The organism is Luteimonas sp. AC640a (assembly GCF_979256585.1).
The window spans coordinates 1-110,617 of the sequence record NZ_CEEDOV010000003.1 but is presented as its reverse complement, the minus strand read 5'-3'; the positions used below and the strand labels follow the sequence as shown (position 1 = coordinate 110,617).

General features: G+C 68.0%; 105 protein-coding genes, 4 tRNA genes and 3 pseudogenes (1 of these 112 cut by a window edge). 65 read left to right on the top strand and 47 right to left on the bottom strand.

Annotation, left to right across the window (positions count from 1 at the left end; genetic code table 11):
• A protein-coding gene (gene hrpA / locus ACZ9YD_RS02035) for an ATP-dependent RNA helicase HrpA (protein ID WP_465073468.1) crosses the window boundary here: on the top strand, positions 1–2,238 show its 3' portion. It extends 1,743 nt beyond the left edge of the window; the window shows 2,238 of its 3,981 coding nt (coding positions 1,744–3,981); its start codon lies off the left edge, out of view; it ends in the stop codon at positions 2,236–2,238.
• Between the two features lie 60 nt (positions 2,239–2,298).
• On the opposite strand, the gene ACZ9YD_RS02030 is transcribed toward hrpA, so the two are convergent.
• The gene (locus tag ACZ9YD_RS02030) at positions 2,299–2,817 is read right to left on the bottom strand and encodes a hypothetical protein (protein WP_465073467.1); all 519 of its coding nucleotides are present in this window, start codon (positions 2,815–2,817) and stop codon (positions 2,299–2,301) included.
• 61 nt (positions 2,818–2,878) lie between these two features.
• Here ACZ9YD_RS02030 and ACZ9YD_RS02025 point away from each other — a divergent pair, with 61 nt between their 5' ends.
• On the top strand, positions 2,879–5,041 hold the full coding sequence (locus ACZ9YD_RS02025) for a RelA/SpoT family protein (RefSeq protein ID WP_465073466.1): 2,163 nt from the start codon (positions 2,879–2,881) through the stop codon (positions 5,039–5,041).
• Between the two features lie 135 nt (positions 5,042–5,176).
• Positions 5,177–6,646, top strand: coding sequence for a hypothetical protein (locus tag ACZ9YD_RS02020; protein WP_465073465.1), 1,470 nt, complete (start codon positions 5,177–5,179; stop codon positions 6,644–6,646).
• Here the strand turns inward: ACZ9YD_RS02020 and ACZ9YD_RS02015 are convergent.
• Together ACZ9YD_RS02015 and ACZ9YD_RS02010 are read right to left on the bottom strand one after the other, a co-directional pair.
• Complete coding sequence (locus ACZ9YD_RS02015; protein ID WP_465073464.1) at positions 6,633–7,958, bottom strand: glycosyltransferase family protein; 1,326 nt, start codon at positions 7,956–7,958, stop codon at positions 6,633–6,635. The two genes, ACZ9YD_RS02020 and ACZ9YD_RS02015, sit on opposite strands and share 14 nt — an antisense overlap.
• Entirely contained in the window at positions 7,958–9,046 is a 1,089-nt protein-coding gene (locus ACZ9YD_RS02010; protein ID WP_465073463.1) for a glycosyltransferase family 4 protein, read from the bottom strand. Before ACZ9YD_RS02010 ends, ACZ9YD_RS02015 begins: the two co-directional genes overlap by 1 nt.
• 99 nt (positions 9,047–9,145) lie before the next feature.
• On the opposite strand from ACZ9YD_RS02010, the gene ACZ9YD_RS02005 reads away from it, so the two are divergent.
• The 6 genes from ACZ9YD_RS02005 (at position 9,146) to lepB (ending at position 15,900) form a co-directional block, all read left to right on the top strand.
• Entirely contained in the window at positions 9,146–9,277 is a 132-nt protein-coding gene (locus ACZ9YD_RS02005; protein ID WP_465073462.1) for a hypothetical protein, read from the top strand.
• 101 nt (positions 9,278–9,378) lie between these two features.
• Complete coding sequence (gene mrcB / locus ACZ9YD_RS02000; RefSeq protein ID WP_465073461.1) at positions 9,379–11,859, top strand: penicillin-binding protein 1B; 2,481 nt, start codon at positions 9,379–9,381, stop codon at positions 11,857–11,859.
• Positions 11,859–12,392: a tetratricopeptide repeat protein gene (locus tag ACZ9YD_RS01995; protein WP_465073460.1), complete on the top strand. Its 534-nt coding sequence runs from the start codon at positions 11,859–11,861 to the stop codon at positions 12,390–12,392. Before mrcB ends, ACZ9YD_RS01995 begins: the two co-directional genes overlap by 1 nt.
• Positions 12,393–12,412: 20 nt before the next feature.
• A complete protein-coding gene (locus ACZ9YD_RS01990; RefSeq protein WP_465073459.1) occupies positions 12,413–14,494 on the top strand; it encodes an ATP-dependent DNA helicase in 2,082 nt (693 codons plus the stop codon).
• Positions 14,494–15,231, top strand: a complete 738-nt coding sequence (gene tsaB / locus ACZ9YD_RS01985) for a tRNA (adenosine(37)-N6)-threonylcarbamoyltransferase complex dimerization subunit type 1 TsaB (protein WP_465073458.1) — start codon at positions 14,494–14,496, stop codon at positions 15,229–15,231. Before ACZ9YD_RS01990 ends, tsaB begins: the two co-directional genes overlap by 1 nt.
• Positions 15,232–15,255: 24 nt before the next feature.
• Positions 15,256–15,900: a signal peptidase I gene (gene lepB / locus ACZ9YD_RS01980; protein ID WP_465073457.1), complete on the top strand. Its 645-nt coding sequence runs from the start codon at positions 15,256–15,258 to the stop codon at positions 15,898–15,900.
• Between the two features lie 54 nt (positions 15,901–15,954).
• Here the strand turns inward: lepB and ACZ9YD_RS01975 are convergent, their stop codons facing one another.
• Positions 15,955–16,830 carry an energy transducer TonB gene (locus tag ACZ9YD_RS01975; protein WP_465073456.1) on the bottom strand — a complete coding sequence of 292 codons (876 nt, stop codon included), beginning with the start codon at positions 16,828–16,830 and terminating at the stop codon, positions 15,955–15,957.
• Positions 16,831–16,850: 20 nt separating this feature from the next.
• Positions 16,851–17,813 (bottom strand): glutathione synthase, encoded by a 963-nt coding sequence (gene gshB, locus ACZ9YD_RS01970; RefSeq protein WP_465073455.1) that lies wholly within the window; start codon positions 17,811–17,813, stop codon positions 16,851–16,853.
• A 184-nt stretch (positions 17,814–17,997) separates the two neighbouring features.
• Here gshB and pilG point away from each other — a divergent pair, with 184 nt between their 5' ends.
• From pilG to ACZ9YD_RS01930, 8 genes and pseudogenes are all read left to right on the top strand, one after another.
• Entirely contained in the window at positions 17,998–18,402 is a 405-nt protein-coding gene (pilG, locus tag ACZ9YD_RS01965; protein WP_232134368.1) for a twitching motility response regulator PilG, read from the top strand.
• Positions 18,403–18,419: 17 nt separating this feature from the next.
• On the top strand, positions 18,420–18,785 hold the full coding sequence (locus ACZ9YD_RS01960; protein ID WP_465073454.1) for a response regulator transcription factor: 366 nt from the start codon (positions 18,420–18,422) through the stop codon (positions 18,783–18,785).
• Positions 18,785–19,345, top strand: coding sequence for a chemotaxis protein CheW (locus ACZ9YD_RS01955; protein ID WP_465073453.1), 561 nt, complete (start codon positions 18,785–18,787; stop codon positions 19,343–19,345). Before ACZ9YD_RS01960 ends, ACZ9YD_RS01955 begins: the two co-directional genes overlap by 1 nt.
• A gap of 40 nt (positions 19,346–19,385) precedes the next feature.
• The gene (locus ACZ9YD_RS01950) at positions 19,386–21,407 is read left to right on the top strand and encodes a methyl-accepting chemotaxis protein (RefSeq protein WP_465073452.1); all 2,022 of its coding nucleotides are present in this window, start codon (positions 19,386–19,388) and stop codon (positions 21,405–21,407) included.
• A gap of 106 nt (positions 21,408–21,513) precedes the next feature.
• A pseudogene (locus ACZ9YD_RS01945) lies at positions 21,514–24,108 on the top strand (Hpt domain-containing protein); the annotation flags it as partial.
• A 450-nt stretch (positions 24,109–24,558) separates the two neighbouring features.
• Positions 24,559–28,185 (top strand): annotated as a pseudogene (locus ACZ9YD_RS01940) (response regulator); the annotation flags it as partial.
• Entirely contained in the window at positions 28,178–29,701 is a 1,524-nt protein-coding gene (locus tag ACZ9YD_RS01935) for a chemotaxis protein CheB (protein ID WP_465073451.1), read from the top strand. The pseudogene ACZ9YD_RS01940 and the gene ACZ9YD_RS01935, both read left to right, overlap by 8 nt.
• Positions 29,698–30,165 (top strand): chemotaxis protein CheW, encoded by a 468-nt coding sequence (locus tag ACZ9YD_RS01930; protein WP_465073450.1) that lies wholly within the window; start codon positions 29,698–29,700, stop codon positions 30,163–30,165. The genes ACZ9YD_RS01935 and ACZ9YD_RS01930 overlap by 4 nt, the downstream gene beginning before the upstream one ends.
• 14 nt (positions 30,166–30,179) lie before the next feature.
• Here ACZ9YD_RS01930 and ACZ9YD_RS01925 read toward each other — a convergent pair whose 3' ends face one another.
• Together ACZ9YD_RS01925 and bioA are read right to left on the bottom strand one after the other, a co-directional pair.
• Positions 30,180–30,917: a 16S rRNA (uracil(1498)-N(3))-methyltransferase gene (locus ACZ9YD_RS01925; protein WP_465073449.1), complete on the bottom strand. Its 738-nt coding sequence runs from the start codon at positions 30,915–30,917 to the stop codon at positions 30,180–30,182.
• Positions 30,908–32,311, bottom strand: coding sequence for an adenosylmethionine--8-amino-7-oxononanoate transaminase (gene bioA / locus ACZ9YD_RS01920; protein WP_465073448.1), 1,404 nt, complete (start codon positions 32,309–32,311; stop codon positions 30,908–30,910). The genes ACZ9YD_RS01925 and bioA overlap by 10 nt, the downstream gene beginning before the upstream one ends.
• Before the next feature lie 53 nt (positions 32,312–32,364).
• Here bioA and nudE point away from each other — a divergent pair, with 53 nt between their 5' ends.
• From nudE to ACZ9YD_RS01895, 5 genes are all read left to right on the top strand, one after another.
• Complete coding sequence (gene nudE, locus ACZ9YD_RS01915) at positions 32,365–32,916, top strand: ADP compounds hydrolase NudE (protein WP_465073447.1); 552 nt, start codon at positions 32,365–32,367, stop codon at positions 32,914–32,916.
• Positions 32,909–33,733, top strand: a complete 825-nt coding sequence (gene cysQ / locus ACZ9YD_RS01910) for a 3'(2'),5'-bisphosphate nucleotidase CysQ (protein WP_465073446.1) — start codon at positions 32,909–32,911, stop codon at positions 33,731–33,733. Before nudE ends, cysQ begins: the two co-directional genes overlap by 8 nt.
• Positions 33,734–33,898: 165 nt before the next feature.
• Positions 33,899–34,726 carry a nucleoside triphosphate pyrophosphohydrolase gene (mazG, locus tag ACZ9YD_RS01905; RefSeq protein WP_465073445.1) on the top strand — a complete coding sequence of 276 codons (828 nt, stop codon included), beginning with the start codon at positions 33,899–33,901 and terminating at the stop codon, positions 34,724–34,726.
• Complete coding sequence (locus ACZ9YD_RS01900; RefSeq protein WP_465073444.1) at positions 34,723–35,046, top strand: YnfA family protein; 324 nt, start codon at positions 34,723–34,725, stop codon at positions 35,044–35,046. The genes mazG and ACZ9YD_RS01900 overlap by 4 nt, the downstream gene beginning before the upstream one ends.
• A gap of 67 nt (positions 35,047–35,113) precedes the next feature.
• Positions 35,114–35,416, top strand: coding sequence for an Mpo1-like protein (locus tag ACZ9YD_RS01895; RefSeq protein WP_465073443.1), 303 nt, complete (start codon positions 35,114–35,116; stop codon positions 35,414–35,416).
• Positions 35,417–35,526: 110 nt separating this feature from the next.
• Here ACZ9YD_RS01895 and ACZ9YD_RS01890 read toward each other — a convergent pair whose 3' ends face one another.
• Positions 35,527–35,871, bottom strand: a complete 345-nt coding sequence (locus tag ACZ9YD_RS01890; RefSeq protein WP_232134382.1) for a DMT family protein — start codon at positions 35,869–35,871, stop codon at positions 35,527–35,529.
• A gap of 151 nt (positions 35,872–36,022) precedes the next feature.
• Here ACZ9YD_RS01890 and ACZ9YD_RS01885 point away from each other — a divergent pair, with 151 nt between their 5' ends.
• The 5 genes from ACZ9YD_RS01885 to ACZ9YD_RS01865 all read left to right on the top strand — a co-directional run bounded on the left by ACZ9YD_RS01885 (position 36,023) and on the right by ACZ9YD_RS01865 (position 41,700).
• A complete protein-coding gene (locus ACZ9YD_RS01885) occupies positions 36,023–36,736 on the top strand; it encodes a response regulator transcription factor (protein ID WP_159680050.1) in 714 nt (237 codons plus the stop codon).
• A 22-nt stretch (positions 36,737–36,758) separates the two neighbouring features.
• Complete coding sequence (locus ACZ9YD_RS01880; protein ID WP_465073442.1) at positions 36,759–38,072, top strand: sensor histidine kinase; 1,314 nt, start codon at positions 36,759–36,761, stop codon at positions 38,070–38,072.
• A 117-nt stretch (positions 38,073–38,189) separates the two neighbouring features.
• Entirely contained in the window at positions 38,190–39,713 is a 1,524-nt protein-coding gene (locus ACZ9YD_RS01875) for an efflux RND transporter periplasmic adaptor subunit (RefSeq protein ID WP_465073441.1), read from the top strand.
• Entirely contained in the window at positions 39,710–40,468 is a 759-nt protein-coding gene (locus tag ACZ9YD_RS01870) for an ABC transporter ATP-binding protein (RefSeq protein WP_465073440.1), read from the top strand. The genes ACZ9YD_RS01875 and ACZ9YD_RS01870 overlap by 4 nt, the downstream gene beginning before the upstream one ends.
• On the top strand, positions 40,465–41,700 hold the full coding sequence (locus ACZ9YD_RS01865) for an ABC transporter permease (protein WP_465073439.1): 1,236 nt from the start codon (positions 40,465–40,467) through the stop codon (positions 41,698–41,700). Before ACZ9YD_RS01870 ends, ACZ9YD_RS01865 begins: the two co-directional genes overlap by 4 nt.
• Before the next feature lie 101 nt (positions 41,701–41,801).
• On the opposite strand, the gene ACZ9YD_RS01860 is transcribed toward ACZ9YD_RS01865, so the two are convergent.
• Complete coding sequence (locus tag ACZ9YD_RS01860; RefSeq protein WP_465073438.1) at positions 41,802–42,515, bottom strand: SGNH/GDSL hydrolase family protein; 714 nt, start codon at positions 42,513–42,515, stop codon at positions 41,802–41,804.
• Between the two features lie 215 nt (positions 42,516–42,730).
• Here ACZ9YD_RS01860 and ACZ9YD_RS01855 point away from each other — a divergent pair, with 215 nt between their 5' ends.
• Genes ACZ9YD_RS01855 through ACZ9YD_RS01830 form a run of 6 tightly spaced genes read left to right on the top strand, consistent with a single transcriptional unit; the run spans position 42,731 to position 46,734 of the window.
• Positions 42,731–43,111 (top strand): diacylglycerol kinase, encoded by a 381-nt coding sequence (locus ACZ9YD_RS01855; protein WP_232134389.1) that lies wholly within the window; start codon positions 42,731–42,733, stop codon positions 43,109–43,111.
• Between the two features lie 55 nt (positions 43,112–43,166).
• Positions 43,167–43,946, top strand: coding sequence for a TerC family protein (locus ACZ9YD_RS01850; RefSeq protein WP_232149506.1), 780 nt, complete (start codon positions 43,167–43,169; stop codon positions 43,944–43,946).
• A gap of 4 nt (positions 43,947–43,950) precedes the next feature.
• A complete protein-coding gene (lgt, locus tag ACZ9YD_RS01845) occupies positions 43,951–44,850 on the top strand; it encodes a prolipoprotein diacylglyceryl transferase (RefSeq protein ID WP_465073437.1) in 900 nt (299 codons plus the stop codon).
• Positions 44,851–44,888: 38 nt separating this feature from the next.
• Positions 44,889–45,683 (top strand): thymidylate synthase, encoded by a 795-nt coding sequence (locus tag ACZ9YD_RS01840; RefSeq protein WP_465073436.1) that lies wholly within the window; start codon positions 44,889–44,891, stop codon positions 45,681–45,683.
• A complete protein-coding gene (locus ACZ9YD_RS01835) occupies positions 45,680–46,234 on the top strand; it encodes a YqhG/Tai3 family protein (RefSeq protein WP_465073435.1) in 555 nt (184 codons plus the stop codon). The genes ACZ9YD_RS01840 and ACZ9YD_RS01835 overlap by 4 nt, the downstream gene beginning before the upstream one ends.
• Positions 46,231–46,734 (top strand): dihydrofolate reductase, encoded by a 504-nt coding sequence (locus ACZ9YD_RS01830; protein ID WP_465073434.1) that lies wholly within the window; start codon positions 46,231–46,233, stop codon positions 46,732–46,734. Before ACZ9YD_RS01835 ends, ACZ9YD_RS01830 begins: the two co-directional genes overlap by 4 nt.
• On the opposite strand, the gene ACZ9YD_RS01825 is transcribed toward ACZ9YD_RS01830, so the two are convergent.
• The 11 genes from ACZ9YD_RS01825 to ACZ9YD_RS01775 all read right to left on the bottom strand — a co-directional run bounded on the left by ACZ9YD_RS01825 (position 46,735) and on the right by ACZ9YD_RS01775 (position 56,745).
• The gene (locus ACZ9YD_RS01825; protein ID WP_465073433.1) at positions 46,735–47,331 is read right to left on the bottom strand and encodes a DUF1287 domain-containing protein; all 597 of its coding nucleotides are present in this window, start codon (positions 47,329–47,331) and stop codon (positions 46,735–46,737) included.
• A 5-nt stretch (positions 47,332–47,336) separates the two neighbouring features.
• Complete coding sequence (locus tag ACZ9YD_RS01820) at positions 47,337–48,188, bottom strand: symmetrical bis(5'-nucleosyl)-tetraphosphatase (protein ID WP_465073432.1); 852 nt, start codon at positions 48,186–48,188, stop codon at positions 47,337–47,339.
• Entirely contained in the window at positions 48,188–48,571 is a 384-nt protein-coding gene (gene apaG, locus ACZ9YD_RS01815) for a Co2+/Mg2+ efflux protein ApaG (RefSeq protein ID WP_465073431.1), read from the bottom strand. The genes ACZ9YD_RS01820 and apaG overlap by 1 nt, the downstream gene beginning before the upstream one ends.
• 38 nt (positions 48,572–48,609) lie before the next feature.
• On the bottom strand, positions 48,610–49,416 hold the full coding sequence (rsmA, locus tag ACZ9YD_RS01810; RefSeq protein WP_465073510.1) for a 16S rRNA (adenine(1518)-N(6)/adenine(1519)-N(6))-dimethyltransferase RsmA: 807 nt from the start codon (positions 49,414–49,416) through the stop codon (positions 48,610–48,612).
• A 37-nt stretch (positions 49,417–49,453) separates the two neighbouring features.
• Positions 49,454–49,801, bottom strand: a complete 348-nt coding sequence (locus ACZ9YD_RS01805) for a tRNA-binding protein (protein ID WP_465073430.1) — start codon at positions 49,799–49,801, stop codon at positions 49,454–49,456.
• Positions 49,798–50,778 carry a 4-hydroxythreonine-4-phosphate dehydrogenase PdxA gene (pdxA, locus tag ACZ9YD_RS01800; protein ID WP_465073429.1) on the bottom strand — a complete coding sequence of 327 codons (981 nt, stop codon included), beginning with the start codon at positions 50,776–50,778 and terminating at the stop codon, positions 49,798–49,800. Before pdxA ends, ACZ9YD_RS01805 begins: the two co-directional genes overlap by 4 nt.
• Before the next feature lies 1 nt (position 50,779).
• On the bottom strand, positions 50,780–52,099 hold the full coding sequence (locus ACZ9YD_RS01795) for a peptidylprolyl isomerase (RefSeq protein WP_465073428.1): 1,320 nt from the start codon (positions 52,097–52,099) through the stop codon (positions 50,780–50,782).
• Positions 52,096–54,498 carry an LPS-assembly protein LptD gene (gene lptD / locus ACZ9YD_RS01790; RefSeq protein WP_465073427.1) on the bottom strand — a complete coding sequence of 801 codons (2,403 nt, stop codon included), beginning with the start codon at positions 54,496–54,498 and terminating at the stop codon, positions 52,096–52,098. The genes ACZ9YD_RS01795 and lptD overlap by 4 nt, the downstream gene beginning before the upstream one ends.
• A gap of 135 nt (positions 54,499–54,633) precedes the next feature.
• Positions 54,634–55,545 carry a histone deacetylase family protein gene (locus ACZ9YD_RS01785; RefSeq protein WP_465073509.1) on the bottom strand — a complete coding sequence of 304 codons (912 nt, stop codon included), beginning with the start codon at positions 55,543–55,545 and terminating at the stop codon, positions 54,634–54,636.
• Positions 55,546–55,590: 45 nt separating this feature from the next.
• Complete coding sequence (locus ACZ9YD_RS01780) at positions 55,591–56,142, bottom strand: cob(I)yrinic acid a,c-diamide adenosyltransferase (RefSeq protein WP_465073426.1); 552 nt, start codon at positions 56,140–56,142, stop codon at positions 55,591–55,593.
• 12 nt (positions 56,143–56,154) lie between these two features.
• On the bottom strand, positions 56,155–56,745 hold the full coding sequence (locus ACZ9YD_RS01775) for a hypothetical protein (protein ID WP_465073425.1): 591 nt from the start codon (positions 56,743–56,745) through the stop codon (positions 56,155–56,157).
• Positions 56,746–56,834: 89 nt separating this feature from the next.
• Between ACZ9YD_RS01775 and ubiH the strand changes: the two genes are divergently transcribed.
• Genes ubiH through ACZ9YD_RS01760 form a run of 3 tightly spaced genes read left to right on the top strand, consistent with a single transcriptional unit; the run spans position 56,835 to position 59,532 of the window.
• Positions 56,835–58,058, top strand: coding sequence for a 2-octaprenyl-6-methoxyphenyl hydroxylase (ubiH, locus tag ACZ9YD_RS01770; protein ID WP_465073424.1), 1,224 nt, complete (start codon positions 56,835–56,837; stop codon positions 58,056–58,058).
• Entirely contained in the window at positions 58,055–59,233 is a 1,179-nt protein-coding gene (locus ACZ9YD_RS01765) for an FAD-dependent oxidoreductase (RefSeq protein WP_465073423.1), read from the top strand. The genes ubiH and ACZ9YD_RS01765 overlap by 4 nt, the downstream gene beginning before the upstream one ends.
• 26 nt (positions 59,234–59,259) lie before the next feature.
• A complete protein-coding gene (locus ACZ9YD_RS01760; RefSeq protein WP_465073422.1) occupies positions 59,260–59,532 on the top strand; it encodes a hypothetical protein in 273 nt (90 codons plus the stop codon).
• Positions 59,533–59,541: 9 nt separating this feature from the next.
• On the opposite strand, the gene ACZ9YD_RS01755 is transcribed toward ACZ9YD_RS01760, so the two are convergent.
• The 7 genes from ACZ9YD_RS01755 to ACZ9YD_RS01725 form a co-directional block, all read right to left on the bottom strand.
• The gene (locus ACZ9YD_RS01755) at positions 59,542–60,477 is read right to left on the bottom strand and encodes a DUF808 domain-containing protein (RefSeq protein WP_465073421.1); all 936 of its coding nucleotides are present in this window, start codon (positions 60,475–60,477) and stop codon (positions 59,542–59,544) included.
• Between the two features lie 253 nt (positions 60,478–60,730).
• On the bottom strand, positions 60,731–61,072 hold the full coding sequence (locus tag ACZ9YD_RS01750) for a hypothetical protein (RefSeq protein ID WP_465073420.1): 342 nt from the start codon (positions 61,070–61,072) through the stop codon (positions 60,731–60,733).
• A gap of 12 nt (positions 61,073–61,084) precedes the next feature.
• A complete protein-coding gene (rlmM, locus tag ACZ9YD_RS01745; RefSeq protein ID WP_465073508.1) occupies positions 61,085–62,134 on the bottom strand; it encodes a 23S rRNA (cytidine(2498)-2'-O)-methyltransferase RlmM in 1,050 nt (349 codons plus the stop codon).
• A gap of 76 nt (positions 62,135–62,210) precedes the next feature.
• Positions 62,211–62,771, bottom strand: a complete 561-nt coding sequence (locus ACZ9YD_RS01740; protein ID WP_465073419.1) for a nucleoside deaminase — start codon at positions 62,769–62,771, stop codon at positions 62,211–62,213.
• 26 nt (positions 62,772–62,797) lie between these two features.
• Positions 62,798–63,187, bottom strand: coding sequence for a hypothetical protein (locus ACZ9YD_RS01735; RefSeq protein ID WP_465073418.1), 390 nt, complete (start codon positions 63,185–63,187; stop codon positions 62,798–62,800).
• Positions 63,188–63,197: 10 nt separating this feature from the next.
• Positions 63,198–63,851, bottom strand: coding sequence for a hypothetical protein (locus ACZ9YD_RS01730; protein ID WP_465073417.1), 654 nt, complete (start codon positions 63,849–63,851; stop codon positions 63,198–63,200).
• 130 nt (positions 63,852–63,981) lie between these two features.
• Positions 63,982–65,745 carry a glutamine--tRNA ligase/YqeY domain fusion protein gene (locus ACZ9YD_RS01725; RefSeq protein WP_465073416.1) on the bottom strand — a complete coding sequence of 588 codons (1,764 nt, stop codon included), beginning with the start codon at positions 65,743–65,745 and terminating at the stop codon, positions 63,982–63,984.
• A gap of 263 nt (positions 65,746–66,008) precedes the next feature.
• Between ACZ9YD_RS01725 and ACZ9YD_RS01720 the strand changes: the two genes are divergently transcribed.
• The 3 genes from ACZ9YD_RS01720 to msrA all read left to right on the top strand — a co-directional run bounded on the left by ACZ9YD_RS01720 (position 66,009) and on the right by msrA (position 70,035).
• Positions 66,009–68,144, top strand: a complete 2,136-nt coding sequence (locus ACZ9YD_RS01720) for a sensor domain-containing diguanylate cyclase (RefSeq protein ID WP_465073415.1) — start codon at positions 66,009–66,011, stop codon at positions 68,142–68,144.
• A 52-nt stretch (positions 68,145–68,196) separates the two neighbouring features.
• Positions 68,197–69,126 carry a DMT family transporter gene (locus ACZ9YD_RS01715; protein WP_465073413.1) on the top strand — a complete coding sequence of 310 codons (930 nt, stop codon included), beginning with the start codon at positions 68,197–68,199 and terminating at the stop codon, positions 69,124–69,126.
• A 258-nt stretch (positions 69,127–69,384) separates the two neighbouring features.
• Complete coding sequence (gene msrA, locus ACZ9YD_RS01710) at positions 69,385–70,035, top strand: peptide-methionine (S)-S-oxide reductase MsrA (protein ID WP_465073412.1); 651 nt, start codon at positions 69,385–69,387, stop codon at positions 70,033–70,035.
• Between the two features lie 51 nt (positions 70,036–70,086).
• On the opposite strand, the gene rnk is transcribed toward msrA, so the two are convergent.
• The 5 genes from rnk to ACZ9YD_RS01685 form a co-directional block, all read right to left on the bottom strand.
• Positions 70,087–70,509: a nucleoside diphosphate kinase regulator gene (gene rnk / locus ACZ9YD_RS01705; protein ID WP_159679995.1), complete on the bottom strand. Its 423-nt coding sequence runs from the start codon at positions 70,507–70,509 to the stop codon at positions 70,087–70,089.
• Between the two features lie 108 nt (positions 70,510–70,617).
• Positions 70,618–71,529 carry a LysR substrate-binding domain-containing protein gene (locus ACZ9YD_RS01700; protein WP_465073411.1) on the bottom strand — a complete coding sequence of 304 codons (912 nt, stop codon included), beginning with the start codon at positions 71,527–71,529 and terminating at the stop codon, positions 70,618–70,620.
• 73 nt (positions 71,530–71,602) lie between these two features.
• Positions 71,603–73,186, bottom strand: a complete 1,584-nt coding sequence (gene ahpF, locus ACZ9YD_RS01695; RefSeq protein ID WP_465073410.1) for an alkyl hydroperoxide reductase subunit F — start codon at positions 73,184–73,186, stop codon at positions 71,603–71,605.
• Positions 73,187–73,382: 196 nt separating this feature from the next.
• Positions 73,383–73,946 (bottom strand): alkyl hydroperoxide reductase subunit C, encoded by a 564-nt coding sequence (gene ahpC / locus ACZ9YD_RS01690; RefSeq protein ID WP_465073409.1) that lies wholly within the window; start codon positions 73,944–73,946, stop codon positions 73,383–73,385.
• 345 nt (positions 73,947–74,291) lie between these two features.
• Positions 74,292–75,155, bottom strand: coding sequence for an alpha/beta hydrolase (locus tag ACZ9YD_RS01685; RefSeq protein WP_465073408.1), 864 nt, complete (start codon positions 75,153–75,155; stop codon positions 74,292–74,294).
• Between the two features lie 60 nt (positions 75,156–75,215).
• Here ACZ9YD_RS01685 and prmC point away from each other — a divergent pair, with 60 nt between their 5' ends.
• The 3 genes and pseudogenes from prmC to ACZ9YD_RS01670 all read left to right on the top strand — a co-directional run.
• Positions 75,216–76,067: a peptide chain release factor N(5)-glutamine methyltransferase gene (gene prmC / locus ACZ9YD_RS01680; RefSeq protein ID WP_465073407.1), complete on the top strand. Its 852-nt coding sequence runs from the start codon at positions 75,216–75,218 to the stop codon at positions 76,065–76,067.
• Between the two features lie 35 nt (positions 76,068–76,102).
• On the top strand, positions 76,103–77,044 hold the full coding sequence (pip, locus tag ACZ9YD_RS01675) for a prolyl aminopeptidase (protein WP_465073406.1): 942 nt from the start codon (positions 76,103–76,105) through the stop codon (positions 77,042–77,044).
• A gap of 98 nt (positions 77,045–77,142) precedes the next feature.
• A pseudogene (locus ACZ9YD_RS01670) lies at positions 77,143–77,352 on the top strand (alkylphosphonate utilization protein); the annotation flags it as partial.
• A gap of 27 nt (positions 77,353–77,379) precedes the next feature.
• On the opposite strand, the gene ACZ9YD_RS01665 reads toward ACZ9YD_RS01670, so the two are convergent.
• Genes ACZ9YD_RS01665 through ACZ9YD_RS01655 form a run of 3 tightly spaced genes read right to left on the bottom strand, consistent with a single transcriptional unit; the run spans position 77,380 to position 79,525 of the window.
• Positions 77,380–77,940 (bottom strand): NUDIX hydrolase, encoded by a 561-nt coding sequence (locus ACZ9YD_RS01665; protein ID WP_465073405.1) that lies wholly within the window; start codon positions 77,938–77,940, stop codon positions 77,380–77,382.
• Positions 77,941–77,981: 41 nt separating this feature from the next.
• Complete coding sequence (locus ACZ9YD_RS01660; protein WP_465073404.1) at positions 77,982–78,938, bottom strand: 5'-3' exonuclease; 957 nt, start codon at positions 78,936–78,938, stop codon at positions 77,982–77,984.
• Positions 78,935–79,525 carry a nitroreductase family protein gene (locus ACZ9YD_RS01655; RefSeq protein ID WP_465073507.1) on the bottom strand — a complete coding sequence of 197 codons (591 nt, stop codon included), beginning with the start codon at positions 79,523–79,525 and terminating at the stop codon, positions 78,935–78,937. The genes ACZ9YD_RS01660 and ACZ9YD_RS01655 overlap by 4 nt, the downstream gene beginning before the upstream one ends.
• A gap of 75 nt (positions 79,526–79,600) precedes the next feature.
• On the opposite strand from ACZ9YD_RS01655, the gene ACZ9YD_RS01650 reads away from it, so the two are divergent.
• The 3 genes from ACZ9YD_RS01650 (at position 79,601) to ACZ9YD_RS01640 (ending at position 85,339) form a co-directional block, all read left to right on the top strand.
• A complete protein-coding gene (locus tag ACZ9YD_RS01650) occupies positions 79,601–81,937 on the top strand; it encodes a DUF1631 family protein (RefSeq protein WP_465073403.1) in 2,337 nt (778 codons plus the stop codon).
• A gap of 80 nt (positions 81,938–82,017) precedes the next feature.
• Positions 82,018–84,144 (top strand): DUF1631 family protein, encoded by a 2,127-nt coding sequence (locus tag ACZ9YD_RS01645; protein ID WP_465073402.1) that lies wholly within the window; start codon positions 82,018–82,020, stop codon positions 84,142–84,144.
• Positions 84,145–84,226: 82 nt separating this feature from the next.
• Positions 84,227–85,339, top strand: coding sequence for an NAD(P) transhydrogenase subunit alpha (locus ACZ9YD_RS01640; protein WP_465073401.1), 1,113 nt, complete (start codon positions 84,227–84,229; stop codon positions 85,337–85,339).
• Positions 85,340–85,456: 117 nt separating this feature from the next.
• Here the strand turns inward: ACZ9YD_RS01640 and ACZ9YD_RS01635 are convergent, their stop codons facing one another.
• From ACZ9YD_RS01635 to ACZ9YD_RS01625, 3 genes are read right to left on the bottom strand one after another with little or no spacing between them, the layout of a single operon-like run.
• On the bottom strand, positions 85,457–85,906 hold the full coding sequence (locus ACZ9YD_RS01635) for a DUF3106 domain-containing protein (protein WP_465073400.1): 450 nt from the start codon (positions 85,904–85,906) through the stop codon (positions 85,457–85,459).
• Entirely contained in the window at positions 85,903–86,280 is a 378-nt protein-coding gene (locus ACZ9YD_RS01630) for a hypothetical protein (RefSeq protein ID WP_465073399.1), read from the bottom strand. Before ACZ9YD_RS01630 ends, ACZ9YD_RS01635 begins: the two co-directional genes overlap by 4 nt.
• Positions 86,277–86,891: an RNA polymerase sigma factor gene (locus ACZ9YD_RS01625; RefSeq protein WP_465073398.1), complete on the bottom strand. Its 615-nt coding sequence runs from the start codon at positions 86,889–86,891 to the stop codon at positions 86,277–86,279. The genes ACZ9YD_RS01630 and ACZ9YD_RS01625 overlap by 4 nt, the downstream gene beginning before the upstream one ends.
• Positions 86,892–87,027: 136 nt before the next feature.
• Here ACZ9YD_RS01625 and ACZ9YD_RS01620 point away from each other — a divergent pair, with 136 nt between their 5' ends.
• Both ACZ9YD_RS01620 and ACZ9YD_RS01615 read left to right on the top strand, forming a co-directional pair.
• Positions 87,028–87,327 carry an NAD(P) transhydrogenase subunit alpha part 2 gene (locus ACZ9YD_RS01620; RefSeq protein WP_465073397.1) on the top strand — a complete coding sequence of 100 codons (300 nt, stop codon included), beginning with the start codon at positions 87,028–87,030 and terminating at the stop codon, positions 87,325–87,327.
• 43 nt (positions 87,328–87,370) lie between these two features.
• A complete protein-coding gene (locus ACZ9YD_RS01615) occupies positions 87,371–88,759 on the top strand; it encodes an NAD(P)(+) transhydrogenase (Re/Si-specific) subunit beta (RefSeq protein WP_465073396.1) in 1,389 nt (462 codons plus the stop codon).
• 13 nt (positions 88,760–88,772) lie between these two features.
• Here ACZ9YD_RS01615 and ACZ9YD_RS01610 read toward each other — a convergent pair whose 3' ends face one another.
• A complete protein-coding gene (locus ACZ9YD_RS01610; protein ID WP_465073395.1) occupies positions 88,773–89,153 on the bottom strand; it encodes a hypothetical protein in 381 nt (126 codons plus the stop codon).
• A gap of 142 nt (positions 89,154–89,295) precedes the next feature.
• Here ACZ9YD_RS01610 and sufT point away from each other — a divergent pair, with 142 nt between their 5' ends.
• From sufT to ACZ9YD_RS01590, 4 genes are all read left to right on the top strand, one after another.
• The gene (gene sufT, locus ACZ9YD_RS01605; RefSeq protein ID WP_232134431.1) at positions 89,296–89,847 is read left to right on the top strand and encodes a putative Fe-S cluster assembly protein SufT; all 552 of its coding nucleotides are present in this window, start codon (positions 89,296–89,298) and stop codon (positions 89,845–89,847) included.
• Positions 89,848–90,307: 460 nt separating this feature from the next.
• Positions 90,308–92,023 (top strand): S8 family peptidase, encoded by a 1,716-nt coding sequence (locus tag ACZ9YD_RS01600; RefSeq protein ID WP_465073506.1) that lies wholly within the window; start codon positions 90,308–90,310, stop codon positions 92,021–92,023.
• A 134-nt stretch (positions 92,024–92,157) separates the two neighbouring features.
• Positions 92,158–94,476, top strand: a complete 2,319-nt coding sequence (locus ACZ9YD_RS01595; RefSeq protein WP_465073394.1) for a pre-peptidase C-terminal domain-containing protein — start codon at positions 92,158–92,160, stop codon at positions 94,474–94,476.
• A 40-nt stretch (positions 94,477–94,516) separates the two neighbouring features.
• Positions 94,517–95,011: a hypothetical protein gene (locus ACZ9YD_RS01590; protein ID WP_465073393.1), complete on the top strand. Its 495-nt coding sequence runs from the start codon at positions 94,517–94,519 to the stop codon at positions 95,009–95,011.
• Between the two features lie 3 nt (positions 95,012–95,014).
• Here the strand turns inward: ACZ9YD_RS01590 and ACZ9YD_RS01585 are convergent, their stop codons facing one another.
• From ACZ9YD_RS01585 to wrbA, 3 genes are all read right to left on the bottom strand, one after another.
• On the bottom strand, positions 95,015–95,503 hold the full coding sequence (locus ACZ9YD_RS01585) for an asparaginase domain-containing protein (RefSeq protein WP_465073392.1): 489 nt from the start codon (positions 95,501–95,503) through the stop codon (positions 95,015–95,017).
• Positions 95,504–95,578: 75 nt separating this feature from the next.
• Complete coding sequence (locus ACZ9YD_RS01580) at positions 95,579–95,926, bottom strand: DUF2069 domain-containing protein (RefSeq protein WP_465073505.1); 348 nt, start codon at positions 95,924–95,926, stop codon at positions 95,579–95,581.
• Positions 95,927–95,931: 5 nt separating this feature from the next.
• Positions 95,932–96,525, bottom strand: coding sequence for an NAD(P)H:quinone oxidoreductase (wrbA, locus tag ACZ9YD_RS01575; RefSeq protein ID WP_465073390.1), 594 nt, complete (start codon positions 96,523–96,525; stop codon positions 95,932–95,934).
• Between the two features lie 307 nt (positions 96,526–96,832).
• Here wrbA and ACZ9YD_RS01570 point away from each other — a divergent pair, with 307 nt between their 5' ends.
• Positions 96,833–98,107, top strand: a complete 1,275-nt coding sequence (locus ACZ9YD_RS01570; protein ID WP_465073389.1) for a YihY family inner membrane protein — start codon at positions 96,833–96,835, stop codon at positions 98,105–98,107.
• Positions 98,104–98,679: a TlpA family protein disulfide reductase gene (locus ACZ9YD_RS01565; RefSeq protein ID WP_465073388.1), complete on the top strand. Its 576-nt coding sequence runs from the start codon at positions 98,104–98,106 to the stop codon at positions 98,677–98,679. The genes ACZ9YD_RS01570 and ACZ9YD_RS01565 overlap by 4 nt, the downstream gene beginning before the upstream one ends.
• Positions 98,680–98,686: 7 nt before the next feature.
• On the opposite strand, the gene ppk2 is transcribed toward ACZ9YD_RS01565, so the two are convergent.
• From ppk2 to hemA, 5 genes are all read right to left on the bottom strand, one after another.
• Entirely contained in the window at positions 98,687–99,463 is a 777-nt protein-coding gene (ppk2, locus tag ACZ9YD_RS01560) for a polyphosphate kinase 2 (protein ID WP_465073387.1), read from the bottom strand.
• Between the two features lie 28 nt (positions 99,464–99,491).
• Positions 99,492–99,833, bottom strand: coding sequence for a helix-turn-helix domain-containing protein (locus tag ACZ9YD_RS01555; protein ID WP_465073386.1), 342 nt, complete (start codon positions 99,831–99,833; stop codon positions 99,492–99,494).
• Positions 99,833–100,354, bottom strand: a complete 522-nt coding sequence (gene moaB / locus ACZ9YD_RS01550) for a molybdenum cofactor biosynthesis protein B (RefSeq protein ID WP_465073385.1) — start codon at positions 100,352–100,354, stop codon at positions 99,833–99,835. The genes ACZ9YD_RS01555 and moaB overlap by 1 nt, the downstream gene beginning before the upstream one ends.
• A gap of 92 nt (positions 100,355–100,446) precedes the next feature.
• Positions 100,447–101,529, bottom strand: coding sequence for a peptide chain release factor 1 (prfA, locus tag ACZ9YD_RS01545; RefSeq protein ID WP_465073383.1), 1,083 nt, complete (start codon positions 101,527–101,529; stop codon positions 100,447–100,449).
• Entirely contained in the window at positions 101,507–102,805 is a 1,299-nt protein-coding gene (gene hemA / locus ACZ9YD_RS01540) for a glutamyl-tRNA reductase (RefSeq protein WP_465073382.1), read from the bottom strand. Before hemA ends, prfA begins: the two co-directional genes overlap by 23 nt.
• Positions 102,806–102,897: 92 nt before the next feature.
• On the opposite strand from hemA, the gene ACZ9YD_RS01535 reads away from it, so the two are divergent.
• The 12 genes from ACZ9YD_RS01535 to ACZ9YD_RS01480 all read left to right on the top strand — a co-directional run.
• On the top strand, positions 102,898–104,595 hold the full coding sequence (locus ACZ9YD_RS01535) for a tetratricopeptide repeat protein (RefSeq protein WP_465073381.1): 1,698 nt from the start codon (positions 102,898–102,900) through the stop codon (positions 104,593–104,595).
• A complete protein-coding gene (gene lolB / locus ACZ9YD_RS01530; RefSeq protein WP_465073380.1) occupies positions 104,592–105,269 on the top strand; it encodes a lipoprotein insertase outer membrane protein LolB in 678 nt (225 codons plus the stop codon). Before ACZ9YD_RS01535 ends, lolB begins: the two co-directional genes overlap by 4 nt.
• The gene (gene ispE, locus ACZ9YD_RS01525) at positions 105,266–106,144 is read left to right on the top strand and encodes a 4-(cytidine 5'-diphospho)-2-C-methyl-D-erythritol kinase (RefSeq protein ID WP_465073379.1); all 879 of its coding nucleotides are present in this window, start codon (positions 105,266–105,268) and stop codon (positions 106,142–106,144) included. The genes lolB and ispE overlap by 4 nt, the downstream gene beginning before the upstream one ends.
• 63 nt (positions 106,145–106,207) lie before the next feature.
• Positions 106,208–106,280, top strand: a tRNA-Gln gene (locus tag ACZ9YD_RS01520).
• A gap of 76 nt (positions 106,281–106,356) precedes the next feature.
• A complete protein-coding gene (locus tag ACZ9YD_RS01515) occupies positions 106,357–107,316 on the top strand; it encodes a ribose-phosphate diphosphokinase (RefSeq protein ID WP_465073378.1) in 960 nt (319 codons plus the stop codon).
• Positions 107,317–107,399: 83 nt separating this feature from the next.
• Positions 107,400–108,059, top strand: a complete 660-nt coding sequence (locus tag ACZ9YD_RS01510; protein WP_465073377.1) for a 50S ribosomal protein L25/general stress protein Ctc — start codon at positions 107,400–107,402, stop codon at positions 108,057–108,059.
• 45 nt (positions 108,060–108,104) lie between these two features.
• Positions 108,105–108,686, top strand: coding sequence for an aminoacyl-tRNA hydrolase (gene pth / locus ACZ9YD_RS01505; RefSeq protein ID WP_465073376.1), 582 nt, complete (start codon positions 108,105–108,107; stop codon positions 108,684–108,686).
• An 88-nt stretch (positions 108,687–108,774) separates the two neighbouring features.
• Complete coding sequence (gene ychF, locus ACZ9YD_RS01500; protein WP_465073375.1) at positions 108,775–109,866, top strand: redox-regulated ATPase YchF; 1,092 nt, start codon at positions 108,775–108,777, stop codon at positions 109,864–109,866.
• Positions 109,867–110,119: 253 nt separating this feature from the next.
• Positions 110,120–110,205: transfer RNA gene (locus ACZ9YD_RS01495), tRNA-Tyr, on the top strand.
• A gap of 63 nt (positions 110,206–110,268) precedes the next feature.
• Positions 110,269–110,342 (top strand) — tRNA-Gly (locus ACZ9YD_RS01490).
• Positions 110,343–110,379: 37 nt separating this feature from the next.
• A tRNA-Thr gene (locus tag ACZ9YD_RS01485) sits at positions 110,380–110,455 on the top strand.
• Positions 110,456–110,534: 79 nt separating this feature from the next.
• Positions 110,535–110,617, top strand: an 83-nt coding sequence (locus ACZ9YD_RS01480) for a GTP-binding protein (RefSeq protein WP_042615313.1), incomplete at its 3' end; no start/stop codon positions are given.

The following is a 110,617-nucleotide window of genomic DNA, read 5'->3' as shown; positions in this document are numbered from 1 at the left end:
CGCAACTTCCTCGGGTTCCTGCGGATGCGCGAGTGGCGCGAACTGCATCGCCAGCTGCGCCTGCAGTGCGAGGAACTCGGATGGTCGATCGATGCGCGTGCCGGCGCAGTCGTGGACGCGGATCCGCGCATGGCCGCAAAGGCGGAAGCGGCGGCGTACATCGCGCTGCATCGCGCACTGATCGCCGGCCTGCCGACCCAGGTCGGCCATCGCGCCGATCCCGGTGGCGGCGGCCGCGTGTCGGGACAGTACGAAGGTCCGCGCGGCCGGCGTTTCCAGCTGTTTCCCGGCTCGCCGCTGTCGAAGAAGCCGCCGCCGTGGGTGCTGTCGGCGACGCTGCTGGATACCGAGAAGGTCTGGTCGCTGACCAACGCGGCCATCGAGCCGGACTGGGTCATCAGTGAACTCGATCATCTGCTGGCGCGGCGCCACCACGACCCGCGCTGGTCGCGTTCGCAGGGGCGCGTGGTCGGCAGCGAACAGATCAGCCTGTTCGGTCTGGTGCTGGCGCCGAAGAAGCCGGTCGACTATGGGCGGCTGTATCCGGACGAGTCGCGCGCGCTGTTCCTGCGCGACGGACTGGTCACCGGCGAGATCAACACGCGCGCCAACGTCATCGAACGCAACCTGCGCACCCTCGAACGCGCACGCGAGGAAGAAGCCAAACAGCGCCGGTCGGGGCTGGTCGTCGACGAAGACTGGATGGCGCAGTGGTACGCGCAGCGATTGCCTGCCGATGTGCTGTCGGCGCAGGCGCTGGATGCGTGGTGGCGCAAGGCGCCCGAGGCCGCGAAGCAGGCGTTGACCTGGAGTCGCGACGATCTGCTGGTCGCCGACGAGGTTGATGCCGATCTGTTCCCGGCCTTCATCGCGCTTGGTGAGGCGCGGCTCGCCGTGTCGTACCGGTTCGAGCCCGGCGCCGTCGATGACGGCATGACCGTCTCGGTACCGCTGCATCTGCTCAACGCGATCGATCCGGTGCGGCTGTCGTGGCTGGCGCCCGGATTCGTCGAGGACAAGGCCGCGGCTTTGATCCGCAGTCTGCCGAAGGCGCTGCGCCGCAACTTCGTGCCGGCACCGGATTTCGCGCGTGCATTCGCGCAGGCCTGGCGCGATGGCGATGCCAATGCGTTCACCGGCACCCTGGCGCGGTTCCTCAAGAAGCTCGCCGGTGTGGACATTGCCGCGTCGGATTTCGACGAGGTGGCGTTGGAGCCACACCTGCGCGCGAACCTGCGTCTGGTCGACACGGGGCGCGACCGCAAGGGCACCACGGTGCTGGCCGAATCGCGCGATCTCGACGACCTGCGGCACCGGTTCGGCGAGCGCGCTGCACGCGCCTTCGCCGCGCATGCCGCCGATGGTCTGCAGCAGGGCGGGCTGACCGCATTTCCGGAGACACCGGTCCCGGTGTCGATTCCCGGCGCCGGCGGCCTGCCGGCGTATCCCGCATTGCAGGACGACGGCGACAGCGCGTCACTCGCGGTCCACGCCGACCCGACGCATGCGCGGCGCCTGCATCCGCAAGGCGTGCGGCGCCTGCTGACGATCGCGCTGGCGGATCGCGTGCGTCACGCGCGCAAGCAGTTGCCGGTCGCGCCGAAGACAGCCTTGCTCTATGCCGCGATCGAATCTGCCGCGCCGCGCGACGGCAAGCCAGGCGATCGGCTGCGCGAGGATCTCGTCGACGGCGCGCTTGCCGCGCTGCTCGCCGATGGATTGGAGACGATCCGCGATGCCGACGCCTTCGCCGCCCATCGCGATGTTGTCGGCAGGGCGCTGTTCGGTGAAGCGATGGCGCGCCTGCAACAGGCCGAGGCCATTCTCGATCGCGTCGCCGACGTACGCGCCAAGCTTGAGTCGAAACTGATGGGCTGGGCGCGCGCGAATCTCGACGACATGCAGTCCCAGTTGCACGCGCTGGTACCGCCCGGCTTCCTGCGCAACGTGCCGGCGCCGGCGCTGTCGGAATACGCGAGATGGCTGCATGCGCTGTCCCTGCGCGCCGAACGCGCCCAGCGCGATCCGCAACGCGACCAGCAGCGCATGCTCGACGTCAAACCCTTCGTCGACGCGCTCGCCGACGCCGCCGCGCGAGGACGCGGCGACGCGCCCGACTGGCAGGCGCTGCGCTGGGATATCGAGGAGTTGCGGGTGTCACTGTTCGCCCAGGAACTCGGCGCGAAAGGCGGCGTGTCGCCGAAGAAGCTGGCGACGCGGGTGGCGGCGCTTACTTGATACTGGGTGAATCGGATGCTCTGGATGGCGACAGCGTTTTAAGAGCAGACCCCCAAGGATTCAGCGGACGCGTTCGACCTTTGCACGGGTGTTGTAGCCATCAACCTGCAGCGCCCACGCACTCAGCAGTCCGGGGCGCACCCGTACGCCCACGTCCTGGCCACGCGCGCCAGCAATCGACGCGTTGTCGGTCTGCCGCCAGACCTGGCCGTTCGCCAGCGTGTACTCGCGACCACGGGCGAAACCTGAAAACGCGCCCGGAATGGTGCTTTCGATCGGCTCACGTGATTCGGTCGGACGCACGCCCCGGTCCGCCGCAACCGCCGCTTCCCGGCGACCTTCCTCGCGGGCTTGCGCGATACGCGCCTCTACGTCAGGCGCAGGAGCGGCAGCAGCCGGTGATACGCCAGGCGCCAGCAGTTCATTGAGGCGTGCCAGCTCGGCCTCGCTCAGTTTTCCCAGACCCGCCGCTCGGAACTCGGCATCCGTCAGGCGATCCTCGATCCGCGCCTGCTGCGCGAATGCGGGAACGGCTGCGGCGAGCGCCGCCGCGATCAAGACACTGTGGACTGCACGCATGCTCTGTTCCTCTGGTCGGGGCGCCGCTAGTGTAGACCGTCCTGCCCGCATCGAGCGGCCGATGCCCGAGGTTCCGGACAACCTGCGCGACCACCTGCTGGCGCTGCCAACCATGGCCGCGTCCGGCCCGTTGTTGCGCGCGTTGCTGACAGCGTTGCCTGACGATGTGCAGATCTCGGTGGGTGATGCCGCAGTGCTGCTGGACACCGTCGGTTCGCTGGGTCTGCTTGGAGCCGATACCGAAGTCGTCGCGACCGCGATCGCCGATGCAGTGCCGGAATGGCGCGCCACGCTGACCGCGCAACTTCCTGCGATTGTGCCCCTGCTCGAAGGCCTGGGGGCGTCGCACCAGGTGTGGTCGCTGCATGCCGAGCACGCGAGCGAGGGCAATCCCGAGGGTCTGCGCCGCCTGCTGCTCGCGTTGATCCGCGATCTGCGCTTGGTGCTGGTGCTGCTCGCGCGGCAGTTGGCCCTGATGCGTGCGGCCACGCGCAGCGAGGACGATGACGCGCGCCGTGCACTGGCATCGCTGACCCGCGACATCCACGCGCCGTTGGCGAACCGCTTGGGTATCTGGCAATTGAAGTGGGAACTCGAAGACCTCGCGTTCCGTTACCTGGAGACGGACACCTACCGCCGCATTGCCGGTCTGCTCGACGACAAGCGTGCCGGTCGCGAGCGCCATATCGAAGCAGTCCGCGTGCAGCTGGGCGAAGCACTGGCGGCGCAGGGCGTGCGTGGCGAGGTCGCGGGCCGCCCCAAGCACATCTACAGCATCTGGAAGAAGATGCAGCGCAAGCAGGTGCCGATCGGCGAGCTCTACGATCTGCGTGCGGTGCGCGTGCTGGTCGACGACATTCCCGCCTGCTACGCCGCGCTCGGTGTGGTGCATGCGCTGTGGACGCCGATTCCCAGCGAGTTCGACGATTACATCGCCCGGCCCAAGCACAACGATTACCGCTCGCTGCACACCGCCGTGGTCGGACCGGACGGCAAGACGCTGGAAGTGCAGATCCGCACCCGCGAGATGCACGAAGCGTCCGAACTCGGCGTGGCCGCGCACTGGCGCTACAAGGAAAGCGGCGGTTCGCAGCGCTCGTCGTCGGCCGGTGAGGCCGCGCTTGAGCGGCGCATTGAATGGATGCGGCGCCTGCTCGACGCGCACACCGAACCGGCCGGCGAGAGAAGCGCGTCTCTGGCCGGCGCGCTCGGGACCGAGCTGGTCGAAGACCGCGTCTTCGTGCTGACGCCCAAAGGCGAGATTGTCGATCTGCCGCAGGGCGCGACGCCGCTGGATTTCGCCTACCACGTGCACACGATGGTCGGGCACCGTTGCCGCGGCGCGAAGGTCGATGGCCGCATCGTGCCGCTCGATTACGTGCTGCACAGCGGGGAGCGCGTGGAGATCCTGACCGCGAAGACGCCCTCTCCGCGGCGCGACTGGCTGGTGGTCTCCAACGGCTTTCTGGTCAGTGCGCGTTCGCGCGAGAAGGTGCGCAACTGGTTCCACAAGCTCGACCGCGCACGCAACCTGCAGGCCGGTCGCGAGCTGCTGGACAAGGACCTGCGGCGGCTCGGGCTGCTGTACGCGGATCTCGTGCCGGTGCTGTCGCGTTTCAATGTCGCCACCGTCGACGAGCTGCATGTGCTGGTCGCGCTCGGTGACGTCGGTCCGAACCAGATCGGACGTGCCCTGCTGGAACTGGAACGCGAACGCGAGGCCCCGACCGAGGCCGCCGCGCCTACGCTGCCGCTGCGACAGCCGCGACGTCTGCCCAAGACTGCGGATTCCGAATTTCACGTGGTCGGCGTCGACAACCTGCTGGTACAGGTCGCGCGCTGCTGTCGTCCGGTGCCGGGCGAACCGATTGCCGGCTATCTGACCCGCGCACGCGGCGTGACCGTGCACCGCCGCGATTGCCCGTCGTTTCTGCGGCTGTCGGCCAACGAGCCGCAGCGCGTGTTGCCGGTCGAGTGGGGGCGGGCGAGCGGTGGGCATGCGTCCGACATCGTGGTGGAGGCTGTCGACCGCCGGCATCTGCTCAAGGACCTCAGCAACGCGATTGCGCAGGAAGATGTACACGTGCTGTCGATCCAGAGTGAGTCCCTGGGTCTGTCGCGCGTGCGTCTGCAGCTTCGGGTCCGGGTCGCGGATTACGGCCAGCTCGCGCGTCTGCTCGGCAAGCTGGACGGGATGCCTGGCGTGGACGCCGCGCGCCGGTGACGCGGACGTTCATTGGGGGCTCCCATACTGCGCCGCGTGCACCGCGAATCCGACATGCCTGATCCTCTGCCCCCGCCACCGCGTGAGCGGCTGGCGCGCGCATCGACACGTGCGCGATCCACGGCAGCCGATGCGATGCAGCGTCGCCGCGGCTGGTGGGTTGCCGCCGGCGTGCTCGCTGTCGTAGTGGTCCTGGTCGTGGTGGTACGCCTGTTCCTGGTCGACCGGCTCTGGCCCGAAACCCGCGCGCAGGCCTTGCTCGACGAGGCTGCAGTGGCGACCGCCGCGGGACGACTGAGCACGACGGACGGCGATGGCGCACGCCAGCTCTACGAGGCGGCGCTCGCGCTCGATCCCGATGATGTCCGCCCGCGCGCCGGTCTGGCAGAGGTGGCGCGTGTGGCCGTCGTACAGGCGGCGGCGGCGGTCGAGGCCGGTCGTTTTGACGATGCGCATGCGGCGCTACGACTCGCCAGCGAACTCTCTGCGCCACGTGAGCACGTGGACGCGGTGGCGTCCGTGCTACGGCAGCGTGAGGCTGCGGGCGCCGGGCTCGATCGGCTGGTCGCCGCGGCGCAGTCAGCGCAGGCGGTGGGTGATCTGGATGCTGGCGCGCAGAGTGCGCTGCCGCTGTACCGCCGCGTGCTGGCACTGCAGCCGGACAACGCCGATGCATTGCGGGGGCGAGAGGATGCACTGGCATCGTTGCTGGACGACGCGCGTCGGCGTCTGCGCGCGGGCGGTCTGCGTGAAGCGGCCGACCTGATTGCGCGCGTCCGAGAATACGATGCCGGCCACGTCGATCTGCCCGACACGGACGCACGCCTGACCGAGGAACTCGATGCGCTGCGGCGCCGCGCCGCGCGCAGCCTGGAGGCAGGCCAAGTCGAACGTGCGGTCGCGGAGTGGCGCACGCTGCTTGCGTTCGATCCGGCCGATGCGCGCGCGCAGCGTGGCCTGCACGATGCCGGCGCGGCCTATGCGCGACGCGCCGAGCGCTTTGCGCGCGATTTCAATTTTGCCGAAGCCGACGCGCAATTGCGCGAGGCGCGCGCGTTGGCCGCCGATAGCGATGCGGTGCGCGTCGCCGGCGAGCATGTCGAACGCTCGCGATCCCGGCATGCACGCCTCGGTCCGCAGCTTCCGGCCGCCGAGCGACGCCAGCGTGTGCAGACCTTGCTGCAGCAGGCCGCCGCGGCTGAAGCGCGCGGAGACCTGTTGACGCCACCCGGCGACAGCGCCTACGACAAGATCCGCGCCGCGCGTCTGGTCGCGCCTGACGATGCCGCGGTTGCGCGCGCCTCGGCGCACCTGTTGCCGTCCGCCCAGCAATGCTTCGACGCGGCTTTGCGCGCGAACAGCCTTGCGCGGGCACGCGCCTGTCTCGATGCGCGTGAAGTGCTCGGTGACGCAGGCAGCGCGGTGCGTGAGGGACGTCGTCGCCTGGCGCAGCGCTGGCTGGCGATCGGCGACGAGCGTCTGGGCGCAGGCAATCTCGCCGGCGCCGAAGCTGCGCTGGCGTCCGCGCGCGATGTCGACGCCGGCGTGCCGGGTTATCAGGAATTCGCGCGCCGGCTGCGCACGGCCTCGATCAACCGGGATTAAGCGGGCGCGGCGCATTTTTGACTACGGCATCCAGCCCTGTATTCAAACGGGCGGCGATCGCCGTCCAGCTGATGTCCGCGACCGGCGCAGGTGAAAGATCCAGTGTCGCGTCCAACGTTCCCCTCTGCTTCGAGGCAAGCCGCGCCGACAGGCACGTGGCAATCGCATCCGCCTCGTTGGCGCAGTTCCATCCACGTCTCAGACGCGTCACGGCGACCGATGCAGGGTCGTTTCCGGGACCCAGATTCAGAAGCGGGCGGCCGGCTCCGAGGTACTCGTTGACCTTGCCTGGAATCTGGGTCATGTCATCGTTGGCAATGTTCACGAGGAGATCGGCGCTGCGTTGCAGTACGAGAATTGCATCGTGCGGCTGGAATCCAAGCAGACGGATCTGAGATGGTGCGCGGCGAGCCGCTTCGAGCACGGACTCCGGTACTGAAATCGCTGCGATCGTCAGTCTTGCCTCAGGCACCGCAAGCAAGCCTGCGAGCAGCGCATCCGGACGACGGAATCGGTAAAAGCTGCCGGTGTAGAACAATTCAAGACGATCTTCCTGGAACAACGCATTGGCGCATCCATGCGCCTTGCGACGCGCATCATGTCCCTGGGGCAGGACGAGAAACGGCCCCTCGCGCCGGTGGCGCGTCTGCATCAGCGAGACGGTCGCATCCGTGGTAACCGTCATCAGGTCAGCTTCAAGGCACATCGCACGCTCGAGCTTCGCGGAGCGCCGCCGCCATCGGGCCGGCGTATAGGACGCGAGGACCGGATCCCCAAGGTCGGCGACCCAGCGGAATCCGCGGCGCTTGGCCAGGAGTGCCAGTTCGATCGTTGTTGCCGGCTCGTGCGAACTGATCACGAGATCCGGCGTGATCGTCGTCAGCAGCCGGTCGAGTGCGCGCCGCCCCCAAGGACGCCACTCGCCGCGGATATCCGGGAAATGGATGTACTGCGCAATGGTCTGGATACCCTCGGAAACCCGTTGCTTCCAGCTTCTGGGCGGGCGGATGGCGTGCGCCGTCGGATCGCGTTCGTGCGTTTGTTCCACTACTGGGATCAGCCCGGCCTCGATCTTCCTCTGCCGCCGTTTGCGGAGATGCGCCAGCATCCCGCGCACGGGGCCGGGATATGTGCGATGCACATGGATTGTGTCCGGCAATACCGGCAGACCGGGTGTCTCTCCGCCAAGATCGGCAGTCAGCACGTGGACTTCGTGCCCCATCATGTCGAGTTCCCGCGCGAGATATGTCCATCGCAACGATTGCGGGGAGGGACTGGGCGGAAATTCGTAGGCGATCAACAGCAGGCGCATCAGGATGTCGGATCCGTAGGAAAAGGCAGCGAGGCGAGCACTGCTTCACGCGCGGCGTCGGCTGTGAAGTGAGTTTGTATGAGTACGCGACCGGCGTGGGAGATCCGAGTCCAGGCGATGTCGTCCGTACAGAGCATCCTGACCGCTCGGGTAAACGCCTCTGGTGTCTCGGCGATCAACGCATGCTCTCCGTCCACGACGTGCAGCCCCTCGGCGGCGCATCCGGTGACCACCATCGGCAGACCATGTGACATCCCGAGGTTGACCTTGCCTTTGACGCCCGCGCCGAAACGCAGCGGTGCAACGCCCAGTCGGACGCTGCGTATCAGCGGCGCGAGGTCGGGAACGTGGCCGTGAACAATCACGCCGGGGCCGGGAGTGCGCACAAAGTGTTCGAGTCCGTCTCCGACGAGGTGCAGTTTGAGTTCCGGAAGCACCATGCGTGCTGCAGGAAACAGCACCTCGACCAGCCAGGACACCGCATCGAGATTGGGGGGGTGCCCGGCACCACCGACAAACAGCAGGCCCGCGCGTTGCTTGGGTCCTGGTACACCGTCCATCACTTCGTGCAGGTTTGACACCACGCGGACGCATGCCGCCGGGCGCGTTTGCATGATCAGTGTGTGTTCGTGCGGGCTGACCACCCATGTGGTGTCGGCCGAGTCGATCATCGCGAGTTCGCGCCTGCGCGTTTCAGCGGAGAGTCGCAACAGCCGGCGATCGGCATGACGCTCGGCTTCGCGGCGTTCCCGAAGATGGTGCAGGTCCACGGTGTCGAGAATGCGTAGAGTGTCGGGTGCGATCTGGCGCAGCAGCGGGAACAATGGTTCCGCCAGGTGATAGCGACTGACGATGATCGCGGCGTAGCCCGGCGCATGTTCGCGCAGCCAGCGTGCGCGCCGGCCGCCAGCCACATGATGGACGCGGACGCCGTCGGCCCCGAGTTCATCGGTATAGCGACCTGCAGGACGGCCATCATCTGGCAGAAAATCCACCCGGTAGCCAAGCTCGACCATCAGCTTCATCAAACGGCGCGCGCGCATCGAGCCCGAGTCCCTGTCGGGGCGCGGCGTGGTGACGTCGATCATCAGGATGCGGACTGTGGCACCACGGGTATCGCCCAGGAATGGGAGCACCTCTGACGATGCGTCCGCGTCGGATCGTCGATGGTCACCGTGTGGTGAGCGGTGGCCGATTCTCGCAAGGACGCCACGCCATCCGCGCGCGTGCAGCGCAATGCGAAGGCGATGCAGGCGGGCAGAAAGGCGATGAAAGTGGTAGAGCAGAAGAACGGACAAGGCGTTGATCCGGCAGTCTGAATGGATGGCGACCTCGCCCTCGGAGCACGCAGCGCCGCTGCGCTAGACTCGCGCCGCTGCCCATTGTCGCATTCCGCGTCGGGCGACGGCTGACTGGTGCCATGGCCCGGATCGATTACGAAGACGACGACACCGACGATCTGAACGACGACGCGCCGCCCGCCTGGCGCAGGCGCGCGGTGACCGCGGTGCTCGCACTGGTCGGCCTCGGCCTCGGTTTCCTGATTCCCTACACGCTGTACTTGAACCAGCAGGTCAGCGAGAAGTTCGGTGCGCTGACCTGGCAGGTGCCGACGCGCGTCTACGCGCGTCCGCTGCAGATCACGCCCGGCGTGGCGATGAACGCCGCGACGCTCAAGACCGAGCTCGATGCGGCCGGCTATCGCGAGGGCGACGGCGTCAAGCCGGGTACATATGCGAGCGAGGGCGGGCGCTGGACGATTTCCAGCCGTGGCTATCGTGATGTCGATGGCGCAGTGGCGCCCGGCCGCGTGCAGCTCACGCTGTCGGGTGGCCGTGTGTCGCGGCTGCGCGATGGCGACGGCGAGCGCGCGCTCAAGGTCGCGCGCATGGATCCGGCGCGTATCGCCACCCTCTACGGTCAGCGCCAGGAGGAGCGCCGGCTGGTGCGCATCGACGAAGTGCCGCAGTTGCTGACCGACACGCTGCAGGCGGTCGAGGACAAGGACTTCGCGCATCACCACGGCATCGACCTCAGCGGCATGGCCCGCGCGGCGATGATCAATCTGCGCGCCGGCGAGACGCGGCAGGGCGCGAGCACGCTGACCCAGCAGCTCGCGCGCAGTGGCCTGCTCGGCATCGGCCGCGAGCAGACCTATACGCGCAAGTTCAACGAAATCCTGTACGCGATGCTGATCGAGGCGCGTTACGGCAAGGGCCCGATCCTCGAGGCCTATCTCAACCAGGTCTATCTGGGCCAGCGTGGCGCGCAGGCGATCCACGGCGTCGCCGCGGGCGCGGAATTCTGGTTCGGCCGTCGCCTCGACGATCTGGAAACCGAGCAGGTCGCGCTGCTGGTCGGCATCATCCGCGGGCCCTCGCATTACGACCCGCGCCGCAATCCGGAACGCGCATTGGAACGCCGCGATTTCGTGCTCGGCAAGATGCTGGAATCCGGCCTGATCGATCAGGCCGCGCACGACCGCGCTGTCAAGCGCCCGCTCGGCGTCACCGAGACCCCCGGCAGCATCGCCGCGAACCGCTTTCCCGCCTATGTCGATCTCGTGCGTCGCCAGCTGGCACGCGACTATCCGACCGGCGAACTGCAGGGCGCAGGCCTGTCGGTGATGACCGCAATGGCGCCGTCGGCGCAAGCGTATGCGGAAGGCTCGACGGTGCGCACGATCAAGGATCTGAGCACGGGCAAGCGGCCGCCGCTGCAGGCCGGACTCGTCGTGACCGACGTGCATTCGGGCGAAGTGGTGGCTGCGGTCGGCAGTCGCGATCCGGTCGAGCACGGGTTCAATCGCGTGGTCGAAGCGCATCGTCCGGTCGGCTCGCTGCTCAAGCCCTTCGTGTATCTGCTCGCCTTCGGCAATCCCGCGCAGTATTCGCTGGCGAGCTGGGTCGACGATTCGCCGGTGACGATCACGCTGGAGAACGGACAACGTTGGTCGCCAGGCAATTCCGACGGCCGCAGCCACGGCACGGTGCGGATGATCGATGCGCTGGCGCGCTCGTACAATCAGGCGACGGTGCGCATCGGCGAAGCCGTCGGCGCGCGTGCGCTGGCCGATCTGGTGCACGTGCTCGCCGGCGTGCGCGCCACGCCCAATCCGTCGCTGACGCTCGGTTCGATGGACCAGAGCCCGTATGCGATGGCGCAGCTCTACCAGTTCCTCGCCTCCGGTGGCGAGATCCAGCCGTTGCGCGCGGTGCGCGGCGTGATCGACGAGCAGGGACGCGTCGTCAACCGTTACGACAACGCTCCGCGCCCCGCGCAGGAAGGCGACGCGATCGCTGCGCGCCTGGTAACGCTGGGGCTGCAGCACGCGGTGACCTCGGGCACAGGCCGCCAGCTGGTCAGCGACGGCCTCGGCCGGCTCAATGCCGCCGGCAAGACCGGCACCAGCAACGACGGCCGCGACAGCTGGTTCGCCGGCTGGACCGGCGATCACCTGGCCGTGGTGTGGGTCGGCAACGACCAGAACGAGCAGACCGGTCTCTACGGCGCGACCGGCGCGATGCGCGTGTGGTCTGGCATCTTCTCGCGCCTGCCGAGTGCACCGCTCGAAGTCGGCGACGCGGGTCTCGAGTGGCAGTGGGTCGCGCAGTCCAACAGCACCGACGCCGACTGCCCCGACGCGCGCCGCTTCGCGTTCGTCACCGGTTACGCGCCGCCATACCAGCCGTGCCCGACCTACGATCCCAACCAGACCTTCGTCGACGAAAATGGCAATCTCGTCGATGCGACCGGCGCGCCGGTGCAGCAGGAGCGCCGCGGCTGGCGCGAGTTCTTCGGCTTCGGCCGTGATGAGGAGGCCGCGCCGCCGGCCGACACCGCGCCGCCGGCTCCCGCGCCGGCCCCTGCGCCCGCACCGCCTGTCGAGGAGTCACCCTGATGCATCCGTTCCGTCTCGCGTTCCGTCTGTCCGCGCTGTCCGCCGCGCTCGTGCTCGTCGCCTGCGCCAGTCCGTCGCCGACCACCGCCGACGCCGCGCCGGTGTCGACCATTCCGCCGGCGACCATGGTCCAGGCGATCCGTGCATCCGCGGGCGATGGCGACGGCGAACTCGCCGTGCAGCCGCTGCGTGATCCGATGGTCGAAGACCTGCGTGCACGCGCGGTCACGCTGGAAGCGCAGGGCGATCTGGCGGGCGCCGTCGCCGCACTCGACGAAGCGATGACGATCGTCGACAGCGATCCCGCACTGCTGCAGGAGCGCGCGGAACTCGCGATCCTGCAGAACGATCTGCCCAAGGCCACGCAGCTGGCCGAACGCGGCTACGCGCTGGGCGCGCAGGTCGGTCCACTGTGCCGCCGCCACTGGATCACGCTCGAACAGGTGCGCCTGTCGACCGGTGACGCCGAAGGCGCGGTCCAGGCACGCGGCAAGGCCGACGGCTGTCGTGTCGCCGGGCCCAATCGCTACTGATCGCGCCACCGGCCGGGCCCGTGCTCGACGCGCGTGACGCCCGCCTCGCGGACCGCAGCCGCGAGGCGCTCGTCGAAGGCGGCCTGCTGGCGGAACGGATTCCCGCGTTCCGGCCGCGCGTCGCCCAGCAGTCGCTGGCGATGGCAGTCGCCGATGCGATCGACCAGCGGGCCACGCTGCTGGCCGAGGCCGGCACCGGCACCGGCAAGACCTTCGCGTATCTGGTGCCGGCGCTGCTGTCGGGGCTGAAGACGATCGTCTCGACCGGCACACGCGCACTGCAGGACCAGCTGTTCCACCGCGATCTGCCGCGCGTACGCGATGCGCTCGGCAGTGGACTGCGCAGCGCGCTGCTCAAGGGCCGCGCGAATTATCTGTGTCTGTATCGCCTCGAGCAGGCGCGCGGCGAACCGCGGCTGGCTTCGCGCGAACAGATCCACCAGTTCCAGCGTATCGTCGCCTGGGCCGCGCGCACGCGCATGGGCGACATGGCCGAACTCGACGGCCTGCCCGAAGACACGCCGCTGCTGCCGCTGGTCACCTCGACCATCGACAACTGCCTCGGCAACGACTGTCCGTTCTGGAGCGAGTGCTTTCTCGTGCAGGCGCGCCAGCGCGCGCAGGCGGCCGATGTGGTCGTGGTCAACCACCATCTGCTGCTGGCCGATCTGGCACTGAAGCAGGAAGGCTTCGGCGAAATCCTGCCGGGCGCGCAGGTGTTCATCGTCGACGAGGCCCACCAGCTGCCGGAACTCGCCGCGCAGTTTTTCGGCGAGGGCATGAGCGCGCGGCCGCTGGTCGAGCTGGCGCGCGATGCGATCGCCGAATGCAAAGAGGTGCCTGGCGCGTTGCCGGTGCTGCAGTCGCCGGCGCATGCGCTGGAAGAAGCGACGCGCGCACTGCGCACGGCGATGGACGGGCTGCCGCCGCGTGGTACGCGCTATCGCGCGCTGTACGAGCCTGCAGTCGAGGACGCGCTGCATGCGCTCGACGATGCACTGTTGCATCTGCGCGATGCGCTCGGCCCGCTGCGCGAAGCCTCGCCCGGTTTCGACAGTTGCCACGCTCGCGCACAGACGTTCGTCACCAAGCTCCGGCGCTGGAACGACGGCAGCGCGGCGGCGGATTCGATGTTCGACGACGAAACGCCTGTCGAGAACGCCGACGCGCCGCCGCTCGATGAGGGCGTGCTGTGGTACGAGCTCACCCCGCGCGGCTTCCGCCTGCAGCGCACGCCGCTGGATGTCTCGGCGCCATTGCGCACGCATCGCGAAGCGTCGGGCGCGGCGTGGATCTTCACCTCGGCCACGCTGGCAGTCGACGGCCACTTCGATCACATCGCCGAACGCCTGGGCATCGAAGCGCCGCAGACCCTGCTGACGCCGAGCCCGTTCGACTGGCCGCATCAGGCGCTGTGCTATCTGCCGCCGAAACTGCCGCAACCTTCGGCGCAGGACTACACGCGCGCGGTCGTCGATGCGGTGCTGCCGGTACTCGAAGCCTCGGCAGGTCGTGCGTTCCTGCTGTTCGCCTCGCATCGCGCCCTGCGCGAGACCGCGGCGTTGCTGCGCGACGGCAGCCGCGACTGTCCCTGGCCGTTGTTCGTGCAGGGCGAGGCGCCGCGCCATGTGTTGCTGCAGCGCTTCCGCGAGTCGGGGAATGGCGTGCTGCTGGGCGCAGCGAGTTTCCGCGAAGGCGTCGACGTCGCCGGCGATGCGCTGAGCGTCGTCGTCATCGACAAGCTGCCGTTCGCCGCCCCCGACGATCCGGTGTTCGAGGCGCGTCTGGACGCAATCCGCCGCGCGGGCGGCAACCCGTTCCGCGACGAGCAGTTGCCGCAGGCGGTGATCGCACTCAAGCAGGGCGTGGGTCGCCTGATCCGCACCGAATTCGATCGTGGTGTGCTGGTGCTGTGCGATCCACGTCTGCTCGGCCGCAGCTACGGCGGGGTGTTCCTCGATTCGCTGCCGCCGCTGCCGCGCACCCGGGAACTGTCGACCGTCGCCGCGTTCTTCGCGAGCCGCGAAGCGCCGGTGCCTGCGACAATGCCAGTGGACACGCCGTCCGAATCCTCCGTCCCGACTTCCGAAATCCTGTCCTGATGAAACTGCTCGCGTTCGAAACCGCCACCGAAGCCTGCTCCGTCGCCATCTGGGACGACGGCCGTGTGCTCGAGCGTTTCGAGATCGCGCCGCGCCGACACGCCGAACTCGCACTGCCGTGGGCGGAGGCGCTGTTGAAAGAGGCCGGGATCGCGCGCAGCCAGCTCGATGCGGTGGCCGTCGGCCGCGGCCCGGGTGCGTTCACCGGCGTGCGTCTGGCGATCGCACTGGTGCAGGGCATCGCACTGGCGCTCGATCGACCGGTCGTCGCGCGCTCCACGCTGGAAGTGCTGGCGATGCGCGCGCAGGCTGCGCCAGGCACGCAGGTCCTGGCCGCGATCGACGCGCGCATGGGCGAGGTCTACAGCCAGGCGTTCGTCCACGAAGCCGATGGCCTGCGTGCGCTCGGTCCGGCGCGTGTGTCCGCGCCCGATGCAGTCGAACTGCCGGGCAATGCCACCGCGTGGTCGGGCGTCGGCACCGGTTTCTCGGCTGTCGACGGTGCATTGCAGTCGCGTCTGCGCGCGCACTTCGCGCGGATCGACGCGACCGCGCTGCCGCGCGCGGCGGATCTCGCGCACATTGCAGCTGCGGCATTCGCACGTGGCGACGCAATCGCGCCCGAGCGCGTCGAGCCCGTCTACCTGCGCGACAACGTCGCGCTGACCCTCGTCGAACAGATCGCCCTGCGCGCGTCCCGCCGCGCGGCGGAACCCGGCACGCCGGGCGCGGTCTGACACCAAGCCCGCCTGGAAGCGCTTATGACCGCGACGTCCCCGCCTCCCTCACCCTGGCGCGCCAGTCAGCGCGGCGCGCGCTTGCGTGGCTGGTTGCGCCGTGAAGGCCTGCCGCTGGTCTGTCTGCTCGGCCTGCTGCTGGTCGCGCGTTCCTCGCTGGCCAACCACTACTACGTGCCCAGCGGTTCAATGGAGCCCACGCTGTTGCCGGGCGACCGCGTCGTTGTCGACATGCGGTCCTATGGCCTGCGTGTGCCGTTCACGCAATGGGCGGTGTGGGGCGGCGATACCCCGGCGCGCGGTGATGTCGTCGTATTCCGCTCGCCGTCCGATGGCATTCGTCTGATCAAGCGCGTGGTTGCAGTCGGTGGTGACCGCGTCGATCTCGTCGACGGCCGCCTGGCGATCAACGGTACGCCGCTCGCCGGGCAGCCTGATGCGCCGGAAGACTTTGGCGATGTGCAGGTTACGCTGAATCTCGACGCCGGCGGCGGCCCGGACCTCAACGCGCTACGTGTGCCTGACGGGCAGGTGCTGGTGCTGGGCGACCATCGCGGTGCCAGTATCGACGGGCGCTACTTCGGCTTCGTGCCGGCTGCGGCGATCTACGGCCAGGCCCGCGGCGTGTTCTGGCGGACGGGCGATGGCTTCGGTTGGCGGAAGCTCTAGGGTCTTGCAGGACACGCGAACCGTTGGACGCTCCCCGCAGGAATCGACGGCCCCTCAGCGATCGTCGATCAACTCGCCGCCCGGTAAGAAATTCCAGGTCCGGGTGACGTGCAACACATCGATCTCGTCATCCGTCGCTGGCAACGGCGGATAGGGCTCCGCCAGCCGCGCGATACGCAACGCAGCGTCGTCGAGCATCGCTGTGCCGCTGCTGCGGATGATGTCGGCGCGCTCCACCGAACCGTCGCGGCGGATCGCCACGCTGATCACCAGTTCACCGGCGAGCTGCCGGCGCCGCGCTTCGTCGGGATAGTTGAGATTGCCGACGCGCTCGACGCGGTCCACCCATTGCCGCAGGTACGCGGCGTACGCGTATTCCTGCGTGCTCGCCGAGACGAACTTGCGCTTGGGCCGGCGGGCGTAGCGCTCCGAACGCATGTGGATCTCGGCCGCGAGCCGTGCCATTTCCAGATCGCGCTCGATCTTCTCCGGCCCGCGCGGCAGCGTCGAGGGATCGGTCTGCGTGGTCGGATCTTCGACAGGCAACGCCGTCTCGCCGCGCGTGCTCGCGACCACGCGGTCGAGCGGCGGTGGCTGCGCGTCCGGCGACTGCGCGCGCAGTTCCATCGGTGCGACGCCGGTCGTGTCCTGCGGCACCTGGCCGATCTGCGCCTCACGCGGGCGGTTGGTCTGCTCGTGCTCACCGCCGCCCTGGTTGCTGGCCTGGGCGAGGAAGTCGGCCTGGGCCTGGGTCAGCGGGCTGGTGGTCTCGGTCAGGATCACGTCCAGCGTCGGCATCACCGGCGCGGCGTCCTCGGTCGCGAAACCGATGCCGAGCACCAGCAGGCCGTGGACCAGCAGCGACAGCACCAGCGTCGCACCGAGGCGCGCGCCGTCGTCGATCTGCGGAGGCGGCGCGGCGGCCTGCATCGTCGGCGTCGCGAAGCGCGTCAGGGCGTGTGCGTCGCGACCGGGCCGCGCTCGATCGCATCGAACAGCAGGCCGGCGATGTTGGTGCCGTAGGCCGCGTCGATTTCGCGGATGCAGGTCGGACTGGTGACGTTGACCTCGGTCAGCCAGTCGCCGATGACATCCAGCCCGACGAAGCGCATGCCGCGCGCGGCGAGCGTCGGGCCGACCTGCGCAGCGATCCAGCGATCACGCTCGCTCAGCGGACGCGCTTCACCGCGGCCACCGACCGCGAGGTTGCCGCGGAACTCGTCGCCCTGCGGGATCCGTGCCAGACAGTAGTCGACCGGCACGCCGTCGATCAGCAGGATGCGCTTGTCGCCATCGACGATCTCCGGCAAGTAGCGCTGCGCCATCGCCAGGCGACGGCCGCCGTCGGTCAGCGTTTCCAGAATCACGTTGAGGTTGGCGTCGCCGGCGACAGCGCGGAAGATCGAACGACCGCCCATGCCGTCGAGCGGCTTGAGCACGGCGTCGCGATGTTCGGCGACGAAGGCCTTCAGCGAAGGCGCGTCGCGGCTGACAAGCGTCGGCGGACAGCACTGCGGAAACGCCAGCGCGCCCAGTTTCTCGTTCATGTCGCGCAGGCCCTGCGGATCGTTGACGATCATCGCGCCCTGCCGCTGCGCGACGCCGAGGATCTGCGTGTCGCCGACGAACTCCGGATCGACCGGCGGATCCTTGCGCATCAGCACCACGTCGCCGTCGCCGAAGCGGCGCAGCGCGGGGGTGCCGAGGGTGTAGAAGTCGCTGGCGTCTTCGCGCACGGTCAGCGGCGCGGTGCGCGCGACCGCTTCGCCGCCGGTCATCGCCAGACCACCAGGCATCACGTAATGCAGGCGATGGCCGCGACGCTGCGCTTCGAGCAGCATCGCGAACGTCGAGTCCTTGGCGATCTTGATCGACCCGATCGGGTCCATCACCACGACGACATCCAGGGACATGCGTACGACCTGCGGAATAGGGACGCACGATCTTATCAGGGGCTGTTCCCGTGCCGTGCCCGCCGTATTTCGAGGCGCTGCGCACAAAGCGCGTGAAAATCTTGACAGGACAGCGCCGGGCCGCGGTATAACTCCGTCCTGCATCGGCGCGCGAAGTCCCGCGCCGCGCACCAGGGGAGAATGCATGACCAGTGACGACAAGCCGTCCTCCGGCAGCCTCGATGGCTTGCGGGTGATGGTGATCGACGACTCGAAGACCATCCGGCGCACCGCCGAGACGCTGCTGCGTCGCGAAGGGGCCGAGGTTGTCACCGCCGTCGATGGATTCGAGGCGCTCGCCAAGATCGCCGACCAGAAGCCGCAGATCATCTTCGTGGACATCATGATGCCGCGCCTGGATGGGTATCAGACCTGCGCGCTGATCAAGAACAACCAGGTGTTCCGCAATACACCGGTGATCATGCTGTCCTCCAAGGACGGCCTGTTCGACAAGGCCCGCGGCCGCATCGTCGGCTCCGAGCAGTACGTCACCAAACCATTCACGCGCGAGGAACTCCTCGACGCGATCCGTACGCACGTCACCGCCTGATCAGGGGAGAGCAGGGCATGGCACGCATCCTGTTGATCGAGGATTCGCCCACCGATACCGCGGTGCTGACCCAGTGGCTGGAACGCCACGGGCATCAGGTCACCGCGTCGGGCAACGCCGAGGACGGCATCGTCGCGTGCAAACGCGAACGCCCCGACCTCGTGCTGATGGATGTGGTCTTGCCGGGCATGAGTGGCTTCCAGGCCACGCGTGCGCTGGCCAAGGACGCCGAAACATCCGGCATCCCGGTCATCATCATCAGCACCAAGGGCATGGAAACGGACAAGATGTGGGGCCTGCGCCAGGGTGCGAAGGGCTACATCGTCAAGCCGCCGACCGAGGACGCGCTGATCAGTCAGGTCAACGCGGTTCTGGCGGGGTGATGTCCACCGAGCACGCCGTCGAAGTGCCCACCACGGGTGCGTTCGCATTGCTGGCCGAATACGAGCGGCGCAGCCTGGCGCACAGCGTCGGCCTGCCAGACGAGCTCGACGCGCCCGGCCTGTGGCGCGGCGTGGGCTATCGCATCGGCCGGCGCATGCTGGCCTCGTCGTTCGACGAGGTCATCGAGATCCTGCCGATGCCGCCGGTCACGCCGGTGCCCGGCGCGCAACCGTGGGTGCTCGGCGTCGCCAACATCCGCGGCAGCCTGTTGCCGATCGTCGACCTCAAGCAGTTTCTCGAAGGCGAGCGCACGGTGCTTCAGGAAAGCCAGCGCCTGCTGATCGTGCGGCAGCCCGGCGGCGACGTCGCGCTGACGATCGACGAACTGTTCGGCCAACGCAGTTTCCTCGAGGAAGACGAGGTCTCGGCCGACCGCATCGCCGAAGGCCGCTACAGCCATTTCGTCGAGCGCGCGTACGCGCATGCCAATGCGACCTGGGGCGTCTTCAGCCTTGAACGTCTCGGTCGCACCCCGGAATTCAGACACGCTGCGGCCTGATGGCCGTCGTCGCACACAGCATCAGGAACGGACACCCCGCATGAGCACAGCCGTCGATACTCTCGCCATCAAACGTCGCACCTTCGGCACGAATTTCTGGGTCGTGGTGCTGATCGTGGCCGGCGCGATCCTGGTCCTCAACACCGGTTACGGCACGTGGAAAGCCTCGGCGCTCGGCGGCGCCAGCACCTCGGCCTCGAACCTGCGCGTGGACAGTCAGCGTCTGGCCAACCAGGGCAGCGACGCAGTCCGCGGCAACGCGGCGGCGTTCGCCACCTTCAAGGCCACGCGCGCGCAGATCGATGGCGACATCCAGCAACTCAACGCCAGCTATGGCGACACGCCCGGCGTGTCCGGCGCGGTTGCCAAGGTGACCGAAACCTGGACACCGCTCGGTGCCAGCGCGCAGCGGCTCGCCGACAGCGAAGCGGCGGTCACCGCGTTCGCGGGCCAGGCGCAGCGCTTCAGCCAGGGCGTGCCGCAGCTGCAGGCATTGCTCGACGAACTGGTACGCGCGATGTCGAGCAGCGGCTCGCCGTCTTCGCAGGTCTACATGGCGCTGCGCCAGGTGGTGATCGCCGGCGACATGGCGCGCCGTGTGACCGAGGTGCAGTCCGGCGGCGCCGGCGCGGCGATCGCGGGCCAGGGCCTGCGTCGCAATGCGGAAGATTTCCAGCAGGTCATGACTGGTCTGCGCGAGGGCGACCCGTCGCGCGAACTGCAGGCGCTCACGAATGGCAATGCGCTCGCCGCGCTGACCCGCGCCGACGAGGCGTGGGCGCAGATGCGCGCCGAACTCGAAGCCATCCTCGGCAGCAGTGAGCAATTGTTCCAGGCGCAGGCCGCGGCCAGCGCACTGGTGACCGGCTCGGACCAGTTGCTGACCGACAGCGAATCGCTGTTCAACGCCTTCACCGCGTTCGGCTCGATGACCGACCGCAGCATCCTCGGCAACATCTGGATCAGCATCGTTGCCGGCCTGATCGCACTGGTTGCCATCGCCGGTCTGCTGGTCTCGCTGAACCGCGCGCAGCGCGAGCGCTACGAGACGACGATGGAACTCAACAACCGTAACCAGGAGGCGATCATGCGCCTGCTGGACGAAATGGGTTCGCTCGCCGAGGGCGACCTGACGGTCAAGGCAACGGTCACCGAAGACATGACCGGCGCGATCGCCGACTCGATCAACTTCGCGATCGAGCAGCTGCGCAGCCTCGTCCAGACGATCAATGACACCTCGGTGCAGGTCGCTTCCAGTGCGCAGGAAACCCAGGCCACCGCGATGCATCTGGCCGAAGCCGCCGAGCATCAGGAACAGGAAATCAATTCCGCGTCGGACCGGATCAACGAGATCGCGGTCAGCATCGACCAGGTGTCGAAGAACTCCGCCGAATCGGCCGACGTGGCGCAGCGCTCGGTGCAGATCGCGACCAAGGGCGCGGGCGTGGTGCGCGAGACGATCGCCGGTATGGACTCGATTCGTGACCAGATTCAGGAAACCTCGAAGCGCATCAAGCGGCTGGGCGAAAGCTCGCAGGAGATCGGCTCGATCGTCGAACTGATCAACGACATCTCCGAGCAGACCAACATCCTGGCGCTCAACGCCGCCATCCAGGCGGCGTCTGCCGGTGAAGCCGGCCGCGGGTTCGCGGTCGTGGCCGACGAAGTGCAACGCCTCGCGGAACGCGCGACCAATGCGACACGCCGTATCGAAACGCTGGTGCAGACGATCCAGTCCGACACCAACGAAGCCGTGACGTCGATGGAACAGACCACGTCCGAAGTGGTCGCCGGCGCCCGTCTGGCCGAGGACGCCGGTACCGCGCTGGGCGAAATCGAAAGCGTGTCGACCAGCCTCGCCGATCTCATCCAGGGCATCTCTTCGGCGGCGCACCAGCAGTCCTCGGCCGCGACCAACATCACCACGGCCATGCATACGATCCAGTCGATTACCAAGCAAACCTCGCAGGGCGCGAACCAGACCGCGACGTCGATCGGCAACCTCGCGCAGCTCGCCGCCGACCTGCGTCGTTCGGTCGCCGACTTCAAGCTGCCGGCCTGAGCCACGGAACGGATTTCATGACCGTCTGCTTCATTCGCGCGCGTGCGCGCGGCGTCCTGTGCGGAGCCGCCGCATGAGCGGGCTGCGCGATGCCATCGACCACACCATGCTCGGCTGGATCAAGCCGGAGCTGGACGAAGTGCTGCGCCAGGCACGGATCGAACTGGAGAGCTTCGTCGAAGCGCCGGACGATCCGGGCCGCATGCGCCTGTGCGCCGGGTATCTGCACCAGGCGCAAGGCACGCTGCGCATGGTCGAGTTGTATGCACCGGCGATGGTCGTCGAGGAGATGGAGCGGCTCGCCGATGCGTTGCGCGACGACGCCACCGCCGATCGCGACATCGCCTCGGCCGCGCTGCTGCGCGGCATGCTGCTGCTGCCCGATTACCTCGAGCGCCTGCAGGGCGGTCATCGCGACATCCCGATCGTGCTGCTTCCGCTGCTCAACGAACTGCGCGCCGCACGCGGCGAAGCCGGACTGAGCGAAAGCATCCTGTTCGCGCCCGATCTGGCGCGCGCATTGCCCGATACCGCGCCGGTCGAAGATGCCGGCATCGATCCCGACGCTGCGCTGCGCCAGTTGCGTGTCGCGCTGCAGGCCTGGCCTGCGACGGGCAGCCCGGGCGATGTCGGCGCGTTGGTGTCCGGACTGTCGACATTGGCTTCGCAGGCCGGCGCCGAAACCCAGCGACGCATGTTGTGGGTCGCCTCGCGTGTGGCAGATGCATTGGCCGACGACGCGTTCGCGACGACCCTGCATCCCGCGTTGCGGCAGGTGTTCGCGGGTGTCGAGCGCGAGGTGCGGCAGTACGCGCAGTCGCCGCGTCTCGACGCCGCACTGGCCGACGGGGCCCAGGAACCCACGCGTCAGCTGCTCTATCACGTCGCTCACAGTGACGCCGCGCATCCCGCGCTTGACGCGCTGCGCGAGGCCTTCGACCTGCAGGCGCAACTGCCGAGCGAGGCCGAACTCGAACATGCCCGCGGCAGCCTGGGTGGCCGCAACCGCGCGCTGCTGGGCACCGTCGCGGCCGCGGTCAAGGAAGATCTGCTGCGGGTCAAGGACGCGCTGGATCTGCATCTGCGCACCGGCTCGACCGACATTGTCGGCCTGCAACCGCAGGTCGAGATGCTGGCCGGCGTCGCCGATACGCTCGGCATGCTGGGTCTGGGTGCGGCGCGAAGCGTGGTGCAGCAGCAGCGCGACACGATGCGCGGCATCGTCGAAGGCGCCACGCCGGCCAGCGAAGACACGCTGCTCGATGTGGCCGGCGCGCTGCTGTATGTCGACGCGACGCTCGACGACCAGGTCTCGCGCCTCGGCGCCGAGGCCACTGACGGCTCCGACGACACACTCGCCGTCGAGGCGCAGCAGTCGATGGCGGTGCTGGTCCGTGAGGCCATCGCAAATTTCTCCGACGCGCGTCAGGCACTGGTCGCGTTCGTCGAGACCAGCTGGGACCACGCAGAACTGGAGGAAGTCCCGCGCCTGCTGGCCGAAGTCGGCGGTGCGCTGGCGATGCTGGAGTTGCCGCAGGCCGCGAGCTATCTGTCTGGCGTGCGTCTGTACGCGGAGCGCGAACTGATCGCGCGCCAGCGCGTGCCCAACGGTCGCCAGCTCGACACCTTTGCCGATGCTCTGGCGAGCCTGGAGTACTACCTCGAAGCGCTGCGTGAGCAGCGCCCGAATCGCGCCGACATCCTCGACATCGCGCGCAGCGCACTGGAAGCGCTGGGCTACTGGCCGTTGCCGGCTGCGAGCATCACCGAAGACGTGTCCGTCGATACGAACCAGTTCGACGACGCAAGCGCGGCCGGGATCGATCTCGAACAGCTCGCGCGCGGCATCGATGCGTGGAAACGACCGGCTGCTGTGGTCGAGCAGACGCCTGCGCCGGTCGTCGAGGCAGTGGAAGCGCCGCTTGCGGCCGCACCCTCGACTGCGTGCAATGTCGCCGGCGGGTTCGAGGATGTCGGCGACGAGATCGACGACGAGATCCGTGAAGTGTTCCTCGAGGAGTTCGCCGGCGAGATCGAGAATCTTGACGCCCTGCTGCCACCGTGGCGCGCGCAGCCGGACAACATCGAACGCGTGCGCCCGATCCGGCGCGTCTTCCACACGCTCAAGGGGAGCGGCCGGCTGGTCGGCGCGAAGGCGCTGGGCGAGTTCAGCTGGTCGATCGAAACTCTGCTCAACCGTGTGATCGAAGGCCGTCCGGCGACGCCGGCCGTCATCGAGATGGTCGACCAGGCGTTCTATGCGCTGCCCGAGCTGCAGGCGGTGTTGCGCGGCGAAGCCACGCTTCGCGCCGACCTGGACACGATGCAGGCCAATGCGGCGCGCATCGCTGCTGGTGACGACGCTTTGCCGGTGCGGCCCGCCGCTCTGGCGGCTGCCGAGATGAGCGAAGCGACGGATGCCGAAGCACCCGTCGCTGCCGAGGCTGATGGCAGTACGGCTGCTGCAGTACAAGACGACGCGAACGCCGGCCTCGCTGAGGCCGCGAGTGTTGCTGCCGAGGCCGAAGCGATCGAGACGGTCCCCGCCTCCGTCGACGCGCTGTTGCTGGAAATCCTCGACAACGAAATACAGGGTCATCTGCAGACCGTCGGCGACTGGCTCGGCGCGATCGATTCGGGCCTGCCCGCTGACGGCGAACGCCTGCTGCGCGCGTTGCACACAATGCATGGCGCCTTCGCGATGGCCGAAGTGCCCGCGATTGGCCTGCTGCTCGGACCGGCCGAAGAGTACGCACGGCGGCTGGTCGCGGCCGGCACTGCGCCGGATGCCGATGTCGCGCCGCTGCTGGATGCGGTCTGCGTCGCCGCCCGCGAGGCTCTGCGTCAGCTGCACGAACCGGAGCCGCGCATCGCGGTGTTGACCGCATTGGCCAGTCAGGTCGGCGCGCTGCGCGACCGTCTGCCCGAAGCACCGGTCGAGCGTTTCGAATTCGATCTGCCCGACGACATTGACGCGCTGGACGACCTGTCCGATTCGACATCGATCGCACTCGACGACGACGGTGGCCACGAGCAGGCGGAACTGGACGCCGAACGTCTCGACGGCGAGCGCGTTGCGCAGGGAGCCGCCGATCACACGGAACGCGAGCGACTTGAAGTCGAGCGTGGGGAGGCCGAGCGTCGCGAGCAGGAACGACTTGACGCAGAGCGCGCCGCGCTGGCGGAAGCCGAACAAGCAGAAGTCGAGCGCCTTGAATCCGAGCGCATCGAGCATGCACGTCTGGAGCAGGAACGACTCGAAGCCGAGCGTCTTGCGCAGGAAGAAGGCGAACAAGCAGAAGCCGAGCGCCTCGAATCCGAGCGCATCGAGCATGTACGTCTTGAGCAGGAACGGCTCGAAGCCGAGCGTCTTGCGCAGGAACAGGCTGAGCGGGCGGAAGCGGCGCGTCTCGAATCCGAGCGTCTGGAGCAGGCGCGCATCGCGGCCGAGCGTCTCGCACAGGAAGAAGCCGAGCAGGCAGAAGCGGCAAGGATCGAAGCCGAGCGTCTCGAGACCGAGCGTCTGGAACAGGAACGTCTCGCGGCCGAGCGAGTCGCACAGGAAGAAGCCGAGCAGGCAGAATTCGCACGACTCGAAGCCGAACGTGTCGAGTCCGAGCGACTGGAAGAAGAGCGGCTTGCCGTTGCGCGCGCTGCGCAGGAAGAAGCCGAGCAGGCCGCGCTCGCGCACCTCGAGATCGAGCGTGCGGAAACGGAACGAGTCGAAGCCGAGCAGCGTGCGCAGGCATATCTGGCGGCCGAGCAGGTTGTGGAGACGGACGACGTCGCTGCGGCATCGGATCTGGACGCAACGGAAGATACCGAAGCGGACGACGTGCGTCAGACCGAGGCCACTCGGATCGCGATCGAGGTCTTCGAGAGGCTGCGGCGTCAGGCGCAGATCGACGCCAGCGTGCTGGGCGCGGAGCGTGCCCGCTTCGACGCGGACGAAAGTGCACGTCGTCTACAGGATGCGGAAGCGACAGCCCGGGAGGCGCTGGCTGCGTCAGAAACGGTCGAAACCGTTCCGGACGCCGTCGATGGGGACGGAATCGACGTCGCCCCGTTCGATGTCGAGACGGAGATCGAATCGGTCGACGCCGCTACCGATGCCGACACCGATGCGCCGGAACAGGTCGATGTAATCGATGTGGAAGGCCCCGCGGACGCGGCCGCCGATCCGCTTGAAAACGATGACGCGGTAGTCGATGGCGACGACACGACGACGGCCGCGCCGGACATCGAAGCCGACACACGGACGGGCGATCGTGAAGTCGACACCGCCGCAGCTGCGCCGCCGTCCGAGATCGACGCATCGCTGGCCGATACGGTCGACGACGCGGCGCATGCCGGCACAGCAGACGCCCAGGCCGACTCCCCGGTCGATCCCGACGGCGCAGCATCTCCCGACGATCTGCCGGTCAGCGAAGACGACCCCGACGCCGCGCTGGTGCTCGACGGTCTCGACCCGGAGCTGATCGACATTTTCGTCGAGGAAGGCATCGACCTGCTCGACCATTCCGACGCGTTGCTGGCGCAGTTGCGTGTCGCGCCGGACAACCGTGACGCGGTCGCCGGTCTGCAGCGCGATCTGCACACGCTCAAGGGCGGCGCGCGCATGGCCGGCCTGATGGAGATCGGCGAGCTGGGTCATGCGATGGAGACCCTGCTCGAATCTGTGGCCGAGCGTCAGCGCACGCTGCGCCGCGGCGACGTGATGCTGCTCGAACGGGGCTTCGATCGCCTGCACACGATGGTGACGCGTGCCGGCGACCGCCGTGCGATCGGGCCCTCGCAGGCCTTGGTCGATGCGTTCAACGGCAAGGGACCGGGCGATACGCCGATCGTCTCGCCCGCGCCGACCGACGTCGCGAAGACGATCGAACTGGCACCGCTGTCCGCACCGCTGCCCCTCGATGCAGGTGAAAGCGAGGACGATGACAACGCGTTGCGCGGCTCGCAGGAGCAGGTGCGCATTCGCGCCGATCTGCTCGACAAGCTGGTCACCTACGCCGGCGAGGTCGCGATCTATCGCGCACGTCTGGAACAGCAGCTGGGCGCGTTCCGTGGTGCGATGCACGAACTCGCGCAGACCAATACGCGTCTGCGCGACCAGCTGCGCCGACTCGACAGCGAGACCGAAGCGCAGATCGTCGCGCGTTACCAGCGCGAAGGCGAATCCAGCGACACCACCTTCGATCCGCTGGAACTCGACCGGTTCTCGACACTGCAGCAGCTCTCGCGTGCGCTCAGCGAGACCGCGTCCGACTTCGGCAGTCTGCAGCAGATGCTCGACGATCAGACCAGCCAGTACGAGACGCTGCTGACGCAACAGTCGCGGGTCAGTTCGGATCTGCAGGCAGGCCTGATGCGCACGCGCATGGTGCCGTTCGACGGTCTCGTGCCGCGTTTGCGTCGCGTGGTGCGCCAGGCCGCGCAGGACACCGGCAAGCAGGTGCAGCTGCGTCTGGAAGGCACGCAGGGCGAGCTGGACCGCAACGTGCTCGAACGCATGGTGTCGCCGCTGGAGCACATGCTGCGCAACGCGGTCGCGCACGGCCTGGAGGCGCCCGCCGCGCGTCGCAGTGCCGGCAAGGCCGATGAGGGCAGCGTCCACATCGCGGTTAGACGCGAGGGCTCGGAAGTGGTGCTGGAGGTCGGTGACGATGGGGCCGGCCTCGACCGCGCTGCCATCCGCCGTCGCGCCGAGGAGCGCGGGCTGTTGCAGGCGAACGCCGAGGTCGCGGATATCGATCTCGACGCACTGATCCTGCAGCCGGGCTTCTCGACCGCGACCGAAGTCAGCCGGCTCGCCGGTCGTGGTGTCGGCATGGACGTCGTCGCCAGCGAAGTGCGACAGCTCGGCGGCACCTTCGATATCCGCTCGCGCGATGGCGCAGGCACTACGTTCACGCTGCGCCTGCCGCAGACGCTGGCGGTCACCCAGGCAGCGTTCGTGCGCATCGGCGAGACCAGCTTCGCGGTGCCGATCGCGTCCGTGCGCGGTGTCGGTCGAATCGCGCGCGCCGAAGCCAAGCCAGGCGCGATCTATCGCTACGGCGGCGAGGACTATCCGCTGTACGACCTGGGTCGCCTCGTCGGCCAGCCGTCCGCGCGTGCCGAAGGCCAGCTGCAGATGCCGTTGCTGCTGATCCGCGCCGGTGAGCTGCGCGCGGCGGTGGCGGTCGACGAAATCGTCGGCAACAAGGAAATCGTGGTGAAGCCGGTGGGTCCGCAGATCACCTCGATCCCGGGCATCTTCGGCGCGACGATCATGGGCGACGGGCGCGTGGTCGTGATCCTCGACATCGCACCGCTGGTGCGTCGCCACGGCACGCAGGCCGCGCAGATCGAAGCGCCCGAGCAGGCGTCGGAGCCGGCGCTCGCGCGCCGCGCGGTGCCGCTGGTGATGGTTGTCGACGACTCGGTGACGATGCGCAAGGTCACCGGCCGCGTGCTGGAGCGCCACAGCTTCGAGGTCGTCACGGCGAAGGACGGTCTCGACGCGCTGGAACGCATGGACGAGCGTGTGCCCGATCTGATGCTGCTCGATATCGAGATGCCGCGCATGGACGGCTACGAACTGGCGACGCACATGAAGGCCGATCCGCGACTGCGCGATGTGCACATCATGATGATCACTTCGCGCACCGGCGAGAAACACCGCCAACGCGCGTTCGAGATCGGCGTCGACCGCTATCTCGGCAAGCCGTACCAGGAGCCCGAGTTGCTGCGCCATGTCTACGAACTGCTGAAGCTGGAGCGCGACGATGACTGACGCGATCCGTACCGTCGTGCTGGCACGCCCGGGCGCGGCGTGCGACCGCGTGGTCGAGGGCCTGGCCGAAGCCGGCGCCGAACTGGTCGCGACGCTGGATCCTTCGCAGCACGCGCCGGACGCGCTCAACGCGCTGGCACCGTCGGTGCTGGTGGTGGTGCTCGATCCGGTCGACGAAGACGCGCTCGAACCCTTCGAACCTGCGTTTGCTGTCCCCGGCCGCACGGTGATCTTCGAGGAAGCCGCACTGGTGCTCGAGCGCACCGGCTGGGATGCCGCGCGTTGGGTCCGCCATCTGGCGGCGAAGCTGCGCGGTGTCGGCGACGTGCTGCCCCCGTTGGCGGTCAGCGATGCGCCGATCGAATCGTCGCTGACGCTGGAGTTCGACGCGCACACCGACACCGCTTCGTTTGTCGCGCCGCAGGCGCCGGCGATGCCGGACGACGAAGCGCCGCATGGGCTCGAATCGACCTCCGAGGAGGCGACGCATCTCGTGTTCGATCCGGTTGCCGCCGAATTCGATGCACCGGCGGGCGTGCAGACGCCGGCCGTGGAGTTCAGCTTCGACTTCGAGCTGGCCGACTACGACGAAACGAGCTACACCCCGCCAGCCGCGCCGCCGGGCGAGGTCCGCGATCTCAACGAAAATCTGGCGGCGTGGTCGGAAGCGCCGGTGACAGTGGTCGAAGCGCCGGTGGCGGATGCGATCGAGGCGGGTACGGCAATCGATACGCCCGTCGAGCCGGTGCCCGAAACGACGAGCGAATCGACGTCCGAACCGCTGACCCTGCTCGATGGCGATGCATTGCCGTCGTTCCGTGCGGCCGCGCCGGCCGAAGAGGACGGGCCCGACGCGGCGACACCGGCCAAGACGCTGCAGCGTGATCTGTCTGATCTGGAATCGCGCATTTCCGGGTTGAGCCTCACCGATACCGACAGCTACGGCCATGGGCCGGTCAAGGGTGTGGTGCTGATCGAATGCGGCCTCGGCGGCCCCGACGCGGTGCGTCAGTTGCTCGGTGCATTGCCGGAAGGCTTCCCGCGTCCAGTGCTGGTGCGGCTGCAACTCGACGGCGGTCGTTATGACCGGCTCGTGCGACAGATGGAACGCGCAACGGCCATGCCGGTGCAGTTGGCCGAGGCGGGCATGAGTGTGTCGCCGGGGGAGGTCTACTTCCTGCCACCCGATCTGCTGCCGAGCGCAGCCGGCGGTGCGCTGCGTTTCGCGGAGACGGGCGATATCACCGGTCTCGCCGACGTGGTGCCGGCTGACGACAGCGCGCTGCTGTTCCTCAGCGGTGCGGATCCTGCGCTCGTCGATGTGGCGATGGGCCCGGCCTGGCAGGGCGCGCTGGTCGGCGGCCAGAGTGAAGAAGGCTGCTACGACCCGATCGCGGCGCGCGCGGTGGCGCAGCGCGGCGGACCGTCGGGCAGCCCGACCGATATTGCCGACTGGCTGATCGCGCGCTGGATGCCGAGCGCGCGACGTTTCGATTCCGGAGAACTCTCGCTGTGAGCGCACATCAAGACATCCGCGGCGTGCTGATCCGCGCCGGCGCGACGCAACTGCTGCTGCCCAATGCGACGATCTCCGAAGTGCTGTCCTACTCGCCGCCCGAAGCCGTGGCAAATGCGCCCGACTGGCTGCTCGGACGTATGCGCTGGCGCGGTTGGCGCCTGCCGCTGGTCGCGTTTCCAGTGCTCTCGCAGCAGGGCGACGAACAAGCCGAACTGGCGAGCAAGGTCGTCGTGCTGAAGACGCTTGGCGGCGATGCGCGCTTGCCGTTCTTCGCGCTGCTGACCGAAGGTTTCCCGCGACTGGTGACGATTTCCGAAGCGAATCTGCTCGACGAATCCGACGGCGACGGCGATGCCCTCCCGTTCGCGGTGCGCGCCCGCGTGCGCCTCAATGACGACATCGCGCTGATCCCCGATATCGATGTGATCGAACAGTCGGTGCGCGAGGCGCTGGCTGCCTGAGGCGCCGCCGGCGTTCAGCCGGCGAGATCGCCGAATCGCGCCTGCAGGGCCGCGATCGCGGCCATGCCGGCCGTCTCGGTGCGCAGGATGCGCGGGCCGAGGCGCAATCCATTGAAGCCGGCGTTGATCAACGCCGCACGATCGTTCGCGGACCAGCCGCCTTCCGGACCGATCGCGAGCACGATGCCGGCTGACGGTGGCGCCATCGTCGCGATGCCGGCGTCCGCATCGGGATCGAGCAGCCAGCGCGCTGCATCGGCAGGCAGGTCGGCGAGTGCGACCGCGAGCGAACGCGGCGACGCGACGGCCGGAATTCTCGAGCGCCAGCTCTGTTCGCAAGCCGACACCACCACGCTGCGCCAGTGCGCCAGACGCTTGGCCGCGCGCTCGGCGTCGAGCTTCACTTCGCTGCGGTCGCTGGAGACCGGCACGAATGCGGCGACACCGAGTTCGGTCGCCTTCTGCAGGATCCAGTCCATCTTCTCGCCGCGCGCGATGCCCTGCACCAGGGTGATCGACAGCGGCGATTCCAGATCGATCGTGCGGCTGCCGGTGATCTCCGCGACCGCGCTGCGCTTGTCCACGCGCAACAACCGCGCGTCGCGATCGACGCCGTCGCCGTTGAACAGCACGCAGGCATCGCCTTCGCGCAGGCGCAGCACGCGCACCAGATGCGCGACGACGTCATCGGGCAGTTCGATCGGCTGGTCCGTGGCGAGCGGACGATCGACGAAGGCGCGGATCACACGCATGCAGTGCCCGCCTCGATGGCTTCCGCCGTCACGTCGGCCAGTAGCTGCAGCTGCGCATCGTCGATGCAGTAGGGCGGCATCCAGTACAGGATGTCGCCGAGCGGACGCAGCAGCACGCCACGTTCCACCGCATGTCGATACGCGCGCAGACCGACGCGCAGCGCCGGATCGAAGGGTGTGGCCTTGTCGCCATCGCGGGTGAGTTCGAACGCCACGATCATGCCGGTCTGGCGGGTGTCGGCGACATGCCGGTGTGCGCCGATCTGCGCCGCGAGCGTCGCCATCTTCGCGGCCGTCGCGCGGTTGCGGGCCAGCACCTCGTCGGTGTCGAAAATCTCCAACGAGGCCAGTGCCGCAGCGCAGGCCAGCGGATTGCCGGTGTAGCTGTGCGAATGCAGAAACGCGCGCTCGCGCGAGGCATCGAGGAATCCGTCGTACAGGGCCTGCGTCGCCAGTACCGTCGACAGCGGCAGGAAGCCGCCGGTCAGGCCCTTCGACAGGCACAGCAGATCCGGCTGGACACCCGCCTGCTCGAAGGCGAACAGCGTGCCGGTGCGTCCGAAGCCGACCGCGATCTCGTCGGCGATCAGAAACACGCCGTGCACGTCGCACAGCTCGCGCACGCGCTTGAGATACACCGGGTCGTGCATGCGCATGCCGCCGGCGCACTGCACCAGCGGTTCGAGGATCAGCGCGCAGATCTCGCCGGCGTGCGCATCGAGCAGATGCGCCAGCGCATCGGCCGCGTCTTCGGCATGGCCGGCGGCGCTCTGTCCGGCGCGCGCGGTATAGGCATCGGGCGAGGGCGCGAAGACCGACTCGCACAGCAGCGGCGCGTAGACGCGTCGGTACAACGGAATGTCGCCGACCGCGAGCGCACCGAGCGTCTCGCCGTGATAGCCGTTCTGCAGCGCGACGAACTTGGTCCGGCGCGGTTCGTCGCCGCGGTTCTGGAACCACTGGAACGCCATCTTCAGCGCGACTTCGACGCCCGCCGAGCCGTTGTCGGCAAAGAACACCTTGGTCAGCGGCGGGCGGCCCGGTTCGCGCGGCGCCACGGCCAGCAGCCGTTCGGCGAGCTCGACTGCCGCGGGATGCGTGCAGCCGGCGAGGATCACCTGCTCCAGCGTGCGCGCCTGCGTGGCGATGGCCTCGGCGATGCGCGGTTCGGCATGGCCGTGCAGGTTGGTCCACCAGCTGCTGCCCGAATCGAGGATCTTCCGGCCGCCCGCCTCGATCAGCCAGGCGCCGTCGCCGCGCACGATCGGCAGCATCGGCTGGATGTCGGGATGCTCGCGCATCTGTGTGCAGGGGTGCCAGACCGCGGCGAGGTCGCGGGTCCGCCAGTCGTTGCCGTCGGCTAGAATGGCCGCATCGTGAATCTGTCCAGTCATCCCGTCATTATCGCTCCCCAGCGCAGCCCCCGTGCACACGAGGGCCTGCCCGCATGAGCAAGACGCTGCCGACCATCCACGAGGTCACCGAGCACGAAGCGGCGCTGTACCGCATGGAGCGGCTCGATCTGGAGTTCTCCAACGGCGAACGCCGCCTGTACGAACGCCTGCATGGCCGCGGCCATGGCGCGGTGATCGTGGTGCCGATGCTGGATGCGGAGACGGTGCTGCTGGTGCGCGAATACGCCGCCGGCTTCCACCGCTACGAGCTGGGCCTGGTCAAGGGCCGCATCGATGCCGGCGAGTCCGCGCTCGAAGCCGCCAATCGCGAGCTCAAGGAAGAGATCGGCTACGGCGCACGCAGCGTCGAAGCACTGCGGTCGATCTCGCTGGCGCCGCAGTACATGAGCCATCAGGCGACGCTGGTCGTCGCGCGCGATCTGTATCCCGAACGCCTGGCCGGCGATGAGCCCGAAGAACTCGACGTGGTGCCGTGGAAGCTCGATGCGCTGCACGAACTGATCCTGCTCGACGAGTTCTCAGAAGGTCGTTCAATCGCTGCGTTGTTCATCGTCCGCGACTGGCTGCGTCACCACGGTGGCTGACGCCACCGGTCCCGTCACCACAGCGGTCCGCGACGGCGTTATCGCGATCGCACGCGCCGCGGCCGACGCGATCCTTGCCGTCTACGCCGAAGACTTCGATGTCGTCCGCAAGGCCGACGCCAGCCCGGTGACCGCCGCCGATCTGGCCGCACACCGCGTCATCGTCGATGGCCTGCGCGCGTTGACGCCCGACATTCCGATCGTCTCCGAAGAATCCGCCGTCGTCGTGCCCGCTGCGGAGCGCCGCGCGTGGACGCGGATGTGGCTCGTCGATCCGCTCGATGGCACGCGCGAATTCGTCAAGCGCAATGGCGAGTTCACGGTCAACATCGCGCTGATCGAGCACGGCGTCGCGGTGTTCGGCGTGATCCAGGCGCCGGTGACAGGTGCGCTGTGGCATGGCGCACCGGGTCATGGCGCCTTCGTTCGCGAAGGCGATCGCGACACCGCGCTACACGCGCCGCGACACGATCCTGCTGCGCCGCTCGCATTGCGCGTCGCCGCGAGCCGCTCGCACCGTGATCCACGGACGACGGCGCTGCTCGAGCGGATCGGCGATGTCACGCCCGTGCCACTGGGGTCGTCGCTGAAATTCTGCCGGCTCGCCGAGGGCGGCATGGATGTCTATCCACGCTTCGGCCCGACCAGCGAGTGGGACACGGCGGCCGGGCAGGCGATCCTCGAAGGGGCGGGCGGCGTGGTGCTCGATCCGCAGGGTCGCCCGTTCCGCTACAACCAGCGCGACACGATCCTCAATGGCGATTTCATCGCGCTGGGCGATCCGTCGTTGCCGTGGCGCGACTGGCTCGCCGCCTGAGTATTTGCGCCCGCATAGTGCGCACGTGATGAACTTTTGTAGGAGCGCGCTCGCGCGCGAATGTGGACTTGCCAGCGCTGACGATGCTGACATCGCGCACAAGCGCGTTCCTACAATGACTGGCCTCGATCAAGGTGATGTGCGGCCGTTTTCAAGGAGTCCGACGTGACTAATGCCCCCGGCGATATCCATCGCATCCTCGACATCATGGCGCGCCTGCGTGATCCGCAGACCGGATGTCCCTGGGACGTCAAACAGGATTTCGCGTCCATCGCCGCCTACACGATCGAGGAAGCCTACGAGGTCGCCGATGCGATCGATCGCGGTGATCTGCCGGGCCTGTGCGACGAACTGGGCGATCTGCTGTTGCAGGTGGTCTTCCACGCGCAGATGGCGCAGGAGCAGGGCGCGTTCGCGTTCGGCAATGTCGTTGATGCGATCAGCGACAAGATGATCCGGCGGCACCCGCACATCTTCGGCGACGTGTCCGCCGACGATGCCGAGACCGTGCTGCGCAACTGGGACGCGATCAAACGCGAGGAACGCGCTGCGGCAGGTGAGACCGATGCCTCGGCGCTGGCCGGCATCGCACGCGGTTTGCCCGAATGGCAGCGCGCGATGAAGTTGCAGCAGCGCGCCGCGCGTGTCGGCTTCGACTGGCCGGGCCCACTGCCGGTGATCGCCAAGCTGCACGAGGAGATCGACGAGGTGCGCGTGGAATTCGATGCGGTCGCCGCCGATCCCGACGACGCCGCAGCGCAGGACCGGCTGGAGGAAGAACTCGGCGATCTGCTGTTCGTCGCGGCGAATCTCGCGCGCCATGCGAAGGTCGATGTCGGCGCGGCGTTGCGGCGCGCGAACCACAAGTTCGAACGCCGCTTCCGCGCGATGGAATCGATGGCCGACGCCGACGGCCGCGCGCTCGCCGGGCAATCGCTGGACGCACAGGATGCGTACTGGAACCGCGTCAAGCAGGCCGAGCGCGACGCATGAAGACGCTGCTGCTGTTTATCGCCACCGCCTTCTTCGAGATCGTCGGCTGCTATCTGCCGTGGCTGTGGCTGCGCAAGGACGGCAGTGCTTGGCTGTTGCTGCCGGCCGCCGCCGCGCTGGCCGCGTTCGTGTGGCTGCTGAGCCTGCATCCCACCGCATCGGGGCGCGTGTACGCGGCGTACGGCGGGGTCTATGTCGCGGTCGCGCTGCTGTGGCTGTGGCGGGTCGACGGCATCGTGCCGGGCCGCTGGGATCTGCTGGGCGCCGCGCTGTGTCTCGGCGGCATGGCGGTGATCATGTTCGCCCCGCGCAGCGCCTGACGATGGTTGACGCATGCGGGCGCCGGTGCGATCAATGGCGCGTACACCGCCTGCTCTGGGAGAACGCATGCGCCGCTTCGCCAGCTTCCGCGAGTTCTATCCGTTCTATCTCGGCGAACATGCGCACCCGGTGTCGCGGCGCCTGCATTTCATCGGCAGTTGCGGCGTGCTTGCGCTGGTGGGCGTCGCGATCTGGCACCGCAATCCGATGTGGCTCTGGGCCGCGCTGGTCTGCGGCTACGCCTTCGCGTGGGTGGGCCATTTCTTCTTCGAGAAGAACCGGCCGGCCACGTTCAAGCATCCGATCTATTCCTTCATCGGCGACTGGGTGATGTTCAAGGACATCCTGATCGGCCGTATCCGCTTCTGAGAAATCGATCCGCCGAAGGCGGAGCGCGCCAATGCCGCTCTCCCTCCGGGAGAGGGGGAGGAACACCCGCAGAGCGGGTGGTGGGGTGACGATTCCCCAAGCGCGCGGGGCTACTCCAGAAAGATCAGCCAGGCCGCGACCACGATCAGGGCGAAACCCGCCCAGTGGTTCCACTTCAATGGCTGCCCCAGATACCAGGTCGAGAAGCCTGCGAACACCAGCAGGGTGATGACCTCCTGCATGCCCTTGAGCTGCGGCGCCGAATAAACGGCGGCGCCGATCCGGTTCGCCGGGACCATCAGCATGTATTCGAAGAACGCGATGCCCCAGCTGACGACGATGACGGTGAGGATCGGCACGCTGCGGTACTTCAGATGTCCGTACCAGGCGAACGTCATGAAGATGTTCGAACCCAGCAGCAACAGGATGGGCAGATAGCGCTCGTAGCCGGGCATGACGGGATTTCCGAAGGGGCAGGGACGGCGCAGATCGTAGCGCCAAGCCCGTTGTGACGCGGGCGGTCCACGAAATCTTCACAAATCCTGCACCGCGAAAGTGGGAAATTCACAAAGCTTAATCCACACGCACCCAGCTACGGAGTCGTTCATGCGCGCAGGTCAGGAACCCGGAGGACTCGTCCTCATCGTCGAGGACAACCGTAATATTTCCGAGATGGTCGGTGAGTACCTGGAAGGTCGCGGCTTCGAGGTGGACTACGCCGCCGATGGTCTGGATGGCTATCGTCTCGCCACCGAAAACAATTACGACGTGATCGTGCTCGACCTGATGCTGCCGCGCCTGGACGGCATCGAAGTCTGCAAGCGCCTGCGCGAGGACGCGCGCAAGTCGACCCCGGTGTTGATGCTGACCGCGCGCGACACGCTCGATGAAAAGCTGACCGGGCTGAGCTCGGGTGCTGACGATTACCTGACCAAGCCGTTCGCGATCCAGGAACTGGAAGCGCGTCTGCGTGCGTTGATCCGCCGCGAGCGTCGCCAGGTGGGTTCTGAAGTGCTCAAGGTCGCCGACCTGGTGCTCGACCCGGCCAGCATGCGCGCCACGCGCGGCGGCACCGAACTGCAGCTCTCGCCGATCGGCATGAAGCTGCTGACGATCCTGATGCGCGAGTCGCCGCGTGTGGTGAATCGTCAGGAGATTGAGCGCGAGATCTGGGGCAACAGTCTGCCGGACTCCGACACCCTGCGCAGCCATCTCTACAACCTGCGCAAGATCATCGACAAGCCCTACGACAAACAGCTGTTGCACACGGTGCAGAGCGCCGGTTACCGCATCGCCGACATCGAGCAGTCGCCGGCCTGAGCCGACGACGCGACGCTCGACCATGCCCCAGGGGCTGCCCAATCGCATCCGTGATGCGTTTACCTTCCAGGCGGTCATCGCCGGGATGACGCTCATCGTCTGCGTGATGACCGCGGCCTTCATTGGTCGCGAAGTCGTCGCGCGGCAATGGTTGCAGGCCGAGGCCGACGCCTGGTGGCAGGCCAAGGCCACCGACGCGGCGTATCCACCGCCGTTCGGGGTGAATCTGCAGGGCTATTTCATGCCGGCTGGTCGCGGTGATCTGGAAGCGATCATCGGCGGCGACCGCGCGGTCGCCAATCTGCTGTGGTTCAAGGGTGCGCCGGACGGGTTCTCGCCGCGGCGCGATACCGAAGGCGTGTTGCTGGTCGACCGCCGCGAGGCCGGCACGCTGTATCTCGCCGCGTCGCTGTCCTTGTTCGACCGCATTCTCGCGCTCGCCGCGGGTGGGCTGGCGCTGCTGATGATGGCGACGATGTTCGTCGTCTCCTGGATGACCTATCGCACGTCCAAACGCATGGTGTTGCCGATCCACCGGCTGGCCGATGAAGTGGGCCGCTGGAATCCGTCCGACAACGACGACGGCGTGCCGGCGGCATTGACGACCCAGGACGATGCTGGCCGCGAAGCGCAGGCGTTGACCAGCGCATTGCACGGACTCGGCGACCGCATCGGTGCCTTCGTGCGCCGCGAGCGCGAATTCACCCGCGACGCCAGCCACGAACTGCGCACGCCGCTGACGGTGATCCGTGTCGCCAGCGACATGATCGCCGCCGATCCGGCCACGCCGCCGCACCAGCAGCGTCCGCTGCTGCGCATCCGCCGTGCGACGCAGGACATGGAAGCGGTGATCGATGCGCTGCTGGTGCTCGCCCGCGAGCGCGGTGTCATGCCGCAGAGCGAAGTGTTCGATGTGGTCGAAGTGGTCGAAGAAGAAATCGACAAGGTGCGGCCGCTGTTCGAGGGCAAGCAGCTGTCGCTGACACTCGACATCCACGGCCGGCCACGACTCGACGCACCGCCGCGCGTGCTCGGTGTGATGCTCGGACATCTGCTGCGCAACGGCTGGGCCTTCACCGAGACCGGTGGCGTCGAAGTGATCGTCGATCGCGATCGCATCATCGTCCGCGACACCGGCATCGGCATGACGCCCGACGTGCTCAAGCGCGTCTACGACCCGTTCTATCGGGCCGATCCGTTCTCGCAGTCCGGCAAGGGCATCGGGCTGTCGATCGTGCGTCGTCTGGGCACGCGCTTCGGCTGGCCGGTCGCGCTCGACAGCGCCCCCGACGAGGGCACCACTGTCACCGTCGTGCTCGGCGATCGTCTGGTCTGAATCGACGCCGACTTCATGTCGGCGGTATGGCGCGGCGGACACAAAAAATCCGGATTCCGGTCAACTCCGCGCCACGCGATGCGTTAGCGTCTCCAGTTGCCCATCAAGACCGGACCCATGTCGACCCGTCCCAAGCCCCGTCGCCGCGTCGTATCGCGCCTCGTCCCCGTCATCGTGATTGCCGCCGTCGTTGCCGGCGGCGTCTGGTTCTGGTCCCAGCGCAATGCAGCGGCCGCGGAAGGCGCCTGGCGCACGACGCCGGTCGAACGCGGCGACATCCGCGTGGTGATCTCGGCCACCGGCACGCTCAGTGCGACCTCGACGGTCGTGGTCGGCAGCCAGGTGTCGGGCCAGATCACCGACGTGCTGGTCGACTTCAACGACCCGGTCACCCAGGGCCAGGTGCTCGCGCGCATCGACCCGGCGACGTTCCAGGCGCAGATCGAACAGGGTTCGGCCCAGGTCAACAGTGCGCGCGCGTCGCTGGCGCAGGCACAGGCCAGCCTGCGCAACGCGCAGCTCGATTACGACCGCAAGGCCTCGCTGGCCGGCCAGCAGCTGGTCGCGCGCAGCGATGTCGATCTCGCGCGCGCCGCGCTCGATCAGGCCAAGGCGCAAGCGACCGCCGCGCAGGCGCAGATCGTGCAGCAGACCGCGTCCACGCAGACCTCGCGTATCAACATGGAGCGCACAGTGATCCGCTCGCCGGTCGACGGCACGATCCTCACGCGGTCGATCGAACCCGGCCAGACCGTCGCCGCGAGCCTGCAGGCGCCGGAGCTGTTCACCATCGCCGAGGACCTGCGCAAGATGCGCATCGAACTCGCGGTCGACGAGGCCGATATCGGGCAGGTGCAGGTCGGTCAGGCGGTGACGTTCACCTCCGACGCGTTCAACGATCGCCGCTTCAACGGCACCGTCGAGCAGGTGCGCCTGGCAGCGACGACGACGAACAACGTGGTGACCTATCCGGTGGTCGTCGCAGTCGACAACGCCGACGGCACGCTGTTGCCGGGCCTGACCGTCAACGCCGAGATCGAAGTCAGCAACCGCGAGAACGTACTGAAGATCGCCAACGCGGCGCTGCGTTACCGTCCGGCCGATGCGGCCGACATCGCCGAGGCCGCACGCCCCGAAGGCGGCAATGCGCCGCGAGGCGGTGGCCTGGCCGATGATCTCGCCGCCGCAGCCGCCGAGATGCAGCTCACCGCGCCGCAGCAGGCCGCGTTCGACAGCGCGCTTGCCGCGATGCGCGAGCGTCAGCAGGCGCCGCGTCCCAGCGGTCCGCCGGGTGGCCAGCGCGGCAATGCCGGTGGCGGACCGCCGCCGGGCATGACGATGGGCGGTGGCAGCAGCGATCCCAGCGTGCAGGCGCAGATCCGCCAGCGGATGATGGATCGCTTCCAGCAGACCTTCGCCGATTTCACCGCGACGCTCGACGCCAACCAGCGCGCGCAGTGGAACCGCACGCTGGCTGCGACCGTCGGCGCCACCCGCGTGACCGTATACCGCTTGGTCGACGGACGTCGCGAAGCGGTGCCGGTGCGACTGGGCGCGAGCGACGGCAGCATGACCGAGGCCTCGGGCGGTGTGTCGGAAGGCGATCTGATCGTCACCGGCGAGCGCGCGGCGACCCGATGAGCACGACCGTCGTTCCGCCGCAGGCCGGCACCCGCCCGCCGGTCATCGAGACCCGCGGGCTGGAGAAGATCTATTCGGCCGGCACCGAGGCTGAAGTCGTCGCGCTCAAGGGCGTGCACATGTCGATCGCGCGCGGCGAGTTTGTCGCGATCATGGGCCCGTCGGGCTCGGGCAAGTCGACGCTGATGAATCTCGTCGGCTGCCTCGACACGCCAACCGGCGGCCAGTACCTGTGCGACGGCATCGACGTCGCCACGCTCGACCGGGAGCAACTGGCCGAACTGCGCCGCGACAAGATCGGCTTCGTGTTCCAGGGCTTCAATCTGCTGCCGCGCATGACCGCGCTCGAGAACGTCGCGATGCCGCTCGGTTACGCGCGCGTGCCGAACGAGGAGCGCGCGGAACGGGCGCGCGAGGCGCTGGCCTCGGTCGGACTGGAAAACCGCGGCACGCATCGCCCGAGCGAACTGTCGGGCGGCCAGCAGCAACGCGTTGCGATCGCGCGCGCGCTGATCAACCGGCCGCCGGTGCTGCTCGCAGACGAACCCACGGGCGCGCTCGACACCAAGACCGGCGAAGAAATCCTCAGTCTGTTCAAGCGCCTGCGCGACGACGGGCACACCGTCGTGCTGATCACCCACGATCCCGAAGTGGCCGCGCATGCCGACCGCACCTTCGTCATGCGCGACGGCGAGCTGCACGAGGAAGGCCCCTACGACACCCGCGCGCACGCGCCGACCGGAGCCGCGTCATGACCTATCTCGACGTCCTGCGTACCGCGATCTTCGCGCTACGCGGCAACTGGATGCGCAGCGCGCTGACCTCGCTCGGTGTGATCATCGGCATCGCCGCGGTCATCGTCATGGTGTCGGTGGGCCAGGGCACGCAGGCCGAGATCGATCGCATGGTGTCGGGTCTGGGCTCGCAGCGGCTCGACATCTCGCCGGGCTCGCGGCGCACGCCGGGCGGCGCGCGTCAGTCGGGCAGCAGTTTCTTCACCTTGAACGAGGGCGACGCCGAAGCGATCCGCGGCGAGATTCCCGAGGTGCAGCTGGTCTCGGGTTCGCTGCGCGGCAGCAGCCAGATCGTGTTCGCCGAGAAGAACTGGGCCAGCAGCTGGCAGGGCGTGCAGCCGGATTTCTTCGAGATCAACGGCTGGACGGTCGTCGACGGCGCTGGTTTCGAACCGCAGGATTACAGCGGCGCCGGCAAGAACGTGATCATCGGCGAGACCGTGCGGCGCGAACTGTTCGGCGAGGACAGCGGCGTCGGTCAGACGGTGCGCATCGGGCGCACGCCGTTCGTGGTCGTCGGCGTGCTGAACTCAAAAGGCCAGGGCGGCTTCGGCCAGGACCAGGACGACGTGATGATGGTGCCGCTCGAGACCGGACGGCGCCGTCTGCTCGGCGCGATGGGCATGCCCGCCGGCGCGGTGATGCAGATCGCGTTGACGGTGGGCAACGCCGACGATCTGCCTTACGTACAAGGCGAAGTGGAAGCGCTGCTGCGGCAGCGCCATCGCATCGCGCCCGGCGCGGACGACGATTTCAGTGTGCGCAACATCTCCGAGATCGTCGCCACGCGCACTGCGACGACGCGCCTGATGTCGCTGTTGCTCGGCGCGGTCGCGACGATCTCGCTGATCGTCGGCGGCATCGGGATCATGAACATCATGCTGGTGTCGGTGACCGAACGGATCCGCGAAATTGGCCTGCGCATGGCGGTCGGCGCCGGACCCACCGACGTGCGGCGGCAGTTCCTCGCAGAGGCGATGCTGCTCTCGCTCGGCGGCGGCGTGCTGGGGATCGCGATCGGTGTCGGCGGCGCCTTGCTTGTGGGCCGATTCAGTGATCTGCCGACCGCGCTCAACAGCCAGATCGTGCTGCTGGCGGCAGGCTTCTCGGTCGCGACCGGCCTGTTCTTCGGCTACTACCCGGCGCGCAAGGCGTCCGAACTCGACCCGATCGACGCACTGCGGCAGCAGTAAAATCCGCGATAAAAAAGGGCGCCCGAGGGCGCCCTCTTTTTGTCGTGCATCTGCACGATCAACGCGTGCAGAGCAGGCGGTTCCAGAGGTGCGCAGTGAGATCAACGCACCAGATACGGTCCGATGATCTCTTTCCACATCGCATAGCCGGCAGCGTTCATATGCAGTCGGTCGGCGATGAACAGGTCTTCGCGCGGCACGCCGTCGGCGTCGAGCATCGGTGTGAACACGTCGATGTAAGCGACGTTGCGTTGGGTCGCGGCCCAGTCGCGCAGCGCGGCGTTGGCGTCTCGCTGCACATCCAGCAAGTTCACGCGAGAGGGGCTGGGCTTGATGCCGAGCAGCGCGATGGGCGTGCCCGGCTGCGCCGCGCGGATGCGGGTGACGAAGGCCTGTGTATCGGCGAGCACCTGCGCGGCCGAGCGGCCTTCGGCGATGTCGTTGTCGCCGGCGTAGAGCACGATCTGCCGCGGCCGGTAGCGTAGCGCGACTTCATCGGCGTACCAGATCGCATCGCGGACCTGTGAACCGCCAAAGCCCCGGTTGAGCACCGTCGCCTCCGGGAAATCCGCGGCCAGCGTCTCCCACATCCGGACCGACGAGCTGCCGGTGAAGACGATGGGGCGCTCTGGCGGCGGCGTGGCGGCGTCCGCCGCTGCGAAGCGCGCCATGTCGGTGGCCCATTCGGGCGAGGACACGGGGTCGAGATTGACGGGTATGCCGCCCCCAGTGGCGCAGCCCGCAAGCAGGCCCGCGGCGAGGAGCGCGTTGGCGCACAGGGCCCGGCAGCCGCGGGAAAAATGGCGAATGCGCATGGTGTCGCTCCTGGAAAATCCGCTGCTCAGTCAAACAGCCGCCGCCCGGCAATGCAAACCGGCACCGCCGTCGTCAAGCGGCCGATGTGTCAGAATTACCGCAACGCGACTGCCCGACGCCCCGGCCCACCATGTCATCGACTGTCCCGCGGCCCGCGACTGGCCGCAGTGTGGCGCGCCCCGCGCGTCGTGCCGTCCGACAGGTGCGGTGAACGATGGCGGACGGGATCGGTCACCGCCCACGCGGCTTCGTCCGCATGTTCCAGGCGACCGTCTGGTCCTGCCAGGGCCTGCGCGCCGCGTGGCTGCACGAGTCCTCGTTCCGGCTCGAGGTGTATCTGCTGGTGGTGCTCGCGCCGCTGGCGATCTGGCTGGGCGCCGACGGCGTGGAGCGCGCGCTGCTGCTGGGCAGTTGTCTGCTGGTGCTGGCCGTGGAACTGCTGAACTCGGCGATCGAAGCCGTGATCGAGCGCTACGGCCCTGAATTCCACGAACTCGCGGGTCGGGCCAAGGACATGGGCTCGGCCGCGGTGTTCGTCACGATGGTCAATGTAGTGGTGGTGTGGGGCCTGATTCTGCTGCCGCGCTGGCTGTGAGCGTGGTGGTGGCCGGGCGCCGCGCCGATCGAATCTCAATGAGGATGTGTCACCGATGATGGAATTGATTACCGACCCGCAGGTCTGGATCCTGCTGATCACGCTCAGTGCGATCGAAATCGTGCTCGGCATCGACAACTTGGTCTTCATCTCGATCGCGGTGTCCAAGCTGCCGGTCGAGCAGCGCGAGTTCGCACGCAAATTCGGTATCGCGGTCGCGTGCATCACACGCATCGGCCTGCTGCTGATGCTGGCCTGGCTGGCCGGCTTGACCGAGCCACTGTTCGAACTGTTCGGGCGCGGCATCTCGGTCCGCGATCTGGTGCTGATCCTCGGCGGTCTGTTCCTGATCGTGAAGGGCGCGATGGAGATCCGCGAGCAGCTCAAGGGCGAAGACGGCGAAGCGCACGGCACGCTCGGCAAGGCGACCGCCTCGTTCGGCGCGGTCATCGCACAGATCGCGGTCATCGACATCGTGTTCTCGCTGGACTCGGTGATCGCCGCGGTCGGCATGGCCGGCGACTACGTGCCGGTGATGGTCTGCGCGATCCTGCTGGCGGTGGCGGTGATGCTGCTGGCGGCGCAGCCGCTGGGCAAGTTCATCGACGCGAACCCGACCGTGAAGATGCTGGCGTTGACCTTCATAGTGCTGATCGGTATCTACCTGCTGCTCGACGGTTTCGGTCTGCACATCCCGAAGGGCTACATCTACGGCTCGATGGGCTTCTCGGCCGCGGTCGAGATGCTGAACCTGTGGGCCAAGCGCAACGCGATGCGCGTGCGCGGCGAGCGCACGCCGCCGGTGGACGAGCCGACCGATCCGATGCCGCGCTGATCCGATGACGATCCTCCACCAGATCGATCCGATCGCGGTCCACTTGCCACAGGTGGGCGCCTTCCATCCGTCGATCCACTGGTACGGCTTGATGTACCTGCTGGCGTTCGGCACCGCGTGGTTGCTCGGACGCAGCCGCATCCGCGCCGGGCGCCTGCCAGGCGTCGATGTCGAGCAGTTCGGCGACCTGCTGTTCTACGGCATCCTCGGCGTGATCCTGGGCGGCCGGATCGGCTACGTGCTGTTCTATGCGTTCGGTGATCTGATGCAGGACCCGCTGATGCTGGTCAAGGTCTGGGATGGCGGCATGAGCTTCCACGGTGGTCTGCTCGGCGTGCTGGTGGCGGCCTGGTGGTGGACGCGCAAGCAGGGCCTGCATTTCTTCGACGTCATGGATTTCGTCGCGCCGTGGGTGCCGCCGGGTCTGGGTCTGGGGCGTGTCGGCAACTACATCGGCGCCGAGTTGTGGGGCAAGTACACGCAGGCCGGCTGGGGCGTGGTGTTCCCGACCGATCCCGCGTTTCGCGGCTGGTCGGCCGAGCGCCTGCAGAGCGAATTCGCGACCGGCGCGCTGGACCAGTTCGCCCGTCATCCTTCGCAGCTCTACCAGGCGTTTCTCGAAGGCCTGGTGATGTTCGTCGTGCTGTGGTGGTTCTCGCGCAAGCCGCGGCCGCGCTATGCGGTGTCGGGCCTGTTCGCGCTGCTGTACGGCGTGTTCCGTTTCATCGTCGAATTTGTCCGCGTGCCCGATGCCGAGCTCGGCTATTTGGCGTTCGGCTGGCTGACGATGGGCCAGGTCCTGTCGCTGCCGCTGATCGCGCTGGGCCTGTTCCTGCTGTGGCGTTCGCGCAGCGCGCCGACCCTGCAGCCGGTGCCGCCCGTGGCCACCGTCGACACGAAGTAAGCGATGCACGCATCGCCCCGCATGATCCGGAGATCGCGATGAAGCAGTACCTCGATCTGCTGCAGCACGTCCTCGAGCACGGCGCGGAGAAGTCCGACCGTACCGGCACCGGCACGCGCAGCGTGTTCGGCTGGCAGATGCGCTACGACCTCAATGCCGGTTTCCCGCTGGTGACGACGAAGAAGCTGCACCTGCGCTCGATCATCCACGAGCTGCTGTGGTTCCTGCAGGGCGACACTAACGTCGCCTACCTGCGCGACAACAAGGTCAGCATCTGGGACGAATGGGCCGATGCCGACGGCGAACTGGGCCCGGTCTACGGCAAGCAGTGGCGGCGCTGGACGACGGCTGACGGACGCACGATCGACCAGATGCAATGGCTGGTCGACGAGATCCGCCGCAATCCCGATTCGCGTCGACTGGTGATCAGCGCCTGGAACGTCGGCGAGCTGGCGGAGATGGCGCTGATGCCCTGCCATGCGCTGTTCCAGTTCTACGTCGTCGACGGCAAGCTCAGCTGCCAGCTCTACCAGCGCAGCGGCGACATCTTCCTCGGCGTGCCGTTCAACATCGCCAGCTACGCGCTGCTGACCCACATGGTCGCGCAGGTCACGGGCCTCGGCGTCGGCGATTTCGTGCACACGCTGGGCGATGCGCATCTGTACTCGAACCACTACGAGCAGGCCCGCGAGCAATTGACCCGCACGCCGCGCGCGCTGCCGACGCTGCGGCTCAATCCGGACATCAATGACCTGTTCGGCTTCCGCTTCGACGACATCGCGATCGAAGGCTACGATCCGGCGCCGGCGATCAAGGCGCCGATTGCGGTATGAAGTTCACGCGTATCGCGCTGGGTCTCGTCGTGTCGCTGGTCGCTGCGGGCTGTCAGCAGATGCCGGCACGTGGCGCCGGTGAGCCGGCAACCTCCGCTGCGTGCGAAGGTGCGTCGCCAGTCGATGCCGCGGAGACGTTCTACCGCCAGGTCGTCGCGTTGAATCCCCGCGGTCTGCCTTCGGCTGACGAGATGCGCACGCTCGGCCCGCTGCTGTCCTCCGGAATGCAGGCGTCGATCGCGCATGCGCGCGTGCGGCAGCAGGCCGGAATCGCAGCGTCCCCGGACGACAAGCCGCCCTTCATCGAAGGCAGCCTGTTCACCAGCCTGTTCGAAGGACCGACTGCAGTGCTGTCGGCAGAGGCCGATCCCGCCGCGCCCACGCGCGTGGCGGTCGAGATGACCTATGCCGGACAGGGCGACGCGCGCTGGCGCGACCATGCGCTGATGCGCTGCGAGAACGCGCAGTGGCGCGTCGACGACGTCGAGTTCGGTGGTGACTGGGACTTCGCGTCCGATGGTCGTCTGCGCGACGCGCTGGACGCCGAATGAGCCGGCCGGCACTGGTCCTCGTCGCGGCGCTGGATCGCCACCGTGCGATTGGCCGCGGCAATGCGATGCCCTGGCGTCTGCCCGACGACTTCCGTCACTTCAAGGCGCTGACGCTCGGCAAGCCGGTGCTGATGGGGCGACGCACCGCGGAATCGCTGGGACGCGCGCTGCCCGGCCGTACCAATCTGGTGCTGACCCGCAGCGGGCGCGTGCCGTTCGAGGGCATGCACGCCGTCGCGACGCTCGAGGAGGCGATCTCCGCGGCAGCCGCGCAGAATGCGGGCGAGTTGTGCGTCATCGGTGGCGGCGAGATCTACACGCTCACGCTGCCGCAGGCGGACGTGCTGCAATTGACCCACGTCGACACCGTGGTCGACGGCGCGGATGCGTTCTTTCCGGCATGGGATGCCGCGACGTGGCGCGAGGTCTCGCGCACCCCGCATGCGGCCGATGCGCGCCATGCGCATGCCTTCGATTTAGTCGAGTACCGCCGCGCCTGATCAGCGTGCGGTGCGTACAGCGGGCAACCTCGGCCGGTAGTGGCCGATGATCGTGTGATCGAACAGCAGGTCCTCCTCGCGCGTGCCGCGGGCGATGTTGTGCAGGATCAGCGGCGTGCCCGTTGTGGTGCGTCGATCCGACACGATGCCGATGTGCAGCAGGCCGCTGCGCAGGCGCCAGGCGACGATGTCGCCGGCCTGGAAGTCGGCAGACCTGCCGCCGATCGCGCGTTGCCAGCCCTGCCGCTCGAACCAGCGCATCTGGTTGGGCACGCGTCGGTGATCGATGTTGCGATCGGGCGCGCGTGCACCCCAGTCGCGCGGATACGCGGCGAACGCGGTGCGCATGTCCTCATGGATCGCGCGCTGCAGATCCAAGCCCTGCGTGCGCAGGGCGCGCACGATGACATCGGTGCAGACGCCGCGATTGTCGGGCACGTCGCCGCCGGGATAGGACAGACGCACATAGGCCGGGTCGTAGCGCACGGTCACACCGACCTGCGCGCGCGCGGCAGTCACCAGCGCAGGCGCCGCGGCCACCTGCAGAGCAGCGCAGGAAAACAGGACGAGCAGTGCCAGCTGCGTCACTGGCCGCATCGAGGTCAGGCCTGGATCTTCCGCGGCGGCAAACCCGACACGTCGCGGCCGGGCACCTGCACCAGCCGCAGCGTTTCAGCGTCGAGCTGCAGCGCGGTGAGCGTGCCGCCCCAGACCGCGCCGGTGTCGAGCGCGTGCACGCCCATGCCCAGGAACAGGCCTAGCGTCGACCAGTGCCCGCAGACGATCTTCAGGTCGCGCTCGGCGCGGCCCGGCACTTCGAACCAGGGATAGATGCCGGGCTGCTGCGAGCCGGGTGTGCCCTTTTCTTCGAATGCGATGCGCCCGCGCGGCGAGCAGTAGCGCATGCGCGTGAACACGTTGATGATCGCGCGGTCGCGGTCGTAGCCGGTCAGGTTGGGAGACCACGCGGGGCGATCGCCGTACATGTTGCGCAGCAGTTTCTTGTAGCCCGGGCCGCGCAGCTTGTTCTCGATCTCGCGCGCGTGGCGCTGCGCCAGATCGACATCCCAGCGCGGCGCGAGCCCCGCATGCAGCATCATCCAGCCGAGTTCGCGGTCGACGTGCAGCAGCGGACACGCGCGCAGCCAGTCGAGCAGCACGTCGCGATCATGCGCGAACAGCACGCCCTGGAGATCGGCGTTGACCTTGCGCTGGTCTTCCTCGCGTCGCTCGGCGATGGCCAGCAGCGAGAGGTCATGATTGCCGAGCACGCTGACCACGTTGTCGCGCAGCGAATGCACCAGCCGCAGTGTCTCGATCGATTCGCCGCCGCGGTTGACCAGATCGCCGCAGAACCACAGACGGTCAACCGCCGGGTCGAAACGGATTGCCTCCAACAGTCGCTGCGTCGGCCCGTAGCAGCCCTGCAGATCGCCGATCGCCCAGACCGCCATCAGTGCAGAGTTCGCGGAATCGAGAGCGTGAACGGCGGAATCGGCGCATCGAACTGCGCACCGTCGTCGCCGACCATGTCGTACGAGCCTTCCATCGTGCCGACCGCGGTCGTGAGCACCGCGCCCGAGGTGTAGGTGAAGGCTTCGCCGGGCTCCAGACGCGGCTGTTCGCCGACCACGCCATCGCCGTGCACTTCCTCCACCTGCCCATTGGCATCGGTGATGATCCAGTGCCTGCCCATCAGCTGCGCCGGCAGGCGGCCGGTGTTGCGGATGCGGATGGTGTAGGCGAACACGTAGCGATCGTCGTCGGGCGTCGATTCCTCATCGAGGAAGCGCGTCGCGATCTGGATCTCGAGTGTGTAGTCGGCTGTCTCGTCCATGCTGGAGACAGTGTATCCGCAGGCCATGAATGCATCGACTACGTTGTCACCGGATGATTCGCCAGGCGCACGAAATCCGCGACCGCGAGCTGCTCGGCGCGCAGTTGTGGATCGATGCCGGCGGCGGTGATCGCATCGCTGTCCATGAGGGTTGACAGCGCATTGCGCAGCGTCTTGCGGCGCTGGCCGAACGCGGCGCGCACGATGTCGGAGAAGCGACGTGGATCGTCGATGCCGACCGTGTCGGCCGGACGTGGCTTCAGACGCACAACGGCCGAATCGACCTTCGGCGGCGGACGGAATGCGCCCGGGCCGACGACGAACAGCATCGTGACTTCGCAATAGGCCTGCAGCATCACGCTGAGGCGACCGTAGACCTTGCTGCCGGGTCCGGACGCCATGCGCTCGACGACTTCCTTCTGCAGCATGAAGTGCATATCTGTGACGACCGCCGCATTGTCGAGCGCGTGGAACAGGATCGGCGACGACAGGTTGTAGGGCAGGTTGCCGACGAGCCGGATCGGCGCGTCGCCCGCCAGCGCGGTGAAGTCCACGTCGAGCACGTTCGCGTGGATCAGCTCCAGTTCGCCATGCGCGGCGGCCTGCAGCGTCAGCGGCTCGAGCAGATCGCGGTCGAACTCGATCGCCGTCAGCGCGCCGTGGCGCTTGAGCAGCGGAAACGTCATCGCGCCCTGGCCGGGGCCGATCTCGACGAGCCGCTCGCCGGGTTGCGGATTCACCGCGAGCACGATGCGATCCACGACACCGCGCTCGTGCAGGAAATTCTGGCCAAGGGATTTTTTCGGCGGCTCGGAGAAGGCGCCGGGCGCGGCAGGGGAACGCATCATCGTGTGGTCAAGCCAAAGCGTATGGAAAGAGAGATCACAGCAGACGGGTGCCGGGCGCAACGTCACCATCGGGCATGCACAGGCGAACGTGGCCGTCGGCGTCGTGGAAGCCGGTGACCAGGCATTCGGACATCAGCGGGCCGATCTGCTTGGGCGGAAAATTGACCACGCCGACCACGAGCCGCCCGACCAGCGCCTCGGGCGAGTAGTGCGCGGTGATCTGCGCGCTGGACTTGCGCACGCCGAGCTCGGGGCCGAAATCGACGTGGAGGATGTAGGCGGGGCGGCGCGCTTCCGGAAAAGGCTCGGCCGAAAGTACGCGGCCCACGCGCAGGTCGAGGCGCATGAAGTCGTCCCAGCCGATGGTGTCGTCCGCGCTCACGACGCGCGCCTGCGATTGCGGCCCAACGCGGCGCACTGTGTGATCGCAGCGAACAGGCTCGACGGATCGGCGCGGCCGCTGCCGGCGAGTTCCAGTGCGGTGCCGTGATCGACGGCGACTCGCGGGTAGGGCAGGCCGAGGGTGAGGTTCACTGCGGATTCGAAGCCGCTGTACTTGAGCACCGGCAGGCCTTGGTCGTGATACATCGCCAGCACCGCGTCGGCATTGGCCAGACGCGCAGGCAGGAACGCGGTGTCGGCCGGCAGCGGGCCTTCGAGGTGCAGGCCGCGCGCGCGCAGGCGGTCCAGCACAGGTGCGATGGTCTCGATTTCCTCATGTCCGAGATGTCCGGCTTCGCCGGCATGCGGATTGAGGCCCAGCACGGCGATGCGGGGCGCGGCGATGCCGAAGTCCGTGCGCAGTGCGGCGTCGAGGATCCCGATGACGCGTTCGAGCAGCGGCGCGGTGATGGCATCGGGCACCGCGCGTAGCGGCAGGTGCGTGGTCGCCAGCGCGACGCGCAGCGTCGGGTTGGCCAGCATCATCACCACATCGCAACCGGCATCGTGTGCCAACAGTTCCGTGGTACCGGTGTAGGGCACGCCGCCGGCATTGATCGCCGCTTTGTGTACGGGGCCAGTGACCATGCCGTCGAAGCGACCGTCGCGGCAGCCGGCAGCGGCATGCAGCAGGCCATCGAGCACGCTGCGTGCGTTGCGCGGATCTGGGGTGCCGAAGGCGGTGGCCGCGGCGTGCGGCAGCTCGATCAGGCGTAGCGTGCCGGGCGCCACGTTAGTGGCCTCGGCATCGGTGAAGGCGATCGGCAGGCCGATCGCGTCAGCCGCACGTTGCAGTGTTGGACCGTCGCCGATCGCGACGAGGTCACAGTCCCAGGCGCGCCAGGCGGCTCGCACACAGAGTTCCGGTCCGACGCCGGCCGGTTCGCCCGGGACCAGCGCCAACCGGATGGGTCGCATCTCAGCCGCCGCTGCCGATCTCGGGATCGCGGTTCGGGCCGACGCGGACGCTGACATAGGCTTCGCCACGCAGTTCGCGCACGTAGCGGTCCCATTCGTCTTCCAGCTTGCGCTGGCCGATGGCCTCGCGTGCCTGGGCGCGGCGATTGTTGTCGTTGCCGGCGGTCTGGCGCGTGGCCTGGCGCTGCACGATGTGCCAGCCGGCCTGGGTGCGGAAGGGCTCGGACACGTCGCCGTCGCCGATCGCCGCGACTTGGCTGCCGAAGTCCGGACCGAACTCGTCCTGGGTGAACCAGCCGAGATCGCCGCCGTTGGCCTTGGTGGCGTTGTCTTCCGAGCTCTCACGCGCAACTTCGGCGAAGTCGGCGCCGCCGACGAGGCGGGCGCGCAGGCTGTCCGCGCGGCCCTTCGCAGCCGCATCGTCGCCGGGCTGACTGCGGATCAGGATATGGCGCGCCTGATACTCGGTGACCGAGCCGGCATCGGCCGACTGCGCTGCTTCCCGGCGGTCGACGAGCTGCAGGATCTGGAAGCCGCTCGGGCCGCGAATCGGGCCGATCGTCTGACCCGGCTGCAGGCCGGTCACGGCGCTGGCGAACGCGGTCGGAATCTCGTCGGCACGACGCCAACCCAGATCACCGCCTTCCAGCGCATTCGGGCTGTCGGAATAGCGCACAGCCGCAGCCGAGAATTCCATCTCGTTGCGATCGAGCAGCGACTTGATGCCGTCGACCTTCTGCTGGCCGGTCTGGATCTGCTCCGGCGTCGCGCCTTCCGGCAGCGCCACCAGGATGTGCGCCAGGCGATACTGCGCACCGGTCGCTTCGGCCGACAGCGCCGCATCGACTTCCGCGTCGCTGACCGAGATGCGGGTCTGGGCGAAACGCTGGCGCATGCGCTGGATCATCAGCTCCTCGCGCAGCGAGGCGCGGAAGTCGTCGAACGACATGCCGTCGCCCGCCAGCTGCTGGCGCAGCTGATCCATCGTGAAGTTGTTCTGCTGGGCGATCGCGGCGATGGCCTGATCGACTTCCTGATCGCTGACGCGCACACCGGTGCGCTGGGCGTTCGCGGTCTGCAGACGCATCGTGATCAGACGCTCAAGCACCTGACGCTCGAGGATTTCCTGCGGCGGCAATTGATCCTGGCGGGTCGCGTACTGGCCCCGGATGTTGACGACCGCCCGCTCGAGTTCGCTGGCGAGAATCACATCCTCATCGACGACGGCGGCGATACGGTCCAGCGGCTGCAGGTCCTGCGCGTGCGCAGTCGATGCGAACAGCGCGGCAGCGGCCGCGAGGGAATAGATCAGTGTCTTCATTGGCTCAGGCCGGGGGTCAGGGTCTCATCGTCGTCGCTGTTGCGCAGCTCGGACGGCGGCACGAGATAGAGGTCATCGCGGTAATAACCGAGAATAGCACGGCGCAAACGGTCTTCCGTGTTGGGTCCGGCGGAGCCCAGACCCTTCAGTTCAAGTTCGAACATGATGGCGTTGTTCATCTCGCCTTGGCGATTGCGCAGATAGCGGCGTGCGACGACACGGGCGGCTAGGCAGCAGCTGTCCCATTGGAAGCCCGCAATGCTTTCGAGCAGTCGGTTGTCGGTCAGCGAGTAGTAATACCGGCCCACGACGCTCCATGCCGGCGAGATCGGATAGAGGAAGGAGAGGTCCACCTGTTCGAGCAGGTCACCGCGGCTGCGGTACGAAAAATTCGCGATGCCCTCGTCGCCGATGAGATAGCGCGTGCGCAGGCTGGCCAGATCCTCCTGCCGGCTCTTGGGATCCCACTGGTAGCTGGCGCCAATGGTCCAGCGATCGTTGACCGCGTACGTCGTATCGGCGACCCATGCCGACCGCCCGCGCTCGATCGGCGCCCGGTTGGGCAGAGACACCCGAGAGTCGTCCAGATAGAAGATCTGGCCGACGCTGGCCGACAGCTTCTCCATTCCATCGGATTCTCGGATCAGGCGCGTGCTTGTCGCCAGAGTGATCTGATTCGCATCGGCTTGGCGGTCTGCACCCGAAAATCGATTGTCGCGGAACAGCTGGCCCCAACTGAAGGTAAGATCACGCGTGTCGAAAACGGGCAGATTGGATTGGTCCCGGTACGGGGTGTGGAGGAAGAACACGCGCGGCTCAAGCGTGTGCAGAAATTGTTCGCCACGGAAGCTGGTGTTTCGATCAAAAAAGAGGCCGGCATCGACAGACGCGATCGGCAGGTTACGGCTGGGCGACTCGTCGGGAGCCCCCAGACCGTTGGTGCGGGCGACCTGTTCGGCGAGTTCGTTCGACAGGTCGTAGCCGGTATAGCGCCACGCCACGGTAGGACGCACGAACCAGCTCGCACCCTCCAAAGGCATGCTGATGTACGGCTTGATGTCAACACGGGCGCCGCCTGGTCGTGCATCCGAATCCAGGTGGCTGAACTTGGTCGCCTCGGCGTCGAGGCCTGCCACGAACAGACTGCCGACGGGCTGTTCCCAGCTGACCTCCGCGTACGGGAGCCGGTGATACGCCAGTCTGCTTTCCGCAAGGGTGTAGTCCGTCAGCTGTTGGTAGTCCGCACCAATGGCGGCGTTCCAGTAAAGCCCCCGGCCGAATACACCCAGCGTGCTACGCGTGGATGTGCTGGATATGCCGTCGATGTTGTTGCTGAAGTCCTCGAGATAGCGAGGATCGCTCATCTTCGTCAGGTTCGCGCGTGCCTGCCAGCTTGGGTTAATGGCTTGCCGGCCGATGTAATTGAACAGGTAGCGATCGTCTTTTCGACGATTCTCTGCGATAGGCACTTCCTCGAGTTCGATATCGCGGTCATCACGGGTCAGGCCATCGGAGGGTAGGTAGGCGAAATCGAACTCTCCGCCGCCGCCGCCATTGAGGTACCGAAACTCTGTCCCAAGCTGCACGCCACGCTTACTCATCCAGCGCGGCTCCAATGTCATGTCGTAGTGCGGTGCAAGATTGAGGTAGATCGGCTGGGTGTAGTCGAAGCCATTTCGGCTGGATTGCGAGATGCGCGGGAACAGCAGGCCCGAAAGGCGACGTTCGTCGATCGGAAAGCGGAACCACGGCACGTACAGCACCGGCACCTTGCCCACGCGCAAGGTCGCGCTACGCGCGGTGCCCATGCCCATGTCGGTGTCGATATCGATCTGGCCGGCCTTCAGTTCCCACCAGCGGTCGCTGGGTGGGCAGGTCGAATACGTGGAGCCGAGAAGGGCGCCGACTGTGCCGTCCATGCGGATGTGGTCGGCGCCGCCATTGCCGCGGCGCGCGGTCAGCTGGTACTGCACGCTGTCCATGCGGTAGGACTCGGCGATCGTGTCGCCTTCCACGCGGTCGGCCACGATGCGCATGCCGCGGTCCTGGTAACGCACGTTGCCGTCGGCGACGAAGGTGCCGTCATCCTGCGAGAACTGCAGATCGTCAGTGCCGAGGAACTGGTCGCCGCGGCGCAGGGTTACGTTGCCAGTGACGTTGCCCGTGAAGTCGCTGTCCACCCCGGCCAGGCCGTCGAAGGCGTCGCCGTCGATATCCGTAGGCTGGGCTTCGCGCTGTTCAAGCGTGCCGACCGGCGCCTGGGCGTCGGTGAAGGCGGGCACCGCATCCTCGATCGGGCAGAGCGCCCAGTAGTTCGGACGGAGCCTGTCGTCGGCGTGAGCGGACAGCGAAACCGCGATGCAGAACGGAAGGGGAAGCAAGCGGAGGGCTGTGCGCACGGTGGATCCGTTCAGCGGTAAAAACGGGCGCCAGCATGACCGATCCACCGGGCAGCGGCAATGCGGCTTCGATTTATCCTGTTCACGTGCGAGATGGCCGGTTTCCGCGGCGTTGCGCCGTCAGTCTGCCCAGGCTCAGCCGGTCAGCGCGCGCAGGTGCGCGACACTGCTTTCGCGCAGCGCCTGGAGGTCGTATCCGCCCTCGAGCATCGACACGATCCGTCCATCGCAATGCCGCTCGGCGAGGGCCACGAGTTCGCCGGTCAGCCAGCCGAAATCCTCGGCGTCGAGCTGCAGCTGGGCCAGCGGATCGCGCCAGTGCGCATCGAAGCCAGCTGAAATCATCAGCAGTTGCGGCGCGAACGCGTCGATCTCGGGCAACACCCGTTCGCGCCAGGCGTCGCAGAAGCGCCGGCTGCCGGTTCCCGCGGTGAGCGGCAGATTGACGATGTTGCCGACCCCGCGCTCGTCGCGTCGCCCGGTGTCGGGGAACAGCGGCATCTGGTGCGAGCTGACGTACTGCACGCGCGGCTCGGACTCGAAGATCGCCTGGGTGCCGTTGCCGTGGTGCACGTCGAAATCGACGATCGAGATCCGGGTCAGGCCGTAACGGTCGAGCGCATGCGCCGCGGCCACGGCGATGTTGTTGAACAGACAGAAGCCCATCGCGATGTCGGCGGTGGCGTGATGGCCGGGCGGACGGACGGCGCAGAACACGCGGCGCTCGCTGCCGCCCTGCACCGCATCGACCGCGGCGACGCCCGCACCCGCCGCATGCAGCGCCGCCTGGGCCGAGCCGGGCGACAGCACGGTGTCGCTGTCGAGCGGAATGCGGCCGGTCGGTTGGGCGTCGAGGATGGTCGCGAGCAGCGAGGCATCGTGGACGCGCAACAGCTGGCCGCGGGTCGCGGGTCGCGACTGGCGTAGATCGAGATCGGGGAAGGCGGCGCGCAGCGCCTCGATGACGGCGGCCAGGCGCTCTGGGCGCTCGGCGTGGCCGGGGCCGGTGTCGTGGTCCAGCAGACTCGGATGCGAGAACACCGGCACCCGCCGCTGATCACCGCCACCGAAGCCGACCGGATGGTGCATCGCTCAGCGCCGCCGCTCGTGGTGCCACAGCACCTCGCCGTGGCCGCTGGCGCGCGCCAGCACCCGGGCGAGCACGAACAGCAGGTCCGACAGTCGATTCAGATAGCGCACCGCCTGCGGACGGACATCCTCGACCCGTGCCAGCGCCACCGATTCACGCTCGGCGCGGCGGACCACGGTACGGGCGATGTGGCAACGCGCCGCCGCTTCACCGCCGCCGGGCAGGATGAAATCCTTCAGCGGCGGCAGGTCGTCGTTGTAATGGTCGAGCTGCTGCTCGAGGCGCTCGATATCGGCGTCTTCGATCGCGGCGTGACCGGGAATGCACAGCTCGCCACCCAGATCGAACAGCTGGTGCTGCACGGTGGTCAGCAGGCTGCGGATGTCGTCGGGCACGTCGGCGGCCAGCAGCAGGCCGATCGTCGAGTTCGCCTCGTCGACCGTGCCATAGGCGGTGACGCGCAGCGAGTCCTTGCCGACCCGCGCGCCGTCGCCCAGCCCGGTCGAGCCGTCGTCGCCGGTGCGGGTGTAGATCTTCGAGAGACGGTTGCCCATCGGCGCAGCGCGTCAGTCGGCGTGCAGCGGACGCGCGGCGGTCGCCGGCTTCGGCAGCACGCGCGTCAGCAGCACGTGGGCCATCGCAGCGGCGCCGACGTACAGCGCAGCGGTGCGCATGTAGGGCAGCAGCCAGTCGCTGTAGTTCTTCCACCAGCCGGCGACCGTGGGATCGGCGACCGAGGCGCTGATCCAGTAGAAGCTGCCCTGCGCCAGCAGATGGCACACAGCGACCGAGGCCACGAGTGCGACGACCAACTGGCCGATCGCGACCGGGGCGGAGGCCGACAGGTGGCGACGCAGCAGGCCACCACCAGCCCACAGTGCGAAATACGCCGGCACCAGGCACCAGTAGGCCGGTGACACGCAGTAGTGCTGCCAGAACGACAGGCCCTGGCTGCTGATGACGAACCAGTCCACCGCGACCGCTAGCACCATGAGGGCCGGAAACGCCCAGCGCTGCCAGTTGGCGAGATAGAACCCGCCGATGAAGAACACCGCCCACGAGGCATCGGGAATCGCGGCGAAGTGGTGCAGCCGGGTCGCGGCCATCAGCGCGGCCAGCAGGGCGAAGATCGTGGCGCGGCGGGCGGTGAGGGTCATCGGACAGCTCCGGTGCAACGTCGGGTCGAACGCGCATTCTAGCGGAGCCGCAGCGCGGGGCGCAGAGGGCGGCGCGTATCATCGCGGACATGGTCGAAACACATCCAGAGCCGGTCCATCCGGTCCTCATCGTCGGCGGTGGCCTGGTCGGCGCCAGTCTCGCGATTGCGCTGGACCGCGCGGGGGTCGATACCGCGCTGGTCGAAGCCACGCCGCCGGCGTCGATGCCGGCGGTCTTCGACGAGCGCAACCTCAGCTTTGCCGAGGCCACGGTCAATGCGCTGACCGCGCTCGGCGTGCTGCAGAAGCTGCGCGCGCCCGGCGGCCCGATCCGCGAGATCCACGTCAGCCGCGCCGGCGATTTCGGCCGGGTGAAGCTGGCCGCGGCCGATTACGGACGCGAGGCCTTCGGGCAGGTCGTGGTCGCGCGCGATTTCGGCGAGGCGCTGGAAGCGCGGCTGGCGGAACTGCCGCGGCTGGTGCGCTACCGGCCGGCGCGCTTTGCCGGTTTCGACGGCATCGAGGACGGCCATCGTGTGGTCCGTCTCAGCGGGCCGGACGGTGAAACCCGCGTACGGGCGCGGCTCGTGGTCGGTGCCGATGGTGTCGACAGTGCGGTCCGTCAGGCGCTGGGTATCGAAGCCGAGACCCACGATTACGCGCAGACGCTCTTCATCGCGCGTCTGCGCGCGGCGCGGGCGCCGGATGGCCGCGCATTCGAACGATTGACCGATACCGGCCCGACCGCGCTGCTGCCGCGTGGCGACCGGCACTACGGCCTGGTCCATGGCGTCGCCAGCGACGAGGCCGAAGCGGTCGCCGCACTCGACGACGTGGCATTTCTCGCGCGCGTGCAGGCCGCGTTCGGCTGGCGCGCGGGACGGTTCCTCTCGGTCGGTCCGCGCAGTCGCCACCCAGCGCGGCGCGTGGTCGCCGCGCGCTGTATCGACACCCGCGCAGTGCTGGTCGGCAATGCGGCGCAGAGCCTGCATCCGATCGGCGCCCAGGGCTTCAATCTCGGTCTGCGCGATGCGCTCACCCTGGCCGAAGTCATCGCGGGCGCCGTCGATCCGGGCGCGACTGCGTTGCTCGAACGTCACATCGCGCGTCGCTCGGACGATCGCACCCGCACCCTCGCGTTCTCTGACGGCCTCGCCCGCGTGACCTCCAATCCCGCGCGCCTGCTGCGGCCGCTGCGTAGTCTCGGCCTGCTGGCGATCGATCGCGATTCCGCACTGCAGGCCATGCTCGCCGGCGGTGCGATGGGTTATCGCGGCGACGTGCCGGCGCTGTGCCGGGGAGCCGCCGCGTGAGCCGCCGTGATCGACGCGATGTCGTGATCGTCGGCGGCGGCGTGGTCGGCGCCGCCTGCGCGCTGGCATTGGCCGCACAGGATCTCGATGTGGTGCTGGTCGAGGCGCGCCCGCCCGCCGCGTGGTCGGCGGCGAGTCCCGATCTGCGGGTCTATGCGTTCGCGCACGACAGCGCCGGCCTGCTGCGTTCGGTCGGTGCCTGGGACGACATCCGCGCCGCGCGTGCGCATCCCTACCGGCGCATGCAGGTCTGGGATGCGGGCGGTGGCAGCGAACTGGTCTTCGACGCCGACCAGCTCGGCATGCGCGAACTCGGCTGGATCGTCGAGCACGGCCTGCTGGTCGATCGGCTGTGGGCTCGACTGGCCGCGGCCGGTGTCGATGTGCGTGCGCCGGCGCAGGTCGAAGCGCTGGAGCAGGACGCCGACGGCGTGACCCTGCGCCTCGACGCGGGCAGCCGGATCGAAGCGCGTCTGGCGATCGCCGCGGATGGCGCCGCGTCGACGCTGCGCACGCTCGCCGGTATCGGCACCCGCGCGCACGATTACGCGCAGGCCGGCGTGGTCGGCTATCTCGACAGCAGCGAGCCGCATCGCGATACCGCGTGGCAGCGTTTCCTGCCCACCGGTCCGCTTGCGTTGCTGCCGGTCGAACAGGGCCGCAGTTCCATCGTCTGGACGCTGCCCGCCGATGAAGCGACGCGCATGCGCGAACTCGACGACGCGGCGTTTGCAGATGCAGTGACACGCGCGTCCGGTTGCCGGCTTGGCACGCTGACGCCGGTTTCGCCGCGCGCAGCATTTCCATTGCGGCGCCAGCTGGCCGATACGCAGCTGCAGGGTCGCGTGCTGGTGATGGGCGATGCGGCGCATGTCGTGCATCCGCTGGCCGGGCAGGGCGTGAATCTCGGTCTGCGCGATGTGATCGGGCTTGCGGACAGCGTGGCCGATGCGCGTCGTCGCGGCGCGCGCTGGGATGCGCCGCAGCGGCTGGCGCGCTGGGCACGTACACGGCGCAGCGAAAGCGCGGTCGCTGCCCATGCCTTCGAATCGATCAACCGCGCCTACTCGAATGAGTCACTGTTGCCGGTGCTGCTGCGCAGCCATGCGCTGGGCATCGCGCAGGCCTTGCCGCCGCTGCGCAATCTGTTGTGGAAGCGGGCGGCGGGACTTTGAATCGGGCGGTCCGATTGCTGGTCGCCATGCAGCTGGCGTGGGCCGCATCGCCGGCGTTCGCGATGACCCAGTGCCCGGTCGAATCGGTCAAGCCGGGCTGGTTCGTCGCGCTCGGTGTCGGCGTGCTCGCGCTCGCCGTGTGTATCGGACTCGCCGCGCCGGTGTGCACGTGGCGGCGCACCCGTGCATTGCGATCGGGCATGCGCGCGCTGTGGCTGCTAGGCGCCTGCGTCGTGATGCTGGGGTTGTGGCTCGCCGGCCTGATGATCTGGCTCGGCGCGTTCGTCCTGCCCTGCTGAGCGCGCCCGTCAGTGCGCGAGCGCGGGCTTGCCGCGCATGCGTCGGATCAGCGCGATGATCCCCACCACGATGCCGCCGGCGACGATGCCGACCAGGGCATTGATCACCGTCGGCAGCATCGCGCCGAGCACCATGCCGATTTCCGGCAGTGCGCCGAGACCGCTCGCCGCATCGTCGATCCAGGTCTGCACGTCGTGCACGCCGTGGGTCAGGATGCCGCCGCCGACGAGGAACATCGCCGCGGTGCCGACGATCGCCAGTGTCTTCATCAGCCAGGGCGCGACGCGCAGGATGCCGCGACCGATCGCCTGCGCGGCGCTGGACGCGCGCTTGCTCAGGTAGAGGCCGGCGTCGTCGAGTTTGACGATGCCGGCGACCAGGCCATACACGCCGACCGTCATCAGCGCCGAAATGCCGACCAGTACGCCGACCTGCGTCGCGAACGCAGCGCCAGCAACGGTGCCCAGGGTGATCGCGATGATCTCGGCCGACAGGATCAGGTCGGTGCGCACTGCGCCGCGAATCTTGTCGCGCTCGAACGCCACCGGATCGACGTCCGCGCCGGCGAGCGCTGCCGTGCGCCCCGGCTTGGCAGCATCGTCCTCGGCCTTGTGCAGCACCTTGTGCAGCACTTTTTCGAAACCTTCGTAACAGAGGAACAGACCGCCGGCCATCAGCAGCGGCGTGACCAGCCACGGCAGCCACGCGCTGATCGCGAGCGCTGCCGGCACGAGAATCAACTTGTTGCGCGCCGAGCCCTTGGCGACCGCCCAGACCACCGGCAGTTCGCGGTCGGCCTGCACGCCGGTGACCTGCTGCGCATTGAGGGCGAGATCGTCGCCGAGCACGCCGGCGGACTTGCGCGCGGCCACCTTGGTCATCAGGGCCACGTCGTCGAGCACGGTGGCGATATCGTCGAGCAGGGTGAGCAGACTGGACGCCATGCGGGTCAATCCGGAGGTGAGGGCGCGCGCAGTATGCCGCGCCGATGTGGCGACTGCGTCAGCGCCGATGCGATGTGCCGCTGCGCGCGCCAGCCGGAGCGCGTGCGGTGCCTGGAAGGCGCTGCAGAATACGGTTCCTGACGGCGCTTGCCTCTGGTCCGACGGTTGACGCCGGATAGCGTGCGCGCGCTCTCGCATACCGCGCGCACGCTGCGCGCCATCTGGCGGCGCTGGCGACGGACCTCGAACCGGTTTAGCGTGCGAGCGCCCAGGCGGCCAAGCCGAAGGCCAGTACCGCGACGGTGCTGGCGACCACCGCGAGCACCTGCGCGCGCAGCAGGCGCTTTTCGACACGTGCCGCGCCCAGTTGCAGCGCCTCGATGGTCTTCTGCATGTCGGCGGCCAGCTTGCCGATCGAGTCCGCGTTCTGGCTCGCGGCGTCCTGCAGCTCGGTGATCTGCGCGTCAACCACGTCGTTGCGGCGCTGCTGTCCCAGATCGACAAGGGGTGGCGGCGTGCGGGTGAAGATCGGCCGCGCCAGCCGGACGATTTCCGGCAGGTACGGGGCGACGACGGTGATCCAGCCTGCAGCCATCACGGACTCCGGTTATTCCACGCTGGCGTAGACCGTGATCTCTTCGCGGTCGTGGTAGAGCTGACGCGCGCGGATCACCAGGTTCTCGTGCTCGCCGGCGTTGTTGGCGAACAGATCCAGGGCCAGCAGCGTTTCCTGCCAGCGCTTTTTCATCGGCAGCTTGAGGTTGAAGACCGCGTTGCGGCACCAGCCTTCGCGGAACCAGGTCGCCATGCGCTCGGCGACCTTGCGCGGCTGCTCGACCATGTCGCAGACCATCCAGTCGACCGCGCCGACGGGCTGGTAGCGGAAGCCGTCGACGCGGTGATGGTCGACCAGGCCGGTCTCCAGCAGTTCGGCCTGCATCGGGCCGTTGTCGACCGCGACCACGCGCATGTGCTCGCGCGTCAGCACCCAGGTCCAGCCACCGGGCGCAGCGCCCAGATCGACCGCGCGCATGCCGGGCTTGATGCGGGCATTGCGCTCGCGTTCGGTCAGCAGCGCCATGAAGGCTTCTTCGAGCTTCAGCGCCGAACGCGACGGTGCATCGGCGTGCGTGCGCAGGCGCGGAATGCCCATCGCCCAGGGCGCGCTGTCGCCGACCACCGACTGCGCGATGTAGGCGTGCGTGCCCGAGACGAAGAACACGTGCAGACGCGGGAAGCGCGTCTCGTCCTTCTGGCTCAGGAAGCCGCGCTTGCGCAGGGCCGGGCGCAGCGCGTTGGCGAAGCTGCGCGCCAGGCCGGCGAGCTGCTTGCCTTCGTCGGATTCGGGATGCTCGACCATCAGTTCGCCGTGGCGGCCGCGGCCGGCCAGCACCTCGAAGATCGGCGTGATCCGGTCGGTCGGATCGAGGTCGCGCAGTTCGGCCAACAGCATCATCTTCTGGCGCGCGAAGATCAGCTCGCGGAACGGCAGTTCGCTGGTCAGCGACGGACCGTTGTCGGAATGGAACAGCACGTAGCCGTCGCCGCGCTTGGTCTGCGCATAGCCGGCGACATGCACGCCGGCGGCGCGCTCGGTCAGTTCCGCGGCGAGGTCGGGCTCGAAACCCGGGCGGCAATAGCAGAGCAGGCCGCTGATCGCATGCAGGGGCGAGGTCGCGTCGTCGGCAGGCTCGGCGACGGCATCGGTGTGATCGGTATCGATGTCGCTCATGTCAGTACTTCGCCCCGTCGGTTTCGCCATAGGTGCGCAGCACTGCGCGTGCGTCGTCGCGCAGCAGGTCGCGCACGACTTCGATGCCGCGCTGGTTCAGTGCGCCGATCCAGTCTTCGGGCAGGGGGCCTTCGTCGAACGGCGTCAGGGCCTCGACGTCTTCCGAGCGTGCGCCGATCAGCAGCCGGTCGATGCCGGCCCAGACGGTCGCGCCGTAGCACATGCAGCAGGGCTGCGAGGACGTCGCCAGGGTGATCGGGCCGCCGCGTTCGTTGAGGCGGGGTGTCTGAAGGCGCTGCTGCGCGAGCATGTAGGCCATGGTTTCGGCATGCGCGACCGAGCAGGTATGCGGCATCACCCGGTTCACGCCGACGGCGATGATGCGGTCGTCGCTGCCGAACACGGCCGCGCCGAACGGACCACCGCTCTGCGCCTCGATGTTCATCCGCGAGAGATCGATCGCGAGTGCGACCTTGGCGTCATCGCCGGCGTAGTCGCGCGACACGTCGACGTGTTCGTGCACCCACGCGGGCAGGGTCAGGTGGACCTGGGCATACAGCATTGGACATTCCGGAAAAGAAGCGGGGATCAGCGCAGCAGGCTGCCCGGCGCGGGCGCCTCGCAGCGCGAGTTGACGCAGGCGCAGGACTGGATCTCGACGAATCCGCAGACCCCGGCGATGCCGCGGCGTGCGCAGTCGGCCTGCACCGCCTGCGGATCGACCTGCGCGTTCGCATTGACGCAGGCCGGCTGGTAGCCGCAGCAACTGCCAACGTTCTTGACCGCGCAGTCGCTGTCGACGCGGCAGCTGGCGTCGAGATCCGGCACGCCCGACGGTGCGACCGGTCGATCGATGACCGGCGCATTCGGCGGCGGCGCGGCCTCGGCGACCGACGGCGCAGGCGCCGCGCACGCCACCAGTGCCAGCAACAGCAGGGCAGGCATCAGGCGGAACGGCAGGGCGCGCAGGCGGATCATGCCGGGGATGTTACCGCTCCAGCGCATCCAGCGTGTCGAGTGCCCGCTGGAACCGGACGTGGTCGGGCGCATCGGCGTCGGGGTGCTGCGACAGATAGGTCCGCAGCGCCAGCCGGTATTCGGCGATGAAGGCCGGGTTGGTCGGGCTGGCGTCGTACTGGCGCCGTGCGCGCATGACGGCCTGCACGTCCTCGCGACGCTGCAGGTCGCGGCCGTGTTCGGAGGCGGCGGTCAGGATCACCACATTGCGCGCGAAGCCGGGCACGTACTTGACCTCGAAGCGCTGGCCCAGCGGCGGAATCTCGATCGCGTTGCGCAGCGGATAGAGGGTCGCGGTGGTGGTAGAGAACCTGAAAGTCACGTCGCGTCCGTCTTCGGTGCGCAGCACGCCCTCGTATTTCCAGACGTAGTTGTCGTTGAGCTTGGAGCTGGTCTGGCGCGCGTCGATCAGCACCGCGGTGCCGCGTGTGCCCACCGCATTGAGAAACGCGGCATTGACGAACTGCATGCAGAACAGCGCCAGCATCCACGCGACGAAGGTGGCGATGCCCCAGCCTGCGTTGCGGCGCCAGATCGTCATGCCGATGCCGAACGCCAGATACAGCGGGATCATCCAGAACGGATGCTGGTTCAGCAGGTACAGCAGCATCGAGATCAGCGTCATCGGCGGGGCATCCTGTCCGTCGGTGCGGGTCTGCGTCGGGGAGGCGTGCGGATCGGGGTCAGCGATCCGCACTGCATCGGTGCGGGTCGTGGATCAGCCCGCGCGTCGGCGCGGGCGTGTCGCCTCAGCGTCAGCCGCCAGCTTTGTCCGCCGCCCAGGTATCGCGCAGGGTCACGCTGCGGTTGAACACCGGCTTGGCGGCCGTGTGGTCGACGCGGTCGGCGACGAAGTAACCGAGACGCTCGAACTGGAACGACTGTTCGGGCGCGGCCAATGCTGCGGCGGGTTCGACGTAGCCGGTCACGCTGCGCTTGGACTCGGGATTCAGATGGTCCCGGTAGGTCTTGCCGGTCGACTCGTCGTCGGGTTTCTCGACCACGAACAGCCGGTCGTAAAGGCGGACTTCGGTCTCGACCGCATGCGCGGCACTGACCCAGTGGATCGTGCCCTTGATCTTGCGGTTCGCGCCTTCCATGCCGGGACGCGACTCGGGATCGAGCGTGCCGCGCAACTCGACGATCGCACCGCTCTCGTCCTTGATCACCTCGTCGCAGCGCACGATGCCGGCGCCGCGCAGGCGCACTTCGCCGCCCGGGATCAGCCGCTTCCAGCCCTTCGGCGGCACTTCGGCGAAATCGTCGTGCTCGATCCACAGCTGGCGCGAGAACGGCACCTCGCGCACGCCCTGCGCTTCGTCCTTCGGATGGTTGGGGAAGCTCAGGGTTTCAGCGTGGCCGTCGGGCAGGTTGGTCAGCACCAGCTTCAGTGGATTGACCACCGCCATGCGACGCGGCGCGCGGGCGTCGAGATCGTCGCGCAGCGCGCCTTCGAGCACCGAGAAATCGATGACCGAGTTCTGCTTGCTGATGCCCACGCGGTCCACCAGCAAGCGCAGGCTCGCCGGCGTGTAGCCGCGGCGGCGCAGGCCCTGCAGCGTGTACATGCGCGGATCGTCCCAGCCGTCGACCAGCCCTTCGCCGACCAGCTGGGTCAGCTTGCGCTTGCTCATCACCGTGTAGTTGATGTTGAGGCGCGAGAACTCGATCTGGCGCGGCTTGGCGGCGACGACCGGCAGCCCGCGTTCGCTCAGCGACGCCAGCAGGTCCGGGTTGCCGGCCAGGTCGACGCGGTCCACCACCCAGTCGTACAGCGGGCGGTGATCCTCGAACTCCAGCGTGCACAGCGAGTGGGTGATGCCCTCGATCGAATCGCCCAGTGCATGGGCGAAGTCGTACATCGGATAGATCGGCCAGGCGTCGCCGGTGTTCTGGTGCGTGACCTGCTTGATCCGGTACAGCGCCGGGTCGCGCAGATTCATGTTGCCGCTGCGCATGTCGATCTTCGCGCGCAGCGTGTGCGTGCTGTCGGCGAACTCGCCCGCGCGCATGCGCCGGAACAGGTCGAGATTCTCGTCGACACCGCGGTCGCGGAACGGCGAATCGCGGCCCGGCTCGATCAGCGTGCCGCGATACTCGCGGATCTGCTCGGGCGTGAGGTCGCAGACGAAGGCATCGCCCTGTGCGATCAGCTTCTCGGCGGCGCGGTAATAGACGTCGAAATAGTCCGAAGCGTGGCGCAGTTCAGACCACTCGAAGCCCAGCCAGCGCACGTCGTCCTCGATCGCACGGACGAACTCGAGGTCTTCCTTCTCCGGATTGGTGTCGTCGAAGCGCAGGTTGCAGCGGCCGTCGAACTCGGCGGCGATGCCGAAGTCCAGGCAGATCGCCTTGGCGTGGCCGATGTGCAGGTAGCCGTTGGGCTCGGGCGGGAAGCGCGTGCGCACCGCGGCGTGCTTTCCGCTGGCCAGATCCTCACGGACGATCTGCCGGATGAAGTCCTGGCGTGCCGGGGTGGCGGGATCGGTCGAGGGAAGATCGGATTCGGCGGAAGACATGGAGGCTCGGACGGCGGCGGCGGGAAAGCCGTGCAGTGTAGCGGACGGTCCCAATGCGACGCGCCCGAGTCGAGTGTGACGGGGTGGTTGCGATTTATGTGATGGGCTCCTGCCATAATTCTGTGACGACGGTACGGAAACCGTGGCACGCGAGTTGCGATGGACAGGGTGAGACCAAGGGGGCGGCGCATGCGCGATTCAGCGCATCGGGGCATCGGACAGAGCGGAAGGCGATCGCATGCGGTCGACGGGCGGGCGTACCGATGGAGGTAACCGCGTCGCGCGCGATGCCCGGCCACGGCTGGGTCCTGGCTGCATGTCTTGTCCTGTTGATGGGCCTGTTCGCGGCGCTGGTGTCCGCCACCCAGCTGCGGCCCGGCGAAACTCGTCCGGTCGAGGTCGCGCCCTCTTCGGATGGCGTAGTCCAGCTGCGCTTCGAATTGCCGGCCGAGGCGACGACGCGCTGGGCGCTGTGGTTCCCGCGCGAGCCGGTCAACCGGCTGCAACTGGTTGCTGCCGATGGCTGGCGCAGCGAGGCGCTCGACTTCTTCAGCGTGGGCGCCGACGAGGGCATCCTGCCGGCCGGTTACGCGTTCCTGCTGCCGCGCAATGCGCACGGATCCATGGCGATCGAGGCCGAGGTCGAAGGCGGGCTACACGGCAGCCTGCGACCGGTGCTTGCGCAGGCGACCGACATCCGCCGGGTCGAACGCTCCGGCGTTGCGCTGGCGGGTGCCGTCTACGGCGGCCTTCTGACGCTGGCCGCGCTGGCACTGGCGCTGGCTTACGCGTCGCGCGACCGGTTGTTCATCGGCTTTTTCGGCTTCACCGTCGCGCTGGTGCTGCTGCTGCAGGCGATGAACGGGCATCTGTACGGGCTGCCGGGCGTGCGCTTCTTCGGCCTGTGGGAACTGCAGGGTCTTTCGGCACTGACGCTGGTCCACGCGGCCGCTGCGCTGTGGCTGATCGAGGCTTATGCGATGCGCGGGCGCACGTATCGCCATACGCGGCTGGTGCGCGGCATCGGCATCGGACTGGTCGCGCTGGCGGCGGTGTTCCTGCTCAATCTGCCGTGGCTGTCGCAGGTCTCCCAGGCCGTGAGTGCGGTGGGTTGGAGCGTGGCCGGGGCCGCGGTCTTCGGCATGCTGGTCGACGCCGCGCGACGTGGCGTGTCCATGGCCTGGGCGCTGACGGTCGCGACCGCGCTGACGGTGCTGACCGGCGTGTGGGTGGCACTGGCGCGACATGGCCTGGCCCCGGAAGACCCGTTGCTGCATTACGGCTACCAGGGCGCCGCGGTCGCGTTCGCGCTGCTGCTCGCGTTGGCACTGACCCATCGCATCGGTGACTACCGCGACCAGCGCGACCAGGACCGGCTGGCCCGCCAGGACACCGAGCGCAAAATGCGCCGCGAGGCCGCGCGCGCGGATCTGTCGACCGCCTTGCAGACCCAGCTCAACGGTCTCGATCCGGGCGAGATTCCGTGGCAGGGCTTCCGCCTGCTGATGGATCATCTGCTGCCACTGGTGCAGACCGAATCTTGTATCGCGGTGCTGCGCGGCTATCAGGGCCGCGACCATCTGCTGGTTGAGCCGTCAGACGCATTGCCGTCGGTCGAACATGAGATCAACCGGCGCGGGCTGATCCTGCGCCGCCAGGCGACCGCCGGCCTGGCGTTGCAACAGCCGGTGCGGCCATCCGCGGGCGGGCCGGTCGTGGCGATGGAAGCGCTGATTCCGTTCCAGGTGCGCGCGCCGGGCTGGGGTGTATTGCTGTTGCGGCGCGCAGGCGGCGAAGGCTTCACGACCGACGAAATGTCGGTGATCGGCGAACTGGCGCGGGTGGTGCAGCTGCATGTCGACCAGGCCGCGGCCGCGGTCAAGCTGCGCCGCTCTGCCGAGATCGATGCGCTCACCGGCACGATGAATCGTCGGACGATCGACCTCTGGATCGAGCGCACCTTCGCGGATGCAGAGCGCAGTGGCCGTCCGGTCTCGGTGTTGTTCATCGATCTCGACCACTTCAAGTCGGTCAACGACCGCTTCGGTCATGCCTGCGGCGACGATTGCCTGCGCGGCGTGTCGACGGCGCTGCGCAGCGTGCTGTCTGAGGCCGACATGTTCGGTCGCTATGGCGGCGAGGAATTCATCGCAGTGCTGCCCGGGCGCGATGGCGCCGAGGCGCGCGCGATCGGGGAGCGCATGCGCACCGCGGTCGAGAACTGCGAGGTGCGCCACGAGGGCCAGCGCGTGCGGCTGACGGTGAGCATCGGCATCGCCACACGCCAAAGCGGTGAAGACGCACCGGCCGCGGCGATCGCCCGCGCCGACAAGGCGCTGTACGCAGCCAAGCGCCAGGGTCGCAACTGCGTGCAGGTGGCGCCGGCGATCTTCAGCTGAAGAGCGCCGCGCGGCGCTGCTACGCTGCGCGTCCCCCGCGTGAGTTCCTCCGATGCACGACACCCCGGCTGGTCGCGCTGCACTCGCGTGGATGCTGACCGGCGCCGCGCTGATCGGCACCAACGGTCTGATGGTGCGTCTGGCCGGCACGCCGCCGACGGTCTCGGCCTTCTACCGGATGCTGTTCGCCGGCGTGCTGCTGGCGCTGTTCGTGCATCTGCGCCGCGACTGGCGCCCGCTGCCGCGACGCATGTGGTGGCTGGCGCTGCTGCCGGCCACCGCGTTCGCCGCCGACCTGTGGCTGTGGCACCGGAGCATCCTGCTGATCGGCCCGGGACTGGCGACGCTGCTGGCCAATGCGCAGGTGTTCTTCATGGCGCTGGCCGGGGTCGTGCTGTTCGGCGAACGTGTGGGCCTGCGCTTCGTCGCCGGCATTGCGCTGGCGTTCTTCGGCCTGTGGCTGATGCTCGGCGCAGACTGGGCGACGCTGCCGGCCGATTACCGCTGGGGCGTGTGGCTCGGGCTCGCGACCGGCCTGTGTTACGCGGTCTACAACATCGGCCTGCGTCATGTGCAGCGCGCCGGCAATGTCGGCGCGTCGAGCGCAGCCGCTTCCGCGCCGGTGGCGCAGGTGCTGGCGATGGTGTCGCTGCTGTGCGCGGGGCTGCTGGGGCTGGCGGGGGTCGCAGAGGGCGTGTCGTTCGCGATTCCGACCTGGCAGGCGCTGGGCTGGTTGCTGCTGCTCGCCGCGCTCGGCCACTGCCTGAGCTGGATCCTGATCTCGCGCGCCATGCAGCATCTCTCGGTCGCACTGGTCGGCCTGCTGCTGCTCGTGCAGCCGGTCTGCGCGTTCCTGCTCGACATCCTCGTGCTGCAACGCGAGACCCTGCCGCGCGAATGGCTGGGTCTCGCGTTCACGCTGGCCGGCATCTTCCTCGCGAGCCTGAAGGGCCGCGCGCGGGTGCCGCAGCAGCCGGGCTGAGAACCTGTTCACGCTCCCGGCGTATGTCGCGCCGGAGCGTGTGGGCGTGCAGGCCAAGGAAGAGCGAGGGCGCGTACGTCCGTACGCAACCGAGCGATGACGCGGGCCTGCATGCCCACAGGCCCGGCCCGCAAGGTGGCCGCAACGCGGCCACGCGACGTGCGTCGGGAGCGCGAACAGGTTCTGACACCTTGGAAGCGGGCACGCGCGCCCGCATCCAATACGGACGGCAATCTGCCGCCACCCGGAGATATCGCGATGCTCGGAATCGGAGCCTGGAAACAGCGTCTGCCGCGGCCCCAGGACGCGCTGCCCGGTCGCGACACGCCGGTGACGCTGGACAACACGCATGCCGTGCACGGCCGCCCGCTGCAGGATGCGTTCGAAGGTCTGGAGCAGGTGCAGTTCGGCATGGGCTGCTTTTGGGGCGCGGAACGCAAGTTCTGGTCGCTGCCGGGCGTGGTCACGACCGCGGTCGGTTACGCCGGCGGGGTGACGCCGAACGCGACGTACCGTGAAGTGTGCTCCGGACAGACCGGACACACCGAAGTCGTGCTCGTCGTCTACGACCCGGCGCAGGTCGCGTTCGAGACGCTGCTGCAGACGTTCTGGGAAAGTCACGATCCGACCCAGGGCATGCGCCAGGGCAACGACGCCGGCACCCAGTACCGCTCGGCGATCTACTGCACGACGCCCGGACAGGCCGTGTTGGCCCATCGCAGCCGCGACGCCTACGCCGCGAAGCTGCATGCAGCAGGCTATCCGGACATCACCACCGAGATTCTCGACGAGGCGCCGCCGTTCTATTACGCCGAGAACGAACACCAGCAGTACCTGCACAAGAACCCGGGCGGGTATTGCGGCATCGGCGGTACCGGCGTGGCCTGCCAGGTCGGCGTGCCGCTCTGAATCGTTGCGTTGAACCGTGCGGCGCCCGGGTCGGCGCCGCACGCAGGGCGATCAATGATCGGCGGGCGCGACTTCCAGCACGCGCAGGCGCAGGGTGCGACCGCCGCTGACCGGCCAGTCGATGCGCTGGTCGATCGTCAATCCCAGCAGGGCCGTGCCGACGGGCGCGAGGACCGACACGCGGCCGGCGTCCACGTCCGCTTCGTGCGGATAGACGAGGGTGAGGGTGTGTCGGGCGCCGGTGGCGTCGTCGATGCACGTCACGCGTGCATGCATGCCGACGGTCGCGTCGGCGGGCGCATCGTCCGGCAGCAGGTCGGCGCGGTCGAGTTCGCGCTGCAGCGCAGCTGCGCCGGGGTGTTGCCGCCAGGTCGGTGAAGCGAGCAGCGCGTCGAGGCGCGCGAGATCGTGACGGGTCAAACGGATCGACGGTGCGTCGGAGGGCGGCAGGCCGCTGGTGGAATGCGATGACATCAGGAATTTCCTCGGGTTGGGAGGGCGCTCGAACGACGCCCATACGAAAGGCGACGCAGTGCGCCGCCCGGGGTCCATTGTGACGTGTCCCGCGTGCGCGGGAATGACTCAGGCCGCAGCGTGCTCGAACAACGCGGGTGGCAGATCGCGCAGTACGCCCGTCAGTTCCAGCAGGAACGCGTGCATGGCCGAGCTGCGGCGCCAGACCAGGGCAATGCGCCGGGTCGGACGGGTGTCGCTGAAATCGAGCAGGCGCAGGTGCGGCGAGGGCGCGACCGGCGGCTTGGTCGCCAGCACCGGCAGCAACGTCACGCCGACGTTCGCGGCCACCATCTGCCGCAGCGTTTCCAGACTGGTAGCGCGGAACTCGGCGTGTTCGCCGGCGCCCGATAGGCGACAGACATCGAGTGCCTGCTCGCGCATGCAGTGGCCGTCCTCGAGCAGCAGCAGCTTCTGCGACGACAGCTCCTGCAGGCTCAGGCGTTCGCGCGCGGCGAGCGGGTGCTGGTCGGAGACCGCGAGGAGGAACGGTTCTTCGAACAGGAACTCGGCATGCAGTGCGTCCTCGTCGACCGGCAACGCGAGAATCGCCGCATCCAGACGACCATCGCGCAGCCGCGTCAGCAGCACGTCGCTCTTCTCTTCGACCAGCAGCAGTTCCAGCTGCGGAAACCGTGCGCGCAGCGGCGGCACGGCATGCGGCAGCAGATACGGGCCGAGGGTCGGAAACAGGCCGAGGCGGATCGAGCCGGCTTCGGGATCCATGCTGCGCCGGGCCAATGCTTTCATCTGCTCGACATCGCCGACGATGCGGCGCGCGCGGTCGGCGACCTGCACGCCGATCGGCGTCAGCATGACCTTGCGCGGTGCGCGTTCGACGAGCGCGACGCCGAGTTCTTCTTCGAGCTTGCGGATCTGCGTCGACAGCGTCGGCTGACTGACGAAACACGCGGCCGCGGCGCGGCCGAAATGCCGCTCGTCGGCGAGCGCGACCAGATAACGCAGGTCGCGCAGGTTCACGGCGCGCACTCCGCACATATCCCGGATCGCGCAGGCGATGTCGGGACGTGCAGGGCGCGGGCCGTGCGCTGGATCACGCGGCTTCGGCCTCGGCCGTCTCGACGACCGGCACGCGTATCAGATGATCGAACGCGCTGAGCGCAGCCGTGGCGCCCTGGCCCATCGCGATGACGATCTGCTTGTAGGGCACCGTCGTCGCGTCGCCGGCGGCGAACACGCCGGGCACCGAAGTCTGGCCGCGGTCGTCGACGATGATCTCGCCACGCGGCGACAGCGCGACCACGCCCTTGAGCCATTCGGTATTGGGCAGCAGGCCGATCTGCACGAACACACCCTCCAGTTCCACGCGGTGGCTGTCGCCGCCGATCCGGTCGCGGTAGACCAGCGCATTGACCTTCGCGCCGTCGCCGAGCACGTCGGTCGTCTGCGCGCTGGTCACGATGCGCACGTTCGGCAGGCTGCGCAGCTTGCGCTGCAGCACTTCGTCGGCGCGCAACTGCGCGTCGTATTCGATCAGGGTGACGTGGGCGACGATGCCGGCCAGATCGATCGCGGCTTCGACACCGGAATTGCCGCCGCCGATCACTGCCACGCGCTTGCCCTTGAACAGCGGGCCATCGCAATGCGGGCAATAGGCCACGCCCTTGTTGCGGTACTGGTCTTCGCCGGGCACGCCCATCTGCCGCCAGCGCGCGCCGGTCGACAGCACCACGGTGCGCGACTTCAGCGCCGCGCCGTTCTTGAGCTTGATCTCGACCAAGCCGTCATCGTCGGCCGGCACCAGCTGCGTGGCGCGCTGCAGATCCATGACGTCGACGTCGTACTCGCGCACGTGCTGCTCGAGCGCCGCCGCCATCTTCTGGCCTTCGGTTTCCTTGACCGAGATGAAGTTCTCGATCGCCATCGTGTCCAGCACCTGGCCGCCGAACCGCTCGGAGGCCACGCCGGTGCGGATGCCCTTGCGCGCGGCGTAGATCGCCGCGGCCGCGCCGGCCGGACCGCCGCCGACGACGAGCACGTCGAACGGCTTCTTCGCTGCGATCTTGGCCGCTTCGCGCTTGGCCGCGCCGGTGTCGAGCTTGGCGACGATCTGCTCCAGCGTCATGCGGCCCTGGTCGAACTTCTGGCCGTTGAGGAACACCGTCGGCACCGACATGATCTCGCGCGCCTCGACTTCCGCCTGGAACAGCGCACCGTCGATCGCCACGTGGCGGATGCGCGGATTCAGCACGGCGGCGAGGTTCAGCGCCTGCACCACGTCCGGGCAGTTCTGGCACGACAGCGAGTAATAGGTTTCGAACAGGTAGTCGCCATCGAGGGCCGCGACCTGCTCGATCGTGTCCTTGACCGCCTTCGACGGATGTCCGCCGACCTGCAGCAGTGCGAGCACCAGTGACGTGAACTCGTGGCCCATCGGCAGACCGGCAAAGCGCACATCGATATCCGTATCCGGCGACGTCAGTGCGAACGACGGCTTGCGCGCGTCGGTGCCGGCGGCGTCGACGGTGATCTTCGGGCTCGCATCCTTGAGGTCTTCGAGCAGCGACAGCAGCTCGCGCGACTTCGCGCCGTCGTCGACCGACGCGACGATGTGGATCGGGCGCACCGCGCGCTCCAGATAGGCCTTCAACTGCGCCTTGAGATCGGCTTCCAACATGGCAACGCTCCTGACGACGGGTGGGGGCGTCCGCGACGCGCCGACGAAGCGGGCATCGGAACCGGGGGAGAGGGGTGGACCGCAGCCGGCGGGGGAGGGTGCCGGCTGCGGTCCACCCCCATCCGCGCTGGGCGGGATGGGGTTGGAAACGGCGCGGTGGGCTGCGCCGTCGGGTCGTTCAATCAGATCGGAACGATCAGATCTTGCCGACGAGGTCGAGCGACGGCGCGATGGTCTTCTCGCCGTCCTTCCACTTGGCCGGGCAGACCTCGTTCGGGTTGGCGGCGACGTACTGGGCGGCCTTGAGCTTGCGCAGGGTCTCGCTGACGTCACGGGCAATCGCGTTGTCGTGGATCTCGACGGTCTTGATCACGCCGTCGGGGTTGATCACGAAGGTGCCGCGCAGGGCGAGGCCAGCTTCTTCGATGTGCACGCCGAACGCGCGGGTCAGCTGGTGGGTCGGATCGCCGACCAGCGGGAACTGCGCCTTGCCGACAGCCGGCGAGGTTTCGTGCCAGACCTTGTGCGAGAAGTGCGTGTCGGTGGTGACGATGTAGACCTCGGCGCCCAGCTTCTGGAACTGCGCGTAGTTGTCGGCGGCGTCCTCGACTTCGGTCGGGCAATTGAAGGTGAAGGCAGCCGGCATGAAGATCAGGACCGACCACTTGCCCTTGAGGCTCTCGTTGCTGACTTCGATGAACTCGCCGTTCTGGAACGCGGTGGTCTTGAACGGCTGGACTTCGGTGTTGATGAGGGACATGAAAGCTCCTGGACGGGGGAAAGCGTGCGACTTGCAATCGCGGCCGGCGAATCCGGCTGCGCATAGAGTAGGCGCCGCCTATCGATATGGGAAATCGATTATAGGAATTCAATCGATAGATAGAGGCTATCAATTTGTGTGCGCGAACTGACCGGAAATAGTGTCACCGGAAACGATTACATGGGTGCTTGCAATCACTGTTGCGCTGCAGCAATATCGGGTCAACAGGCGTCGCGCAGCGGTTTTACGCAGTGCCAGCGGCCCAGTCGGCCGCGTACCGGGTTCCGTGTCCGTACTTCCCTCCCACACGTGTCACGGAATTTTTGAAGGCGGCTTCGGCCGCCTTCATTTTGTCTGCGATTCGGCCTCATCAGGATCCAGGCCGATAAACTGGCGGATCGCGGGCAGCACCTCGGGCGCGCGCTCCGGATCGTAGAACGCGGCGGCGGTGACGAAGTGGTTGCCGCCCGGAATGACCTCCAGCGTCGAGGCCACGCCCTTGCGGCGCAGCGCGAAGTCCAGCTTGCGGCTGTTGCCGACATCGACCGTGCGGTCGCCGTCGCCGTGGATCAGCAGGAACGGCGGCTCGTCACCATCGACGAACTTCAACGCCATCGCCTCGGGCCACTGGCTGCGGGGGCCGAAGATCTCCTCGAGCTTGCCGCTGATGACGAAATCGTAGGGGCCGGAGAGGCCGATCACGCCCGCCAGTTCCTTCGGCTTCAGATCGACCGCGGCCAGGTGCCGCGCGTCCGTGCCCAGCAGCGCGGCGATCTGCGCGCCCGCCGAATGGCCTGCGATGAACACGCGCTTCGGGTCGCCGCCGTACTCGGCCGCGTGATCGACGGTCCAGCGCACCGCGTGCGCGGCATCGCCCATGAAGGCCGGGAAGCCGGCCGCCGGCCAGGTGCGGTAATCCGCGACGATCGCCACGACGCCGTTCTGCGCCAGGCGGCTGCCGACGAAGCGGTACTGCGCGCGCGTGCCGTACTGCCAGGAGCCGCCGTAGAAGAACAGCACCACCGGCGTATCGGGCGCGGCGTTCTGCGGGCGGTAGATGTCGAGCGCCAGACCGCGCGTGGTGTCGTAGACCGCAGTGGCATCCGGCTGTGTGCTGTCGCGATTGACGAAGCCGAAGAACGCGCTCTGACAGCCCGAGACCAGCAGGGCGAGCGTGGCGGCGACACAGGCGTGGATTGAACGGCGCATCGGTGATCTCCTCGAGGTGCGACACCATGCCCGGCCGGGGGCCGGCTACGATGTGAAGTCATGATTACGAATCCGAGTCCCGCGTTGGATGCATTGCTGCGCGACGCCGCCGGCCGCATCGACGCGACCGACGCGCGCTGGCTGCTCGCACATGCCGCCGGCCGCTCGCAGACTTGGCTGTACGCGCATGCACGTGATCCCGCGCCCGATGGCGTGGCCGCACGCTTCGAATCGCTCGTCGCGCGCCGCGCCGCGGGCGAGCCCGTCGCCTATCTCACCGGCGTACGCGGCTTCTTCGGGCTGGATCTGGCGGTGACGCCGGCGACGCTGATTCCGCGGCCGGAAACCGAACTGCTGGTCGAACTGGCGCTGGCGCGGCTGCCCGGCGCCGGCGCGCGCGTCGTGGATCTCGGCACCGGCAGCGGCGCGATCGCATTGGCGATCGCCCGCGAAAGACCCGACGCCGCGGTGCTGGCGACCGATGCCAGCGTCGACGCGCTCGCAGTCGCCCGTGCGAATGCACAGGCGCTGGAGGTCTCGAACGTGCGCTTCGCCCACGGCGACTGGTACGCGCCGCTGGCCGGTACGCGCTTCGACGTGATCGCCAGCAATCCGCCTTACATCGAAGATGCCGACCCGCATCTGGCGCAGGGCGATCTGCGCTTCGAGCCGGCCTCGGCGCTGTCGTCCGGTGCCGATGGCCTGGATGCGATCCGCGTTCTCGCCGCGGGTGCGCTTGCGCACCTCGCGCCCGGCGGCTGGTTGCTGGTCGAACACGGCCTCGCGCAGGGCACGGCGGTACGCGCGTTGTTCGAACAGGCGGGTCTCGTCGAGGTTGCGACCGAGCGGGATCTCGAAGCCCGCGACCGCGTGACGCTGGGCCGCGCGCCCGGGAGCGAAAAAGCCAGCTGATAGACTGGGGACCGGTTTTTCCCGGATCCACGCGCATGCGCCAGCTCTATCCCGCGATCGAACCCTTCGACACCGGCACGCTCGCCGTCGACGACCGCCACACGCTCTATTACGAGCAGTGCGGCAATCCGAAGGGCAAGCCGGTGGTGCTGCTGCACGGCGGTCCGGGTGGCGGCTGCAGCCCGAAGATGCGCAGCTTCCACGACCCGGCCAAGTACCGGATCGTGCTGTTCGACCAGCGCGGCGCCGGGCGCTCGACGCCGCATGCCGATCTCGTCGACAACAGCACATGGGATCTCGTCGCCGACATCGAAAAACTGCGCGCGCATCTGGGCATCGATCGCTGGCAGGTGTTCGGCGGCTCCTGGGGCTCGACGCTGGCGCTGGCCTACGCGCAGACGCATCCGCGCCAGGTCACAGAGCTGATCCTGCGCGGCATCTTCATGCTGCGTCGCTGGGAGCTGGAGTGGTTCTACCAGGAAGGCGCCTCGCGCCTGTTCCCGGAAGCCTGGCAGCAGTACATCGCCGCAATTCCGGAAGCCGAGCGGGGCGATCTGATCGGCGCGTTCCACAAGCGTCTGACCAGCGACGACGAGACCACCCGGCTTGCCGCCGCGCGTGCGTGGAGTGTCTGGGAAGGCGCCACGAGCTTCCTGCACATCGACGAAGATTTCGCCGACAGCCACGCCGACGCGGAGTTTGCGCTGGCCTTCGCGCGCATCGAGAACCACTACTTCACCAACGCGGGTTTCTTCGAGGTCGACGACCAGCTGCTGCGCGATGCTTACCGCATGGTCGACATTCCCGGCGTCATCGTCCACGGCCGCTACGACGTGGTGTGTCCGGTGCAGAACGCGTTCGATCTGCACCAGGTGTGGCCCAAGGCCGAACTCGTGGTCACGCCGGCCTCGGGCCATTCCGCGTTCGAGGCCGAGAACGTCGACGCGCTGGTGCGCGCGACCGATCGTTTCGCCTGACGCATGCGCCGCAGTCGATCTGCGGCGTCATCTCCCATCTCGATGCGCGACGGCAGGCCCGTCGCGCGCAGGAAATCCCGATGTCTGAAGAAGAAATCATCGTCAAGGACAGCAACGGCGCCCGCCTCGCCGACGGTGACGCGGTCACCGTGATCAAGGACCTCAAGGTCAAGGGCACCAGTGTCACGCTCAAGCGCGGCACGCTGGCCAAGAACATACGTCTGACCGACGACCCCGACCTGATCGAATGCAACGTCGAGAAGGTGAAGGGTCTGGTGCTGCGGACGGAGTTCGTCAAGAAGGCCTGAATGGTTGCGCCAGCGGCGGCAACTCCCTCAATCCGCGGGTGAACCGTCCGGATTGAAGTCGACCATCCACAGCCCGGCCCAGAGCTTGAGATCGAGTTCGAAGCCTTCCGCGTGTTTCTGCATCAGCCATGCCGGCGCGGTCGCGCGTGGCACGGTGTGGACGATGATCGCTTCGTCGTCCACGCCGCCGCCGTCGCCAACCCGCGTCAGTTCGCGCGCCCGCACGAACGCGACGCGCTCGTTGCTCATGCCGGCGGTGGTCGGGCCGGTGAGCAGCACGTCGACGCGGCCTGCGGACCAGCCGGTTTCCTCGATCAATTCACGCCGCGCGGCGTCTTCCAGCGAATCGGTGGAGCCGCCGTCGCCGACAAGTCCCGCCGGCATCTCGATCGTGCGGGCGCCCAGCGGCACGCGGTACTGCTCGACGAACAGCACTTCGTCGTCCGGCGTCACCGCGATCACCAGCACGGCCATGCCGTTGCCGCCGTGCGTGCGTTCGCACGCTTCCCATGTGCCGTGGCGGACCAGCCGCAGCCAATCGCCCTGATAGAGGACTTCGGTGTGTTCGCGCATCGATGGATTCGTCATGCGTCGATGCTAACGCGCGGCCGTGACGACCGACAGCGCGTTCAGGCCATCGCGGGCGGCGTGTAATCCAGACCAGCGACGGTATGCAGTCGGCGACGCGTCAGCGGCCCGAAACGCAGGGTTTCGCACAGCGCATGCAGCGCCGTGGCATCGCCGGTGCGCCGTGCGAATCCGGTCGCGCCTTCGCCGAGCGGGGCGTCGCAGGCGATCGTCGTCAGCTGGCGATACAGGCGTGCCGCGTCGGCGTGCTGCCGGAGCTTCGGCCCGACCTGACCGGCGCCGCGGAAGCGCAGGAACTGGATCTCGTCGCTGCGTTCCAGTAGCGCATCGAGCGTGCGGAAGTGGTGCAGCAGACTCGCCGCGGTCTTGCTGCCGATGCCGGGCACGCCGGGAATATTGTCGACCGCGTCGCCGCACAGCGCGAGGTAGTCGGCCATCTGGTGCGCTTCCACCCCATGACGGTCGCGGACGCCGGCCGCGGTCCAGCGCACGCCGCGCGCGTAGTCCCACTGCTCGTCGGCGCCTTCGAGCAGCTGCGACAGGTCCTTGTCCGCCGAGACGATGACACCGTGGTGCGCGCGCGCGCGTCCGGCCACCAGTGCGCTGCCGATCAGATCGTCGGCCTCGTATTCGGTGTCCGCCAGCACGACGAATCCGAGCGCGCGGCACAGGGCCTTGCAGTGCGCGAACTGGCGACGCAACTCGTCCGGCGCCGGCGGGCGGTTGGCCTTGTAGGCGGGGTAGATGCGGTTGCGGAAGCAGCTGTCGAGCGCTTCGTCGAACGCGATCGCGACGTGCTGCGGATTGGTCCGCTCCACCAGCTCGGCGAGAAAGCGCGCGAAGCCGTGCACCGCATTGGTCGGCCAGCCCTCGGCATCGCGGAACTCGTCGGGCATCGAATGCCAGGCGCGGAACACGTAGAGGCTGGCGTCGACCAGATACAGCGGCGCGGTGGGCGGCGCCGGCGTCGCCTGCAGCGTCTGCGGGGGCAGGCTCACGGCGCGTGCCAGTCCGTCAGCAGCGTGGCCGGGTCCGGACGCTCGCGTTCCGGCGCTTCGATGCGCGGCGTGCCGATGTGGATGAAGCCGGCGACGCGCTCGTTCGCATCGAGACCGAGCAGGGCGAGGACTTCGGGATCATAGGCGGGCCAGCCCGACAGCCATGAGCCACCGAAGCCCAGTGCCTGCGCGGCCTGCAGCAGGGCGAAGCAGACGCTGCCGGCGGTCAGCAGGCGCTCCACCTCGGGAATCTTGGTGTCCTCGGGATCGAGGACCGCGACCACGACGATCACCAGCGGCGCATGTGAGAACCGACGGCGGTCCTTGTCGAGGGCGCCGTCGCCGATGCCGGGATCGCGTTCGAGCGCGCGCGCTGCGAGCCGTTCACCGAGTGCGTCGCGATCGGCGCCTGCGATGCGCAGGAAACGGAACGGCACGCGCTTGCCGTGATCGGGCACGCGCGAGGCCGAACGCAGCATGCGCAGCAGGGTGGCGTCGTCCGGGCCGGGCGCCTCAAGCTGCTTGGCGGGGACGGAGCGGCGTGTATCGAGCGCAGCGAGCGCCTCGTGTTCAGTATTTGCGGAGATGGTCACAGACCTGCCGTGGGGGTTCGGGAATCTTATGCACGGGGCATTACGCCTCCTCCCCCTATTCTTCACCAAATGACGCATCACCACGATATCGGTGTCGGTTCTCGATCGCGCGCGGGCCCGACGCGCGACGCTGCGCGCGTCCTCGAGACGCTGCGCCACGACGCCGTGACCGCGTTGGGCGGGGTGCTGTCGGGTTTCTGGAGTGCGATCGAGGAGCAGGTCCGGCTGGCCGCGCTCGCGCGCCACGACTACATGGTCGCGCAGGAAGAGCGCATGGCCGTGCTGGAGCTGAGCCAGCGGGCGCTGGAACTCGCGACCCGCTTCCGCAAGGCGATCGAGACCGAATTCGACCAGTGGCTGGCTGACCGCCCGGCGCCGCCGGTGGCCGACGGCCTGTCGCTGATGTCCGAAGGCGAGCTCGAGGTGCATCTGGCCGCGCAGCAGATCGTCGAGCTGATGGACCATCAGTTCCTGCATCCGATCACTGCCCTCAACGATCGCCTGGATGCGCTGGCCTCACGGCTCGGTATCGAGGGCGTGCACGCCAATCCGCTGCGTCCGGAAGTGCCGGTCACCGCCTTCATGCATCTGTTCGAGGCAGACGAACTGCCGGCCGGCTTGCGGACGATGGTGTTCAACCAGTTCGACAAGCGTCTGCCGGGGATCCTCAACGAGGTCTACGCCCGCGCCAATGCCTCGCTGGATGCTGCCGGCATCGGACCGGGTGCGGTCGCGCCTCAGACCGCAGCGCGGCCAGGTGTGCGTGCTGCGCCGTCGGCGCGGACCACGCGCCATGATGCTGCCGGCGACAGCTGGGTGCCCGAAGGCGGCGTGGTGGCGCACTCGGAACCCGAGCGTTCCGCCGCGGCTCTCGATGTGGACTCCTCTGAGCCCGGTCCGCTGTCGTCCGGGCTCATGGATGTGCTCGCCGCGCACGGCCATGCGCCTGCCGCTATGAGCGCGCCGCGTGGCTATCGCGATCTCGTGCGCGAACAGCTGCACCAGTGGCGCGAGCGTCGCGTCCACGACCAGACGCCGGATGCGGGCGCGGACGGCACCGGCGGGCCGGTGCTGGGCATGTCGCAGTTGCTGAGCGTCGCGCGGATGCTGCAGGGCGATGACCCGGCGCCGTTCGCACGTGCGCTCGTCGGTGATGACCGCCGTCGCCTCGGTGACGTGATTCGCGACGAGCTGCTGCGCGGTCTGCGCGAGCTGGGCGTGGATACCGAGCAGACGCCGCTGAGCCGCGAGGACGAGGATGCGATCGATCTGGTCGGCATCCTGTTCCAGGCGCTGTTCGACGCCAACGATCTGCTGCAGCAGGCCCGCGACATCTATGGCCGGCTGGTGATGCCTTATCTCAAGGTCGCGCTGACCGACGATTCGATGTTCAACCAGCGTGCGCATCCCGCACGCCGGTTGCTCGACGCGGTGACCGAGGCCTGCGACGGCAACGTCGGCGACTCCCCACAGGACCGCGATCTGCTCGACCAGGCCGGCCGCGTCGTCGACCGCGTGGTCGACGAGTACGAAAGCGATCAGGCAGTGTTCGAACTCGCCGCTGGCGAATTGCGCGAGCGTCTCGACCAGCAGCGCCGACGCGCCGATGTCGCTGAGCGGCGTGCGGCGGAAGCGATCCATGGTCGCGAGCGGCTGCAACAGGCACGCCGCAGCGTTGACGACATGGTGGCCTCTCGCTTGTCCGAGCGCCGTTTGACCGCCGCGGTCGCGTTCTTCCTCGACCGCCACTGGCGCCACCATCTCACCCAGACCTGGCTGCGCGACGGACCGGATTCGGCCCGGCACCTGGCTGCGATCGGCATTGGCGACGCGATGGTGCAGGTCGATTTCGACGCCGCGCACGCGCTCGGTACTGCGGTCGCCGACGAACTGCTTGCGCTGCAGGTGCCACTGGCGGAGTGCTATTCCAGTTGCGGCCTCGATGCGAACGCCGCGCGCGATGCGGTGGCGCGGATCATCGCCGCCCTGGCGCTGCCCGATACGCAGCGCAGTGTGCATGCGCCGCAGTCGCCCGGGGTCGAGGACGAAGCGCCCGATCCCGCCTTGCGACTCGCCGGTGGCCACGATGCGCTGACGTTTGATCCAACGATCGCCGCGCGCATGCGCCAGTTGCGTGTAGGCCAGTGGCTGCGTCTGGTTGATGACGGCGGCCGTGAATCGGCTGCGCGCGTCGCATGGATCAGTCCGCTGAGCCAGCGCCTGCTGATCGTGAACCGTCGCGGCATCCGCCGCATGGTGGTGTCCCCCGAGGAACTGGCCGCGCTGGTCGGCGCCGGCCGCGCGGTCGTGCGTGCGGTCGATGCACCGTTCGATGAGGCGATGAAGCAGCTCTGGCAACAGCTCAACGCCGCGAACGATCCTGCCGGCGACGCCGCGACCGGCTGACGTCTGTGCGTCTGCGTTAAGACGCGCGGACAAGGCTTGCGCTATTGTCCGGCGATCTTATGGGGGACGGAGTGGGCGCAATGCCCGTGTCGACGCAAGGACCGGGCGATGCCCTGCGGACGGAAACGCCCGCGCAACTGATGGAAGGAATCCGTCGCGAGGCGACTGCGCGGCTTCTGCCGCTGCTAGGCGAAACCCTGCGCGTTGAACGCGCGCGTCTGCAGCGCGCCTGCGATGAGGCGACGCAGGACACCCCGGCGCGGGACGCGGATGCTGAAGACCTGACCAGCCTGACCGTGCTCGCCGCCGAGCTGATCCAGCACGAGCACCGCTGGCAGAAGGCGTTGGGCGAGGTGTTCGCCGCGTGGCCCGAGCCGCCTTCGTCCCATGCCCGCAGCGCGTTCTCTCTGCTGTCTGACGACGAGCTGCAGGCGCAGCTGATCGGCCAGCCGGTTGCCGAAGCACTCGATCGACGTTTCGAAAGCGTGCGCGACATCATCGATCGCCGGCTGCACACGCTGGCCGGTCGTCTGCAGTATCGCGGCCGGCCGGCCAATCCGCTGGCCGCGCGTTTCCTCGTGGAAAGTTTTCTGCGCGCCTTCGAGGCCGGCGATTGCGGCCGTCGCCTGCGCGCGTCGCTGCTGCGGCGACATGAAGCGCTGCTCGATGCCGAACTGGGCGGGCTCTACGCCTGGTGCAATACGCGTCTGGCCGACGCCGGCTGCGCGTTGGCGGGCGACAGCGACCACGCATCGCTGATCGCGGGGCTCGGCGGATCGACGGACGCCTTGCCGGCCAACAAGACCCGGATCTGGGAGCAGGGCAATGCGGTGGCGCAATCCGGTTCCGGTGCATCGTCCGCGGCGCGCGCCGACGCACCACGCGGCAATCTGCTGCGCCGGTATGCGCGGCGTCAGCGCGACGCCCGACGCGCGGAACTCGACGCCGCCGAACGCAGCTTCCGTCGTGATGAATTCCTGTCGACGCTCGCGTTGCTGCAATCCGAACGCAGCCTGCCGCCGGGCGACACGCACGCCATCCGTTTGCGCGAAGGGCTGTACGCAGTCGCCGGCGGCCTCGGTATCGACCGCCGGACGGTCGCTTTCGACGGCGAACAGGACGAGGCGTTGATCCTGATCGGCGCGCTGTTCGACCTGATCGCCACGCGCCATCAACTGACGGCCGGCGCGCGCGAGCGTTTCGCGTTGCTGGCCGTGTGCTGGCTGCACCTCGCGCTCGAGGATGCGTATCTGTTCGAACCTTCGTCACCGCCTGCGATGCAGCTGCTGTCGGCGCTGGTCGAGCTGTGGGACGGCATCGACTCCGACGACCCGCGATCGGTGGAGCAGCAGGCGCTCGCCGACCGTATCGCCGATGCGGTGCTCGACGGGCCGCAGGGCGATGGCCGGATATTCGCCGCGCAGCTGGCGCAGATCGATGGTGCGCTCGCCGCCAACCGCCGGCGCGCGGAAGCGGTGGAGCGTCGCACCTGGCAGGCCCTGCGTGGTCGCGAGCGGCTCGATGCAGCGCGTCGCCAGGCGCGGATCGAACTGACGCGCCGGCTCGACGGCCGCCCGCTGCTGCCATCGGTCGCCGGCTTCTTCGATGTCGAATGGCGTCAGGCGCTGGCGCAATCCTGGCTGCGCGACGGCGACAGCTCCGATCGCTATCGCGAAGTGCTGTCGCTTGGCGACGCGCTGGTCGAATCCGACGGGCTGGCGGCGAACGACGGCGGCAGCGCGGTGGCCGATCGCCTGCTCGGCATCCTGCCTGCGCTGCGTGACTGCTGCGCGCAGTGCGGCAACGATGCGACTGCCACCGAGGCGCGGCTGGCCGGTCTGGTCGCCGAACATGGCAGTCCGACATCGCGGCAGGTGCATGCGCCGACACCGCCGGCCGATGACGACGCGCCGCTGCTTGCGGACGATGCCGATCCGCAGGCCGGTCTCGCCGACACCACGTTCGCCGAAGGGCAGCGCTTTATGCAGCCTGATGGCGCGGGCGCCGGGCGCACATTGCGGCTGGCGTGGCGCAGTTCGCTGAGCGGCGCCTGCCTGCTGGTCAACGCGACCGGCGCGCGCGAGTGGTTGCTGATGCCCGCCGAGCTGCACGCCATGATCGAGGCTGGCCGGCTGCAGGCCCGCCCCGGCGGCGGCGCGGTGTCCCAGGCGCTGACGACGCTCGCAGCGCAGGCCGCCACGGCCTGATCGACCTGTCCCGGCACGCGGCATGTCTGCGACCTGCGACATGGCCTAGGATGACGTCGACTCCAGGGCGAGGACGATGTCGATGGCGGTGATGATCGGCGTGGCGCGTGAGACCGCGGTAGGCGAACGGCGCGTGGCGCTGACGCCGGAGACCTGCAAGAAACTCGTGGCAGCCGGCGCGCAGCTGCGCGTGGAGCGTGGGCTCGGCAGCGCTGCCCATTTTCCAGATGACGCCTACAGCGATGCCGGCGCGGCACTGGTCGACGATGCGCGCGCTGCGCTGGCGGGTGCGGCCGTCGTGCTCTGCGTGCGGCCACCGGAAATCGAGCGTCTGCAGGGGCTTGATGCGGGCACGGTGCTGGTCGGCGTCTTGCAGCCGGAAGCCGATCACGCGCGGGGCGAGGCGATCGTCGCGCACGGATTGATCGCGTTTCCGCTCGAACGTCTACCGCGCACGACGCGCGCGCAGTCGATGGACGTGCTCAGTTCGCAGGCCAGCATGGCGGGCTACAAAGCCGTGCTGATCGGCGCGCAGCTCGCACCGCGATTCTTTCCGATGCTGACGACCGCGGCCGGTACGATCCGCCCATCGAAAGTGCTGATCGTCGGCGCCGGCGTCGCGGGTCTGCAGGCGGTCGCGACTGCGAAGCGCCTCGGCGCGCAGGTCGAGGGCTTCGATGTGCGCCCGGAAACGCGCGAGCAGATCGAATCGCTGGGCGGACGCTTTCTCGATTTGGGCGTCAGCGCCGCGGGCGAAGGCGGCTACGCGCGCGCGCTGACCGACGACGAGCGCGCCGAACAGCAGCGCCGCCTCGGTGATCACCTCAAGGGCATCGACGTCGTCGTCTGTACGGCAGCGGTGCCCGGACGGCCCGCGCCGAAGATCGTCACCGCGGCGATGGTCGCCGGCATGCGGCCGGGCAGCGTGATCGTCGATCTGGCCGCCGAGAGCGGTGGCAACTGCGAGGCGACGCAGCCGGGCGAGACCGTGGACGTCAGCGGCGTCGTCGTCGCCGGCCCGCTGGACCTCGCCTCGATGGGCGCCACGCACGCGAGCGAGATGTTCGCGCGCAACGTGCTCAATTTCGTCCAGCTGTTGCTGGTCGATGGCGCGCTGGCGCCGGACTGGAACGACGAGCTGCTGGCGAAAACGGTGTGGCCGGTGCGGGCAGCAGCTGAAGACGCCGCGACCTGAAGTCTGCGGCTTCCTGGACGTGCGAAGTCGGTAGCCGATGGGTTTCGCGGCGCTCTGCCCATCCCAGGGATCACGTCGTGCTGTGACGGCAGCCGCGGGATTCGCGACAGGTGTCGATCAGGGGCCGCGTGAGCCGCGACGCGGCGGCGCGGGGTTTTCCGCGGCCCAGCGGCGGCGCTGCTCGGGTGTCATCTGCTTCCAGCGTTCGCGCAGCGCCTCGCGCTCGGCGTCGGGTAGCGCGCGCAGCTTGCTGTAGAGCGCGCGCGCTTCTTCGCGCTGGTCGGGCGGCAAGTGCTTCCAGCTGTGCATGCCGTGGCGTGCCTCGGCGCGCTCGGCCGGCGTCATCGACTGCCAACGCTGCGCATGCTCGAGCATGCGGCCGCGCTCTTCGGCAGTGGCGTTGTTCCAGCGTTCGCGTACCGGGCCGATCAGCTGTTCGCGCTGCGTGGGTGTGAGTTGGTCCCAGGCCGGCGGCGGCGTGGACTGGGCGAGCGCGGCGTTGCCGCACAGCAGCAGCAACGGCAGTGCGGCGGCGAGGAGAACGGTTCGGGTCAGTGACATGGTCATTCCGCAGCCAGCAGGGTGGACTCGTTGGCGGCGAGCCAGCGATAGAAGTCGGGTGATTCGTCGTAGCCGGCCAGTGCTTCGTCGACGCCTTCGTCGATGTGCGCGGCCGATTCGGCCGCCGTGAGCACGGGCGTGGGCGTGGGCGCATTCGCGGCCGGCATCAGCATGCGTGCGCCGATGGCAAGCGCGCACAGCGCGGCGAATCCAGTCGCCAGCGGCATGCCCCAGCCTCGACGCGCGGGCGCAGTTGCCTGCGACGCGGCATGGCGTGCGCGATGCAGGCGCGTCGTGGTCGCAGGGGTGATCGTGTCCTGCGCTTGGGCGTAGAGCGCGCGCAGCGCGGCATCGTCCTGCGGGTCGTGCGACCGGTTCATCGGAATTCCTCCAGGTGCTTCTGCAGCGCCTCGCGGGCGCGGAACAGATGGGTTTTCACTGAGCCCTCGCCGCATCCCATGATGCGGGCCGTGGTTTCGACATCGAACTCTTCGAGCACGCGCAGCGAGAACGCTTCGCGCTGGCGCCGCGGCAGCTGTCGCAACGCCTCGGCCAACCGCCCCCAGGCCTCGCGCCCGTCGTGGTTGCGGGCCGGGTCCGGGCCGGCATCGGCCCAGTCGATTTCCTCGCCGTCCGGCGCGCGTGCATCGCTGAGCCAGCTCAGCCGAAACGTGCGCCGACGCTGCACGTCGATGATCCGGCTGCGCAGCACGGTCCAAAAGAGCGGCGTCCATTCCGACGGCGGTCGTTCGCGATAGCCGAGCATCTTGATCATCGCGTCCTGGACCGCGTCCAGTGCGTCCTCGCGGTGGCGCAGGCCGAGTTCGGCGAAGCGGAAAGCGCGGCGTTCAACACTGGCGAGAAAGCCTTCCAGCGTCGTCGGCTGCTGCACGGGTCGGGCGGCGTCGGCCGCGACAGGAGAGTCGGTCACGTCGCCAAGACTACCGTGCGCGATGTGCGCATGCGGCTCGCGGAAGTGGCTGCCATCCATTGTCGGGTCGTCGCCAGTGGCGGGGTGTGCACAGGTCAACGCGCGCCCGGCGTGGCGGTTGACGTGGCAGTTGTCGCGCGGCTGGCGCGCCGTTCAACCGCGGTTATGATGCGAACGACTCGCCCGGGGAATCGCAATGATCGATGGTGTCGTGGCGCTGTACATCTTCATGCTGGCGGCGATCGCCGGCCACGTGATCATCTCGCGGGTGCCGGTGATCCTGCACACCCCGCTGATGTCGGGTTCGAACTTCATCCACGGCATCGTGCTGATCGGCGCGATGCTGGTGCTCGGCCACGCCGATACCACGCTGGAGAAGGTCATCGGCTTCATCGCGGTGTTGATGGGGGCCGGCAATGCCGCCGGCGGTTATGTGGTGACGGAGCGGATGCTGGAGATGTTCAAGCCGTCCGGTCGTGCGGGGAAGCCGCAGTGATGGCCTTTGAAGTGCGGGCGGGTTCGCACGCAAGGCGCATCGCATGAGCGGCCTGCAGTGGCTCGTCGCTGCCAGCTATTTCATCGCCGCCACGCTGTTCCTGCTGGGCCTGCAGCGCATGGCCTCGCCGCGCACCGCGCGCTCGGGCATCCAGTGGGCCGGTGTCGGCATGGTGCTGGCGACGGTGGCGACGTTCTTCGTGCCGGGGCTCGCGAACATCGGCCTGATGCTGGTGGCGATCGCGCTCGGCACCGGGCTCGCGTGGGTGTCGGGCAAGAAGGTCGCGATCACCGACATGCCGCAGATGGTCGCGCTGTACAACGGCCTGGGCGGGGGTTCGGCGGCGGCGATCGGTGCGGTCGAACTGCTGCGCTGGTCGGCGGCGGGCGGCGCACCGGCCAGGTTGTCGCTGGTGCTGGCGGTGCTGGGCGCACTGATCGGCGCGATCGCGCTGTCGGGCTCGGTCATCGCCTGGGCCAAGCTCGACGGGCGCATGGACAAGCGCTACGTGTTCCCGGGCCAGCAGCTCTTCAATCTGGCGGTGTTCGTCGGCGCACTGATCGCCGGCGGGCTGATCGTGCACGCGCTGGGCGTTCCGGCGGTCGTGGTGTTCTTCGTGCTGGCGCTCGCGCTGGGCGTGCTGATGACGCTGCCGATCGGCGGCGCCGACATGCCGGTGGTGATCTCGCTCTACAACGCGCTGACGGGTCTCGCGGTCGCGTTCGAAGGCTACGTGCTGGGCAACGAGGCGCTGATCATCGCCGGCACCATGGTCGGCGCGGCCGGCATGCTGTTGACGCGGTTGATGGCCAAGGCGATGAACCGCTCGATCGCCAGCGTGCTGTTTTCCAGCTTCAGCGCCGGCGGCACCGCGGCGGCGATCGAAGGCAGCCAGAAACCGATCGAGGCCGCCGACGTTGCCGCGCAGATGGCGTATGCGGAGCGCGTGGTGATCGTGCCCGGCTACGGCATGGCCGTGGCCCAGGCGCAGCACAAGATCTGGGAGCTGAGCCAGCGGCTGATCGAGCGCGGGGTCAAGGTGCGCTTCGCGATCCATCCCGTCGCCGGGCGCATGCCCGGGCACATGAACGTGCTGCTGGCCGAGGCCGGCGTGCCCTACGACCTGATCGTCGACATGGACGACGTCAATCCGGAATTCCCGAACACCGACGTGGTGCTGGTGATCGGCGCCAACGATGTGGTCAACCCGGTCGCCAAGACCGACCCGCAGAGCCCGATCTACGGCATGCCAATCCTCGACGTGGTGCTGGCGAAGAGCGTCGTGGTGATCAAGCGCGGCAAGGGCACCGGCTTCGCCGGCATCGAGAATGCGCTGTTCTACGCCGACAACACCCGCATGCTCTATGGCGATGGCGCCGAAGCTGCGGGCGCGCTGGTCGCGGAACTCAAGGCACTCGACGGCGGCCACTGAGCCGCGGCGCGCTTCAGCGCGACGCCACCGCCGCGATCACGAGCGCGGCACCGAGCCAGGCCAGATCGACCGTGGAATTGGCGAGTGTCGCCAGCGTGTAAGCATGGTGCGGGCCGAGTTTGAGCAACGATTCCCACGGCAGCATGCCCATCGGACGGGCGAGCTGCGACGCGACGATGCCGAAGTTCGCGATCACGATCGCCAGCACGGTGGCCACGGTGCCGGCGAGCGCGCGAAACACGCCGGGGCGGGCACGGGCGAGGCGCAGCAACCAGGCCGCATCGAACGCGGCGATGACCGCCATCCAGCTCGTCTGGGTGCCACGCGCGTCGGCCAGGAGGATCCAGGCGGCAGCGATGCCGAAACTGCCGAGCAGCAGCAGGGCGGTCGCCATCGGCCAGCGCCGGGCGCCCGCGGGGTGGTGCCTTGGCGGCATGGAAGGCTGCATCGCGGAAACGGCCGATCAGCATACCGGCGCGCGGCGATACAATGACAGACCTTGTCGTGGCCGCCCCTGGTCACCATCTGATGGTCCTATGTACTCCCGCAGCAGCGAACCCGTCCGTTTCGAGCGCGATTGCGCCGCCGTCCTCGTGCCGGCCGGCGAACACGTGACCCTGCCCGCGGGCAGCGCCGGCTACATCACCCAGGCACTGGGTGGCAGCTACACGCTGTTTGTGGAAGGCAATCTGTTCCGGATCTCCGGCCGCGATGCCGACGCGATCGGCAAGGAGCCGCCGGTGCCGCTGGAACTGCCCGATGGCGCCGACGACGCCGCCGTGGAGCGCATGGTCTGGAACCAGCTGCGGACCTGCTTCGATCCTGAAATCCCGATCAACGTCGTTGATCTGGGGCTGATCTACGAAGCCGAGGTGCAGCCAACCGACGATGGCCAGCGCCGGCTCGAGGTCAAGATGACGCTGACCGCGCCGGGCTGTGGCATGGGCGACATCCTCGTCGACGACGTGCGCAGCAAGCTGGAACTGATTCCCACGGTGGTCGAGGCCGATGTGGAACTCGTGTTCGACCCGCCGTGGAACCGCTCGATGATGTCGGAAGCCGCGCGCCTCGAGACCGGCATGCTCTGACGCGTTTCGCGGCTTTCCGCCGCGTTTCCCGTGGTCTCGCATCGCCGCCCTGACTGCGGGCGGTTGCCTAAAACAATCCGACATTACGCCCCTGCGAACCGCTGTGTTCGCGGGTGCACCGGCGCGTGCGCTGTCATCCGGTGTCACCGAAATTCCGATGACGCAGCACGTCCACGAGGTCCATTGCAGACCCGCTCTATTCAGCGTGCGTTCGGTCCCAGAATCTTGACCCACATTGTCAATATGTGACGGTTTTCGCCATTATTAATGAAAATTTAACGGTTTCTTGCGTTGCGAAGGAGATGCGCTGTCGCGTAGCGTCAGTTTGCGGTCAGTTTTGTCACGTCCGCATTCGTTGCGGAGTTGGCGTTGCCGGAAATTCAGGCGGCAGCGACGACTCCCGATCTGCCGCCCAAGCGCGGCTCACCCATGGTCTAGGGGTTTTCGGATGTCGAATCGTATGTCTCGCGCGCCGCGCCGTCGTCTGCTCGTCGCTGCCACCTCTCTCGCGCTTGCGGCCCTGGCGCCCTTGTCGCTCAACGCCACGGATCGGCTCAATCTCGGTGGGCTGCAGTCGAACGAGACCCACGACCGCTTCATCGTCAAATACCGCGACGGCTCGACCGTCCAGACCGATCCGGCCACGATCGACACCGCATTGCGCGCATCCGCCAGCCGGATCGTCGTCAGCGGCGGCGGCAAGCAGCTGCGCCTCGAGCACGTCCGGCGGATGACGTTGGGTGCCGATGTCGTGCGCACCAGCCGCAAGCTCGACCGCGCGGATGCCGAATCGCTGATGCGGCAGATTGCTGCCGATCCGAATGTCGAATTCGTCGAGGTGGACAAGCTCAACCAGGTGTTCTGGACCCCGAACGATCCGCGCTTCAGCCAGCAGTACGGCTTCGGCACCGGTTCCGGCGGCATTCGTGCCACGCAGGCCTGGGACGTCACCAAGGGCGCGGGCGCCGTGGTTGCCGTGCTCGACACCGGCATCACCAATCACAGCGATCTCAACGCGAACATCCTGCCGGGCTACGACTTCATCATCGACACTGCGGTGTCGGGCGATGGCGGCGGTCGCGACGCAGACGCCAGCGATCCGGGCGATTTCTACAACGGCCGCGCGTCGAGCTGGCACGGGACGCACGTGGCTGGCACGGTCGCGGCGGTCACCAACAACGGTGTCGGCGTCGCGGGTACCGCGCCCGAGTCGAAGGTCGTGCCGGTGCGTGTGCTCGGTCGCGGCGGCGGCTACGACTCCGACATCGCCGATGCGGTGATCTGGGCGTCGGGCGGCAGCGTCAGCGGGGTGCCTGCGAACGCCAATCCCGCCGAGGTCATCAACCTCAGCCTGGGCGGCGCCGGCACCTGTGGTAATGCGATGCAGAGTGCGATCAACGGCGCGGTCGGCCGTGGCACCACGCTGGTCATCGCCGCGGGCAACAGCAACGCCAACGTCTCGGGCTTCTCGCCGGCCAACTGCAGCAACGTGATCTCGGTCGCCTCCAACACCAGCACCGGCGCGCGTTCGAGCTTCTCCAACTACGGCAACGGCATCACGATTTCGGCCCCGGGTTCGGGCATCGTCTCCACGCTCAACAGCGGGCAGACCACGCCGGGCAGCGAGAGCTACGCGTCCTATGACGGCACCTCGATGGCGGCGCCGCACGTCGCCGGTGTGGTCGCGCTGATCCAGTCGGTGTCGAATCCGGCCAAGACACCGGCGCAGATCAAGACCCTGCTGACCAGCACCGCGCGTGCGTTCCCGTCGACGCCGTCGCAGCCGATCGGCGCCGGCATTGTCGATGCCGCTGCCGCGGTTGCAGCCGCGAGCGGCGGCACCGTGCCGGATCCGGACCCCGGCACGGGTGGTCTTCAGAACGGCGTGCCGGTCACCGGCGTGTCGGGCGCGACCAACAGCGCGCAGACGTGGACGTTCACCGTGCCGTCGGGTGCACGCAACCTGGTCATCGCGATTTCGGGCGGCAGCGGTGATGCCGATCTGTATGTGCGCCGTGGCAGCGCGCCGACCACGTCGACGTTCGACTGTCGGCCGTATCGCACCGGGAACAGCGAAAGCTGCGCGTTCGCAACGCCGCAGGCGGGCACGTACCACGTGCTGATCCGCGGCTACACATCGTTCTCCGGGGTCACGCTGCGCGCCAGCCACAACTAAAGGCGGGTTCGGGGAGTTCCGGGGGAGGAAGGGCAGGCAGCGGACATCGTGATCGTGATGTCCGCCGCCGGCGGAGCATGCCGCACGCGGTGTGCTCCGTTTTTATCTGTCACCACTGAGGGGTAGAGAACAGGATGAAGACTCTTATCGCATGCATCACCGCCGGCACGCTGTCGGTCGGTGCTGCCGCGGCGGCGACGCGCGACGCGCGACCGGCCGCGTTCGACAACCGGCTGCCGGCCGAACAGACGATCGAACTCAAGCGCATGCCAGCGGTCGACGCTGCGCGTCTGCGCGCCGAAGATGCGCGTCAGGACCGCGCCATGGGACAGCGCCCGATCCGCTTCGCGACGCCGCACGCCGTCAACCTGACGCCGAACAATGCCGGCGACTGGGACGAGATCGCCAGCGGCGATCTGGTCTGGCGCCTGCGCGTGGAATCGAAGGATGCGCTGTCACTGAACTTCGGCTTCTCGGAATTCCACCTGCCCGAAGGCGCGCGCCTGCTGATCTATCCCGAAGGCCTGGACAAGAACGCCAATCCCGAAGCGATTCGCGCGTTCACCGCTGCCGACCACAAGGCGACCGGCAACCTGTGGACGCCGCTGGTGCCGGGCGACAACGCGGTCATCGAAGTCGTCGTGCCGAAGGCGCGCGTCGGCGAACTCAAGCTGCGTCTGAGCAGCGTCAACCACGACTACCTCGGCTTCGGCCGCCTCGCCCGCGAAGGCGCACTGGCGCAGACCAAGGGTGTGTCAGGCAGCTGCAACGTCGACGTGGTGTGCCCGGATGGCGACGAGTTCCGCGACGAGATTCCGTCGGTCGGTGCGTACACGCGGTTCGGTGTCGAGTACTGCAGCGGCTCGCTGGTCAACAACACCGCCGGCGATCAGAAGATGTTCTTCCTGACCGCCAACCACTGCCAGATGGGCACCGCCGACGCGGCCGCCAGCATCGTCGTCTACTGGAACTACCAGAACTCGACCTGCCGCACCCCGGGCAGCGCCGAGAGTGGCGCCAACGGCGACGGCAGCCTCGCCCAGAACCAGACCGGCGCCGTGGTCCGCGCGACTTATGCCGCGTCCGACTTCACCCTGCTCGAGTTCGATGACGCTGCCGACCCGGCCTACAACCTGAGCTGGTCGGGCTGGGACCGTCGCGATCTCGCCCCGGCGGGCGCGACCGGTATCCACCATCCGCGCGTCGCCGAGAAGCGCATCACCCACTCCGACAATCCTTTGCGCGTCGAGGGCTACCTCGGCAACAGCGGCAACAGCCATCTGTGGGTGCAGTGGAACCAGCGCGGCACCACGGAAGGCGGTTCCTCGGGTTCGCCGATCTACAGTCCCGAAGGCCGCGTGATCGGCCAGTTGCACGGTGGCTACGCTTCGTGCACGACCACGGGCGCGGATCACGTCGACTGGTACGGCCGACTGTTCACTTCGTGGACCGGCGGCGGCACGGCGGCGACGCGTTTGAGCGACTGGCTCGATGCCGCGGGCACGGGCGAGGAGTTCGTCGACACGATCGGCGCCGACGGCGGCGGTACCCCGGGCGTGCCGGTGGCCGGCTTCGACTTCACCGTCGACAACGACACCCTGACCGTGACCTTCACCGATACCTCGAGCGACGACGGTGAAATCGTCTCGCACGCTTGGGCGTTCGGCGACGGCACCACCTCGACCGAAGCCAATCCGGTCAAGACCTACGACGCAGCCGGCGTGTACTCGGTCGCGTTGACCGTCACCGACGACGCGGGCAACACCCGCACCCGCACCCAGCAGGTGGAAGTGGGCGACCTCACGCCCGATGCGACCGAGCTGACCAACCGCACGCCGGTGTCGGGCCTGTCGGGTGCGGCGGGCGACGCGCTGCTCTACAGCATCACCGTGCCGGAAGGCGTCAGCGGTCCGCTGTCGATCACCACCTCGGGCGGCAGCGGCAACGTCACGCTGTACGTCAGCCAGGATGAAGAGCCGCAGGCCGATGCCTACGACTTCATCTCGCAGCGTCCTGGCAACAACGAGGTCGTGCGCATCGCCAACGTCGAGGCCGGCACCTACTACGTGAAGGTGGTCGGCGTCACCGCGTTCGCCAACGTCAGCGTGCAGGCGCGTCACAACCCGCCGAGCGACGGTGGCGGCGATGGCGGTCTGCAGAACGGCGTGCCGGTGACCGGCTTGGCAGGCGCAACGGCCAGCCAGCAGTTCTGGACCATCCAGGTCCCGGCGGGCACCAGCACCCTGACGGTCGCGCTGAGCGGCGGAACCGGCGATGCGGACCTCTATGTTCGCGCCGGCTCGCAGCCGACCACGGCGACCTACGATTGCCGGTCGTGGGCGACTGGCAACAACGAGACCTGCACCATCAGCAACCCGGCGGCGGGCACGTATCACGTACTGGTCAACGCCTACGCGACATTCAGCGGCGCATCGCTGGTCGCGACCTGGTAATGGCATCGGCGTTCACCCCGGGCACGCCCGGGGTGGAGGCATGATCGCGGCGTCGCACGCGAGCGCGTGCTCCGCGGAGACCGTCTTGCACCGAGTTCACCATGACATCGCGCGGCGCTTCGGCGCCGCGTTTTTGGGTTCGGCCCTGTTGTTGTCGGGGTGCGCGATGGGCGGCGATCCGCCCGCCACCCCGTCCAGCGAGGTCAGTGCCATGCAGCAGCGTTTCATCGTCCGCTACACGCCCGGCAGTGCGCCGGAACAGGATCCGGCGCTTGTGGCCGGACGCATTTCAGAAAGCGCGCGCGACGCTGGTCTGGTCGATGCCAAGGGCATGCCCGGCAACGTGACCTGGTTGCGCCGGCTCGCGGTCGGCGCGGATGTGGTATCGATCGATCCCGCGCTCGATGCCGCACAGTCGCAGCGCCTGCTCGACGCGCTCAATGCCCAGCCCGACGTCCAGTACGCTGAGCCCGACGGCCGAATGACGATCGGGCCCGGACCGGAGATGCGGATGCGCGGGCCGACTGTCGACTGAGCCTCAGCCCAGCGGTTCGAAACGGTTGGCTTCGACGTTCTTGCGGACTTTCAGCGGATCCCAGATGCGGCCGTTCATGGCCACGTAGACGCCCGGCGGCTTGGACTGCACGGCGCCGACGGCAGTGCCGATGTTGAACTCCGCATCCGAGCCACGGAACCGCGCCGGGCTCAGCGCGCCGGTGAGGATGATCGTCTTGTCGGCGATCGACGCGAGCACCTTCGCGGTTTCGACCATCGAATCGGTGCCGTGGGTCAGCAGCACGTGCTTGGCCGGCTGCGCAGCGATCGTCGCGCGGATCAGCTCGCGGTCGTCGTCGGTGATGTGCAGCGAGTCCTTGCGGATGATTGGAATCACCCGGTAACGGAACGCGACGCCGAGTTCCTCGAGCATGCGCCCGATCTGCGGATCGCCGACCTGGAAGTCCGACTTGTCGTCGAAGTAGATCTTGTCGATCGTGCCACCGGTGGTGACGATCAGCAGTTCGTCCATCGTGATGCGGTCCTGCAGGGCAGCGAATCGGGCCGCCCATGATACCGGCGCACGCGGTGTCCGCCGCCAGCGCGTTCAGCCCTTGGGTGGGTGCCCCTTGGAGAAACGCGCGCGCATGCCGGGCAGGCTGGCCGAGAACACCACCGCCAGCGACAGCGCGATCCCGGCCCACGGCCACAGGCCCAGCTCGGGATGCGACCAGGCATACATCACGCCATGCGAGAACCAGAACAGCGCAGCGATGCCCGACCACAGCGGTGCGCTCGGTCGGCGCAGCAGTACACCGGCGAGCAACACCAGTGGTGGCAGCACGAACACCAGCAGCGCCGCGCCGAAATGCGCATCCTCGCGATACCAGGCGGCATAGAGCGCCGCGATCAGTACCAGCGACGTCGCCAGTACGCGCGTGGCGGGCGGCCGCATCGCGCTCATGCGCCAAGCTTCGCGGCGAGCGTGGCGATGCGCCGGCCGAGCGCACGCGCGAGCACGGCCTCGTCTTCGGTCGGCTGCGGATCGTCCTGCTGCCCGGCGACATGGCTGGCGCCATACGGCGTGCCCCCGCCGCGCGTGGTCGTGAGTGCGGGCTCGGTATACGGAATGCCGGCGACCACGCAACCGTGGTGCAGCAGCGGCACCAGCATCGTCAGCAGCGTCGCTTCCTGGCCGCCGTGCTGCGTAGCGGTCGAGGTGAACACACCGGCCGGTTTGCCGACCAGCGTGCCGCTGGCCCATTCGGCGCTCAGCCCGTCGAGGAAATGCTTCAAAGGCGCGGCCATGTTGCCGAATCGCGTCGGGCTGCCGAGCAGCAGGCCGACGCATTCGGCGAGGTCCGCGCGCTCCACGTACGGCGCGCCGTCCTCGGGCACCGGCGGCGCCGCTTGCTGCGTCACCGCTGCCACCGGCGGCACCGTGCGCAATCGCGCCTGCATGCCATCGACCTCACCGATCCCGCGCGCGATCTGCCGTGCGAGGCGGGCGACCGAACCGTTGCGACTGTAGTAGAGGACGAGGATGTCGGGCATGGAGACGCCTGTTTGCGAAAGGGGGTGCATGGATTCCGAAGCCGCGTCGTCGCTGCGTCGACAGGAATTCGAGAACGTTATGCGTTTCGCATTCTCGCGCAGTAGGTGGCGCGTGGGTAATCGCTGGGGTGACCGGCATCAAGTTCCGTCGTTCCGGCGAAGGCCGGAATCCAGTGCCTTTTACTTGAGCGCCAGCATTATGGGTGAGGCGCTGGATCCCGACTTTCGCCGGGATGACGTCCCTTGGATGGACGGCAACACCATCAGCCATGCATCCCAACGCAAACCGCTTTGCTACGCTTCGCCGATGGAGCCACTCGCTACTTTCAATCGCTGGACCGAACGGATGGCGGACCGCGCGCGCGCGCTGAGCTTCGCGCGCTTCCTGTGGCGTCGCTTCCTCGACGACCGTCTGTTCGAAGCCGCCGGCGCGCTGGCCTTCACCACGGTGTTCGCGCTGGTGCCGCTGTCGATGGTGGTGTTCGGCGTGCTGTCGGTGTTTCCGGCGTTCGGGCAGTGGCGCGACCAGCTCAGCGACTACATCTTCTCCAACTTCGTGCCCGATTCGGCGCGTGCGGTCGAACAGGTGCTGCTGCAGCTGTCGACCAATACCGGCCAGCTGACGACGATCGGTGTGATCGCGCTGGTGATCTCGGTGCTGGTCACGCTGCTCAGCGTGGAGACCACGTTCAACCGTATCTGGCGGGTAAAGTCGGCGCGGCCCACGTTCGGGCGCTTCCTCGTGTACTGGACCGTGCTCACCCTAGGCGCGCTGGTCGCGACGGCGAGCCTGGCAGTATCGGCGCGCTTCTTCGCGCTGGAGATCTTCAGTACCGATTCGGGACGCCTGCTGCGCGGGCTGATGCTGTGGGCGGCGCCGATGCTGATCGAGCTTGCCGCGTTCACGACGATCTTTCGCGTAGTGCCGCACCGCACCGTGCAGTGGCGTCATGCACTGGCCGGGGCGACACTGGCAGTGATGCTGTCGGAAGCCGTGAAGTGGGCGATCGGCCTGTATCTGGGCAGTTTCGATGCCTATGAAAAAATCTACGGCCAGATCGCCTTCCTGCCGATCTTCCTGCTGTGGGTGTATCTGAGCTGGGTGGCGATTCTGCTCGGCGCCTCGTTCGCCGCATCGATCTCGGCGTTCCGCTATCAGCCGGCCCACATGCGCCTGCCGGCGGGTTTCGAACTCTACGGCGTACTGCGCATGCTGGGGCGCTTCTCGGCCGCACGCGCGCAGGGGCGAGGGCTGCACAGTGACGACATCCAGGCGCTGGAGCCGATGCTGACCGATGCACTGGTGCAGCAGATGCTCGCGCAACTGGAAGAGATCGCGCTGCTGCGCCGCGCCGAATCCGGCGAATGGATCCTCGCACGCGATCTCGACGGGCTCACTGTCGGCGAACTTTACGAAGCCTGCGACCTGCGCATCCCGGTCGCGGAAGCCCATCTGCCGTGCCGCGACGACGCCTTGGGCGTGGCCGCGTCCGCCGCGCTCGACGAACTGCGCATTCCGCTGCGCGACCTGCTCAAACGGCGGGTCAGCAGCCTCTACGAATCTCCGGAGATTTCCGCATGAACCGCCTCGCCTCCTGCATCGCATTCGCCCTGTTGCTCGCCGCCTGCAAGCCCGACGGCCAGGCGCCGGTGGACGGCGCCGCGCCAGACGCCGCGGCGCCGTCCACCGTGCAGACACCGACAGATGCACCCGCCGCGCCGGCCGCGTCGAAAGAACGGCCCGCGTTGCAGGTCGAGACCCTCGACGGCAGCCGCTTCGATCTCGCCGAACATCGCGGGCAGTGGGTGGTCGTGAACTTCTGGGCGACCTGGTGTGCGCCTTGCCTGAAGGAAATGCCGGAACTGTCGGCGCTCGATGCGATGCGCGAGCACGTGCAGGTGATCGGCCTCGCCTACGAGGAGATCGAAGCGGACGACATGCGCGCGTTCCTGCTCAAGCACCCCGTGGTGTATCCGATCGCGATTCTCGACACCTTCGATCCGCCCGCCGATTTCGACACACCGCCCGGCCTGCCGATGACGTATCTGATCGGACCGGACGGGCAGGTGGTGGAGAAGATTCTCGGTCCGGTCACCGCAGAGCGGCTGGAAACGCTGATCGCTGGTGCGGGTGGTCCGGCCATCGAAGCCTGAAACGGCTTCAGTCCGCGTACGGCGCCAGCGGCGCCAGCACGTCGTAGCGCTCGGGCCGCGGCGTGCGCTTGAGTTTGGGGAAACGCAGCGAAGGCGCATCGACGTGGCTGTCGGGCAACCGGTCGAGCAGGTCGCGGATCAGGGTCAGGCGACCGCGGCGCTGGTCGTTGAAATCGACCAGCGTCCAGGGCGCATGCGCGGTGTGCGTTTCGCGCAGCATGATGTCGCGGGCGCGGGTGTAGTCGTCGTAGCGCGTGCGCGCGGCGACATCGACAGGGGAGAGCTTCCAGCGCTTGAGCGGATCGTGCAGGCGCTCGGCGAAACGGTCTTCCTGTTGCGCCTGGTCGCAGCCCAGCCAGTATTTGAACAGCAGGATGCCGTCACCGACCAGTTGCTGTTCGAACGCCGGCGTCTGGGTGAGAAACGTCTCGACCTGCGCGGGTGTCGCATAGCCCATCACCGACTCGACGCCGGCGCGGTTGTACCAGCTGCGGTCGAGCAGGGTGATCTCGCCCGCCGACGGCAGGTGCGCCACGTAGCGCTGGAAATACCACTGGCCGGCCTCGCGGTCGCTGGGCTTCGGCAAGGCGACCACGCGGCACTGGCGCGGATTGAGATGCTCGGCGATCGCTTCGATGGCGCCGCCCTTGCCGGCAGTGTCGCGACCTTCGAACAGCACCACGAGCCGTCGACCGCTGTGCTGCAGCCAGCGCGCGACGGCGGCCAGTTCGATCTGCATGTGTTCGAGAGCGGCCTCGTAGGCCTTGCGCTTCATTGGCTTCATCGCGGGCTCCGTGGCGGGGGTGTGGATCTCAGTCGCGCGATTTGCGTGGCGGTGCCTGCGCCATCGTGCGTGCGACTTCCAGCAGTGCACCCTGTTGACGCGTGTTGAGAGCGCGGTAGGCGGCGAGCAGGTCGTGCTCGCCCTTGGTGCGTGCCGGATCGAGCGTGGCGGCAAGCGTTGCCAGTAATGCACCCGCCGGAACGCCGAACGCACGCGCCAAAGCATCGAGTTGCGCGCTGCCGGGGGTTTTCTCGCCGCGCATCCAGGCCGACACGGTGGCCGCGCCGACGCGTGGAATCGCCGCGGCGATGTCCGCGGCGGTCACCCCGCGGGCCTTGGCGAGCAGCCGCAGCGTCTGGTCCAGGGCCATCAGGCTTCTTTCAGGCGTGGACGGATCGTCGCCAGATTGCAGGGCTTCGTGCGCGCGTCGAGCTGGTGGCGGACGATCTTCTCCCACGCCGTGCGGCAGGCCGACGTCGAGCCGGGCAGGGCGAACACGAAGGTCGCATTGGCGAGGCCGGCGAAGGCGCGCGACTGCAGCGAGGACGTGCCGATCTCCTCGACCGACACCGCGCGGAACAGTTCACCGAAGCCCGGCATTTCCTTGTCCAGCAACGGCAGCAGCGCTTCGGGCGTGGAATCGCGTCCGGTGAAGCCGGTGCCGCCGGTGACGAGGATGCCGTCGACGATGGGATCGGCAATCCACTTCGACACCAGCGCACGCATCGCGTAGCGGTCGTCGGGCAGCAGGGCGCGTTCGGCGATCCCGTGGCCTGCGCTGGTCAAGGACTCGACGAGGTAGTCGCCGGAGCTGTCGGTGTCGAGGGTGCGGCTGTCGGAGACCGTCAGCACGCAGATCTTCAGGGGGATGAAATCGGTCTGGCTGCTCATGCGGCGAGGGTACCCCACCGGTGTGGACGGCCGCATCGGGATGCGCGGTCGCTGCGTGGATCGACACCGCGCACTTCAGGCCGCGTTACGACTCACTGCGCGGTCATGCGCGCAAGTTCGTCGGCCTGGTGTTCCTGCGACAGCCGCGCGATCAGGCCGTCTAGATTGCCTTCGAGCACGTTCGGCAGGTCGTACAAGGTAAGCCCCTCGATGCGGTGATCGGTGATGCGGCCCTGCGGATAGTTGTAGGTGCGGATGCGCTGGCTGCGGTCGCCGCTGCCGACTTGCAGCTTGCGCACCTCGGCGGTCGCGGCGGCGCGGCGTTCGGCTTCGGCATCGGCCAGCATCGCGCGCAGGCGCTTCATCGCCTTGTCGCGGTTGGCGTGCTGGCTGCGCTCGGTCTGCGATTCGACGACGACGCCGCTTGGCACGTGGGTGATGCGGATCGCCGAATCGGTCTTGTTGACGTGCTGGCCGCCGGCGCCGGACGAGCGGAAGGTGTCGACCTTGAGGTCGGCCGGATTGAGCTCGATCGGTTCGCCCGCGTCCTCGATCGGAATGATCGCCACGGTCGCGGCCGAGGTGTGGATGCGGCCCTGCGATTCGGTTTCCGGCACTCGCTGGACGCGGTGCGTCCCGGACTCGAACTTGAGCCGCGCATAGGCGCCGCTGCCGTCGACGGCGGCGATGATCTCGCGGAAGCCGCCATGCTCGCCGGTGCTCGCCGATTCCACTTCGACGCGCCAGCCCTGCCGTTCGGCGTAGCGCTGGTACATGCGGAACAGGTCGCCGGCGAAGATCGCCGCCTCGTCGCCGCCGGTGCCGGCGCGGATCTCGAGATAGAAGCCGCCGTCGTCGCGCGCATCGTGTGGCACCAGCAATGCCAGCAGATCGGCCTCCAGCGCTTCCAGGCGCGCGTCGGCGGCGGCGATCTCCTCCTGCGCCATCTCGCGCATGTCGGTATCGTCGAGCAGCGTGCGCGCAGCCTCGCGGTCATCGAGCGCGCGGCGCTCGTCGGCCAGCGCGCTCGACAGCGGTTCGAGCTGGGCGAACTCACGGGATAGCGCACGAAATCGCGACTGGTCTGAGACGGTTGCAGGGTCGGACAGCAGGCGTTCGATTTCTTCGCGGCGTTCGGCCAGCGCTTCGAGCTTACGGCGCAGGGTCGGCAGCATCGGGTGTCCGGGACTCGGGTTCGGGCGGCAGCAATGCATCGAGGCTGTCGGCGAGAGTGTCGTCGCCGCGCAGCGCGGCGTCGCGCAGCGCAGTGGTCGGCAGATGCAGCAGTCGGTTGGTCAGGGTGTGGGCCAGCAGTTCCAGCACCGCGTCGGGCGACTGCCCGGCGGCGAGCTGCTGGCGGGCGCGGGCGAGCGCTTCGCCTCGCACCGCCTCGCCATGCGCGCGCAGGCGCCTGACCGGCGCCAGGCGTCCGCGCGCCGCGTTCGACTCGCCGAAGCGGGTGACCTGCAGATCAATGATCGCATCGGCATCGGCGGCGGCCTCGCGGCGCCCGCGGCGGTTGTCGTCGAGCGTGCGTTCGAGATCGTCGACGGTGTAGAGGAAGACATCGCGCAGCTCGGCCACGTCCGGCGCGATGTCGCGCGGCACCGCCAGGTCCATCAGCAGCATCGGCCGGTGTTTGCGCGCGGTCAGCGCGGCAGCGACCTGCGCGCGGCCGATGATCGGCGTGCGGCTGGCGGTGGCCGACAGCACGATGTCGGCCAGGAACAGATGCCGGTCGAGCTCGTCGAGCGGCAGCGCGATGCCGCCGTGGCGCGCGGCCAGTTCCTGCGCGTGCGCGTAGGTCCGGTTGGCGATCAGCAGGCGCTTGACGTTGGCCTGCGCGAGATGGCGCGCGGCCAGTTCGATCGTCTCGCCGGCGCCGATCAGCAGCACGGCCGAATCGGCCGGGCGTGCGAACGATTCCTGCGCCAGCCGCACCGCGAGCGAGGCCACCGACACCGGGCTGTTGCCGATGCGGGTCTCGCTGCGCGCGCGCTTGGCGGTGACGAACGCATGCTGGAAAACGCGATCGAGATCGCTGCCGAGCGTGCCGGCGGCGCGTGCGCTGGCCCAGGCTTGCTTCACCTGTCCGAGGATCTGCGGCTCACCCAGCACCAGCGAATCGAGACCGGTGGCGACGCGGAACAGATGCCGGGCCGCCTCGGCGTCGCGATGCTGGTACAGGTAGGCCTGCAGCGAGCCGCCGGCCAAGGACGCGTCGTCGCCCGGATGCGTCGCCAGCCAATGCGCCAGCGCGCTGCCGTCGTCGTCGCACACGGCGTACAGCTCCGTGCGATTGCAGGTCGACAGCAACGCGACCTCGCGGACCGCCGGCAACGCACGCAGCTGCGCCAGCGCCGCGTCGAGCGCATCGCCGGCAAACGCCACCCGTTCGCGCAGGGCGACCGGCGCGGTCTGGTGGTTGATGCCGAGTGCGAAAAGACTCATGGGCGGGCGGGCCTGTCGGAGACGCGATTCCGTTCAGGCGCTTGCGATAAGCTGCGGACGAAGGCGCCCATTTTACGGCCCGGTTGCCCCAGATGCCCGTTTTCTCTCCGCCCCGGACCTCGCGGCTGTGCGCAGCCCTGCTGGTACCCCTGCTCGGACTGGCCTGCGCGGCCCATGCACAGCGCGGCGATCTCGACCGCAACGATACGCTGCACCAGGATCTGCTCGGCGCGACACTGGCCGGCGAGTTCGCGGTGCAGGCCGGTCGCCTCGACGAGGCCGCCAACTGGTATCTCGATGCGGCCCGCCAGTCCGACGGCGATCCCGGGCTGGCCGAGCGCGCCACGCGCATCGCCCTGCTGGCGGGCGATGACCGCCGCGCCGCGCAGGCGCTGGACCTGTGGCGACGCCATTCGCCTGATTCGCTGCCGATGCGTGCCGCCGAGGCCACGTTGTCGCTGCGCGCAGGCCGCGACCGCGTGGCCCGTCGCCAGCTGGAAGCGATGCTGCGCAGCGATGATCCCGCCGGCTGGCGGCATGCATTCACCGTACTCGGCGGCGGTGCCCGCGATCAGGCCCAGGCTGCGCGCCTGCTCGGCCAGCTCGTCGACAGCGGCGCGATTCCGGATACGTTGCAGGCCTGGATGGCGTTCGGTGGTCTCGCCCAGCGTCTGGACCGGACCGATCTGACCGAGCGCATTCTCGAAAACATTGTGGCGCGCTTCCCCGGCGAACCGCGGGTCGCGCTGCTGCGCGCGAGCCAGTTGCGCGAGTCCGGTCGGCCCGACGAGGCGCGCCAGGCGCTGCTCGCGCTCGGCGATGCGGCCTTGATCGGCCCCGATCTGCGGATGGGGATCGCCGGCGAATACGAGGCCCTGGGCGATCTGGCCGATGCCGAGCGCACGCTGGCGATGGGCCCGCAGGACGGCCGTACCTATGTATTACGGGCCTCGCTGATGGCGCGCGCGGAAAACAAGGCGGCGCTCGCCGCGCTCTACGAAGAGGTCAAGTCGGTTGCGTTGACGCCGAATCCTGCGCAGCGGCTCTTGCTGGGCCAGATGGCCGAATATCTGGAGCAGTACGAAGAAGCGCTGGAGTGGTATCAGACTGTGCCTGGCGGCCCCGAGCGCGCGCAGGCGCGCTTGCGCGGGGCGCGCGTGCTGCATGAGCTCGGTCGCCAGGACGAGGCGTGGGCGCGGCTCCTGGCGCTGCAGTCCGACGGTGCCGCCGACGAGGACATGCGCCGCAACGCCTACCTGCTCGAGGCCGAGCTGCGGCAGAAGGGCGATCCCCAGGGCGAGCTCGACGTCTACAACCGCAGCCTGTCCGCGATGCCGGACGATCCCGCGATGCTCTATTCGCGTGCGCTGATGTGGGAGCGTCGCGACGACATCCCGCGCGCCGAAGCCGACCTGCGTCGCGTGCTGGTGGCCGATCCCGAGAACATCGCCGCGCTCAATGCGCTCGGTTACACACTGGCCGATCGCACCACGCGCTACACAGAAGCGCTGGAGCTCATCGACCGGGCGCGCGTGGCCGAGCCCGACAATGCCGCGATCATCGACAGCTACGGCTGGGTGCTCTATCGCCTGGGCCGCAACGAGGATGCGCTGGTCGAACTGCGCCGTGCGTTTTCGATGATGAAGGACGCGGAGGTTGCCGCGCACATCGGCGAAGTGCTGTGGACGCTCGGTCGCCAGGACGAAGCCCGCAAGTATTTCGAAGAAGCCCGCGGTATCGATCCGGAGAACCGCTCGCTGATCCGCGCGCTGGAGAAGACCGGCGCATGAGTATCCGGATCGTGTGTGCCGCGATCGCGGCATTGGGGCTGGCCGCCTGTACCAGCGTGCCGGTGCGGCCGCCGCTTCAGACCGTCGATCTTGCGCCCGCCGCGCTCGCCGATGCGCAAGCACGGCTCGCCGCACGCGAGGCCGCCGTGCGCGCGCTGCCGCAGCTTGCGTTCAACGGACGCGTGGCGATGTCCAACGGACGCGATGGCGGCAGCGGTCGCATCGAATGGCTGCAGACGGGCGGAGATTACCGGGTGACTTTGAGCGCGCCGGTGACCCGGCAGAGCTGGCAGTTGCAGGGCGGCCCGCAGGGCGCACGCATCGACGGCCTCGACGGCGGTCCGCGCGAAGGCGCCGATGTCGGCCTGTTGCTGCGCGAGGCCACCGGATTCGAGATTCCCGTCGCGGCGATGGCGGCCTGGGCCGCGGGCGCACGCGCCGATGTCGCGGTATCCGGTCCGGCCGACGTGGCGTTCGATGCCGGGGGTCGACTGGCGCGCGTGCAGCAGGATGGCTGGACCATTGATTACCTTGAATGGCAGCCTGAGCCGGCAGCGGGCGCGGCGCCGGCGCTGCCGACCCGCGTCAACGCCCAGCGCGGCGATGCGCGCGTGCGGCTCGTCGTCGACACCTGGTCGCCCGGCGACGGCACGGACGCGCCTTCGACGCCATGAGCGCTGCGCAGAACGCCGGTGGCTGGTCGGCTTGGCCGGCGCCGGCCAAGTTGAACCTGTTTCTGCGGATCACCGGTCGTCGTGAGGATGGCTACCACGCGCTGCAGACCGTATTCCGGATGCTCGACTGGGGCGACACGATCCGCCTGCGGCCGCGTACCGACGGGCACATCCAGCGGATCGGCGAGTCGGTGCCGGGCCTCGCCGAGGCCGATGATCTGGTGATTCGGGCGGCTAATCTCTTGAAAAAAGAGGCGAACGTCTCCAAAGGCGTCGACATTATCGTCGAAAAGCGGATTTCTTCGGGCGCCGGGCTGGGCGGTGGGTCATCCGATGCGGCTACCGTTCTGCGCGCCCTCGACCACCTGTGGGAGCTCGCGCTCGGCGAAGATCGTCTGGCTGCGTTGGGTCTGGCCCTGGGTGCGGATGTGCCGGTCTTCGTCCGCGGCCGCAACGCCTGGGCGGAAGGGGTGGGCGAGTCGTTGATGCCGATCGACCTGCCGCAGGCGTGGTATCTGCTTGCTGACCCCGGCGTGCATGTGAACACGGCGGGTCTGTTCCAGGCCCCTGAATTGACGCGAAATGCTGCACCCGCGACAATGGCCGACTTCGTTTCAGGTGCATCGCTCGGCAACGCGTTCGAGCCGGTGCTGCGGTCCCGCGAACCCGCCGTCGATGCGGTGTTCGAGGTGCTCGCAGCGGTCGGACCGCCACGCTTGACCGGAACGGGCAGCGGCTGCTTCGTCGAATTCGCCACGCGCGAGTCCGCCGAGGCTGCGCAGGCGCAGGTCGCGGCACGGGTGTCGACCCGTGTGGTCGGCGGCGCGGCGCGTTCGCCGTTGCTGGATGCATTGGAGGCCGGGGTTCGGGATTAGGGATTGGGGATTCGACGGCATGTCCGAATCTCCAATCCCGAATTCCTGATTCCGGATTTCTGAAGGGGCGTCGCCAAGTGGTTAAGGCACCGGGTTTTGATCCCGGCATTCGCAGGTTCGAATCCTGCCGCCCCTGATACCCGTGTCTGTTCCCAAGTGCCGGCACGGCCACTCCTCCATCCGCTCGGTCAGAGCGACGCGGAACCGCAGACATGAAAGAAGAACGCAATCTCCTGATCTTCTCGGGCAACTCGAACCGGGCGCTGGCCAAGGCCGTCTGCCGCGAGCTCGGCGTGCGCCAGGGCAAGGCGATGGTGTCGACGTTCTCCGACGGTGAGGTCCAGGTCGAGATTGAGGAAAACGTCCGTCGCCAGGACGTGTTCGTGATCCAGCCGACCAACGCGCCGTCGGCCGAGAACCTGATGGAGCTGCTGGTGCTGATCGACGCGCTCAAGCGCGCCTCGGTATCCAGCGTGACCGCGGTCATTCCGTACTTCGGCTACTCGCGCCAGGATCGTCGCATGCGTTCGGCACGCGTGCCGATCACCGCCAAGGTCGTGGCGAAGATGGTCAGCGCCGCCGGCGCCGACCGCGTGCTGACGATCGATCTGCACGCCGACCAGATCCAGGGCTTTTTCGATATCCCGGTCGACAACGTCTACGCCTCGCCGCTGCTGCTGGCCGATATCTGGCGCGCGCATGGCACCGACAACATGGTGGTGGTCTCGCCCGACGTCGGTGGCGTGGTGCGCGCCCGCGCGATCGCCAAGCGTCTCGACGACGCGGATCTGGCGATCATCGACAAGCGCCGTCCGCGCGCCAACGTCTCCACTGTGATGAACATCATCGGCGACGTGAGTGGCAAGACCTGTGTGCTGGTCGACGACATCGTCGACACCGCCGGCACGCTGTGCGCCGCGGCTGCAGCGCTCAAGGCGCAGGGCGCCACCAAGGTCGTCGCCTACTGCACGCACGCAGTGCTGTCGGGCTCGGCGATCGACAACCTCAACAAATCGCAGCTCGACGAGATGGTGGTTACCGACACCATCCCGTTGTCGGAGGCCGCGCGTAATTGCACGCGCATCCGCCAGCTCAGTGTCGCCGAGCTGCTGGCCGAGACGATCCGCCGGATCGCGTTCGGAGAATCGGTCAGTTCGCTCTACGTCGACTGACCTGTTGCAACGTCTCGCCTGGTCGCGGACGAGACGCTTCACCGCTGCGAAGCGGTTTCAATCCTGAAAAGTGAATACCGAAAATGGCTACCACGCATGAAATCAAGGTGCTGCGCCGCGAAGACGAGGGGAAGGGTGCGAGCCGCCGCCTCCGTCTTGCCGGCAATGTGCCTGCCGTCGTCTACGGCGGCGACCTCAAGCCCGTCAGCATCGAGCTGAGCCACAACGATGTCTGGCTTGCCAGCCAGCACGAGTGGTTCTACGCCTCGATCCTCGACCTGAGCCTCAACGGCGACGTCCAGAAGGTACTGCTGCGTGACATGCAGCGCCATCCGTACAAGCAGCAGATCATGCACCTGGATTTCCAGCGCGTGAACGCGAACGAGACCATCCGTACCGCCGTGCCGCTGCACTTCATCAACGAGGACACCTCGCCGGCCGGCAAGGCTGCCGACGTCGTGATCACGCATGAACTCAACGAAGTCTCCGTGACCTGCCTGCCGGGTGACCTGCCGGAATTCATCGAGATCGATCTTGGTGCAATGGTCGTCGGCGATATCGTCCACCTCTCGCAGGTCAAGCTGCCGAAGGGCGTCGAGATCCCCGAGCTGGCGCTGGGCGCGGACCACGACGTCGCCGTCGTCGTCGCCAAGCACGGCCGCGTGGAAGCCGAGCCGGAAGACGAGACCGACGAAGCGTCGGCCGATGTCCCGGCCACCAAGGCCGCGAAGGACGACGAGTAATCGTCGCGCGGGCGCGCCTTCGGGCGCGCTTGCGTTGCCGTATCGATGGCAGGACTGCGACTGATCGTCGGGCTGGGCAATCCCGGTCCCGAATATGCACGGACCCGGCACAACGCCGGGTTCCGTTTTGTCGACGAACTCGCCGCCAAGGCGGGCGCGTCGTTACGGCTCGACAGCAAGCTGTTCGGCGAGACCGCGAAGATCGACATCGCCGGTCAGCCGGTCTGGCTGCTGAAGCCGGCCACCTTCATGAATCTCAGCGGCAAGTCGGTCACCGCCGCGCTGCGGTTCTGGAAATTCGAACCCGAACAGGCGCTGCTGGCGCATGACGAACTGGATCTGCCACCCGGCACCGCGCGACTCAAGTTCGACGGCGGACATGGGGGGCAGAACGGACTGCGCGACACGATGCAATTGCTCGGCCACGGCCGCTTCCACCGGCTGCGCATCGGCATCGGGCATCCGGGCAGCAAGGACAAGGTCACGCCGTGGGTGCTGGGCCGCGCAAACGCCGATGACGACATCCTGATCGGACGCGCGATCGATGCGTCGATCGACGTGCTGCCGCTGGCGATGGACGGCAATTTCATGGATGCGATGACGAGGCTGCACACGGTGAAGCCGTAATTGGCGATTGGTGATTGGTGATTCGAAGGCGCGATCTGCGTGCGAATCATCAATCACGAATCCCGAATCACGGATCACGGACACAGCAATGGGCATCAAATGCGGCATCGTCGGCCTGCCGAACGTCGGCAAGTCGACCCTCTTCAATGCGCTGACCAAGGCGGGTATTGCCGCGGCCAATTTCCCGTTCTGCACCATCGAGCCGAACGTCGGCATCGTGCCGGTGCCGGATCTGCGCCTCAATGCGCTGGCGGCGATCGTCAAACCGCAGAAGGTGCTGCCGACGGCGGTCGAGTTCGTCGACATCGCCGGCCTCGTCGCCGGCGCGGCCAGCGGTGAGGGCCTGGGCAACAAGTTCCTGTCGCACATCCGCGAGGTCGATGCGATCACGCACGTGGTGCGCTGCTTCGAGAACCCGGACGTCATCCACGTCAACAACAAGGTCGACCCGATCGCCGATATCGAGACCATCGATACCGAGCTCGCGCTGGCCGACCTGGATTCCGTCGAGCGCGCGCTGCAGCGCGCCGAGCGTTCGGCCAAGACCGGCGACAAGGATGCGAAGGTCCGCGCTGAAGTGCTGGGCCGGGTGCACAAGGGGCTGGCCGACGGTCAGCCGGTGCGCGCGCTGAAGCTCTCCGAAGATGACAACGCGGCGATCCGCGACCTGTTCCTGTTGACCGCCAAGCCGGTGCTGTACATCGCCAACGTGCTCGAGGACGGATTCGAGAACAATCCGCACCTCGACGCCGTGCGTGCACGCGCGGTGGGCGAGGGCGCGGAAGTTGTGCCGGTGTCGGCCGCGATCGAGGAAGAGCTGTCGCAGCTCGACGACGCCGATCGCGACGCGTTCCTGACCGATCTGGGCCTAGACGAGCCGGGCTTGAATCGTGTGATTCGCGCGGCCTACGGCCTGCTGACGCTGCAGACCTACTTCACCGCGGGCGTCAAGGAAGTGCGCGCGTGGACGGTGAAGATTGGCGCGACCGCGCCGCAGGCGGCCGCGGTCATCCACACCGATTTCGAGAAGGGCTTCATCCGCGCGGAAGTGGTTGGTTACGACGATTTCATCCGCTACAACGGCGAATCCGCCGCCAAGGAAGCAGGCAAGTGGCGCCTGGAAGGCAAGGACTACATCGTCAAGGACGGCGACGTGATGCATTTCCGCTTCAACGTCTGAACCGGGAGCGCCTGAATCTGTCGTGCGAGAGGCGCCTGCGGGCGCCTTTCCTGCGAAAAGAACACACGCAGCCGGATCGAATCATGCACGCAGCGATGGCGCCGCGGCGCAGAGGCGGTTAAGATGCGCGCCCGTCTGCACAGGTCATTGGCCAAGCGACGGGTCCGGTGAAATCCAACGCCTTCCAGCGTTGACAGAACCGGGAACTGGCCCCAAAATCGCGGGCTGTTTTCACCGGCAACATGAAAGCGCCGGAGGGATACCCAAGCGGCCAACGGGGGCAGACTGTAAATCTGCTGGCTTACGCCTTCGGTGGTTCGAATCCACCTCCCTCCACCATCTTTCGAGTCGGTGGAAACAAGTGCAGTGCGACAGGTTGTAATGCGGTATGCGGGTCCCGGTGCGGGAGTAGTTCAATGGTAGAACCTCAGTTTTCCAAACTGATTACGAGGGTTCGATTCCCTTCTCCCGCTCCATTGAACGTTCCAGGCGGTCCCCCAGTTCCACATCGTTGCTCACGTAGCTCAGTCGGTAGAGCACCTCCTTGGTAAGGAGGAGGTCGAAGGTTCGATTCCTTTCGTGAGCACCATCCTCCGCGGTTCCGCTTCCAGTGCGGATCCGACGCGGCACGCAGTCATCACCCCACCAGATTTCGAGACAAAGCAGCCATGGCTAAGGGTAAGTTCGAGCGCACCAAGCCCCACGTGAACGTGGGCACGATTGGTCACGTTGACCACGGCAAGACGACGCT

What these genes read in the sequence shown, in the direction of transcription:
- ACZ9YD_RS01850 (WP_232149506.1), top strand. Translation starts at nt 43,167, where the DNA reads ATGATGGAATTGATTACCGACCCGCAGGTCTGGATCCTGCTGATCACG.
- rnk (WP_159679995.1), bottom strand. Translation starts at nt 70,509, where the DNA reads ATGTCATCGCATTCCACCAGCGGCCTGCCGCCCTCCGACGCACCGTCG.
- ACZ9YD_RS01570 (WP_465073389.1), top strand. Translation starts at nt 96,833, where the DNA reads ATGGAGCCACTCGCTACTTTCAATCGCTGGACCGAACGGATGGCGGAC.
- ahpC (WP_465073409.1), bottom strand. Translation starts at nt 73,946, where the DNA reads ATGTCCCTCATCAACACCGAAGTCCAGCCGTTCAAGACCACCGCGTTC.
- ACZ9YD_RS01880 (WP_465073442.1), top strand. Translation starts at nt 36,759, where the DNA reads ATGCCCCAGGGGCTGCCCAATCGCATCCGTGATGCGTTTACCTTCCAG.
- ACZ9YD_RS01885 (WP_159680050.1), top strand. Translation starts at nt 36,023, where the DNA reads ATGCGCGCAGGTCAGGAACCCGGAGGACTCGTCCTCATCGTCGAGGAC.
- ACZ9YD_RS01780 (WP_465073426.1), bottom strand. Translation starts at nt 56,142, where the DNA reads ATGGGCAACCGTCTCTCGAAGATCTACACCCGCACCGGCGACGACGGC.
- pilG (WP_232134368.1), top strand. Translation starts at nt 17,998, where the DNA reads ATGACCAGTGACGACAAGCCGTCCTCCGGCAGCCTCGATGGCTTGCGG.
- tsaB (WP_465073458.1), top strand. Translation starts at nt 14,494, where the DNA reads ATGAAACTGCTCGCGTTCGAAACCGCCACCGAAGCCTGCTCCGTCGCC.
- ACZ9YD_RS01565 (WP_465073388.1), top strand. Translation starts at nt 98,104, where the DNA reads ATGAACCGCCTCGCCTCCTGCATCGCATTCGCCCTGTTGCTCGCCGCC.
- ACZ9YD_RS01515 (WP_465073378.1), top strand. Translation starts at nt 106,357, where the DNA reads ATGAAAGAAGAACGCAATCTCCTGATCTTCTCGGGCAACTCGAACCGG.
- nudE (WP_465073447.1), top strand. Translation starts at nt 32,365, where the DNA reads ATGAGCAAGACGCTGCCGACCATCCACGAGGTCACCGAGCACGAAGCG.
- prmC (WP_465073407.1), top strand. Translation starts at nt 75,216, where the DNA reads ATGATTACGAATCCGAGTCCCGCGTTGGATGCATTGCTGCGCGACGCC.
- ACZ9YD_RS01875 (WP_465073441.1), top strand. Translation starts at nt 38,190, where the DNA reads ATGTCGACCCGTCCCAAGCCCCGTCGCCGCGTCGTATCGCGCCTCGTC.
- ACZ9YD_RS01840 (WP_465073436.1), top strand. Translation starts at nt 44,889, where the DNA reads ATGAAGCAGTACCTCGATCTGCTGCAGCACGTCCTCGAGCACGGCGCG.
- ACZ9YD_RS01635 (WP_465073400.1), bottom strand. Translation starts at nt 85,906, where the DNA reads ATGACCATGTCACTGACCCGAACCGTTCTCCTCGCCGCCGCACTGCCG.
- ppk2 (WP_465073387.1), bottom strand. Translation starts at nt 99,463, where the DNA reads ATGAAGCCAATGAAGCGCAAGGCCTACGAGGCCGCTCTCGAACACATG.
- mrcB (WP_465073461.1), top strand. Translation starts at nt 9,379, where the DNA reads ATGGCCCGGATCGATTACGAAGACGACGACACCGACGATCTGAACGAC.
- hemA (WP_465073382.1), bottom strand. Translation starts at nt 102,805, where the DNA reads ATGAGTCTTTTCGCACTCGGCATCAACCACCAGACCGCGCCGGTCGCC.
- ACZ9YD_RS01735 (WP_465073418.1), bottom strand. Translation starts at nt 63,187, where the DNA reads ATGATCCGCCTGCGCGCCCTGCCGTTCCGCCTGATGCCTGCCCTGCTG.
- apaG (WP_465073431.1), bottom strand. Translation starts at nt 48,571, where the DNA reads ATGGACGAGACAGCCGACTACACACTCGAGATCCAGATCGCGACGCGC.
- ACZ9YD_RS01925 (WP_465073449.1), bottom strand. Translation starts at nt 30,917, where the DNA reads ATGCGTGTGATCCGCGCCTTCGTCGATCGTCCGCTCGCCACGGACCAG.
- ACZ9YD_RS01730 (WP_465073417.1), bottom strand. Translation starts at nt 63,851, where the DNA reads ATGACGCTGATCTCGATGCTGCTGTACCTGCTGAACCAGCATCCGTTC.
- ACZ9YD_RS02025 (WP_465073466.1), top strand. Translation starts at nt 2,879, where the DNA reads ATGCCCGAGGTTCCGGACAACCTGCGCGACCACCTGCTGGCGCTGCCA.
- lgt (WP_465073437.1), top strand. Translation starts at nt 43,951, where the DNA reads ATGACGATCCTCCACCAGATCGATCCGATCGCGGTCCACTTGCCACAG.
- ACZ9YD_RS01615 (WP_465073396.1), top strand. Translation starts at nt 87,371, where the DNA reads ATGAGCGGCCTGCAGTGGCTCGTCGCTGCCAGCTATTTCATCGCCGCC.
- ACZ9YD_RS01820 (WP_465073432.1), bottom strand. Translation starts at nt 48,188, where the DNA reads ATGGCGGTCTGGGCGATCGGCGATCTGCAGGGCTGCTACGGGCCGACG.
- ACZ9YD_RS01650 (WP_465073403.1), top strand. Translation starts at nt 79,601, where the DNA reads ATGACGCATCACCACGATATCGGTGTCGGTTCTCGATCGCGCGCGGGC.
- ACZ9YD_RS01795 (WP_465073428.1), bottom strand. Translation starts at nt 52,099, where the DNA reads ATGAAGACACTGATCTATTCCCTCGCGGCCGCTGCCGCGCTGTTCGCA.
- ACZ9YD_RS02010 (WP_465073463.1), bottom strand. Translation starts at nt 9,046, where the DNA reads ATGATCGACGTCACCACGCCGCGCCCCGACAGGGACTCGGGCTCGATG.
- ahpF (WP_465073410.1), bottom strand. Translation starts at nt 73,186, where the DNA reads ATGTTGGAAGCCGATCTCAAGGCGCAGTTGAAGGCCTATCTGGAGCGC.
- ACZ9YD_RS01555 (WP_465073386.1), bottom strand. Translation starts at nt 99,833, where the DNA reads ATGGCCCTGGACCAGACGCTGCGGCTGCTCGCCAAGGCCCGCGGGGTG.
- ACZ9YD_RS01890 (WP_232134382.1), bottom strand. Translation starts at nt 35,871, where the DNA reads ATGCCCGGCTACGAGCGCTATCTGCCCATCCTGTTGCTGCTGGGTTCG.
- ychF (WP_465073375.1), top strand. Translation starts at nt 108,775, where the DNA reads ATGGGCATCAAATGCGGCATCGTCGGCCTGCCGAACGTCGGCAAGTCG.
- bioA (WP_465073448.1), bottom strand. Translation starts at nt 32,311, where the DNA reads ATGACTGGACAGATTCACGATGCGGCCATTCTAGCCGACGGCAACGAC.
- ACZ9YD_RS01640 (WP_465073401.1), top strand. Translation starts at nt 84,227, where the DNA reads ATGGCGGTGATGATCGGCGTGGCGCGTGAGACCGCGGTAGGCGAACGG.
- ACZ9YD_RS01865 (WP_465073439.1), top strand. Translation starts at nt 40,465, where the DNA reads ATGACCTATCTCGACGTCCTGCGTACCGCGATCTTCGCGCTACGCGGC.
- ACZ9YD_RS01620 (WP_465073397.1), top strand. Translation starts at nt 87,028, where the DNA reads ATGATCGATGGTGTCGTGGCGCTGTACATCTTCATGCTGGCGGCGATC.
- msrA (WP_465073412.1), top strand. Translation starts at nt 69,385, where the DNA reads ATGCTCGGAATCGGAGCCTGGAAACAGCGTCTGCCGCGGCCCCAGGAC.
- ACZ9YD_RS01900 (WP_465073444.1), top strand. Translation starts at nt 34,723, where the DNA reads ATGAAGACGCTGCTGCTGTTTATCGCCACCGCCTTCTTCGAGATCGTC.
- ispE (WP_465073379.1), top strand. Translation starts at nt 105,266, where the DNA reads ATGAGCGCTGCGCAGAACGCCGGTGGCTGGTCGGCTTGGCCGGCGCCG.
- lepB (WP_465073457.1), top strand. Translation starts at nt 15,256, where the DNA reads ATGACCGCGACGTCCCCGCCTCCCTCACCCTGGCGCGCCAGTCAGCGC.
- rsmA (WP_465073510.1), bottom strand. Translation starts at nt 49,416, where the DNA reads ATGCGTTCCCCTGCCGCGCCCGGCGCCTTCTCCGAGCCGCCGAAAAAA.
- ACZ9YD_RS01775 (WP_465073425.1), bottom strand. Translation starts at nt 56,745, where the DNA reads ATGACCCTCACCGCCCGCCGCGCCACGATCTTCGCCCTGCTGGCCGCG.
- gshB (WP_465073455.1), bottom strand. Translation starts at nt 17,813, where the DNA reads ATGTCCCTGGATGTCGTCGTGGTGATGGACCCGATCGGGTCGATCAAG.
- pdxA (WP_465073429.1), bottom strand. Translation starts at nt 50,778, where the DNA reads ATGCGACCCATCCGGTTGGCGCTGGTCCCGGGCGAACCGGCCGGCGTC.
- ACZ9YD_RS01740 (WP_465073419.1), bottom strand. Translation starts at nt 62,771, where the DNA reads ATGCTGTATGCCCAGGTCCACCTGACCCTGCCCGCGTGGGTGCACGAA.
- ACZ9YD_RS01590 (WP_465073393.1), top strand. Translation starts at nt 94,517, where the DNA reads ATGATCGCGGCGTCGCACGCGAGCGCGTGCTCCGCGGAGACCGTCTTG.
- ACZ9YD_RS01585 (WP_465073392.1), bottom strand. Translation starts at nt 95,503, where the DNA reads ATGGACGAACTGCTGATCGTCACCACCGGTGGCACGATCGACAAGATC.
- ACZ9YD_RS01665 (WP_465073405.1), bottom strand. Translation starts at nt 77,940, where the DNA reads ATGACGAATCCATCGATGCGCGAACACACCGAAGTCCTCTATCAGGGC.
- ACZ9YD_RS01580 (WP_465073505.1), bottom strand. Translation starts at nt 95,926, where the DNA reads ATGCGGCCGCCCGCCACGCGCGTACTGGCGACGTCGCTGGTACTGATC.
- ACZ9YD_RS02020 (WP_465073465.1), top strand. Translation starts at nt 5,177, where the DNA reads ATGCAGCGTCGCCGCGGCTGGTGGGTTGCCGCCGGCGTGCTCGCTGTC.
- wrbA (WP_465073390.1), bottom strand. Translation starts at nt 96,525, where the DNA reads ATGCCCGACATCCTCGTCCTCTACTACAGTCGCAACGGTTCGGTCGCC.
- ACZ9YD_RS01600 (WP_465073506.1), top strand. Translation starts at nt 90,308, where the DNA reads ATGTCTCGCGCGCCGCGCCGTCGTCTGCTCGTCGCTGCCACCTCTCTC.
- ACZ9YD_RS01715 (WP_465073413.1), top strand. Translation starts at nt 68,197, where the DNA reads ATGCACGACACCCCGGCTGGTCGCGCTGCACTCGCGTGGATGCTGACC.
- sufT (WP_232134431.1), top strand. Translation starts at nt 89,296, where the DNA reads ATGTACTCCCGCAGCAGCGAACCCGTCCGTTTCGAGCGCGATTGCGCC.
- ACZ9YD_RS01830 (WP_465073434.1), top strand. Translation starts at nt 46,231, where the DNA reads ATGAGCCGGCCGGCACTGGTCCTCGTCGCGGCGCTGGATCGCCACCGT.
- moaB (WP_465073385.1), bottom strand. Translation starts at nt 100,354, where the DNA reads ATGAGCAGCCAGACCGATTTCATCCCCCTGAAGATCTGCGTGCTGACG.
- ACZ9YD_RS01995 (WP_465073460.1), top strand. Translation starts at nt 11,859, where the DNA reads ATGCATCCGTTCCGTCTCGCGTTCCGTCTGTCCGCGCTGTCCGCCGCG.
- ACZ9YD_RS01755 (WP_465073421.1), bottom strand. Translation starts at nt 60,477, where the DNA reads ATGGCGTCCAGTCTGCTCACCCTGCTCGACGATATCGCCACCGTGCTC.
- ACZ9YD_RS01860 (WP_465073438.1), bottom strand. Translation starts at nt 42,515, where the DNA reads ATGCGCATTCGCCATTTTTCCCGCGGCTGCCGGGCCCTGTGCGCCAAC.
- pip (WP_465073406.1), top strand. Translation starts at nt 76,103, where the DNA reads ATGCGCCAGCTCTATCCCGCGATCGAACCCTTCGACACCGGCACGCTC.
- pth (WP_465073376.1), top strand. Translation starts at nt 108,105, where the DNA reads ATGGCAGGACTGCGACTGATCGTCGGGCTGGGCAATCCCGGTCCCGAA.
- ACZ9YD_RS01510 (WP_465073377.1), top strand. Translation starts at nt 107,400, where the DNA reads ATGGCTACCACGCATGAAATCAAGGTGCTGCGCCGCGAAGACGAGGGG.
- ACZ9YD_RS01895 (WP_465073443.1), top strand. Translation starts at nt 35,114, where the DNA reads ATGCGCCGCTTCGCCAGCTTCCGCGAGTTCTATCCGTTCTATCTCGGC.
- ACZ9YD_RS01935 (WP_465073451.1), top strand. Translation starts at nt 28,178, where the DNA reads ATGACTGACGCGATCCGTACCGTCGTGCTGGCACGCCCGGGCGCGGCG.
- ACZ9YD_RS01595 (WP_465073394.1), top strand. Translation starts at nt 92,158, where the DNA reads ATGAAGACTCTTATCGCATGCATCACCGCCGGCACGCTGTCGGTCGGT.
- ACZ9YD_RS01645 (WP_465073402.1), top strand. Translation starts at nt 82,018, where the DNA reads ATGCCCGTGTCGACGCAAGGACCGGGCGATGCCCTGCGGACGGAAACG.
- ACZ9YD_RS02030 (WP_465073467.1), bottom strand. Translation starts at nt 2,817, where the DNA reads ATGCGTGCAGTCCACAGTGTCTTGATCGCGGCGGCGCTCGCCGCAGCC.
- ACZ9YD_RS01760 (WP_465073422.1), top strand. Translation starts at nt 59,260, where the DNA reads ATGCAGCTGGCGTGGGCCGCATCGCCGGCGTTCGCGATGACCCAGTGC.
- ACZ9YD_RS01855 (WP_232134389.1), top strand. Translation starts at nt 42,731, where the DNA reads ATGGCGGACGGGATCGGTCACCGCCCACGCGGCTTCGTCCGCATGTTC.
- ACZ9YD_RS01625 (WP_465073398.1), bottom strand. Translation starts at nt 86,891, where the DNA reads ATGGATGGCAGCCACTTCCGCGAGCCGCATGCGCACATCGCGCACGGT.
- ACZ9YD_RS01955 (WP_465073453.1), top strand. Translation starts at nt 18,785, where the DNA reads ATGTCCACCGAGCACGCCGTCGAAGTGCCCACCACGGGTGCGTTCGCA.
- ACZ9YD_RS02015 (WP_465073464.1), bottom strand. Translation starts at nt 7,958, where the DNA reads ATGCGCCTGCTGTTGATCGCCTACGAATTTCCGCCCAGTCCCTCCCCG.
- ACZ9YD_RS01535 (WP_465073381.1), top strand. Translation starts at nt 102,898, where the DNA reads ATGCCCGTTTTCTCTCCGCCCCGGACCTCGCGGCTGTGCGCAGCCCTG.
- ACZ9YD_RS01960 (WP_465073454.1), top strand. Translation starts at nt 18,420, where the DNA reads ATGGCACGCATCCTGTTGATCGAGGATTCGCCCACCGATACCGCGGTG.
- ACZ9YD_RS01720 (WP_465073415.1), top strand. Translation starts at nt 66,009, where the DNA reads ATGGAGGTAACCGCGTCGCGCGCGATGCCCGGCCACGGCTGGGTCCTG.
- ACZ9YD_RS01870 (WP_465073440.1), top strand. Translation starts at nt 39,710, where the DNA reads ATGAGCACGACCGTCGTTCCGCCGCAGGCCGGCACCCGCCCGCCGGTC.
- ACZ9YD_RS01630 (WP_465073399.1), bottom strand. Translation starts at nt 86,280, where the DNA reads ATGAACCGGTCGCACGACCCGCAGGACGATGCCGCGCTGCGCGCGCTC.
- ACZ9YD_RS01685 (WP_465073408.1), bottom strand. Translation starts at nt 75,155, where the DNA reads ATGCGCCGTTCAATCCACGCCTGTGTCGCCGCCACGCTCGCCCTGCTG.
- ACZ9YD_RS01725 (WP_465073416.1), bottom strand. Translation starts at nt 65,745, where the DNA reads ATGTCTTCCGCCGAATCCGATCTTCCCTCGACCGATCCCGCCACCCCG.
- ACZ9YD_RS01950 (WP_465073452.1), top strand. Translation starts at nt 19,386, where the DNA reads ATGAGCACAGCCGTCGATACTCTCGCCATCAAACGTCGCACCTTCGGC.
- ACZ9YD_RS01975 (WP_465073456.1), bottom strand. Translation starts at nt 16,830, where the DNA reads ATGCAGGCCGCCGCGCCGCCTCCGCAGATCGACGACGGCGCGCGCCTC.
- ACZ9YD_RS01610 (WP_465073395.1), bottom strand. Translation starts at nt 89,153, where the DNA reads ATGGCGACCGCCCTGCTGCTGCTCGGCAGTTTCGGCATCGCTGCCGCC.
- ubiH (WP_465073424.1), top strand. Translation starts at nt 56,835, where the DNA reads ATGGTCGAAACACATCCAGAGCCGGTCCATCCGGTCCTCATCGTCGGC.
- prfA (WP_465073383.1), bottom strand. Translation starts at nt 101,529, where the DNA reads ATGCTGCCGACCCTGCGCCGTAAGCTCGAAGCGCTGGCCGAACGCCGC.
- ACZ9YD_RS01825 (WP_465073433.1), bottom strand. Translation starts at nt 47,331, where the DNA reads ATGCGGCCAGTGACGCAGCTGGCACTGCTCGTCCTGTTTTCCTGCGCT.
- lolB (WP_465073380.1), top strand. Translation starts at nt 104,592, where the DNA reads ATGAGTATCCGGATCGTGTGTGCCGCGATCGCGGCATTGGGGCTGGCC.
- ACZ9YD_RS01835 (WP_465073435.1), top strand. Translation starts at nt 45,680, where the DNA reads ATGAAGTTCACGCGTATCGCGCTGGGTCTCGTCGTGTCGCTGGTCGCT.
- ACZ9YD_RS01750 (WP_465073420.1), bottom strand. Translation starts at nt 61,072, where the DNA reads ATGGCTGCAGGCTGGATCACCGTCGTCGCCCCGTACCTGCCGGAAATC.